The organism is Streptomyces sp. XH2 (assembly GCF_049725035.1).
GTDB classification, from domain to species: Bacteria; Actinomycetota; Actinomycetes; order Streptomycetales; family Streptomycetaceae; genus Streptomyces; species Streptomyces roseoverticillatus.
Genome location: NZ_JBMMMZ010000009.1, coordinates 119,381 through 233,064 on the forward strand (window position 1 = coordinate 119,381; position 113,684 = coordinate 233,064).

The window sequence follows — 113,684 nt, forward strand, 5'->3', positions numbered from 1 at the left end:
AGTGCCTCTCACCTGGGTATCTGGTCGGGGAATAAGGTCCTTTTATGGGCAATACGGGGCAAACCTGGACGGTTGAGGCGGCCGGGAGCGGTCGGCGGCGGCCCCGGCCCCTGTCGCCTTTGCGGGAGCACCTGAGGGACACGTTCTGGTTCGCGCCCACGGTGGGGCTCCTCGGGGCGGCGGTGCTGGCCGCCGGGGTGCTGGAGCTGGACCGGTTCGTCGTCGGGGCCCTCAAGCAGGACGGGGACTACGGGGCGGTCGAGTCGCTGATCGGGATCGCCGACGACACCAAGACGATCATCACGACCGTCGGCTCGGCGATGCTGACCTTCATCGGTGTGGTGTTCTCGATCTCCCTGGTCGCGCTCCAGATGGCCAGCGGGCAGTTCTCCCCGCGCGTGGTGCGGCTGTACGTGCGCAGCCGGATCACCAAGTGCACCTTCGCCGTCTTCCTGGCGACGTTCCTGTTCGCCCTGCTGGTGCAGGCGTCGTACGAGGGGAACGAGGACCCGCGCACGGTCACCACGGTCCCGGTGTTCTCCAGCATCGTGTGCGTCGTGCTGGTGCTGGTGAGCCTGGGGCTGTTCATCGCGTACGTGAACTCCACGCTGCGGCTGATGCGGGTGAGCCATGTGATCGACCGGATCACGCGCGAGTCGTTCCGGGTGCTGGGCAGGTACGGCGTCCCCGACGACGAGCGGCCGGCGCTGGCGGAGCCGGGCGCGGAGGTCCTGCACTCGGGGCGGGCCGGAGTGCTGCGGGACGTACACATCGCCCGGCTGGTGAGGGTGGCGCGGCGGCACGGGGTCGTGTTGCGGCTGATCCCCCGGATCGGGGACTTCGTGGTGCCGGGGACGCCGGTGTTCGCGGTGCACGGCGGGGCCGCGCCGCCGCCGCGGGCGCTGCGGTACACGGTGTCCGTCGGCGTGGAGCGCACGTTTCACCAGGATCCAGGCTTCGGGCTGCGGCAGCTGTCGGACATCGCCCAGCGGGCCCTGTCGCCCGCCGTGAACGATCCGACGACGGCCGTACAGTGCCTGGACCGGATCACGCAGTTCCTCGCGGCCCTCGCCCGGCGGCCGCTGGGGGCGGTGCACCACTGCGACCGCCGGGGCGCCGTGCGGCTGGTGCAGGACGTGCCCGGGTGGGCGGACCTGGTCGACCTGGGCTTCGCGGAGATCCGCGGCTGCGCGACCGGCAGCCCGCAGGTGACCCGGCGGCTGGCGGCGGCCCTGGACGACCTGTGGCGCCTGGCCCCCGCGGGCCGGCGTCCTCCGCTGGAACGGCACCGGGCGCTGCTCGCGGACGCCGTGACGCGGGCGGTGCCGGACGGGGCGGACCGGGAATTCGCCTTGCTGCCGGACCGGCAGGGGATCGGGTAGCCCGGTCGGCGGTCGTCGTGGGCCCCGGCGGGGTCCGGCGGCGCCCCAGGGACAATGGAGCGGCCAGCAGCCCCTCGACCACCGGGACGGATCAGCTCATGGGACGGGTCACCGCACGACGCCGCGTCATCCGCATCCGGGACGGGGCCGTCAGTGCCCGTCCGGACACGCTGGTGACCGAGGAGCCCATGGAGATCCGGCTGAACGGCAAGCCGCTCGCCGTCACCATGCGCACGCCGGGCGACGACTTCGCGCTCGCCGCCGGGTTCCTCGTCAGTGAGGGCGTACTGGCCGCCGCCGACGAGATCGCCAACATCGTCTACTGCGCGGGGGCGACCGACGACGGATCCAACACGTACAACGTCGTCGACGTCCGGCTCGCGCCCGGTGTGCCCGTCCCCGACATCACGCTGGAGCGCAACGTCTACACGACGTCCTCGTGCGGGCTGTGCGGGAAGGCGAGCCTGGACGCCGTACGGACCACCGCCCGCCACGCCCTCTCCGACGGCCCGGCGGGCCCGATGCGGCTCGAACCCGCCCTGCTGGCCGGGCTCCCCGACCGGCTGCGGGAGGCGCAGCGCGTCTTCGACCGCACGGGCGGGCTGCACGCGGCCGCGCTGTTCACCGCGGACGGCGAGCTGCTGGACGTACGGGAGGACGTGGGGCGGCACAACGCGGTCGACAAGCTCGTCGGGCGGGCCCTCCAGCAGGGGATGCTGCCGCTGGCGGGGGCGGTGCTGCTGGTCTCCGGGCGGGCCTCGTTCGAGCTGGCGCAGAAGGCGGTGATGGCCGGGATCCCGGTGCTCGCGGCGGTGTCGGCGCCGTCGTCGCTGGCGGTGGACCTGGCCGTGGAGACCGGGATGACGCTGGTGGGCTTCCTGCGCGGGGCGTCGATGAACGTGTACGCGGGTGAGGAGCGCATCGTCCTGGGGGCGGAGCAGGCGGCGGCCTCCGGCTGACGCCCGGCCACTGCGGCGGCGGCTTCACGCCACCGGCCCCTCCTCCCGTTCCTCCGCCACACGGGCGAGCAGCGCGACGAACTGTTCCCGCTCGGCGGGGGTGAGCGCCGCGAGCAGCGCCCGGTTGGCCTCGTCGCCCAGCTGCGCGAGCCGGGCCAGGCAACTGCGGCCCTCGGCGGTGAGGGCGATGACGTTCTTGCGGCGGTCGTCGGGATCGGGGGTGCGGGTGACGAGCCGCATCCGCTGGAGGTCGTTGAGGATGCCGACCATGTCCTTGGGGTCGAAGCCGGTCTCGCGGCCCAGGGCGGCCTGGGCGACGGGGCCGATGTCGGCGACGGCGGCCAGCACGGCGTGATGCGGCATGCGCAGGCCCTCGTGGGCGAACGCCTCGCCGAGCAGGCGGCGGCCGCGGCCGGCGGCGCGGTTGAGGAGCCAGCTGGGGAGGGCGCGGATGCGGTCGAGCGCGGGCTCGTGGGGTTCGGTCGTCTTGTAGGGCTCGGTCGTCTCGAAGGGTTCGGTCATGGTGCGACCCTACCGACATATCCGTTGGGATCCCCAATAAAAAACGTTGGACATCCCAATGAAGATCGATCTATCGTTGGGACTCCCAACGAAAACCGTTGGGGTAACCCACAACACCCTGGAGGTGCGCCCCATGCGCCGTGTCCGCTATTACGAGAACGGTGGCCCCGAGGTCCTGCGCCTGGAGGAGACCGACGTCCCCGCCCCCGGACCGGGCGAGCTGCTCGTGCGCACCGAGGCCGTCGGCGTCACCCTCCCCGTCGTACGGAAGGTGCGCGGCGGCGGCCTCCCGCTGCCCGCGAGCCTGGGCGGCGAGGTCGCCGGGGAGGTCGTGGCGACCGGCCCGGACGTCACCGGCTTCGCGGTCGGCGACCGCGTCACCGGCCTGTGCTTCGGCGACGGGTACGCCGACCACTCCGTCCTGCTGGCCGCGATGACCTCCCCCGTGCCCGAGGGCGCGACCGCCACGGACGCCGTCGCCCTCGTCCGCTGCGGCCTGGTGGCCCGCGGGGCGTACGCGGCGGCCCGCCCGGCCCCCGGCGAGTCCGTCCTGGTGACGGGCGCGGCCAGCGGCGCGGGCCACCTCGCCGTGCAGCTCGCCAAGGAGCTCGGCGGCGGCCGGGTCGTGGCGGCCGTCAGCTCCGCGGCCGCCGAGGCCAAGGCCGCCTTCCTGCGCGAACTGGGCGCGGACCACGTCGTCACCTACGACGAGCTCGCCCACGAGCCCGCGGACCGCTGGGGCGGCCCCGTCGACATCGTCCTCGACGCGGTCGGCGGCGAGCTCCTCCCCACCGCCGTCGCCGCACTCGCACCCGGCGGCCGGCTCGTCGCGTACAGCTCGGGCGGCGGGACGATCGAGGCGTACGACCTGCTCGTCGGCGCGAAGTCCGCGATCGGCTTCCAGATGGCGCTGATCGCCCGCCACCGGCCGGAGCTGATGGAGCAGTGGCGGCTGGAGCTGTGGGAGTTGTTCGCCTCCGGGCGGCTGCGGCCGCGCGTCCACGCCGAGCTGCCCCTGGAGGCCGCCGCGAAGGCGCACGAGCTCATCGAGTCGCGCGTCAACCTGGGCAAGGTCGTCCTGCGGCCGGCGTGAGCCTTTGCGCAGCCCCTCCCCCGCTCCGCCCCGCACTCCCCTCCGCACGCGAGCTCGCACATGAACTCGTATGGGCTCTTCGGCCGAGTCTTCCTTGTGTGACAGTCGTACGAGACCTACGTTCGGCCTCATGGCGCCGCCGCACGTCCGCACTGTTCCCGCCACCCCCCGGAACCCCGTCAGGAACGCGCTCGCAGCAGCCGCGTTGGCGGGCCTCGCGAGCTCCCTCCTCGTACCGCCCCCGGCCCGGGCCACCGACACCGGGTTCACGGACACCGGGTTCGAAGAGCGGGTCCTCTTCAAGGCCGGGCCGGAGGCGGCGGACGGGGACGCCTACGCCTGCTTCCGCATCCCCGCCCTGGTCACCACCGTCCGCGGCACCGTCCTCGCCTTCGCCGAGGGCCGGAAGCGCGACTGCAGCGACGCCACCGACATCGACGTCGTCGTCAAGCGCTCGGACGACGCCGGCCGCACGTGGAGCCCGCTGCGCGTCGTGGACGAGGGGCTCGGCGACACCCACGGCAACCCCGCGCCCGTCGTGGACGGCCGCAGCGGCCGGATCACGCTCCTCACCACGCACAACAAGGGCCGCCCCGGCGGCGGCAACTGCGACGTGCCCTGCGACCGCACCCCCCACCTCCAGTACAGCGACGACGACGGCGCCCACTGGTCGGAGCCGGAGGACCTGACGCGGGAGCTGCGCCCGCCCGGCTGGAACTCCTGGTACGCCACCGGGCCCGGCCACGGCATCCGGCTCGCGCACGGCCCGCACCGCGGCCGCCTGGTCGTCGGCCTCAACGCCGAGAGCCACGACGGCACGCGCGTCCACGCCAACCACGCGGCGCTCGCCCTCAGCGACGACGGGGGCGCGCACTGGCGCCTCGGGGCGGTGGACAGCCATCCGACCGCCCCGGACGGCACGTACGCGCAGAAGCCGTCCGAGCTGACGCTCGCCGAGCGGAACGACGGCGCGGTGTACGCGGGCGGGCGCGAGCAGGACGGCACCGAGCTCGGCAACCGCGACTTCGCCGTCAGCCCCGACGGGGGCACGGCGTTCGCCGGGCCGTTCCGGTCCGTCCCGGACCTCTACACGCCCATGGTGCAGGGGTCCGTGGCCGTGCTGCGGCCCGGGCGCTGGCTGTTCGCGTCGCCCGCCGACCCCGACCGGCGGCGCTCGATGACGATCCGCTCCTCCTACGACGAGGGGCGCACGTGGGAGGGCGTGGAGCAGGGCAGGCTCGTCACCCCCGACTGGGCGGGCTATTCCGACATGGCAGTGGTGGACGGGGGCGGGGACCGGGACGGCTACGGGCACGGGGCTACGGCCGGGCTGCTGTACGAAGCGGGCCGGGGCAACGCGCGGGACGAGATCCGGTTCGCCCGCTTCACCGAGGAGTGGCTGGGCCCGCGCCCCGGGCCGCCGCCCACGACGCCGGACCGGGCGCCGGGCGCGCGGGACGCGTACGTCCTGGGAGGCCCGCGCCCGGTCCGGGGCCGCTCCGGCGGGGGCCTCGCCTTCGACGGGGTGGACGACGCGGTGCGGCTGCCCTACCGGGCCTCCCTCCCGCTGGGGGCGCGGGACTTCACAGCGGCGTTGTGGTTCCGTTCGTCGCCCAAGGCGATTCGAGCCGCCGAGCAGCCTCTGCTGTGGATGGGCGGCATGGGCGGCGCGCCCCAGGTAGCGCTGCGGGTGGCGCCCGGCGGGCGGGTGACCGGGCAGGTGACGGCGGTCGCCGGGGCGGGACCGGCCCGTACGGCGGTCGTCCGGTCGGCCGCGTACGGCGACGGGCTGTGGCACCGGGTCGTGCTGCGGCGCGGCGGCGGGAGGATCGTCCTCACCGTGGACGGGGCCGCTTCGTCGGTGCCCGGCGTGCCGGGGACGGTCAGCCGCAACTCGACGTTCGGGGTGCACCTGGGGCAGCGCCCGGACGGCCGGGCGTGGCTGACCGGCGAGCTGGACGACGTACGGGTGTACGGGCGGGCGCTGACGGACGGCGAGGTGGCGCGGCTGGGGCGGTCGGGGCAGCCGGGATTGCCGGGGCAGCCAAGACTGCCGGGACTGCCGGGACTGCCGGGGCTTTCGCTGCGGGCAGGAGGGCCGGACCCGTCCCGCGACCTGCTGCTGTGGCTGCCGCTGGACCGCGTTGACGGCCCTGTTCTCCCGAAGCTGCTGCGAAGTGACAAGTAACTCAGCGTGTCGTGAGGGCCGTGACTTCTGTGCGAGGTTCAGGCACCTCGCTGCCGGTGAGAGCGGCGAAGTTGGCGTGGGCCTGTTCGATGGCTTCGGGGTACGCCACCCGTTTCTCGTGCTCGGCGAGTGCGCGGTAGATGCTGGCGACGGACGGGCTCTGCCCCTTGCGCTTGCCGGTAGGGATGATCAGGGCGGGCTGGATCTGCTCGACGGACTCGCCGTTCGCCCGCCTGCGGAGCACGGTGTGCAGCATGTCCTCGGTGATGACTGGCGGCCGGCCGCCGTGCTTGCCCTTGCGTGCCGCGGTGTCGAGCCCTTCCAGGGTCGACTCCCGGATGTTCTCCCGCTCGGTCTCCGCCATCGCCGCGAAGAACGCGAAGAGCAGCTTCCCCGGACCGGTGGGGTCGTAGATGCCGGGTAGGGGTCCGGCCAGCATTTCCAGCACCAGGCCGTGCGCGGTGAGGTGGTCGGCGAGCGCAGTCAGCTCGGCGGCGTCCCGGCCGAGCCGCTTCATCTCGTAGACGGTGAAGATGACCCGGCAGTGCGGAGCGTGCGCCTTGACCTCTCGCGCCGTCCTCAGCGCCTCCTCGAACTTGGGGCGGACCCGCACCCGGGTGCTGATCTTCTCGCTGAAGATCTTGTCCCTCGGGACGCCGTGCTTGCTGAGCGCGTCGAGCTGGGAGTCGAGTTCCTGCCCAAGCGTCGAGCACCGTGCGTACCCGATGCGGATGTCCGCGCTCGGCAGGTCCGGGTCGATCGGCGCCGGCGGCGGGGTGCCCGGCCGCCAAGGTCGGCCCGGTCCGCGGTCGGCGGGGGTCGGCACCCGCAACGCCTTCCTCAGTCGGGGCACCATCGTGAAGCGGCGGGTGTGGTAGGCGGAGGCGACCGCGCCACCGCGCGAGCGGCACGGCGAGCCGGGCTGCGCGGCACACTTCGGACAGGCGTGCCGTTCGACGTCGTCCGCGTCCGACCCGTCGGCCGGGGAAGGCTGCTGAGGGTCCGTCATGCCCCAGATTTTCGCACAATGCAAGTCTCAGAAGGGGGTCCGTCCCGCTTTTGAGTGAGAACGGGTTCTGAGAACGAATCCGGGTCCGGCGAAGCTTCGGTGGCCTGCTGTTGATCTTGCTCGCGCAAAGGACCGTTTATGAGAGTACGTGGCTTCGGCCGGCGAGCTTCGGCAACTGAGGTGCTTGGTGTTCAGCGAGATGGCGTTACCAGGCCGATCTCGTAGGCAGTGATGACAAGTTGGACCCGGTCGCGGGCTTCGAGTTTGGTGAGTAGCCGCGCTACGTGTGCCTTTGCGGTGGCCACGCTGATGTAGAGGTGGGCGGCGATCTCGCTGTTGGACATGCCGCGTCCGACGAGGGTCAGTACCTCGCGTTCTCTCTCGGTGATGTTCCCGACCGGTCGTGGGTGAGGGGCTGGTTCGGGGCGGGCGGCGAACTCTGCGATCAGGCGGCGCGTGACGCTTGGGGCGATCAGAGCGTCTCCGGCGGCGACCACGCGGATCGCCCCGAGGATGTCGTCCAGTGCCATGTCCTTGACCAGGAATCCGCTCGCACCCGCTCGGAGCGCGCCGTAGATGTACTCGTCGTCGTCGAACGTGGTGAGGATAAGGACGCGCGTCGCTCCAGCGGCTGCCGTGATCAGCCCAGTGGCTTCGATACCGTCCATGCCTGGCATGCGGATGTCCATCACCGCCACGTCGGGCTCCGTGTTCCGGACCAGCTGGACCGCTTCGGCGCCGGTTCCAGCCTCTCCCACGACGTCGATGTCGGGGGCGTCTGCCATCAGGACGCGCAGACCGCTGCGGACCAATGGCTGGTCGTCGGCGAGCACGACGCGGACCGTCATGAGATGTGCACTCCTTCGGAGAGGGGGAGCCGGGCTGCCACGCGAAAGCCGCCCTCGGGTCGTGGCCCGGCGGTGAACTGGCCGCGTAGCAGGGTGACGCGTTCCCGCATTCCGGTGATGCCGTATCCGGTGCCGGAGGTGGGGCCGCCGCGGCCGTCGTCGGCGACCTCGATGGCCAGTTCGCCGGCTTGGTAGCCGATGGTGACGCGGCAGTCGGGGGTGCCCGCGTGGCGTACGACGTTGGTGAGGGCCTCCTGGACGATGCGGAAGGCGGCCAGGTCGATATCGGGGGGCAGGGGCCGTCGTTCTCCGAGCCATCGCACGTCGGCATGGACGCCTGCGTCCTTCGCCGAGGCGGTCAGCCGGTCGAGGTCGGCCAGCCCCGGGGCAGGCTCGCGCGGCGCGGCCTGCGCCCCGGGGCCCGGTTCGGTGCGGCGCAGTGCGCCCAGGGTGCGCCGCAGCCCGGCGAGGGTTTCCCTGCTGGTGTCTTCGATGGTGGCCAGCGCGTTGCGGGCCTCGTCCGGCTGTGTGTCGATGACCCGGCGGCCCATGCCTGCCTGGATGGCGATGACGCCGATGCTGTGCGCGATCATGTCGTGCAGCTCACGGGCGATCCGGAGCCGTTCGGCGGCGACGGCCTGGGCGGCGGTCTGCGAGCGCAGTGCCGCGGCGTGCTCTCGGCGTTCGCGAACCGAATGGCCGGTCATCCAGGCGGCGGCGAGCGCCAGGACGAGGACCACGACCGTGCGGGCGAATCCGCCCGTACCGGTCCCGAGGCGTGCGGCAAAGGCGACCTGTACGCCGAGCGTCGTGACGGCAGCGGCGACCGCGATGCGGCGAGGCCGGGTGGCCACGACGTATCCGATGGCGAGGTCGTTTGCCAGAACCAGCAGATACACGACCTGCCAGAACGGGGTCGTCGTCGCCGTGACGTACGTACCCAGGAGCATCAGTGCCAGGGCCGGCAGTGGGCGGCGGCGCAGCAGTCCGAGAGGCAGGACCGTGACCGCGGCCGCCGAGACGAAGGGCAAGCCGGGGGAGTCGAAGGGCGTGCCGCGTGCCGCGAAGAACAGCACGAAGGGGTAGGCGATCGCCCCGCACCAGGCCAGAGCCGCCCGCGCGGCCGGCCGCAGGTGCCAGGACAGCAGGGGACGCGGCTTGGCGGACATGGGGCGATCGTAATCGCCTGACCAGCGGCGGCACATTGGCCCGTGGGCGTACGCCCACGGGATACCAGCCCTCCCGCGAGTGCAGCCGACGGGCCGATGCCGGACGGACGCCCTCCCCGGCACCGTTGGCCGGGTGATCGAAGTCAACGAACTGACCAAGCGATACGGCAAGACCACCGCCGTCAACGGCCTGACCTTCACCGTGCGCCCCGGGCACGTCACCGGGTTCCTCGGTCCCAACGGTGCCGGCAAGAGCACCACGCTGCGGATGCTCCTCGGCCTGACCGAACCCACCAGCGGCACCGCCACTATCGACGGTCACCTGTTCCGGGACCACCCACGCGGACTGCGTCACGCCGGTGCCCTGCTCGACGCCCATGACGTCCACGGCGGTCGCAGCGCAGCGGCCTACCTGTCCGCCCTGGCCCGCAGCAACGGTATCCCGCGGCGCCGGGTGGACGAGGTCCTTGAGGAGGTAGGACTGGCTCCCGCGGCCCGGCGCCGCATCGGCGGGTTCTCCCTGGGCATGAAGCAACGGCTCGGCATCGCCACGGCCCTTCTCGGCGACCCTCCGGTGCTGCTGTTCGACGAGCCGGTCAACGGCCTGGACCCGGAGGGCGTGCGGTGGGTACGCGGCCTGTTCAGGCGACTGGCCGCCGAGGGGCGCACCGTGTTCGTCTCCAGCCACCTGATGAGCGAGATGCAGAACACCGCCGAGCACCTGATCGTCATCGGCCGGGGCAAACTGATCGCCGACGAGAGCGTGACGGAGTTCGCGGCCCGCGGAACCCGCCAGAGCGTGACCGCGCGGACAACCGACACCGCCGGGCTGGCAGCTGTGCTCGAAGCCGAGGGCGCTTCGGTACAGCCGGACGCCTCGGGCGCAGAGGAGTGGCTCACCGTGACCGGCCTGAGCGCGGCTCGCATCGGGGAACTCGCCTCCCACCACCGCATCGTGCTCCTTGAGCTGGCCACCCGCACCTCCTCACTGGAGGAGGCGTTCATGGAACTCACCGCCGACAGCGTCGAATACCTCGCAGGAGAATCCCGATGACCTCGACCACCACACAGCAGACGGGGGCCTCGACCGCCCCGCGCGCCGCCGAGCCCGGCGCCCGCTTCCGGGACCTCCTCGCCGCCGAGTGGATCAAGCTCTGGTCGCTGCGGTCTATTTCCTGGGCGTTCGGGATCAGCGCGCTGGTCATCATCGCCATCAACATCAGCGCAGCCGTCGCGGACTACAACAACTGGCCGACCTACAACGAAGGGATCCGGGCCCTCTTCGTTCCGATCTGGGCCATGCGGGACGCCTTCACCATCGGCGCCTGCATGGTCCTGATACTCGCCACCGGCAGCATCGGCGCCCTCACGGTCGTCGGCGAGTACAGCACCGGACAGATCCGCACGACTTTCGCGGCGGTACCGGCCCGCCGGTCGGTCGTCGCGGCCAAGATGGCCGTCGTGACGGCAGTCATGCTCGTCTACGGCACCGTCGTCGCGGGAACCTCGTTCGGCGCGACACAGGCCATTCTGTCCGGTCGGGGCATCGGTCTGTCCCTCGGCTACCCCGGCGCGCTCCGCGCCGTCGCGGCGTCCGCCCTGCTCGCTCCGGTGTGCGCGCTCGTCGGGATGGGCCTCGGCGCCCTCATCCGGCACACCGCAGCCACCCTCGTGACGTTCACCGGAATCCTTCTGCTGCTGCCCTTCCTCCTCAACGACCGCCACCGCTGGTCGTCCGCCATCCTTCACGCGCTGCCCCGCAGTGCGTGGGAACGACTGGTGCAGATGGGCGACCCTTTCGAATCGGCCCCCTACCCGGCGACCATCAGCGGGTCGTGGATCGTGTACGCGGCTTGGCCCCTCGCCGCAGCAGTCGTCGCTGTGGTCGCCGTCCGCCGGCACGATCCGTGAGCCCGCAGGGATTGACCGCCAAAGATGTACACCGGGCCATTGCAGCAGGCTCTTGGTCCGTACTCGCCAGGTGCCAGGCGGGAGTGTGACGCCCCCGCCCCACGCTCAGGCTTCCGGCCAGGTCGTGCCACGCGGTGTGCTGGTTGAGGGGCCTGCGAGTCGGACGCCGTACGAGGACCGGGCACCGTGGCCGCCGCGGCGGCGAGGGCGAGGTGGGAGTTCATGTCCAGCTCGAACCGGCCGTAGGGGTTCACGTGCATCCAGAACAGCGGGGACAAGGCCCGCCGGTCGGCGTCGGTGAGCCGCTTCTGCCACTTCTCCTCGCTCAGAATGTCCTGGAGGAGCAGAGTGTTGACGTGCACCAACGCGGACTGGAGCAGGTGCAGCGCCAACATCGAGACCTCCTGGCTCTCCCTGTCGGAGCCGGTCAGATCGCCGTCCTTGCCGTAGAACAGATCGTGGTTGGCGGAGTTCCAGTTCTCCACGACCTGGAGCCCATCGTTGATCTCACGACGCAGGTCGGCGTCCGCGAGGTAGTCGCAGATGAACGCCGTACGCCCGCCCGCCCCAGTTCCTCGATCGCCCGGTAGGTGGGGTGCTTCGGCCCGCCGCGAGTGAAGCGGCGCAGGACCTGTTCGGCCTCGGCGGTGCCCAGGCGCAGGGCGGTGGTGTACTTCACGATCTGGTCGTACTGCTGGCGGATCAGGTCCCAGGCGATCGTCTTGGTCGACAGCACCGGCGCCAGGTTCGGCCACTTCTCGTCCTCCCCGGCCGCCGGCCGGTACAGGCGTGCCGAGCCGACGTTCTTCAGCCGGGGCAGCAGGTTGAAGCCGAGCATGTGGGCGAAGGCGAACCCGACGATGGAGGCGCCGTTCGTGTCGGTGTACTGCCGGTCGATCTCCACGTCCGTGCAGTGCCGCAGCACACCCTCGATCATCGCGGCGACCTCGGACGCCGAGCAGGACTTGAGCTGGCTGTAGACGCACAGCGACTTCTTCTCGACGTGCCAGTAGATCATCACGCCGGGCCCGCGGTACCGCTGGTGCCACTCGGTCATGAAGTTGCTGGACCAGGAGCCGAACTTCTTGGAGTCGCTCGCGCAGGCGGTGCCCTCGCCCCACCACGCCGCATCACGGGCGGCGAAGGTGGCGTTGACCAGCCGCACCAGCGCCGCGCGCAGGTTCGTCCGGTTGACGAACAGGTGCCGCACCCGCCGCAGGACGGCCTCGCTCTCGCCGTGCTTGCCGGTGACCGCGACCCGCTTGATGCCCATGTTCGTCCCCAGGGCGAACAGCACCAGCAGCAGCCGGCGCCGCAGCACCGCCTTCGGTACCGCCTCCCTGGTGGCGACCGAGGTGAACTCGCCGGTGAAGCCGGTGGCGAACTCGGCCTCCTTGAGGATGTCGATCAGGTCGATGGTGCCCCAACGGCGTTCGATCTCCGCCTTCAGCGCGACCAGGTTCTCCGGCTCCTCCTGCTTGCCCAGCGGCGAGACCTTGATCCACGGCTCGCCGTGCCGGCGGACGATGTCCACCCCGCCCGTGGTGCCCACCTCCAGCGCCGCATCGAAGCGGGCCAGGGCCTCGCCCAGCCCGCTTCTGAAGGGCCCCGATGAACTTCTCCGGGTCCTGCGGCTGGCGGATCGCGTCGTAGTGGACATCGCGGTTGTCCTCGAAGTCCGGTGGCAGGTCGTCCTCCGGGTTCTGCCACCGGTTCGCGCCCGGCACCCAGATCTCCCGCCGCCGCAGCGCGTCCCGCAGCGCCACGAGCACGCACAGCTCGTACGGGATGCGCTCGACCCGGCCGCGCTCGTCCACCACCGCCTTGCGCCACTCATCGCGCACCACCCCGCCCAGCGGGATCTTCTCCGCCTCGTCGAAGAACGCGCCCTCCTTGGCGATGGGCTGGTCCAGGTACCGCTTGAGCAGGTCGATGGCGTTCATCACCGGCCGGTAGGCGGTGTTGTTGCACTTCAGCTCCAGGGCGTTCAGCAGCGGTGAGAGCATCCGCCGCCAGTGGTTGGAGTACGACGAGCGCAGCACCGTACGCACCCGGGCCCGGTAGCGTGCCTCGTTCGCCGCCGCCTCCGCCGCCAGGGCCTTCAGCGTGGACTCCCCGGCCACCGGATAGATCACCTTGCGGACCGTGCCGCCCGGCTCGGCGACCGCCGCCTCCGCCAGCCGCAGCAGGATGCCCTCCTTGCCGCGGACCCGCTTCATCTCCTTGTTGAACTCGCCCTCGACCTTCTTCTCCGCCCGTGTGTTGATTTTCTGCACGAGCTGGATGAACAGCTCCACCAGCGAGTCGGTGATCTCCGTCTCCCGCACGTGGCACAGCGTGGACAGCAGCGTGTAGCGCACTGGGCCGGCCGCCGCCCGCAGGTCCGAGGGGTACTCCTTCGACGCCCGTGCCCGCCAGGCTGCCACCAGCTTCTCCGACATGTCCCCGAACAGCTCCGGCGGCAGCTCCAGCGCGCGGACCCGCTGGAGCTTGTTCACCTCTGCCAGCAGGCTGTCCAGCCCCAGCGCGCCCGGATCGGCCTTCAGCTCGGTGAAGAACGTGCCTCCGCCGCCCGTGCTGTCCTCGCTCACGTCGGCGTCGTCGGCGATCAGGTCATCCAGCCGGGACCGGGTCACCGCGGACAGCCGGCCCACCGTGATCGCGCAGAACCGCTCCTCGAAGGTGCTGACCGCCGACCCCACCAGGCAGGCGATACGCCCCGGCGTCGGCGGCTCCAGCCGGTCCTTTCGGCAGCGGGCCACCACCGCCTCCGCCAGCCGGTCCCTCGACAGTTCCACCCCGCACAGCTCCACCGTCAGCCACTCGGCGAGTTGGGCCTGGTCCTCCTCCGTGCACTCGCGGAAGCCGAACGCGCCCCGGATCTCCACCCGGTGCCGCTTGATCGCCCGCCCCGCCCAGTCGTACGCGGCCCACTCCTCCGCCGGTACCTTCACTTGCTGGGCGACGTACGCCACCGCTGGCGCGGGTATCTCCTCGGCGTTCTCCGGGAACCGGGCCTCCACCTCGAAGAACTTCAGCAACGGTGCGAACCCCAACCGGTTCGCCCCCGACTTGTTCCGCAGCCGCTCCTGGTCCTCCTCCAGCAGCGTCCCGACCTCGATCAGGTCCTCCGGCTCCCGCTCCTGCCGCACCCCGGGCTCCTTCCGGTCGTCATGACCGGACCAACGTCGCCGAGCAAGACCCCTGATGAGCCCAGAAGATCGAAAACACTGACAAGCACACCCCAGATCCACTACAGAGAGCTACTTGTCACTTCGCGGCGGCTTCGGGAGAACAGGGCCTTGACCGCGTCGGCCGCATTGACCACGTCGGCCATGCTGACCACATCGGCCACGCCCGTCGCATCGACCGCTCTCAGGCCGCCCGGGAAAGCGACGGCGCGGCGGGCCCCGGCTCCGGCAGCGGCTCGCGCCCGTAGCGCTTCGCGAGGACCGCGCCGACCATCAGCTGCATCTGGTGGAAGAGCATCAGCGGCAGCACGGCCAGGCTCGCCTGGGCCCCGAAGAGGACGCCCGCCATGGGCAGGCCGGCCGCCAGGCTCTTCTTCGAGCCGCAGAAGACGATGGCGAGCCGGTCCTCGCGGCCGAAGCCGAGCCACCGCGAGCCGCACGTGGTGACCGTCAGCATGAGGCCCAGCAGGACGGCCTCCACGCCCAGGAGGGCCAGCAGCCGCAGCGGGGTGACCTCGTGCCAGATGCCGCGGACCATGCCCGCGCTGAAGGCCGAGTAGACGACCAGGAGGATCGAGCCGCGGTCCACGTAACCGAGGACCTTCTTGTGCCGGGTGAGGAAGCCGCCCACCCGGCGGCGCAGCAACTGCCCCGCGAGGAACGGCACGAGGAGCTGCAGCACGATCGACAGCAGGGAGCGGGCCGAGAAGCCGCCGCCGCTGTTGCCCAGGAGGAGAGCGGCAAGGAGGGGAGTGAGGGCGATTCCCACAATGCTGGAGAACGAGCCCGCGCACACCGCCGCCGCCACGTTGCCGCGCGCCATGGAGGTGAAGGCGATCGAGGACTGGATGGTCGACGGCACGAGGCACAGGAACAGCAGTCCGGAGTGCAGTTGCGGCGTCAGGACGACGGGGACGAGGCCGCGGGCGGCCAGGCCGAGGAGCGGGAACAGCACGAAGGTGCAGCCGAGGACCGTGACGTGCAGCCGCCAGTGGCGCAGGCCGTCCAGGGCCTCGCGGGTGGAGAGACGGGCGCCGTAGAGGAAGAACAGGAGCGCCACGGCACCGGTGGAGGCGCCGCCGGCGACGGTCGCCGCCTGGCCTCTGGCGGGCAGGAGGGCGGCGAGGGCGACGGTGCCCAGGAGGGCCGCTATGTACGGGTCGACGGGGAGGCGGAAGCGGAAGCGCGACGGCATGGCCCCAGCCTGGTGTCCGCGCCGCCTATGTGGAACCCCGTTTGCCGCTCTGACTGTCATCACGAATGGCGATGAGCGCGCGATGCGCGGCCTACGCTGGTGCCGTGTTCGATCCCGTGCAGCTCCGTACGTTCCTGGCCGTCGCGCAGACGCTGAGCTTCACCCGGGCCGCCGGCCGCCTGGGCGTGCGGCAGTCGACGGTGAGCCAGCAGGTCCGCCGGCTGGAGGCCGCGGCCGGCCGGCAGCTGTTCGTCCGCGACACGCACAGCGTGCGGCTGACCGAGGACGGCGAGGCCATGCTGGGCTTCGCCCGCACGATCCTGGAGGCCAACGAGCGGGCCGCCCACTGGTTCGCGGGCACCCGGCTGCGCGGGCGGCTGCGGTTCGGGGCGTCGGAGGACTTCGTCCTCACCCGGCTGCCCGAGGTCCTGGAGGGCTTCCGGCGCGAGCACCCCGAGATCGACTTGGAGCTGACCGTCGACCTGTCGGAGACCCTGCAGAAGCGGCTGGCCGCAGGCCGGCTGGACCTCGTCCTCGTCAAGCGCCACCCCGACGGCGAGCCGCACGGGCGGCTCGTGTGGCGGGACCGGCTCGTGTGGATCGGCAGCGAACGGCTCCGCCTGGACCCGCACCGGCCGCTGCCGCTGGTCGCGTTCCCGCCGCCCGCGGTGACCCGGGCGCGCGCCCTGGACGTGCTGGAGCGCAGCGGCCGGTCGTGGCGGGTGGTCTGCACGAGCGGCAGCCTCAGCGGCCTGGTCGCGGCGGCCCGCGCGGGCCTCGGCGTCATGGCCCACACCCTCGGCATGATCCCGCCGGGCCTGGTCCGCCTGGCCCCCGGTCCCGGCCTGCCAGACCTCGGCGAGGTCGACGTGGTGCTGCTGCACGGGGCCCCTCCGGGGAGTACGGCGCGGGGGGCGGCGGAGGCCTTGGCGCAGGCGGTCCTGGCGGCGGGCGACAGGCTGCAGGGGTAGCGCGGGTCGCGTCCGGCTACGGGGTCGCTGGTTTTTGTTCGCGGGCCTGAGCGTTCACTGCGGGATGCCCGGCACCACTGTCAGCGCCCAGGCCCGCGAGCAGGCGCAGCGCGTCCTCGGCGGGGCTGCCGGGGACCGCGGACAGCACCAGCAGTTCCATGCCCGACTCGTCCGGTAGCGCGAAGTTCTCATGGTGCAGTTCCAGCAGTCCGACCAGCGGGTGCCGGTACGCCTTGCGCCCATGGGTGCGGGCGCGCACGTCCGCGCGGGCCCAGAGGCGGCGGAAGCGCTCGCTGCCCATCGCCAGTTCGCCGATGAGCGAGGCCAGGCGCGGGTCCTCGGGGTACTTTCCGGCGGCCAGGCGCAGGTGCCCGACCACCTCGAGGCCCTGCTCGGATGGCTGGGTCGCGCGGCCCTGCTCCAGACGTACGTAGTAGTCGACGCTGACTCCGGACAGGTGCGCGACCTCTTCGCGGCGCAGGCCCTGTACCCGGCGGCGGCTGTCGGTGGGGATGCCGGCAGCCGCCGGGTCGACCCGGGAACGCCGGGTCCGCAGGAAGCCCGCAAGATCGTCCATGGCCCCAGTGTGGCCTCGGTGCTGCCCGTGAAGGTGGCCCTGCCAATACCAGGAAGTCCCGTCCGCAGGAAGTGCCGTCCGACGGAAGAGGCGCCCCTGAACGCCGGGCGCCGCGGCGCCCAGGATCGAAGGCACCCGATCCGAAGGAGTTCCCGTGAAGACGCTGATCGTCCACGCCCACCCGGAGCCGAAGTCTCTCAACAGCTCGCTGAAGGACCTCGCGGTGTCCACGTTGGAGGCCGCCGGGCACGAAGTGCGGGTGAGCGATCTGTACGCGATGAACTGGAAGGCGGCCGTGGACGCCGCGGACTACGGATCCGACGCCTCGAGCCGGCTGAGGGTCGCCCTGGACTCGGGCCGGGCCTTCGAGGCCGGGACGCTCACCCCGGACGTCCTCGCCGAGCAGGACAAGCTGCTGTGGGCCGACACGATCATCTTCCAGTCCCCGCTGTGGTGGTACTCGATGCCCGCGATCCTCAGAAGCTGTCCCGCATCCTCGGGCGAGGTACCCCAGATGTGACGTGAGGTCCGCGCCAGTTGATCGGCATGGACCTCACCCCGCTCCATGTGTGCGCCGGGCGGTGCTGGGAGCGGATCGGCAGCTGGGTGTTCATCGTTCTCGGGGTTGGGCTGGTCGCCGCCGGGTGACGCCCGTTAGGACCGTGTCGCCCTGGCGCACGCGTCGTCGGAGGATTCGCCCCGGCCGACCGGCGCGCTGCGGTCGTACGGGTCGATCTCCGTGCCGGCCTTGTCCGCACGGCGGTCCGTGCCGAAGGGTGGGGTGAAGTAGCCCGTAGGGGCGCCGCAGCCGCCGTTGGTCATGTCGTACTTGTACGAGACGATCGAGAAGGTGCCCGGTTCAGTGATCACCTTGTCGGGGTTGTCCCAGCTCAGGACCAGCTCGCGCCGGACGATCGTGCGCACGATCTCGTCGCCGCCGCCCGCGTCCGCGCGGATTACCGGATAGACGAAGGTGACGTCGGCGGTCACCTGGAGCGCGCCGCGCTCGCCCTCCCGGTAGGTGAGCTGACCCCGGGTCTTCACGACATCGCCGACCAGGCGGGTGCGGGAGGGCTGGAAGCGGCTGAAGAGGAGGAGGGGGTCGTTCTTCTCGCTCGGAGTCAGGAAGGCGGTTTTCAGAAAGTCCTGGACGTCTTTCTGGTGCGGATTGATCAGCGCGATCGCCTTCTCGGGGCGCTCGCCTTGCAACACCCCGCGGTCCAGGCCGGACGCGACGAGGAAATCCCGGCTACTGACGAGGGCCCGCTCCACCTCGGCCGCGCTCATCCAGCCCACCGCCCCGGCCTTCGGCATGGCGATCCCCGCCGCTCCGCCCGCCCAGCTTGCCGCCGGCGAACCGCGAAACGGCTCGTCCACGGTGGGGCGCTGGGCTGCCTCCCCCGGGGTACCCGGGCCGGGCGCCGCCGATGACGGGGAGTCATCGCCGGCGAACAGGTCCACCACCCGACCCGGCGCGAGCGCCACCACCAGCAGCACCAGCGAGGCCAGCAGCCCGACCACATACCAGCCCGTACGCCTCCTGGGCCGCGCGGGCGTGTAGCTGCGCCAGCCCTCCAGACCGTGACCGGGCTCCGCGCGCAACCGCTCTGTCACGGCGCGGGCCCGCGCCGACGGCTCCTTGGGCGCGTCGGCGGCACCCGCCACCGACTCGCGCAGAAACCGCTCCCACTCCTCGTCGGACCTGGACGAACCGTCCGGCCCCGTACCCGCACCCATCTCCAGCCCCTGACAATCAGTAGTCCACGGCCCACTCCCCTGAGACGCGCCCGCATCATGACACAGAGCGCTGACAATGAGGCCAACTGGACGGATGGCGTGGCCGCGCCACAAACTGGCCGCCTGAAACGCACAGTCACAGTGACAGTCAGAAGCGGGACAGCTTCTCAACTTGTCGTTTAACCTTCTGCGGCAGTTCGTCGAGGTTTGGTGCCCTTGTTGTGGTGGGCAGGCCTGGCGTACGCCTCGCCTGTGGCAAGGACTCTGCCCACGTCATGACGGGTAGCCGGGCGACGGTTCTTCGAACCCGGTGGCCGGCCTGGCCCGGGCCGGGAGGGTTTCGGTGCACCGGCTGGTGAGCCGATCTTCGCGTGTAGGTTTCTGAACCCCCTGCGGACGCGGGCGGGTGTGAGTTTGCTCGGCTCGGTCGGCTTCTCCCAGGGCCGTCGCAGGTCGGTGGCCAGCGGGCGGGCGAGCCGGAGCTGGGCATAGGCGGCGATCACCAGCCAGGTCCACCGGTCGGCCGCCTCGGAGCTGCGAAGCCGGGGCCTGGTCCAGCCGAGCGTCTGCTTGAACAGGCGGAACATGTGCTCGATGTCGAAGCGGCGGAGGAGGGACTGCCAGCAGCGGTCGACGTCCGCCTCGGTGGCGCCGGCGCCTGACCACCACAGCCATACCGGCTTGTTCACCCCGCCGCTGGGCAGCTTCTCCACAGCCAGGCGGACGACGGTGCCTTCGATGACGGGCAGTGGGCCGTCGTGGTCGAGCCAGGCCGCCCGGCGGGTGAGCCGTGGGTGCAGTCGGTCCCACGCTTACGCGGTCGCCTTCCCATAGAGCCGGGTGTCCGTGGTCGTCACGGCCTGTTCGATGCCCCAGGTGCTGGGGTCGCCGAAGACGAACTCACCGCCGTGCTTGGGCGGCCGGCCGCCCTTGGGGTCGTAGACCCGCGGTGGTGTCGGCCGTCGCATCACACGGTCGGACCGGAGCCTGCCGAGGATCTGCACGGGCAGTCCATCCAGCAGATGGGCGATGCGGGGTGCGTCGTATCCGGCGTCCAGCACGACCAGGACCTCCGGGTCACCCGGTTTCCACTGGCCGGTGGCGACGAGCCGCTCGACCACCTCGCGGATCTGCTCCATGGTCACTGTGGCGACGTCGGCGCCGGGCTCCAGGCGGACCGCGTCCAGCACCGCCGTCCAGGACGTGCGGCCGGTCTCCAACGCGGCCACGACCGAGTACGGCCAGCCGGGCACCATCTGGTGCTTGCCTTCACCCCGGCCGAAGGTGTGACAAAAGGACCGATCCGCACAGGTGTTGGCGTCGGGCCGCAACCACGGCGAGACGTCGACGGCCGGCAGCAGCCGACCGTCCGCCGCCCTCGGCAGCGGCAACCCGGCCAGGGCACGACGCAGCCGGGCGACGTTGATCCGACCCTGGTTGAGCCCGCCGTGGAGGGCTCCGTGCCCGCGGCGGTGTTCGGGCGCGAGCGCGAGATCTACCAGTGACCGCACCGGCCCGTCCGTACACAGCACCGCATCGGCCAGATCGAACATCGCATCAGCCCGCGCGGTCATGGATGCCTACAACTCCGTCCGGAAGCGTGACACCTCCGCCAACGCATCTCGCGGGACGCCCCCATGCATAAAGCTCACGACCACGCCCTCGCGTCGCTGTTCCTGTACCTCTGCGACGGAGCACAGGATCAAGCGAAGCCCCGCCTCGCATCCGGTGAACTGTAGAAACACGGACAAGTTCGAACCGCGTTCGATCTTGGGTGCCCCCGAACAGCTACGCCTGAGGCCTGCGGCCGTCGCCTGTCTCCACGTCACTGAGCATGCCGTCTTGCACCCCCACGTGACTTGTCTCTGCGACTCGCAACGTAGCTCGGATCTCACCGGGCACCCCGAGGTCGTGACGCATGGCGTCTCCCATGGCGTGGATCAGTGGCCAGAGCGCCTGCTGCGCTTCCGCGGCCGATTGGAGCGTCTCGCCCGGTCGCGGGTTGCCCTGCTCCTGACGCTTCACCTGCCCATAGACACGGGTCAATGCCCCATTTACCTCCGAGGCCGCTGCGAGCACTGCACCGGGGGCGATCATGATGGCCTCGGACCAGCCATTTCGCTGAGCGTCCTTGGCCTCCTCCAGCGCCCGCACGTCTTCGTCTGCAACCGCACGATCCCGCATGACGTAGAGGTGCCGACTGAGGGCTGTAGCGAACTGCCGAGCATCTCGGTGCAGGTCGGTGTAGCTCCTACGGCGCAGCTCGCGATCCTCGCGCGCCTCCTGGATTGCGCGGCTCAGTTCCAGCTCGCGCTGCTTGGTCCGGTCGGCACCGCGCTGAGTAAGCAACGCTCCCCCGAGGGTTCCTGCAACCCCAACTATCGCGATCAGTGCCGCTCCCACGTCCATGAGCAGCACTCTAGAAGGAGGACGGTGCTCGGGAGGAGGCGGCGTTAAATAGCAAGCTCAAAGGCTGGATGGACCGGGTGTTCACCTACCGCTTCGCGTACGGCGTCGGCGAGCACAGTGACACCAAGTACGGAGAGCGCTTCGGCGAGGGCACCCTCGCGGGCAGGAAGGCCCTGCTGTCGGTGACCGTCGGCGGCCCGGAGTCGCATTACGCCGCGCGCGGGATCAACGGCCCCATCGACGACCTGCTGTTCCCGATCCACCACGGCATCCTCTACTACCCGGGCATCGAGGTGCTGCCGCCGTTCGTGCTGTACGGCACCGACCGGATGACCGACGAGAACTACGCGGACGCCGCCAAGGCCTGGGAGCAGCGCCTGCTGACCCTGGAGTCGACCGAGCCGATCGCGTTCCGGCGGCAGAACTTCGGCGACTACGAGATCCCCTCGCTGCACCTGAAGGAGGGACTGGAGCCCGCGGGCCGCACGGGTTTCGGACTGCACGTGCGCGGCTGACCGGAGCAGCCGAAGGCGGGCGCGCCGACCGGAGTTCAGTACCGCCGGCTTCGGCGTGCCGGCTTCCGTGCGGTCCACCCCCAACACGCCACTCCCCCAAGGCGATTGAGGTCCCTGTACGCCGGGTAGGGGCATCGCGCTGTGCGGAGCATGACAAGGAGCTGCCCGTTGCGCGAGATCACCGTTCCGCCACTCGTGACGGCGCCGCCCGTCGGAGGCCTCGCGGACTCCGTCTTCGACCGCGCCGCCGAGGAGCCCGAGGAGGCGGCGTTCGGGCGCAAGGGGCCGGACGGGGGCTGGCAGGACGTGACGGCGGCGGCGTTCCGGGACGAGGTCCTGGCCCTGGCCAAGGGGCTGCTCGCCGAGGGCGTGCGGTTCGGGGACCGGGTCGCGGTCATGTCCCGCACGCGCTACGAGTGGACGCTCTTCGACTTCGCGCTGTGGTCGATCGGCGCACAGCCCGTGCCGCTGTACCCGACGGCCTCCCCCGACCAGGTCCGCTGGATCCTGCGCGACGCGGGCGTGACGGCCTGCGTCGTGGAGCACGAGGACCACGCGATGACGGTCGGCTCGGTCATCGACCGGCTGCCGGAGCTGACGCGGCTGTGGCAGCTGGACGCCGGGGCGGTCGAGGAGCTGGCCGCCGCCGGGGCCCGGGTCGGCGACGACGTCGTCCAGCGGCACCGGATGGCCCTCACGCCCTCCACGCCGGCCACCGTCGTCTACACCTCCGGCACGACCGGCCGCCCCAAGGGCTGCGTGCTCACCCACGCCAATTTCATGGCCGAGGCCGACAACGTCGTCCGGCGCTACGCGCACGTCTTCCGCTCCCGCCCGGGCGACGAGGCGGCGACGCTGCTGTTCCTGCCGCTGGCCCATGTGTTCGGCCGGATGGTGCAGGTCGCGGCGGTGCGCGGGCGGGTCAAGCTCGGTCACCAGCCGCAGCTGACGAGCGCCGCCCTGCTGCCGGACCTGAGGGCCTTCCGGCCGACGTTCGTCCTCGCGGTCCCGTACGTCCTGGAGAAGATCTTCGCGCTGGCGCGGCGCGCGGCCGAGGCCGAGGGCCGGGCCGCGCCGTTCGAGCGGGCCGTGGACGTGGCGGTGCGCTACGCGGAGGCCGTGGAGCAGCGGGCGTTCGGCAGGGGCGCGGGGCCCGGGCCCGCGCTGCGGCTGCGGCACCAGGTCTTCGACCGGCTGGTCTACGCCAAGGTGCGGGAGGCGCTGGGCGGCCGGGTGCGGCACGCGATGTCGGGCGGCTCGGCCATGGACCGGCGGCTGGGGCTGTTCTTCGCGGGCGCGGGCGTGACCGTCCTGGAGGGCTACGGCCTGACGGAGACCACGGGCGCCGCGACCGCCAACCCGCCCGAGCGGCCCCGCTTCGGCTCGGTCGGGCAGCCCGTCCCGGGCACCACGGTGCGCATCGCCGGCGACGGCGAGGTCTGGCTGCGCGGCGGCCAGGTCTTCGCCGGCTATCTGGGCGACGCGCGGGCGACGGGCGCGGTGCTGCAGGAGGGCTGGTTCGCGACCGGTGACCTGGGGCGGCTGGACGAGGACGGCTACCTGTCCATCACCGGGCGGAAGAAGGAGATCCTGGTGACGTCGGGCGGCAAGAGCCTGTCGCCGGTGCTGCTGGAGGAGCGCGTACGGGCGCACCCGCTCGTGGCCCACTGCGTCGTCGTCGGCAACGACCGCCCGTACGTGGCCGCGCTCATCACGCTGGACGAGGAGGCGGTCGCGCACTGGCTGCACATGCGCGGCAGACCGGCGCCGGGAACGGGGCCCTGGGCCGGGGGCGGATCGGGGCTGCTGCAGGACGCGGAGCTCGTGCGCGACACCGACCTGGAGGCCGAGATCCGGCGGGCCGTGGTGGCGGCGAACGCCCTCGTCTCGCAGGCCGAGTCCATCCGCACGTTCCGGATCCTGAAAGCCCGGTTCACGGTGGAGGACGGGCTGCTGACGCCGTCGCTGAAGCTCCGGCGGAGGGCGATCGAGGTGGCGTACGCGCAGGAGGTGGACGCGCTGTACCGCGGACAGCGCCATGGGGCATGAGAGACGGACAGCCCCATGGAGCATGAGAGGCAACCGGGGCATTACGGGAATGCAGTGACGGCTGTGATCGTTGACGCTGGGAGTACGCACGTACGCACCCACCGGCGTGCGCACCTACGTACGCACCCACCTACGAACCGCGTCTCCGAACCGTAAGGATCGAGCACTCGTGAGCAAGGCACCTTCCGCCCCCTCCATCACGCTCAACAACGGCGTCGAGATGCCGCAGCTCGGCTTCGGCGTCTTCCAGGTCCCCGACGCCGAGGCGACGGCCGCCGTCGAGACGGCGCTGGCCGCCGGGTACCGCAGCATCGACACGGCGGCCGTGTACGAGAACGAGACCGGCACGGGCAAGGCCCTGACGGGCTCGGGCATCCCGCGCGACGAGCTCTTCGTGACCACGAAGCTGTGGAACAGCGCCTCGCAGGCCTGGACGCGCGACGCCGTCCTCCGCGAGTTCGACGCCTCCCTGGAGCGGCTCGGCCTCGACTACGTGGACCTGTACCTCATCCACTGGCCGCGCGCCGTCCGCGACGACTACCTCTCCATCTACCGCGCGTTCGAGGGGATCGCGGAGAGCGGCCGCGCGCGGGCGATCGGCGTCTCCAACTTCCAGCCCGCCCACCTGGAGCGGCTGCTGGCCGAGACGTCCGTCGTCCCGGCCGTCAACCAGATCGAGCTGCACCCGTTCCTGGCCCAGTCCGAGCTGCGCGCCTTCCACGCGCGCCACGGCATCACCACCGAGGCGTGGGCGCCGCTCGGCCAGGGCAAGGAGCTGCTGGGCGCCCCCGTGCTCGCGGGCATCGCGGAGAAGCACGGCCGCACTCCCGCGCAGGTCGTGCTGCGCTGGCACCTGCAGCTGGGCCACGTGGCCATCCCCAAGTCCGTGACGCCGTCGCGCATCCGCGAGAACTTCGACGTCTTCGGATTCACCCTCGACGACGAGGATATGGCGGCGATCGCCGCGCTCGACAGCGGCACGCGGCTGGGCCCGGACCCGGACGAGTTCGACTTCAACTGAGTCCGCTGCTTCGACCGAGCCCGCTGCTTCAACCAGGTCCGCCGCGCGGGGACCGGGGCTCCGAAGCGCCGTGCCGCCTCTATAGAGTCGCACGCATGTTCTTCTCGCCCTGGACCCCGCCGACCCCCATCGAACAGCAGCTGCAGGCGGCGACGGCGCGCGGGGACTGGGACGGACAGATCGGCGCCGTCGCGGCGGCCGAGCTGTACGTCGCCGTGGCCAGGGTGGAGGCCGACGGCCTGGTGCCGCCCGCGCCGCTCGCCCCGTACCGCGACCCGGTCTCGGGCAAGCGCTGCCTCCCGGTCCTGACGCGCGGCGCGCTGCCGCCCTGGCAGCCCGACTGGGTCTTCCAGCGCACCACGCTGGACGCACTGGCACTGGAGTGGCCGCACGACAAGTGGCATCTCGCGGTCAACCCGGGGCAGCCGGCCGCGGCCGTCCTCCCGGCCACCACGCTGGACCGCGCCGCCTGGCTGGAGGTCTACGCCGAGACGCCGCCGCCCGCGCCCGGCCGGCTGCTGTCCCTGTACACGGGCCCCCTGCACGGCCCGCTCGCCCACGGCCTGGCCTGCGGCGCCCCGCTGTCCGTGCGCGACGGCGTGCCCTGGAACGAGCTCGGCACCGTCTACCGGGACTACGACGAGGACCGCGCCGTCCTGCGCGACACGTGGGGCGTGGCCGACCCCGCCGGCTGGTGGCACCTGACGGAGCGGCTGCTGGCGGGGGCCGGCGCCGGGCGCGACGCGGAGTTCGCGCTGCGCGCCCGCGAGGGGCTCGCCGAGCACGCCGGTTCCGCCGATTCTCCTGATTCCGCTGACTCTGCTGATTCCGCTGACTCTGCTGATTCCGCCGGCGTCTCCCCGACGACCGAGGAGTGGCGTCAGGCCGTCACCCAGGTCCTCGTGCACCGGGCCGCGCCCGAGGCCGAGGTCCGGGCGATGGACGCCGCCGTCACCCGTATCACCGAGGCGGAGGAGCGGCTGCGGGGCGAGGGCGAGGCGGTGCTGCGGCCCGGGCAGCGCGTCGCCTCGGCCGCGGCCTACGACCTGGCGGGCGCCGTGGCCGTCGCCCGGCTCGGCCTCGCCGCGCGGCTGTGCGGCCCGGCCGACGCGGAACGGGTCATCCTGACCGCCGGAGAGGCCACCCGCAGGACGTACGGGTCGTGGCCCGCGTTCGCCGCCGGGTTCCTGCTGGGGCGGGAGCTGCGGCCGGGCGGGGCGGGCGACCCGCGCACTGCGGTGCACGGCGCCCCGGGGCAGCCGGGGTTGCCCGGGTACCCCGGCGGTCCCGGCCACTCGGGCGGCCCGGGTAGCCCGGGCGGCGCAAACCACCCGGGCGGCCCGGGCCACCCGTACGGCTCGGACCACGCAGTTCCCAGCCATTACGGCGTCGGCAACGCCGACGGACCCGGCGGCCCCGGCAGCCTCGCCGGCCCCGGCGACGAAGCGCTCCTCGCCCACCGCGTCCTCACCGCCGACCCCGCGAGCCCCTGGCTCAACATCCCCTGGTCGTGACGGCCCCGCCGCCCGCGCCCCGCCCGGGCCCGGGCGCACAATCGCGGAATGGGCGTACCCGACGGCGTGTCCGTCGTCCTCTTCACCTCCGACCTGCGGCTGCACGACAACCCGGTGCTCGCCGCGGCCCTGCGGAGCGCGCCGCGCGTCGTGCCGCTGTTCGTCGTGGACCCGGGCATCGCCGCCGCGGGCTTCGCCGTGCCCAACCGCGCCGCGTTCCTGGCGGACTGCCTCGCCGCGCTCGACGACGGGCTGCGGGCCCGTGGCGGGGCCCTCGTCGTCCGCCGGGGCGACGTGGTGGCGGAGACCTGCCGGGTGGCCGCCGGGACGGGCGCGGGCGAGGTGCACGTCGCCGCGGGCGTGAGCGGGTACGCGCTGCGCCGCGAGGAGCGGCTGCGGAGCGCGCTGGCGGCGGACGGCCGGCGGCTGCGGGTGCACGACGCGGTCGTCACGGCCGTGCCGCCCGGCGCCGTCCTGCCCGCCGGCAAGGACCACTACGCGGTGTTCACCCCGTACTTCCGCCGCTGGTCCGCCGAGTCCCTGCGGCCGGTGCTGCCGCCGCCGCGCGCGGTCCTGCTGCCCGAGGTGCGCACGGAGCCGCTGCCTTCGGCGTCGTCCCTGGCCCGGGGCGCGGCCTCGCCCGCGCTGCCGCGGGGCGGCGAGGCCGAGGGCCGCCGCCGGCTGGCGGCCTGGCGGCGCGGCGGGCTCGCGCGCTACGCCGAGCGCCACGACGACCTGGCGGGGGACGCGACGTCGCGGCTCTCCCCGTACCTCCACTTCGGCTGTCTGTCGCCGGTGGAGCTGGCCGCCGTCGCCCGGGAGCGGGCCGGCGGGGGCTGTGCGGGCGCCGAGGCGTACGCACGGCAGCTGGCGTGGCGGGATTTCCACCACCAGATGCTGGCCGCCCGGCCGGACGCGGCCCGGCGCGACTACCGCACCCGGGGCGACCGGTGGCGCGAGGCGCCCGGCGAGTTCGACGCGTGGCGGGCGGGCCGCACGGGCTATCCGGTGGTCGACGCGGCGATGCGGCAGCTCGCGCACGAGGGCTGGATGCACAACCGGGCCCGGCTGATCGCCGCGAGCTTCCTGGCGAAGACCCTGTACCTCGGCTGGCGGGCCGGGGCCCGGCACTTCCTGGACCTGCTCGTGGACGGCGACGTGGCCGACAACCAGCTCAACTGGCAGTGGGTGGCGGGCACCGGCAGCGACACCCGCCCCCACCGGGTCCTCAACCCCCTGGCGCAGGCCGACCGCTACGACCCGGACGGCGTGTACGTGCGCCGCTGGGTCCCCGAACTGGCCGGCGTGCCCGGCCGGGCCGTCCACCGGCCGTGGCTGCTGCCGGACCGGGAGCGGGCGCGCTGCGGCTACCCCGGGCCGGTGGTCTCCCTGGAGGAGGGCCTGGCCCGGTTCCGGCGGGCGCGCGGGCTCGCCTGAAGGCCTGAGCGGGGGGGGCTAGCGGGCGCCGTGTCCCGCCGCGACGGCCTCGATGCGGCGAGCCAGCCCGACGTCCAGGCCGGTGACCTTGCCGCCCACGCTGTGGGTGTTCACGCTGACCGACACGGTGTTGTAGCCCAGGGTCACGTCCGAGTGGTGATCCAGCTCCTCCTGGATCTGCGCGATGTGGATCACCATGGCGGCCGCCTGGAAGTGCCCGTCGAAGCGGTACGTGCGGCTGATGCGGACGCCGTCCGTGGTCCAGCCGGGCAGCTCCTGGAGGCGCTCCTCGACGTCCTTCTGGGAGAGCGGTTCGACGGCCATGACTGTCCCCTCATGAGTCTTCGTGCCCGTGATGGTTGCCCGGGGTAGGTGCCCGCGCCGGGTGCCGGTGACTCAAGCGTCCCACGGGGCGGGGGTGCTTTCGCGCCAATGTGCGGTACGGGGCTCCGCGCGCCGGACAAGTGCTACCGGGACGTAGGTGCCGCTCCTATGCTCCTGCGCCGAACGTGTACACGTCACCGACGCCAGGGGGCCGGGCATGGACGGTACGGGCAGCACGCGCAGGGAATTCATCGGCGGGGCGGCGGCCGTCGCCGCGACGGCGGGCACGGCGGCGCTCGGCGGACCGGCCGCGGCAGCGGCCCCCCGCGCCAGACCCTCCGCGGCGGGCGGTGCCGGCAGATCCGGTGCGCAGACCGTCGCCGTCCTCGGCGGCGGCGTCGCGGGGCTCACCGCCGCCCACGAACTCGCCGAGCGCGGCTTCCGGGTGACGGTGTACGAGAAGAAGGCGCCCGGCGGCAAGGCCCGCAGCATGGACGTCCCCGGCAGCGCACGGGGCGGCCGCAAGCCGCTGCCCGGCGAACACGGGTTCCGCTTCATCCCCGGCTTCTACCGCAACCTCCCGGACACGCTGCGGCGCATACCCTTCCCCGGCAACCCCAACGGCTGCCATGACAATCTCGTCGCGTCGACCGAGGTGATGCTGGCCCGGATCGGCCACGAGGACATCCGGCTGCCGTTCAGCACGGTCGGCAAACCGCCGCCGCTGCTCACCCCGGACGCCCTGCGCCGCGCGCTGACCGGCTTCCTCGACGCGTTCGGCAACATCCCGGTCCACGAGACCGCCTACTTCGTGAGCCGGCTGCTCGTCTGGCTCACCAGCTGCGACGCGCGGCGCACCGGGGCCTGGGAGCGCACGCCCTGGTGGGAGTTCATCCGCGCCGCGAAGATGTCGCCGAACTACCAGCGGCTGCTGGCCATCGGCATCACCCGCAACATCGTGGCCACCAAGGCCGAGGTGGCCAGCACCAAGACGGTGTCGACCTGCATCGAGGCGTTCCTCTTCAACGCTCTGGGGCGGGGCGCGGACGGCGCACCGGACCGGGTGCTCGACGCGCCCACCAACGAGGCGTGGATCGACCCGTGGGTCGCGCACCTGCGCTCCCTGGGCGTCACCTTCGAGATCGGCTCGGCCGTACGGGACCTGCGCATCGCCGGCGGCCGGATCACCGAGGCGGTGCTGCAGGACCCGTCCGGCGCCAAACGGTCCGTGACCGCCGACCACTTCGTCTCGGCGATGCCCGTCGAGCACGCCCGTACGACCTGGAACGCGCAGGTGCGGGCCGCCGACCCGCAGCTGGCGCGCTGCGACAAGCTGCAGACGGACTGGATGACGGGCATCCAGTTCTATCTGACGGAGCCGACGCCCATCCTCCACGGGCACGTCAACCACATCGACTCCCCCTGGTCGATCACCTGCGTGGGGCAGGCCCAGTACTGGTCGAAGCGCGACTTCCGGGCCGACTACGGGGACGGCGCGGCGGCGGACTGCCTGTCCGTGGACGTCTCCGAGTGGGACAAGCCCGGCATCCTCTACGGCAAGACCGCCAAGCAGTGCACGCGCGAGGAGGTCGCGCGCGAGGTGTGGGCGCAGATGAAGGCCGGGCTCAACGACACCGGGCGCACGGTGCTGAGCGACGCGAAGATCCACTCGTGGTTCCTGGACCCGGCCGTGGAGATCGGCGGGCCCCGCCCCGTCAACGACGAACAGCTCCTCATCCACCCCACCGGCACCTGGTACAACCGCCCTTCGGCGCGGACGGCGATCCCCAACCTCTTCCTGTGCGGCGACTACGTGGCCACCGACATCGACCTCGCCACCATGGAGGGCGCCAACGCGGCGGCGCGGGCGGCGGTCAACGCCCTGCTGGACGAGACGGGTTCGCGGGCCGGACGGTGCACGGTCACCCCGCTCTACCGCGCCCCGGAGCTGGAGCTGCCGAAGGCCGACGACGCGGTCCGCTACCGGCTGGGGCTGCCCAACGCCTTCGACCTGGGGTGAGGTGGGCGCCCCGGGGGCGGCGCGCTACGGTCGGATCATGACGACTGTCGTGGACGCCCCCGGGGTGGGCCCGCTGCTGAGGCAGTGGCGGGAGAGGCGCCGGATCAGCCAGCTGGAGCTCGCGCTGCGCGCCGACTCCTCCGCCCGGCACATCAGCTTCATCGAAACGGGCCGCTCCCGGCCCAGCCAGGAAATGGTCCTGCGCCTCGCGGACCACCTCGACGTGCCCGTCCGGGAGCGCAACGCCCTGCTGCTCGCCGCGGGTTACGCCCCCGCGTATCCGGAGCGGCCGCTGGACGACCCCGCGCTGGGCGGGCTGCGCGAGGGCCTGGAGCGGCTGCTGACGTCCTACGAGCCGTTCCCCGCGCTCGTCGTCGACGGCACGTACGAGGTGCGGGCCGCCAACCGGGGCGTCGCGATGCTCATGGAGGGCGTCGCCCCCTCCCTGCTCGTCCCGCCGCTGAACGCCATGCGGCTCACCATGCACCCCGCGGGCCTGGCGCCCCGCATCCGCAACTACCGCGAGTGGCGGGGCCACCTGCTGCACCAGATGGAACGCCAGCTGGCCCTGATGCGGTCCGCTCCGCTCCGCGCCCTCTACGACGAGGTCAGCGCGTACCCGCTCCCGGACACCGGCGGCGGGGAACAGGCCCGGCGGGAGGGCGGCGACGTCCCCTTCGCCCTCCCCATGGTCATCGACCACGCGGGCCACACCCTCTCCTTCGTCTCGACCATCGCGACGTTCAACACCCCGATGGACGTGACGGTCTCGGAACTGGCGGTCGAAACGCTCCTGCCGGCCGATCCCGAGACCGCGCGGCTGCTGGGCACCCTCATGCGGTAGGCATACGGTCCAGGAACCCCGTCACGGTCCGGATCCGGCCGTCCCCGTCCAGCGTGATCACATCGGAACCGGCCACGGGCGCGGACCCGTCGGCGAGGGACACCAGCTCCCACTGGAACCGCGCCACGTCGTGGTGCCCCTCCACGGCGCCGGTCCGCCGGAACTCGAACCCGGGGAACCGCTCCTGCGCCCCGGCGATGACGGCAGCGACCCCCTCGTGCCCGCGCACGTCGGCCAGAGGGTCGGTGTAGGACCCGCCCTCGGCCCAGGCGGCGGCTACGGCCTCGGCCACGGCCTCCGCACCGACGGCGTTCCAGGCGGCGAAGTAGCGTGCGACGGCGGTCTCGTACGACGACATGGCGAACTCCCTGGGCAGGCATCAAAAGGACGGTTCACGCCCCCGGGCCGGAGTGCGCCGGCCCGGGGTGGCGCTTGCCTTCACGATGCCGGGTGAGGCAGGGGAAGCGCGATTACCCGCGAGGTAATGCGGTCGGACGCCGAGCAAGAACCCTGCGCGGACGAGTGTTCACCGCTTTGCGTACTCCACGACACATGCCGCCGCGAGGGCCGTCCCGAGGACCCCCGCTCCCGCCAGGGCCAGAATCTGCAGAGCCCCGGCTCCGTCCATCAATCCCCTGACACTGCCTGCGAATCCGCCGACCGCGACGCATATGCCCAGGACCAGCAGGCGGTGGTCGAGGAAGCCTCTGGCCCAGCCCCAGGAGGAACGGCTGCGCTGCTTGGGTCCGGGCGCGCTGTTCGCGTGCATGATCGGGGCCCTTCCTAACTCGGTTACATGACGGGCTGTTTCCCGCTGGGCGACCGGCTTCCGCCTCCGTACTCCACCCGGTTGAGCTCCTTGGGAGCCAACACCTTGGTGTCGCCCGGCAGCTTGCCCCCGCCAGGTGGCGTGCAGTAGAAATCCACTCCGGTGGCCACAAGCGAAGCGGGCAACCCGAACACCTTGCCACCGAACTTCCCGATTTTGTTCACGGTCGTGGGCTTACGGTGGCTACCGCCACCGCCGAACTTCTCAAATCGGTTACTCACCTGCCCAGCGACGTACGAAGGAGTGCCGCCTTCCAAGTAGTACCAGAACTTGTCACTGTCTCCATGCAATCCGTAGAACGCGGCGTTTGACCACGAGCGATAACTCAGGAATTCGGCCGCAGGCTGCACGGGGCTGCAGCCCCAACTGGCAGGCCGCACATATTCGGAATCCTCTTCCTCCTTCGGCGTCTGCTCACGCCGGGCGTCGTCCAGGGATTTGTAGGTCTCGTGGCCGAAATCGTGCCGGTCACCTCCGTGACTCTTCTGGAGCGCTCGGGTGACGCCGGCGTCCACCTCCTGGACCTCGGCTATCATCGAGTTGATGTAACTTTCCTGGAACGCCTTCCATTCTTCATCTTCTTTACTGGGCGGATCCACGGTGCACTGAGCCCACTCACACTTGACCAGGCCGTCAGATCTTTCCCGGACGAGGATCGCCTTGTCCTGGGCCACGTTGACAGCCGCCTTGATGTTTGACTTCAGTTCGGTGAAGTCGGTGTGCGCTTGATCGAGAACGACCCAGAGGCTTTGCGCCTCGATGTGCGCGTCCTGGAATTCCTTGGCCGTCTTACGGACGAATTCCTTGGTCACGTCGGCATTCACACCGGCCCAGCGGGCCGCATCGGCCTTCTGCAGAAGGCCGCCGTACGCGTCCTTCGCGAGCCTTTCCAACTCGGTCACCATGGCCTTCCAGTCGGTGACCGCCTTGCCGAGACTGTCGAGGGAGACCTCCATGATGTTGCTGTAGGTCAGCTTGGCCATGCCCACCCCTTACGTGAAGTACTTCTCGATCTCGGAGACTGCCGCGGCGCGCTTGGCCTCGATCAGGTCAGCTGCGATCTCGGCGTCGTCCCGGGCATGCGCCGCCTTGGAGTAGTCAAGGTGGTTGGAGATATGAGCGCACGCCTGCAGAACCGTCTTGAGCTGGGAGCCCCACACCTCGACTGCCGTGTTGATCGCACCTGCCGTGGCGAAGTTCTCCCTCTTCAACTCCGTCACCGCGTTGGCGGTGTTGCCTTCCCCGCTCTTGGCCCCACGCGTGACGTCCCCGGCCTTGCGCAGGCCCTCATGGAGGAGGTACGCCTCGTGCCCGACGGCTCCCAAGTCATCCGCGTGCACGACCAGACCAGCCGCCCCGCCACTTCCCGAGCCGGCCGAAGCGCCTGCGAGGCGTGTACTGGCATCGGTTTTATGCTGAGCCCATTCCTTCTCGAATGACACGTTCCCGCTCTCCCGCCCGAGCCCCCGTGGTCAACAGCGGTCGATGACCGCGAACTCCCGATGCTAGCCAGGGATTTGCCCGGCCAACGGCGCCGGTTGCCGTCCTATACGCATCCTTAAGGCCTGCCGTGAACCCCGGAGGCGTGACGACATACAAGGTCAGCTCTATGCGCGGCCGGGCGTAATCCTGTGGGCCGGTGTCAGAGACTGGTGGTCGGCGCGGGGCGCAGCGTATGGGGGCGGCCGGTCCGCGCGCGGCTTTCCTGGGCTGCTCACTCGGCTCGCAGAGCGACGGAGGCGCCGGCAGTGGTGGCCACGAAGGCTTCGGGAATGGCGTCAGCGCCGGCCCGGCGGACTTGGGGGTGCTTTTAAAGGTTGCGGAAACGGTCCGAAGCCGCCGCTCCGGCCTCCGGGCTTTCGTTCTCCTGGGCGCGCGTGCGCGTGTACGCGCGGAGCAGCGGGTGCATGCGGTAGTGGCCGGGGGCCGGTGACTCCAGGAGGCTCCGGTCCGCCAGCGATTCGAGCAGTTCTGCCGCGGCGTCCTCGTCCGCACCGAGGAGAGCGGCCGCGGCGGCCAAGGAGATCTCCGGGGCGGTCGCCAGTCCCAGCAGGCGGAAGGCGCGGGCTTGCGCAGGGGGCAGCTGCCGGCAGGACCACGCGAAGACCTCTTCCAGGTTCAGGTACCCGGACCCCAGCTCGCTCAGGCCGCGTCGTTCGTCCGTCAGCCTTCGGGCCAGCACCGAGACGGGCCATGTGCGCCGGGCCGCCAGGAAGTTCGCGGCCATACGGATTGCGAGAGGAAGGAAACCGCACGCGGCCACCACCTTCATCACCGCCCCTCGATCCGTCTCCGCGCGCTCCCGGCCCACGATCCCGGAAAACAGCTGGAAGGCCTCCTGCGGGCTCAGCACCCCGAGGTCGACCGGGTACGCGTTCGGAAGGCCGGGCATGCGGACACGGCTGGTCACGATGGTGCCGCAGCCCGGTGCCGCGGGCAGGAGCGGGCGCACTTGGGCGGCGTCATGGGCGTTGTCCAGCACGATCAGCATCCGGTGCCCGTCGAGGACGGACCGGAAGAGGGCAGCCCGTTCCCCGACGCCGTCGGGGACGGTGCTGTCGGGCACACCCAGTGCGCGCAGGAAGGACCCCAGGACCGCACCGGGTTCCGTGGGGTGCGGAGCTGTACCGCCGAGGTCGGCGTACAACTGACCGCCCGGGAACTCGTGCCGGGCACCGTAGGCCGCGCGCACAGCCAGGGCGGACTTGCCGACACCACCCATGCCGGTGACGACCACGGTCCTCGTCCAGGCGTCCGCGTCGGCGGACAGCTGGGCGCCGATCCGCTGGAGCGTATCGTCATGCCCGACGAAGTCACTGATGTCCGGCGGTAGCTGGGACGGCCGTACGAGCAGGGGAACTGCGGATTCCACCGACTGAGCCGGCTCCACGTCGGCCTGGAGAATGCGCTGCTGCAACTCGGACAGCTCCGGACGAGGGTTGACGCCCAGCTCGTCCGCGAGCAGCCGGCGTGTGTCGGCGTACACGGCGAGCGCTTCGGACTGCCGGCCGCTGCGGTAGAGCGCGAGCATGAGCAGTTCCCGCAGGCGCTCCCGCAGGGGGTGGGCCGCGGTGAGGGCCGTCAGCTCCGTGACGGCCTCCGCGTGGCGGCCCAGCTCCAGCATCAGCTCGCACCGGGCCTCCACCAGTTGGAGGCGCCACTCGGCCAGGCGGGTGCGCTGCTCCTCCATGTAGGGCCCGGGCAGTGTTGCGAGGGGCTCGCCCTGCCACAGGCCCAGAGCCCGGTCGAGCAGAGTCAGAGCGCTGACGCGGTCTCCTGCTTCGCGGGCGCGCCCCGCCTCGTCGGCCCACTTCTGTGCGGCTTCGAGGTCGAACCAGCTGTCGTCGAGGCGCAGGGCATAGCCACCGGATTCGCTGACAAGCACGTCGCCGCCCAGGACCTTGCGCAGGCGGGAGGCGTAGGTGCGCAGCGCCGCCAGTGCGGCGTGCGGCGGGTCGTCACCCCAGAGCGCGTCGATCAGCTCGGGCGCGGTGGCGGTGCGCCCGGCCCGCAGGAGCAGGGCGGCCAGCACCCCCCGCTGCTGTGGTGATCCGGTGTTCACGGGCTCGCCGCCGTGCTGGACCCGGACGGGGCCGAGCACCGCGAACCGGAGCCGGGGGACCTCTCCGCGGCCGGACCGTGTGACGGGCCGGTGCTGCCGGGGGGCGGGACGGATACTCTCGCCCGCAACCTCCAAGCGGTCGCCGTGCGGCCACGGGACGTCCTCGTGCCGCTCGCGCGGCAGCCGCCCTGCCAGGATCCGGGCCTCGGCCGTGCGACCGGTCCGTTCCAGAGCCTTGATCAGCAGCCGCAGGAGCCCTTCGTCCTCGGGCCTCTCCCTCTCGACGACGTTCCGGAGCTCGGGAACGACGCGGGAGGACTCCCCCAGCAGGATCTGCGCCTCGATCTTCAGGTGCAGTGCCTCGTAGCGCTGTTCCTCCAGCAGCCGGGCCGTGTCCACCATGCGCGGGCTGCCGAGCGGCACTCCGGCGAACGGTGCCCCCCTGAACAGCTCCAGGGCCTGTGTCGCCAGGTCCACGGCCCGTCCGTGAGCCATGGCCAGGAACGCGCCGCCCGCCTCGTCCACCAGGGAATGGAACTGATCGCGGTCCGTCGCCCCGGCGTTGAGCACGTATCCCGCCGGTTTCCGTTCCAGGACCCGCTTACCCGCGCCGGGGCCGGACACCTGGTCGATCCGCTTGCGCAGCAGGTGCACGTGGTTCTGGAGTTGTGCGGGGGCGTTGGCGGACGCCCCCTCGCCCCAGATGTCCTCGATGAGCGTCTCGGGCGTCACTACCTGTCCGGGCTGCCGCAGGAGCGAGGCGAGCAGGGCACGTCGGCGGGAGGCCGCCGGGGTGACGTCCACGCCGCCGACGAGCAGTTCCAGCGGGCCGAGCACCCGGGCTTCGGCCAGCGGGCTCCCTGACTCTTTCGTCTGCGCTCGTCTCTCGCCGTCGCGCCGGACAAGCTCTCGGGCAGCGGAGCGCGACGGCTGAGGCGTCAACAGCGGCGACGGTGCTCGGAACCGGGATGGAGCCGGTGGCGGGGCCGACGGCAGTGCCCAAGCCGTGGCCCGGAGGGCGGCGGCCCTCCGCTGCTCGACGTCCGCCCGGAGTTCCTCCTTCCCCCTCCGGACAGCCCGGAAGTAGTCCGAGTCGAGGTCCGCGAGCGGCTCGCCGCGCCACAGGGCGAGTGCCTCGTCGAAGCGTTCGACCGCCCCTCCGCTGTCGCCGCGGGATGCCGCCGCCTCGCCCTCCCGAACGAGGGTTTCGAAGCGCATGACGTCGACGCCGCCCGCGTCGGCTCGCAGCGTGTAGCTGACCCGGTCCGACGGCTGCCCGGGATGGGTGATCAGGAGCGGCTCGGGTGCGAACTCGTCGAATGTCCTGCGCAGATGGTGGACGTGGCCCTGGATCGCGTTGGCGGCCGAGGCGGGAACGGCATCCGACCAGAGCATCTCCTTCAGCGCGGCCACCGTGACGGCACGCCCACGGGCGAGGAGGAGGCAGGCGAGGACCGCGCGGCGCTGGGGCGGGCCCAGAGGGACGGGGCGGCCGTCGTACTCGGCCGTGACAGGCCCCAGGAGACCGAACCGAAGAACCGGCATCCCCACCCCCGCCCCGACACCACCGTGCTTCCAGGCCGCTTTTCACGGTAGCAGTCCGTTCAGCCATCGTTAAGTGGGCGTAGAGTGAAGTTGGAGTGTGACGCTTGCCCGGCGTTTCTCGGCTGTTTATCGGCACCTGCCACTATCTCCGGTAGGCCTCGTGCGATGTGCCAGTCCGCGTTGGCTTTCGGGCAGGGACGTCCCGGGGGTGGTAGCCCGGGTGTCCCTGTCATTTCCTGCGCCTGTCGCACACTCAGGGGCATTGCCGCGTCCCGTTCGGCGCATATGCCACCGGCCTGCGTCCGCCTCTTAAAAGGCTCATTTCCCGATCAACTCTGGCCCAGGGGCTGCCATTTGGGCTACCGTCTAAACACTCGTCGCGCTGTGGCGCGCGGATCCCGGCTCTCCCTACCAAGAGCCGGCACGGGACCGCGCCTCCACTCCGCGCCGGAATGTCGGACTGGCACTGTCGCAAGGAGAGCGCTGAGATGCATCCGAATTCATCCGCATGGCTGCTGGCCGGGGTTGTCGTCGCCCTGGCCTTCTTCGTCCTGGTCGGCTACCTCGCCCGGGTCCTGCGGACCACTCGCCGCCTGCCCGTGGTGATCGCGGCCATCGGAGGGCTGATCACCGCCCTCCCGGGCGTGCTGTACGCCCTTTACTACGTGGTCAACTCGACCACCCTCTGAGCCCCGTTCACCTGCGCCGGCGGGTCCTCCACGCACGGAGGGCCCGTCGGCGCGGTGCACCCGCCCGGCCCTGCCGTCGGCACCTCAGGCCTGTTTGCGGTCCACGTATTCGAAGACCGAGCCGTCGGGGTGGCGGGCGACGACGTTGCGGCCGATCGGGGTGGGGACCGGGCCCGCGATGATCTGGGCGCCCACCGCCGCCAGGTCGTCGAGCGCGTCGTCGACGTCCGACACCGCGATCGTGGCGGTGATCTTCCGCAGGATGGACAGCTCCCTCTCCGGGCCGCTCATCAGGAAGAAGCACCCGACCGCGGCCACCGCGACGCCGCCGCGGTGGAAGCGCAGCGCCTCGGCGCCGGTCAGACGTTCGTAGACATCGATTGCGTGGTCCAGATCATCGACGCACACCCGTAGCGAGGTCCCCAGAATGTTCATGGGGACAAGGCTAGTTGGAGCCGCGGGGCGATGCGGGGTGGTTCATGCGCGGCACAGGAGTTCACCGTTGAGGACGGCGAACCACGCGTCCTCGTGCCGGCCCCACGCGCGCCAGGCGGCGGCGATCCGGTCGAGTGCGGCACGGTCCGCGTGGCCGCCGTCCAGTGCCAGCCGTGCGTACGCGGAGGCGACGGTGCGGTCCGCCCACAGGCCGCTCCACCAGGAGCGTTCCTCCTCGCTCGCGTAGCACCACGCGCTCGCCGTGGCGGTCATGCGGGTGAAGCCCGCCTGCCGGGCCCAGGACCGCAGGCGGCGGCCCGCGTCGGGCTCGCCGCCGCCCGCGCGGGCGACCCGCTGGTAGAGCTCCTGCCACTCGTCGAGGCCGGGGGCGGCCGGGTACCAGGTCATGGCGGCGTAGTCCGCGTCGCGGACGGCGACGATCCCGCCGGGCCGGCAGACCCGGCGCATCTCGCGCAGCGCGCCGACCGGGTCGCCCACGTGCTGGAGCACTTGGTGGGCGTGGACGACGTCGAAGGACGCGTCGGGGAAGTCCAGGGCCTGGATGTCGCCCACCGTGAAGGTGATGTTGGTCAGCCCGCGGTCGGCGGATACCGCACGGGCCTCGCCCAGCACCTCCTCCGCGGCGTCCACTCCGGTCACCCGGCCCTGCGGGACCAGCGCGGCCAGGTCGGCCGTGATGGTGCCGGGTCCGCAGCCCACGTCGAGGATCTCCAGGTGCGGCTCCAGGTGCGGCAGCAGATAGGCCGCGGAGTTGAGGGCCGTGCGCCACGTGTGCGAGCGCAGGACCGATTCGTGGTGGCCATGGGTGTACACGGCGGTGCCGGCGGCGGCGTCGCCGGATTCGGAAGGGGGCGTCATGACACAGCACCGTAGGCGCTCGTCTCGGATTCCGAGAGACCCGTCTTATCAGTCGGACAGGTTCCGGTACACCACCAGCGCCTCGTTCTCCTTCTTCAGCGTCAGCACCCCGGGCGCCGGGGCCACTTCCCCGTCGTACGCCAGGTGCGTGCCCTCGGCGATGCCGCTGAGCCGGAGGGTCCGCAGGCGGGCCGTCCGCAGCACCGGGGAGTGCTTCAGGTCGCCCGCCAGGGCCGCCGCGAGCAGCCGGGTGCGGGCCAGCGGGCCGCCCGAGACGGTGCGGACGTCGAGGACGCCGTCCGCCAGGTCGTGCCGGCGCACCGGGGCGAGTCCCAGGCCGCGGTACGTGCAGTTGCCGGCGAAGAGCATCCACAGGCGGCGCCGCTTGCCGTCCACGCGCAGGCGGACCGGGCGCGCCGTGCGCAGGACGTGCACCGCCGCCAGCACCCCGGCGGGCCAGGCGCCGATGCGCGGGGCCCACCGCTCGCGCACGCGGACCAGGTCCGGGTAGGCGCCGATGCTGAAGGTGTTGAGGAACCAGCCCAGTTCGGCGCCGGAGCCGTTGCGCACCCGCACCATGTCGACGGCCACCGCCTCACCGGCCTCCACGGCCCGGCACGCGTCCCCCAGGGACTCGATGCCCAGGTCGTAGGCGAAGTGGTTGTACGTGCCGCCCGGCAGGACGGCCAGCGGCAGCCCGTGGCGGCGGGCCACGGCGGCCGCGGCGTTGACGGTGCCGTCGCCGCCGGACACGCCCAGGGCGCCGCCCCGTTCCCGGGCCCGTACGGCGGCCGCCTCCAGGGTCTTCCCGAGGCCCTCTCCCCCGTCCGGGCCCTCCTGCCCGTACGCGACGACCTCCGCGCGGGGCAGCGCCGCGCGCACCCCCTGCGCCGCGTCGGGGCGCGTGACCGACCGCTGCCCGGAGCCGGTGTTCACGACCACCACCAGGCCCTCGCCGCCCGGCAGCGCCGGGGCGTCGGCCCGCGGCCGGGCCGGCGGCGCGAGCTGCGAGCGGGTGGGGGCGATGCCGCGGACGGCGAAGGCGGCGCCCGCACCCAGCACGGCCCCGGCGAGCACGTCACCCGGATAGTGGACACCGGTGTAGACGCGCGAGAAGCACACCGACGCGGCCAGCGGCGCGAGGGCCAGCCCCCACACGGGGTTCTCCAGCGCGACGCCCGTCACGAAGGCGACCGCCGACGCCGAGTGGCCGGACGGGAACGACGTCGTGACGGGCTGCCGGGACAGCCGCCGGATCGCCGGCACGGCGTCCAGGACCGGGCGCACGCGGCGCACCGACCGCTTGCCGACCGTGTTCACGGCCGCCGAGGCGACCGCCAGGGACGCGGCCCCGCGCAGAGCCGCCCGCCGCGCGGGGCGCCCTCCGGCCAGGGCCGCGCCCGCCGCCACGCCGAACCACAGCAGCCCGTGGTTCGCGCTGCGCGACAGGCGGGGCAGGACGCGGTCCCCGCCCGGCCAGTGGTGCGCCGCGACCGCGAGGAAGGCCGCCCGGTCCCAGGAGCTCACGATCTTCCGCATGGCGCACGTGTACCCGGTCGGCGGCGTCCGACGCCGAGGGCCGCCCGGAAGGACCGAGGGCCGCCCGGAAAGACGGGAAGTCCCCGCCCCGGCGGGGCGGGGAGTAGCCGCCCGGCCGCCCCGCGCCGACAATGGCCGCATGACCGATGCGACGCTGCTCACCCGGCACAAGGAAGCACTCGGACTGTTCACCGAGCGCGTGCACGCCATCCGCCCCGGCCAGTGGGACGAGCCGACGCCCTGCACCGAGTGGTCCGTGCGCGACCTCGTCAACCACCTGGCCGTCGAGCAGCTGTGGGTGCCGCCGCTGCTGGACGGCAAGTCCATCGACGACGTCGGCGACTCCTTCGACGGCGACCAGCTGGGCGACGACCCCGTGGCCGTGTGGGACGCGGCGGAGGCCGCCGCCCGCAAGGCGTTCGGGGCGGACGGGGCCCTCGGCCGCACGGTGGAGCTGTCCTCAGGGCCGTCGTCCGCCCGCGCGTACTGCTCGCAGATGGTGGCGGACGCCGTCGTGCACGCGTGGGACCTGGCCCGCGCGATCGGCGCGGACGAGCACCTGCCCAAGCCGCTGGTGGAGCTGACCCGGCGCGAGGTGGAGCCCTACGTCGACAGCCTCGCGGGCACGGGCCTGTTCGCCGAGCCGGTCGAGCCGCCCGCCGGCGCCGACGCCCAGACCCGGCTGCTCGCCCAGCTGGGCCGCCGCGTCTGACGGCGGGGCGAGGGCCCCGCGGCGAACCGCACGCCGGCACCCGCCCGGTCGGGTAATCCGTACGGCCGTGGGCATGATGCCCGCATGGCCTCCCCACTCACTCTGATGACGCCCCGCCTGACGCTGCGCCGCTGGCGCGCGGACGACCTCGACCCGATGGCCGCCGTCAACGCCGACCCGGAGGTGATGCGCTGGATCGGGGACGGCTCGGTGCAGGACCGGGAGCGGACCTCGGCGGCGATCGCGTCCTGGGAGCGGGAGTGGGACGAGCGCGGGGTGGGCCTGTTCGCCGCCGAGGTCCGCCAGTCGCGCCGGCTGGCCGGTTTCGCGGGCCTGTCCGTGCCCTCCTATCTGCCCGAGATCCTCCCGGCCGTGGAGCTCCGCTGGCGGCTCGGCCGGCCCTTCTGGGGGCGCGGCCTCGCCACCGAGGCCGCCCGCGCCGTCCTGGACTTCGCGTTCCGCGACCGCGGGCTGGCCCGGGTCGTCAGCGTGCACAACGCCGGCAACGACGCCTCGGCGGCGGTCCTGCGCAAGCTGGGGATGCGGCGCGAGCGGGAGACGACCCACCCGGAGTACGGGGTCCCGGTCTGCGTCCACGTCCTCGACGCCCGCCCGTAAGACACGCAGCCGTAAGACGCTCGCCCGCGAGACGTGCGCCCATAAGACGTACGCCCGCGAGCCGGACCCCCCGTGAGCCGGTACCGCCCGTGAGCCGGTGCGGGGCCTACCCGGGCAGCACGCGCGAGCCCCCCACCGGCAGGTCCCACAGGTCCTCGCGCGGCCGGCCCGTCGCCTCCCAGGCCGCGCGGACGCGGTGCAGCGGCTCCAGCGGGGGCTCGGCCGACAGGATGAAGGTCGACCAGTGCATGGGGGCCATGACCCGGGCGCCCAGGTCCTGGCACGCGGCGACGGCCTCCTCCGGGTCGGTGTGGACCGTGCCCAGCATCCAGCGCGGGTCGTACGCGCCGATGGGCAGCAGGGCGAGGTCGATGCCGCCGAAGCGCCGGCCGATGCGCTCGAACCAGTGCCCGTAGCCGGTGTCGCCCGCGAAGTAGACGCGCTGCCCGCCCGGCGCGGTGAGCACCCAGCCGCCCCACAGCGACCGGCAGGTGTCGGTGAGGGTGCGCTTGCTCCAGTGGTGGGCGGGGACGAAGTCGCAGCGGACGGGTCCGGCCGGGCCGGGCAGCTCGACCGCCTCCCACCAGTCGAGCTCGGTGACGCGCGTGAAGCGGCGCCGGCGCGCCCAGCGGGCCAGGCCGGCCGGCAGGAGCAGCGGGGTGTCGCGGGGCAGCCGCTTGAGGGTGGGCGCGTCGAGGTGGTCGTAGTGGTTGTGGCTGATGAGGACCGCGTCGACCGGCGGCAGGTCCTCCCAGCGCACGCCGACCGGGGTGAGCCGGGCCGGTGTGCCGAGGATTCTGCGCGACCAGACGGGGTCGGTGAGGACCGTGAGACCGCCGATGCGCAGGATCCAGCTGGCGTGCCCCGCCCAGGTGACCGCGGTCGTGCGGGCGTCGACGTCCGGCAGCGGGCCGGGCGCGACCGGCAGGGCGGCGGCGTCGCGCAGCGCCTCGGCCCGCGGGCGCAGCCGGCCTTCGCGGGCCAGCCGGGCGAGGGCGCGCACGCCGGGCAGGGGCGCGGTGAGGCGGTCGGCGAACGACCGGGGCCAGAGGCGGTTCTCGCCGAGCGGGCGCGGCGCGGCGAGGGGGCGCGGCGCGGCGAGGGGACGCGGCCCGGCGACGGGACGCTCGGTCTGTTCGGTCATCGAGGGGGCTCCAATCGCTGCATCGCGCGGTACGGGGCGGTACCGGCGGACGGCGGCGGCGGACGACTCAGGACAGGGACGGCGCATGGCGGGGACGACGACGCGTGACAGATCGACGGTAGGTCAGCCGCCCGCGAGCCGGCCGAAGGCCGATCCGAAACCGGTCAGTGCGTCGCCGACGCCCGGGGCGGCCAGCGGGTCCGGGGAGTCCAGGGCGCGTTGCCGCTCCTCGTCGGTGGCGCCGAGGAGCGGCGGCGTGGAGATCCGGACCCGCAGGGCGTCGGGGGCGTCGCCGAAGCGGTGGCCGCCCGGCACGGGGCGGCCGAGGGCGGCGCTGAGGTGTGCCTCCAGTTCCACGGAGTCGGTGATGGCGCGGGCGGCGAGCTCGGCGCGGAGCTCGCCGAGGTCGGCGTAGAGGTAGGGGCCGGCCTGCGGGGGCCTGCTCAGCACGCCGGCCGCGGTGAGCCGCTCGTGGGCGGCGCGGGCGAGCGCCCCGTAGAGCCGCACCGCGGCGGCGGCGCGGGCACGGACGGGCTCCGGCTCGTCCAGGGCGTACGCGGCGGCCGCGGCGACCGGCGGGGCCGGCTCGGCCCGTACGGCGGCGAGCGCGGTGGTGACGCGGGCGCGCAGGACGGGGCCGCGGCCCCCCGCGGGGAAGCGGGCCACGGCGGCGGGCCAGGCGGTGGGGAAGAGGCCGCCGGCCAGGTCGGTGAGGACGACGACGTGGTCGGGCCACATCTCGGCCGGGCCGAGGAAGACCGTGCCGCCGGGGTCGTGGCGCATGTCGCGCCAGGTCTCGTCGCTGACGATCGTCAGCTCTTCTTCGACGGCCGCCTCGCACACCTCGTGCAGCAGCTCCGGCGGGGTGACCGAGCCCGTGGGGTCGTCGGCGGGCGACAGGACGAGGACGCGCGGCCTGCCGCCCTCGGCGCGGATCCGGCGCACGGTCTCCAGCAGGGCGAAGGGGTCGGGCACGCCTCCGCACTCGGCGGGCACCGGCACGTGGTAGGTGGGGCGCCCGGCGATCCGGGCGAGCGGCGGGTACCAGGCGGCGCAGGGGCGGGTGAGGAGGACGTCGCCGCCGGCGCCCGCGAGGACCGCGAGCAGCAGGGGCTGCGCGCCGGGGGCGGCGAGGACGTGCTCGGGGGCGGTGGGCAGGCCGCGCCGGGCCCAGTAGCCGCAGGCGGCGGCGCGCAGGGCGGGGCCGCCGCCGACCGGTTCGGGCGCGCTGTCCCGGGCGGCCCGGGCGAGGCGCTCGGCGAGCTCCGGCAGGACGGGCAGCCCGCGCTCGGGCACGGTTCCGGCCGGGAGCGCGGGAAAGCTGGGCTGCATCCGTCCGTACCTCCGAGCGCCGCGCCGTCCGCACCGGGCGGCAGCACCTGTGCGGCCCCGGGGCCGCCCGCTGCCGCCCCCGTCCACCTTGGCAGATCACGGGGTGCGGAGCGGGGCGACACGGGCGGTCGGGTGAGGGTGACCGGTGACGGGACGACGCCGGGCGGAACCCCGGACGGCGCCCGGATGACCATTGGCGGACGAATCACTGCCGGGGGGCCTGATCGCAGCCGGTTTTGCGGCCGCCGGGCGGGGGAGGCGGGACAAAAACAAAGGATTTTGCGGACTGCTCAGCTCCGGTCACCATGTCGTGTCGCACATCCTGGCGAACCTGCCCGCTGGACCGAGAGGCACACCCCCTCATGCACGACACCGACGGCACGCACACCCGCCGTTTCGGCCTCCCGACCGCCACTGCCCTGGTCATGGGCAACATCATCGGCGGCGGCATCTTCCTGCTGCCCGCGTCCGTCGCCCCCTTCGGCACGGTCAGCCTGCTGGCGTTCGGCGTCCTCACCGTCGGCGCCATCGCCCTGGCGCTGGTCTTCGGGCGCCTGGCGAAGCGCCATCCGCGGACCGGCGGCCCGTACGTCTACGCCCGCGAGGCCTTCGGCGACTTCGCCGGCTTCCTGTCCGCCTGGTCCTTCTGGACCATGACGTGGGTGAGCAACGCGGCCCTCGCGGTGGCCGGCGTCGGCTACCTGCACGTCATCACCGGCAAGGGCTCCATGGCGGGGGACCTGGCCATGGCGCTGGCCATGCTGTGGCTGCCGGCGCTCGCGAACCTGGCCGGTACGCGCTGGGTGGGCGCCGTCCAGATGATCTCCACGGTGATGAAGTTCGTGCCGCTGCTGTTCGTCGCGGTGGTCGGCCTGTTCTTCTTCGACCCGGACAACCTCGGCTCGTTCACGACGGCCGACGGCAACTGGACCGGCGGGCTGACGGCGTCGGCCGCGATCCTGCTCTACTCGTACGTGGGCGTGGAGTCCGCCGCGATGAGCGCGGGCGAGGTGCGCGACCCGGAGCGCAACGTGGGGCGCGCGAGCGTCCTGGGCACCGTGGGTGCGGCGCTGGTCTACCTGCTCGGCACGGTCTCGGTCTTCGGCACCGTCCAGCACGACAAGCTGGTCGCGTCGACGGCCCCGTTCTCCGACGCGGTCGACGTGATGTTCGGCGGTCACTGGGGCGGCATGCTGATCGCCGCCTGCGCCGTGATCTCCATCGTGGGCGCCCTCAACGGCTGGACGCTGATGAGCGCCCAGGCCCCGTACGCCGCCGCGAAGGACGGGCTGTTCCCGGCCGCGTTCGGGAAGAAGAAGCGCGGGGTGCCGACGTTCGGCGTGCTCGCCGCCGCGGTCCTCGCCACGGGCCTGACCGTCGTCAACTACACCTCGGGCGTGGGCGGGGTCTTCGAGATCCTCGTCCTCATCACGACGTTCTCCGCGACGGTCCCCTACCTGCTGGCCGCCGCCGCGCAGGTGTACTTCCTGCTGACGGGGCAGCGCGACAAGGTCCGCACGGGCCGCTTCGCCCGGGACATGGTGCTCGCGCTGGGCGCCTTCGCCTTCTCCTTCTGGCTGGTGGCGGGCGCCGGATACGCGGCCGTCTACCAGGGCGTGCTGTTCCTCTTCGCGGGCATCCTCGTGTACGTGTGGCTGACGGCCCGCCGCCCCGCGGCGGAGCAGGCCGAGCCGGTTCGGGAAGCGCCGGAAAAGGCGGAAAAGGCGGCCGTCACGCCGTGACGCCGCCGTCGAGGACGAGGTCGGCGCCGACGGTGTAGCCGGCCTCGTCCGAGGCGAGGTGCAGCACGGCGGCCGCGATCTCGTCGGGGGTGCCCGCCCGGCCGGCGGGCACCTCGCGGCGCATCCGCTCGGCCTTGTCCAGCGAGGACTCGCCGGGGCGGGAGGACATCGGGGTCTCGACGGGCCCGGGGCTGACGGCGTTGATCCGCACGCCCTCCCCGATGTGGTCCAGGGCGGCGTTGCGGGTCAGGGCGGAGACGGCCGCCTTCGTGGCCGTGTACGCGCCGAACCCGGGCTTCCTGCGGTGCGCGCCGACGTTGGACGCGATGTTCACGATGGCGCCGCCGCCGTGGGCGCGCATGTGCCCGATCTCGTGCTTCATGGACAGCCAGACGCCCTTGAGGTTGGTCTCGACGATCCGGTCCCAGTCCTCCTCGGGCACGTCCGCGACCTTGGCCGGGGGCACGGCCAGGCCCACGTTGTTGACGGCGACGTCGAGGCCGCCGAAACGGGCCACGGTCTGCTCCACGAGGGCCCGTACGTCCTCGGAGCGGGTCACGTCCGCGGTGAGGGCGACGGCCTCGCCGCCCTCCGCCTCCACGTAGGCGACCGTCTCCTTCAGAGGCTCCTCCCTGCGGCCCGCGACGACGACGCGCGCGCCCTCCCGGGCGAAGGCGAGGGCGACGGCCTGGCCGATTCCCGTGCCGCCGCCGGTGACGAGGACGGTCTTGCCGGTGAAGCGTGCGGTCATGTCGGCACTCCTGTGCAGTAGCGGTGGGTGAGGGGGTGGCGGTTCAGTCCAGCAGGGCGAGGGCCTGCTGCGCGGCGTCCCGCAGCCGGGCCGGCCCGGGCGCGGCCTTGCCGACGACCCGCATGCCCTGCATGAGGACGAGCAGCATCCGCGCGAGCGCCACGGGGTCCCGGCCGGCGGGCAGTTCGCCCTGGTCCGCCGCCCGGGTCAGCGCCGAGGCGAGCGCCCGCTCCAGGGCGAGCCAGCTGTCCTCGACGCTGCGGGCCGCGGCGGGGTCGTGCGGCGCCAGCTCGACGGCGGTGTTGGTGACGAAGCAGCCGCGCCGCAGGTCGTCCCCGGCAGCCTCCTCCGCGAAGCGAGCCACCAGCTCCCGCACGGCCGGCAGGGCCGGGCCGGGGCGCGACAGCTCCTCGGCGATGCCCGGGCCGCGCTGCTCGCCGTAGCGCTCCAGCGCCTTGAGGTAGAGCTCGTGCTTGCTGCCGAACGTCGCGTAGAGGCTCGCCCGGGCGATGCCCAGCCGGCCGACGAGGTCGGCCATCGACGTCGCCTCGTAGCCGCGCTGCCAGAACAGCTCAAGGGCGGACTGGAGCGCGGCGTCCGGATCGAATTCCTTGGTCCTGGCCACGGGTTGACGGTAGACCTTTCGAGAACGATCGGTCAAGAATGACTCGTCGTCACCACCGCCCCGGGCGCCGCCTCACGGCGCCCGGGGCTGAACCGGGGCGGAACCGGGGCCGAACCAGGGCCGAACCAGGGAAAGGACGGGTACGACCCGCTACGAAGTCGGCCGCATCCGGAAGTCGTACTGCCTGGGCAGCCGCTTCGCCCGCGCCCGCGCGCGGATCTCCGCCGTGACCGGGCCCTCCCCCGCCAGCAGCCGTTCCTCGGTCGCGTACCAGGTCTCGCCGAGGGACTCGTCGCCCTCGCGCAGGTCCTCCACCTCGAAGCCCCGGTCGAAGATCTCCCGCGCGGCCGCGGCGTCACCCCGGGCGAGCAGGACCCGCGCCCGGAGCAGCTTGAAGCGGCCGCGCTCCCGGACGCCGGGGCGCAGGCCGTCCAGTACGGCCGCGGCGTCGTCGGCACGGCCCACGGCCAGCAGGGCCTCCACCGCCTCCTCGCCGAGCCCGGTCATGGCGGCGGTCCACGAGGCGCCCTCGCGCCGCTCGTCGCGGGCGCCCTCGAAGGCCTCCAGATAGCGGTCGGCGGCGCGCTCGGCGTGGCCGTCCTCGGCGTCGGCGAAGGCGAGGCAGCGCTTGACGAACCACAGGTCGTCCGCCCCCTCCCAGGCGCGGACCGCCTGCGAGCGGTCGCCCGCGTGCCAGCGGGCGACCCCGAGGTGGTAGGCGCCGTAGAGGTCGTCCTCGCCGGTCGTCTCCAGCAGCTCGCGCCACTGCGGCGACACCAGCGAGGGCGGGGGCGGCAGCACCCGCTGCGGCCACGGGTGCGAGCCCGTCCGCAGGAACGCGAGCCAGGGCTCCTGCTCCTCCCCCAGCGTCTCCGGGGCGAAGGGCGTGCCCGGCAGGTCGTAGTGCCCGCGCTCGGCTTCGAGCGCGCCCCAGCCGGAGCCCGTGTGCAGGCTCTCCTTCGGCTCGGCGTCGGCGTACGGGCGCCACGCCTCGTACGCCGCGTCCACCTCGGCCCGGGGCAGGGCCGCTTCGAGCCGGGCCGCCGCCTCGCCGCGGGCGGCCGCCCAGTCGGCGCCGTGCACGGCGGCGGGGTCCGCGGACAGCGGGCCGTACGCCTCCAGCCAGGCGAACTCGCCGCCGGGCTCCAGCGGCACGTGCTCCAGCTGGGTGCGGGCGAGCCCGGCCTGGATCTCGGCGTAGCCGCCGGTGCCGGGCTGCGTGAGCCACTCCTGCCAGCGTCGGCCGCCGCGGCCCGAGCCCCAGACGAAGAGCTTGCGGCCGCGCAGCAGGTCGGTCGAGGTCTGCACGAGACCGCGGCCGTCCGCGCCGAGGGAGGCGATCCAGCGGCGCTCCCCGCCGGGCACGTCGTAGAAGAAGTCGGCGGCGTGCGTGCTGTTCAGCGGGTACGTGCGGTCCGTGCCCTCCCACTCGGGCACCGGGACCCGGCGCAGGCTGCGCTCGTAGCCGAACCGCCAGGCCGACTCGGCGGGGGCGAGGACGCGCGAGCCCTCCTCCTCGGGGACGGCGGTGTTCGACCACCAGTAGACGGGCGCGGGCCGGTGGTGGGGGTTGCGGATGCGCACGCCCGCGTAGAGGAAGTCCGAGCCGTCGGGCAGCCACAGGTCGACCTGGAACGGCAGGTCGCGCAGCCGCTCCCACTCCCACAGGCGCAGCATCTCCCCGCCGCCGGGCGCGGGCACGCGGGCGGCGTGCAGCGGGGCCACGGAGAGCGGGGTGTGGCCGGTGGCGCCGATGTTCCACTCGATGCCGCCGGAGAACCAGGCGCCGTTGAGCGCGAAGTGGGCGGGCTGCAGGACGGGGTTGGCGTAGAGCAGCTGCCGGCCCGTCGGCTTGTGTTCGAGGGAGTGGACGCGGCCGCCGAGGCCGGGCAGGACCGTGGCGCGCAGCCGGTCGTTCTCGACGACGACCGCGTCGACGTCGGTGAGGACGCGCTTGCGGGTGTAGTGGTCGCGGCGGCGCACGGGCAGCACGGAGCGCAGCGGCTCGTAGCCCGTCTGGCGGACCATGTCGGCGGGCAGGCCCTTGCGCTGTGCCGCGTCGAGCCGGTGGACGTCGCGGGCCGTGCGGAGGGACGGCAGCGGGTTCTCCGCGCCGAGCGGGGCGGCGGGCAGGGACAGTACGGCTCGTCGGATGGTCGTGGGCACGGCAGCCTTTCTCAAGCCAAGAAGAACGGTCCTGGGTCCTGGGTCAGTCCGGAGGCTCCGGCAGCATGTCGGCGGTGATCGCCCAGCGCTCGTGGTCGCGCCACGCCCCGTCGATGAAGAGGAACGCCGGGGAGAAGCCCTCCAGCCGGAAGCCGTTGCGCTCGACCAGCGCCAGTGACGCGGCGTTGCCCGGCTGGATGTTCGCCTCCAGCCGGTGCAGGCCCAGCGGGCCGAAGGCGTGGCGCAGGACGAGGCCGAGGCCCTCGCTCATGAGGCCGCGGCCCGCCGCCGGCACGAAGGCGCCGTAGCCGAGCGCGCCGCACTGGAAGCGGCCGCGCACGATGTTGTTGATGTTGACGAAGCCCGCCGCGCGGCCGGTCCCGCGCACGCACACGAGGAGGCCCACGCGCTGCTCGCCGTCGAGCGTGGCGGCGTACGCGGCGAAGTCCTCCTCGGTGGCGGGCATGGACAGCCACGGGTGGTGCAGGTCCGCGCTGGCCCTCACGAGGCGGGTGAACTCCGGGCCGTCCCCGGGCGTCACGGGGCGGATCGCGACGCGCGGCCCCTCGGCCAGCCATTCCGGCACCGCTTCATCCACCGGTTCATCGTACGGTCCGGCGCCGGTGGCGCCACGGGCCGTCAACGCCACTCCGGCGCGTCGGATCCCCAGAGCCCGGGGGTTTTCGCCCAGTCGCGGGGGGCACCTTCGACGTGCACCGGCGGCCGTGCGTACCGGACGCGGCCGAGCGGCCCGCCGGCCTCGGCGAGCCACGCGTCCGGTGCGTACGCTCCGCCGGGTTCGCTCTCGTCGCGCGGCAGGTCGTGGGTGAGCCAGTGCGCCGTCCGCGCGAGGGAGAGCCGGGCGAGGCGCGTGCCGCCGGTGGTGCGCTGCTCGGTGACGGCGCGCAGGACGGCGGCCGCGAGGAGGTAGCCGGTGCCGTGGTCGAGCGCCTGCGCGGGCAGGGCGCCGGGGGCGCCGTCGGGGCCGGCCTCGGTCGCTGCGATGCCGCAGGCGGCCTGGACGAGGCTGTCGAAGCCGCGTCGCCCGCCCCAGGGCCCGTCCGTGCCCCAGGCGCTCAGCTGACCGACGACCAGCCCCGGTCGCCGCTCGGCCAGCGCCTCCGGGGAGAGGCCGTGGCGGTCGAGCGCGCCGGGCCGGTAGCCGGTCACGACGACGTCGGCGCGGGCGAGCAGGTCCTCGAAGGCCGCCCGGCCGGCGCGGTGCGCGAGGTCGAGCACGGCCGAACGCTTGCCGAACCCGGTGTCGTTGTGCGCGTCCTGGCTCTCCGGGAGGCCGGGCGGGTCGAGCCGCAGCACGTCCGCGCCGAGCAGGCCCAGGGTGCGGGTGGCGACGGGGCCGGCGATGACGCGGGTCAGGTCGAGCACGCGCAGGCCCTCGGCGGGTGCCCCGGCATCCGCCGGCAGGGTGCGCACGGGGCCGTCGGCGATGCGCTCCAGGGTGAGCAGTGGGCGGCGGGCCACGGCCGCGCCCTGCGGGTGGGCGGCCCACTCCGCGGCGGAGCGCACGGCGACGGCCAGCCCTCCGGCCGCGTTGACGGTCTCCTGGACCTCTTCGGCGTCGCGCAGGGCGAGTTCGTCGGCCAGGCGGCCGGCGAGGGCCTCCCCGTCGTCCGTACGGGGCAGGCCGAGCGCCTCGGTCAGCCGGGCGCGGTGGTGCGGGTAGTTGGCGTGCGTACGGATCCAGCCGTCGCGGGTGCGCCAGAAGCGGGACAGCGGCGCGAAGGCGGCCGCGGCGCGGCCGTCGACGCGCAGGTGCCGTTCGCTGACGAAGGCGGTGGCGACGGCGCCGTCGTGCACCTGCACGGCCGGGAGCCGCCCGCCGCCGCGCCGGGCGGCGGCCAGTTCGGCGGCAGCGAGGGACGCCACCGCGACCGTGGCGCGGGCCAGTTCGCAGACCGGCAGCCGGGAGGGCAGCGTGCCGCCGGGACCGCCGTACGAGACGGCGGCCGTGAGCGCGGGGTCCCCGCCGAGCGCGGCCCAGGCGTGATCGGTTCCGCCGGCGGATCTCTTGATCATCCGATCAGTCTGCCACCGGGGCCTTGCCGGCAGCTAGGGGGAAACGTCGCTGCCGGCACCGTGCGGCGGCCTGCCCGGCGGGGGGGAAGGACGACGGCGAGCGTACGGATTGCGGTGCTCGCGCATGCCGCCGGGCCGTCGCCGCGGGGGCTTGTCACCGTTGCGGCGGGCAATCTCTTGCCGCCGCGACGGCGAGCACCCACGCTGCGGGGAACCGGCGGTACCGACCCGCACCACGGCCCCGGCGGAAGCCCGCCGGACAAGACTGCAACGACACCTCCCCCGCCCCCGGCAAGCCGTCTTTCTTCCGCGACGGCGAGCAACCACACTGCAGGGAACCGGCGGTACCGACCCGCACCACGACCCCGGCGGAAGCCCGCCGGACAAGACTTCAGCGGCTCCTCCCCCGTCCCGGCAGGCCGTCTTTCTTCCGCCGCAACGGTGGGAAACCGCCACGTGGTGGACCGGCGGTGCCCGACGCGGCCGCAGCCTCGGGGACGGCCGCGGCGGCCCCGCCGGGCAGGCTCCACGGCTGAGACCGGCGCTTCTCGGCCGGGCTCAGCCGTAACCCCCCGGCACCGGCGTCAGCTTGACCGTCTTGTCCTCGCTCCCGCTGGCCAGCCACGCGCCGTCCGGGCCGAAGGCGACGCAGAAGACCGTGTCGTGGTGCTGCACCCGCAGCGCACGGCCGCCGTCCGCCATGGACCACAGGCCGGCCGTGCGGTCGGCGGAGGCCGTGGCGAACCACCGGCCGTCGGGGCTGAAGGCCACGTCCTTCACGGCGGCGCCGTGCCGGACCAGCAGGCGCTGGTGCCCGCTGCCCGCGTCCCACACCCGGACGCAGCCGTCGTCTCCCGCCGTCGCCAGCTGACCGCCGTCGGGGCTGAAGTCGACGGCCTTGACCGGGTGGTCGTGGCGCAGCCGCAGCAGGGCGTCCCCGCCGAGCGACCACACGTGCACCGACCGGTCGGCCGAGGCGGAGGCGAGCCGGGCGCCCTCCGGGCTGAAGGCGACGTCGGTGACGACCTGGTCGTGCGTGATGCGCAGCATGGGCTCGCCGCCGGTGGAGTCCCACAGCCGGACGGTGCGGTCCGCGGAGGCCGAGGCCACGCGGAAGCCGTCGGGGCTGAAGGCCACTCCGAAGACCACGTGGTCATGGCGCAGGCGCAGCAGTTCCTCGCCGTCGGAGGCCGCCCAGATGCGGACGGTGTTGTCGGCGCCTCCGGTGACGAGGCGGCGGCCGCCGGGGCTGAAGGCGGCGGCGAAGACGGACGAGAGCCAGCCGCCCACGGTCTGCTCCCAGATCCGGTTGCCGGTCAGGGCGTCCCAGACCCTGATCCGGTTGCGGGATCCGGTGGCGAGCCGTCTGCCGTCGGGGTGGGCGGCGAGAGCCTGCACCCACTGGCGGGCGTTGAGGACGCGCGAGGTGACGCCGGGGCCGGGCGGACCGGCCGATCCGGGCGTGCCGGCCCCACCGGGCGTGCCGGCCCCACCGGGTGTGCCGTGCGCCCCCGGGCCGCCGGTCGTACCCGCCCCGCCCGGCGCCGGGTCCCAGGACGGCCTCGGCGGAATGCCGGACGGCACGGGCGACGGTGCGGGCGGAGGCTCGGGCGGCGGTCCGGGGGCCGGCGAAGGCTGCGGCACGGCCGGCCCCGCCTCCGCCGTCAGCTCCGGCATGTCGAAGAGGCGGGCGTCCCCGCCGCGCAGGTAGAGGACCGGCGTCGCCCACTCCAGGCTGTCGTCCTTGTCGACGACGAGGGCGATCCGCCCGACCCGCACGGCCTCGTCGACGCTGCGGCCCCCGGCCAGCGCCTGGTAGAAGGACGCGGCGAAGCGGGTGGCCGCCTTGTCGGTGACGGCGAACTGCATGGCGACGATCGCCGGCACGGTCCGCACCAGGACGGCCGCGGTGCTGGAGAAGAGGTCCTCGGCGTTGCCCATGCCGCTCTGGCAGCTGTTGAGGATCACCAGCTGGGGCCTGGGCCGGGCCACGCTGAGGAGCGAGGCGAGGGCGGAGGCGTGCAGGTGGTGCTCGCGTCCGTCCGCGTCGGCCAGCGTGATCATGCCCTCGTGGCGCCGGGGGTCGTAGGCGCCGTGCCCGATGAAGTGCAGGACGTGGCAGCCGCGCAGGAGCCTGCGGGAGAGGTCGTCCGCGGTCTGGCCCTCGACCCAGTCGAGGTCGACGAGCCCGCGCTCGGTCAGCGGGCGCAGGGCGACCGCGAGGGCGGCGCGCTCGCTCTCGGCGCCCAGGGGCGCGAGGGAGCGGGGCAGCGAGGTCATGCCGAGGACCTTGAGGGGCGGTTCGGAGCGCAGCGGGGCGAGCGGCTCGGGCAGGTCGACGTAGCGGACGAGGGGCTGGCGCAGGCACAGGTAGCCGCCGAGGTCCTCGTCGTGGAGCAGTTCCCAGGGCAGGGCGGCGAGTTCGGGCGCGCGGATGCGCAGGACCACGCGCAGCGCCTGGTCGCGTTCGGCGGCGCGCTGGCGGCTGGCGAGGTACAGGCCGCGCAGGCGTCCGTCGAAGACGGTGCGGAAGAGCCGCTCCCCCACGTCGCGTACGGGCCGCTCCAGGCCGAGGGCGGCCGCGCGCGGCGTCACCGAGGAGGCGAGGACGGCCCGTTGGAGGTCGGCGAGGCGGTCGCCGATGACGTCGGGTTCCAGGGCGACCGAGGCGGCCCCCTCGCCGGCGGGCGAGGAGACCGTCACCGCGTACTGCCCGCCGGTCCCGCCGCTGATCTCGAGGACGAAGTCGGCGGGGGGCATCACGGCTCCCGGGAGGTCCTGCGGGATGTCACCATTTCCGTTTCCCGCTTCTTCACGTGGCCGTGCCGTGCAGCGGGCCCGCGTTCTTCCACCAGGCGAGCAGTTGCCCGTACGAGGCGAGCGGGGCGTGGGCCTGCGCGATGATCTTCACGTCCTCGCTCGACCACGTGAGGTAGACGTCGCCGTCTCCGGGGTCCTGGTTGCAGGCGAGTTCGCCGACTTCCTTTCCGCCGTTGTTGTACTTCTGCCGGCCGTTGAGCGGGGTGGACGGGCCGCATGAGCTCTGCGTGAAGGTGACGTCGTTGACGAGCCGCTGGAATCCGCCCTGGGTGCTGATGTCGTCCACGAACTGTGCGTAGATCACGGGGAATCCGGCGGCCGGGGTGCACGCGACCACGGCGACGACCGACGCCGGGAACCTGGACGCGTCGCCGTCGGAGCAGCTCGGGCGGATGGCCGGCGGCACGTGGGCGAGCAGGGCCGCCGTCGGCCCCGAGGAGCGGGGCGTGCCCGGCACGGGCGCCGGGGACTCCGGCTGCGGCGGGGCGGCCGACGGCTGCGCGGGCGGCTGCGACGAGGGTGGCGCCGGTAATGACGACGACGTCACGGTTTTCTGGGGCGCGGTCCCCGGCGGAGGATCGGCCACCGTCTTTCCGGAATCCTTATTTGCCAGCAGGACAATGCTGGTCACCACGAGACCGGCTCCGAGCAATGCCGCCGTGGACCGGATCAGCGGGCTGATCCGGGGAAAGGATATTTCCCGGACCGAGAATCCGCTGCCCAGCAGCGAGATGAGGACCATGAGGCCCCCGAAGACGAAAAGGATGATCGAAGCAGAGGTCGGCATGTTTCCCCCCGATGCGTCGCGACCCTCCGCGGACCAGTCAGGTTATAGGAAATTCAACGGCATGCCGCCGGGCTGTGCGCCGCATATTCAGCCGCTCGCCTCCGCGCGCTCCCGGAATGCGCCCCCGCGCCGTTACGGCGTGTGCGGCACGCCCGGCACGCGCGCGTTCGCGACCGCGACGGCCGCCGCGTACCCCGGTACGGCCGCGACGTCGGTCAGCGTCCACCCCTCGGGGGAGGCCGGGGCCGGGCCCGTGCCCACGTACGTCACGGAGGGGTTCTCCGACAGACCCGTGCCCGTGCCCTTGAGATACGCCTCCTTGCGCGTCCAGCAGCGCCCGAAGGCCTCCGGGCGCCGCGTCGCGGGCAGCGCGGCCAGCTCCGCGGTCTCGGCGGGGTGCAGGACACGCCCCACCTCCTCGACCACGTCGGCGGGCTGGAGCTGCTCGACGTCCGCGCCGATCGGCGTGTCCGCGAAGGCGAAGAGCGCGAGGTCGCCCGCGTGCGAGAGGTTGAAGTGCAGGGGCGCGCCGGCGGCGGCCGGGCGGCCGTGCGGCCCGCCGCAGCCGGGGCACGGCTCGCGCACGAGCTCGACCGCGGCCGGGTCGGTGGCCAGGTACGCACCGAGGAGGAGCCGCAGCCCGACGTGGGAGGCGACGTAGCGGTCGCGGTGGAGGTCACGCACGAACGCGGCGGCGCGGTCCCGCTCCACGGGGTCGAGGATGCGCGCGTGGTCCCGCAGCGCGGTGTCGAGCGGACGGCGGGACGGCGTGCCGCCGGCTGTAAGGCCGTGGCCCTGCGACGCGCCGCGCACGGGGCCGCCGCCGGAAAGACCGTCACCCGGCAACCGACCGGACCCCGGGCCGCCGGGGCGCAGTTCACCGGCCTGCGGCCCCCCGTCCGGTCGGCCACCGGAACCGGACCGCGGACCATCGCCCCGAGCCTCCTCGTCCGGCGCGGCAACCGGCCGCTCGCCGCCGCCTGGCAAGCCACGGGGCCCCGGCCTGCCGGCGCGCAGTTCACCGGCCCCCGGGCCCTCGTTCGTGGAGCCGTCCGGTCGCTGGCCGCCGGCTGGCGCACCGCCGCCCCCCGGGCCGTCGTTTTCGAGGCCGCCCGGTCGCAGGCCGGCGAGGTTCAGCAGCCATACGTGCGGCGGCCCGCCCGGTGTCCACGTTCCCGGCAGCGGGTCCTCGCCGAGGACCCGGGGCCGTATGCCCGGTCCGCCGCTCACGCCCATCCGCTCAGCCCTCTCCCAGGTGGCGGGTCACCGTCTCGGCGACCTCCCCGATCGGCCCCGGCCGCGTCATGTGCGCGTGCGTGCAGCCGACATCGTGGTTGATCACCCTACCCGTGACGTACGGCCGCCACGCCTCCCTCGTCAGCGAGCCGGCCGGCTCCGTGTCCGCCGCGGTGAAGAAGAGGACGTCGCCGTCGAAGACGCGGTGCGGGTGGCGTCCGGCCAGGGCCGTCGTGGAGAGCGCGACGTCGACCACGGACCGCAGCGCCTCGCCGGTCAGTGCGGCGAAGGGGCCGCCGTCCGCGCGGAGGGCGGCGAGCACCCCGTCCCGGGTGAGGGCTCCGCCGCCCTCGCGGGCGCAGCCGGCCATGTCCAGCAGGGCGCCGAGGACGGCCTGTTCCCCGGACGCGGCGCCCGCGGGGTAGGCGTCGAGCAGCGCGAGGAGCCCGACCTTCTCGCCGGCCTCCTGCAGCCGTACGGCGACGGCGTGCGCGAGGACGCCGCCCGCCGACCAGCCGAGCAGCCGGTAGGGGCCGTACGGCTGGATCCCCCGGATGCGGTCCGCGTGGTCCTCGGCCATCTCCTCCAGCGTCGCGGGCAGCGCCTCGCCGGGCGCGAACCCGCGCGCCCGGAGCGCGTGGAGGGGCTGATCGGGGCCGAGGCCGGTGAGCAGCCCGGTGTAGCACCAGCCGAGGCCGGCGGCCGGGGGCAGCGCGAACAGGGGCGTACGGCTGCCGGTGGCACGCAGCGGCAGGACGGGGTCCAGGGCGGGGTCCCGGGAGGTGCCGTCCACGCCGCCCAGCCGGCGGGCGAGGGCGGCCGGCGTCGGGGCGCGGAAGAGGGTGCCCAGGGCGAGGGGCCCGTCTTCACCGGCGATGCCCACGCCGGCGATGTCCTCGCCGAGGACGTCGCCGATCCGGGCGACGAGCCGCGCCGCGAGCAGGGACGTGCCGCCGAGGGCGAAGAAGCTGTCGTCGACGCCGACGTGCGGCAGCCCGAGGACCTCGGCGAACAGCCGCGTCAGGGTCTCCTCGCGGGGCCCCGCGGGGGCGCGGCCGCCGGTGTCCGCCGCGGGGGCGGGGGCGGGCAGCGCCGCGCGGTCGAGCTTGCCGTTGGGGCCCGTGGGGAAGGCGTCCAGGAGCACGACGGCGTCCGGCACCGTGCTCGCGGGGAGGTGCGCGGCCAGTGCCTCGCGCAGGAGGCCGGGGCCGGCCTCGGCGGCGGCATCCGCCGAGGCCGGAGTCACGTAGGCGACCAGGCGCCGGTCGCCGGGCCGGTCCTCGCGGACGACGGCGCAGGCGGCCTGCACGCGGGGGTCGGCCAGCAGGACGGCTTCGATGCCGTCGGGCTCGATGCGGCGCCCGTGCAGCTTGACCTGGCGGTCGGTGCGGCCGAGGTACTCGGCCTCGCCGTCCGCCCGCCAGCGGGCGAGGTCGCCCGTGCGGTACATGCGCGCGCCGGGCCCGGCGAAGGGGTCGTCCAAGAACCGTTCGGCCGTGAGGTCCGGCCGGCCCAGGTAGCCGTCGGCGAGCTGGGCGCCGGCGAGGTAGAGCTCGCCGGGGACGCCGGGCGGGCAGGGGTGCAGGGCCTCGTCGAGGATGTAGAGGCGGGTGTTCCAGACGGGCCGTCCGATGGGGACGGGCCCGGTGTCGCCCGGGCGGCAGGTGTGGTGGGTGACGTCGACGGCCGCTTCGGTCGGCCCGTAGAGGTTGTGCAGCAGGGTGCCGGGGAGCAACCGGTGGAAGGCGTCGGCCGTGGCGCGCGGCAGGACTTCGCCGCTGCTGAAGACGTGCCGCAGCCCGGTGCAGCCGGCCGCGCCGGGTCCGGCGAGGAAGAGCTGCAGCACCGGGGGCACGAAGTGGGCGACGGTGACGTCGTGTTCGCGGATGGTGCGGGCGAGCTCGGCGGGGTCGCGGTGGGCGTCGGGCCCGGCCACGACGAGGGTGGCGCCCTCGCGCAGCGGCCAGAACAGCTCCCAGACGGAGACGTCGAAGCCGGTGGGGGTCTTGTGCAAGACGCGGTCGCCGGGGGCGAGCGGGTACTGCGCCTGCATCCAGCGCAGCCGGTTGTCGATGGCCGAGTGCGGCACGACGACGCCCTTGGGGGCTCCGGTGGAGCCGGAGGTGTGCAGGACGTACGCGGGGTGCTGGGGCGTCAGGGCCCGGCCGGGGTCGGTGGGGAGGTGGGCGGCGAGCACGTCGCCGAGCGCGGGGTCGTCGAGCGACACGGCGGGCGGCGCGCCCGCGGGGAGCGCGGCGGCGCCGGCGCGGTCGGTCACGACGCACACGGGTGCGGCGGTCTCCAGCACGTCGCGCAGGCGCGCGGCCGGGTCGGCGGTGTCGAGCGGCAGGTACGCGCCGCCCGCCTTGAGGACGGCGAGGAGGGCCACGACGAGCTCGGTGGAGCGCGGCAGGGCGACGGCGGTGACCGTGCCGGGGCGGACGCCGAGGGCGGCGAGGTGGCGGGCGAGCCGGTTGGCGCGGGCGTTGAGGCCGGCGTAGGTGAGGGTCTCGGCGCCGTGGACCAGGGCGGTGGCGTGCGGGGTGCGGGCGGCGCGGGCCTCGACGGGGCCGATGAGGGTGGTGGGCGGGACCGCGGTGGCGGTGTCGTTGAACTCGGCGAGGACCTGTTCGCGCTCGGCGGCGGTGGCCAGGGCGAGGCCGCCGGTGGGCAGGTGCGGGTCGCGCTCGGCGAGGCGGGTCAGCAGGTCGAGGAAGCGCGCCTGGTGGGCGGCGAGTTCGTCCTGGCCGTAGCGGGCCGGGTTGGCGTCGTAGTCGATGCGCAGGCCGCTGCCGTCGGCGCGGTCGTAGATGCCGATGGTGAGGTCGTCGACGGGTCCGGGGGCGAGGTTGTGCGCGCCTGCGCGGGCGCCGGCGAACGTGAGCCCGTAGTCGAAGGGCATGACGTTGACGAGCGGGCCGGTGAGCGGCCGGCCCTCGCCGAGGAGGCCGAGGTCGCGGCGGATGTCCTCGTAGCGGTAGCGCTGGTGGCGGCGGGCGGCCCGGATGCCGAGGACGGTCTGGTGGACGAGTTCGGCGAAGGTCGTGCCGGGGGTGACGGTCAGGCGCAGCGGCAGCACGTTCATGACCATGCCGGGCACGCGCAGGGCGACGGAGCCCATGCGGCCCATCATGGGCAGGCCGAGGACGACCTCCTCGCTGCGGGTGGCGCGGGCGACGTAGAGGGCCTGCGCGGCGAAGAGGACGTCGGTCCACGTGGCCCGGACGGACGCGGCCAGGCGGCGCAGCCGTGCGGTGGCCCCGGGGTCGAGGTGGGCGGTGGCGCGCAGGTGGCCGCGGGAGGGCAGGGCGGGGGCCGCGGAGGAGGCGAGGGTGGGTGCCTCGGGGCGGTCGGCGAAGGCGGTGAGCCAGTGGGCGCGGTCGCGGGTGCGGGTCGCGGAGTCGCGGTAGGCGGCGTCCTCGGCGACGAGGTCGGCGAGCCGGCCGAAGGGGCTGGGGGCGGGGTCCTCGCCGGTGGCCAGGGCGGTGTAGAGCTCGGCGACGCGGCGGGCGACGAGGGAGTAGCCGTAGCCGTCGAGGACGGCGTGGTGGACGCGCTGGTACCACAGCCAGCGGGCGTCGCCGGTGCGCAGGAGGGCGTGGGAGAAGAGCGGGCCGCGGGCGAGGTCGAAGGGCTCGGCGAGGTCGGCGCGCATCCACGCGAGGGCGGCGGCGTCCGGGTCGCGCTCGGCGCGCAGGTCCGCGGTGTGCAGGGGGAAGCCGTGGCCGGGGGCCTCGACGGCGATGGGGAGCTGGCGGGGGCCGTCCGGGGCGTCGGTGATGCGGACGCGCAGGGCGTCGGCCTCGCCGACGGTGCGGTGCAGGGCCTCGGCGAAGCGGGCGGGGTCGATGTCCCCGTGGATCTCCAGGTATTCGGCGGTGCCGAGGGCGGGGCTGCCGGGGTCGAGGGCCTGGGCGAACCACATGCCCGACTGGGCGGCCGTCAGGGGCAGCCCCTCCGGCGCGGGGGACCGTCCCGCGCCGGAGGGGCCGGGCAGGGGACGCGCCCCCGCCCGGTCGAGGGTGCGGGCGTTCACGTTCCCGCCCCCAGCAGCGGTGCCCACTGCTCTATGGCCGGCTGCTCGGCGAGGGCCACGAAGGTGACGTCGGTGCCGTGGTCGCGGCGCCAGCGCTCGACGAGGGTCATGATGCGGACCGAGTCGAGGCCGTAGTCGACGAGGTTCTCGTCGTCGGGGATGTCGGCGGGGTCCTCGCCGAGCACGTCGGCGACGTCGGCCCGGATCTGTTCGAGGGTGAGTGCCATGGGTGTTACGCCCCTTCGAAGAGCCGGTCGGTGGTGGTCACCACGGCGCACTTGGCGGCGGCCCAGCGCAGTGCCATGGCGTGGTCCTCGGCCGAGAAGTCGGCGACGGCGTCGGCGACGAGGAAGGGCTGGATGTCGCGCATCCAGGCGTCGCAGGCGCTCATCATGACGCCGATGTGCGCGTACACGCCGACGATGACCAGCTGGTCGCGGCCCTGCGCGGCCATCCGCTCGGCGAGGTCGGTCCGCACGAAGGCGCTGTACTTCCACTTGGTCAGGACCGTGTCGCCGGCCGTCGGCGCGACGGCGTCGGCGATGGCCTTCGCGCGCTCGTCGTCCGGCAGCCCCGGACCCCAGAAATCCTGCTGGAGGCCGCGCTCGGCGGGGCTCTGGCCGCCGGGCTGGGCCGAGTAGACGACGGGGACGCCGAGCCGCTCGCAGTCCTTCTTCACCGCGGCGACGTTGGCGAGCAGTTCGGTGACGGGCGAGGCCCCGGCCTCGAACGCGTCGAGGAAGTAGTTCTGCAGGTCGTGCACGAGCAGCACGGCGCGGGCCGGGTCGGCGGTCCAGGCGACCTTGTTCGCGGGCAGGTCGGCCGCCCCCGGCATGGGGTAGGGGGCGATGGCGGGCAGTGCCATGGTGGTCGGTGAGCCTTTCTCGGTTCTCAGCGTTCTCAGCGCTGTGCTGCTGCGGCGGCGACCTGTGCGGCGATGGCCGCGCGGAGGTCCTTCTTCGACACCTTGCCGATGCCCGTCTGCGGGAACTCCGTCACGAACTCCACCCGGTCGGGCACCTTGAAGGCGGCCAGGCCGCGCTCGCGGACGAACTTCTTGATCGCGATCGACTTCACCGGCTCGGCGCCCTCGCGCAGCACGACGTAGGCGCAGGTGCGCTCGCCGAGGTACGCGTCGGGCATGGAGACGACGGCGGCGTCGTGCACGGCCGGGTGGGCGAGGATGTGGTTCTCGATCTCCTCGGCGGCGACCTTCTCGCCGCCGCGGTTGATCTGGTCCTTGGCCCGGCCCTCGACCACGAGGTGGCCGGTCTCCGTGCGCCGGACGACGTCGCCGGTGCGGTAGAAGCCGTCGGCGGTGAAGGCCGTGGCGTTGTGCTCGGGGGCCCGCCAGTAGCCGCGGATGGTGTACGGGCCGCGGGTCAGCAGGTGGCCGGTCTCCCCCGGGGGCAGGTCGTTGTCCTCGTCGTCCACGACGCGGACCTCGTCGGCGGGCGAGATCGGCCGGCCCTGGGTGGTGACGATGGTCTCCTCGGGGTCGTCCAGCCGGGTGTAGTTCACCAGGCCCTCCGCCATGCCGAAGACCTGCTGGAGGGTGCAGCCGAGGGCCGGGCGCACCCGGCGGGCCGCCTCCTCGCTGAACTTCGCGCCGCCCACCAGCAGGACCTGAAGGCTGCTCAGGTCGTACGGGGTCTCCGCCGCGGCCTCGGTCCACACGAGGGCGAGCGGCGGGACCAGGCCGGTGATCGTGACGCCTTCGGCCGCGATGAGCGGGAAGGCGACGTCGGGGCTGGGGCGCGGGGCGAGGACGACGCGGGCGCCGGCGTAGAGCGCGCCGAGGGTTCCCGGGGAACTCAGGGGGAAGTTGTGGGCGGCGGGCAGGGCGCAGAGGTAGACGCTGTCCTCGTCGACGCCGCAGATCTCGTTGGAGCCCCACAGCGAGTAGATGTAGTCGTCGTGGGTGCGCGGGATGAGCTTGGGCACGCCGGTGGAGCCGCCGGAGAGCTGGAGGAAGGCCAGCTCGTGCGGGGCGGGGGCGTCGGGCACGGCCACCGGCTCGGTGGGGACGCCGGCCAGGGCGGTGTGCTCGCCGGGCTCGCCGGCGACGAAGACGTGCTTGAGGCCGGGGACCTCGGCGCGGACCTTCGTGGCCAGCTCGCGGTAGTCGTAGCCCTCGCTGACGTCGGCGATGACGTAGGCGGCGGCCTCGGTGAAGGCGCAGAAGTGGCGGATCTCGGTCTCGCGGTGGGCGGGCAGCGCGAAGACGGGGAGGGCGCCGATGCGGAAGAGCGCGAAGACGACCTCGAAGAACTCGGCGACGTTCGGGAGCTGGACGACGACGCGGTCGCCCTTGCCGATGCCGTGGGCGAGGAAGCCCGCGGCCAGCCGGTCGGCGCGCAGGTCCAGCTCGCCGTACGTCCAGCGGCGGCCCTCGCCGGAGGGGTCCACGATCGCGATCCGGTCCGGGTGGGCCCGCGCGCGGTCGCGCAGCATCTGCCCGAACGTTTCTCCTCGCCAGTAGCCCGCCGCGCGGTAGCGCTCGGCGAACTCCGCGGGATATCCCGGAGCGTCGGTCGTCTCGGTCACTGGTCAACCCCCACAGCCTGCAGGAACGTCTGGAACTTGGCGCCGGTCTCGGCCGTCTCGGCCTCCGGCGAGGACTGTGCGACGACACCCGCGCCGGCGTACAGCCGCAGGGTGCGCTCCTCGGCCTCCGCGCAGCGGATGGTGACGACCCATTCGCCGTCGCCGCTCGCGTCGCCCCAGCCGACCATGCCGGTGAAGAAGCCGCGGTCGAAGGGCTCCAGCTCGCCGATGACGTCGCGCGCGGTGGTGGTCGGGGTGCCGCACACGGCGGGCGTGGGGTGCAGCGCGGAGGCCAGCTCTAGCGCGGACACCGCCGGGTCGGCCGGCTCGCCGGTCACGGTGGTCGACAGGTGCCACATGGCGGCCGTGCGCACCAGCGTGGGCCGTTCGGGCACGTGCAGGCTGCGGCAGTACGGGGCGAGGGCCTCGCGGACGGCGTCCACGACGACCGCGTGCTCGTGCAGGTCCTTCTCCGACTGCAGGAGGGCGGCGGCGCGGCGGACGTCCTCGGCGAGGTCGGCGCTGCGCGGCGTGGAGCCGGCCAGCGGGTTGGCGACGAGCGTGCCGCCGCGCCGGGAGACCAGCAGTTCGGGGCTCGCGCCGAGCAGGGTGCGGCCGGGGCCGGTGGGCAGGGCGAAGGTGTAGCCGGAGGGGTCGCGGCGGGCGAGGCGCTGCAGCAGCGCGGGCAGGTCGAGGTCGCGGTCGGAGGCGAGTTCCAGGGTGCGGGCGAGGACGACCTTGGCGAAGTCGCCGCGCCGCATGCGGCGGACGGCCTCGGCGACGGAGGCGCCGTAGCCGGCGGGCTCCGGCACGGGCCGGACGTCCCAGCGGGCGGCGCCGGGGGCGGCGGCCGGCAGGGCGACCAGCGGGTCCTCGGCGAGCGGCGGCGCCCAGCGGACGGCCTCGGGCACGGCCAGCGCGGCGGGCGCGGCCTGGTCGAAGGGGATCGCGCCGACGACGACCGGGGCCGCGTCGCCGGCCCGCACGCGGGCGGCGAGGGTCTCCGCGACGCGCTGCGCCACGGGGGCGGTGCCGTGCGGCACTTCGGCCCGCACGCCGTGGGCGAGCAGGGTGCGGGTGGGCGAGGCGAAGAACCGGGCCCGGCCGGGCTCGTAGGCGTCGAGCAGCGAGGTGGCGGCGCCGACGGTGTCGGCGGGCCGCCCGCCGGTGCGGGGGCCGTCCGGGCGGGCGTCCGGCCCGCTCGGCCGGTCGGCGACGTGGTGAGCCGTGGTCACCTGCTGCTCCTTTTTCGTTCCGGTGGATCGCACCGGGTGGGTCTCGCGTGAAGTGTTGGGTGGCGGCCGGCCTTGTGGGGGGCTGCGCGTGGTGTCCTCAGTCGCCGGACGGGCTCAAATTCTTTGGGCCCGTCCGGCGGTTGAGGACCCGGGTCCGGGGCGGGGCCCCGGGAGACGGCGGCACCGTCAGGCGCGCAGCGTCGCGCCCCCGTCGACGTACAGGTCGTGCATCGTGATGTGCCGCGCGCGGTCGGAGACGAGGAACGCGACCGCGTCGGCGATGTCCGAGGGTTCGGCGATCCGGCCGAGGGGGATGCCGACGCGGTACGAGCCGGGGTCACCGTCGATGACGCGCTGGGGCGCCTGCTCGTCGGCCCACAGCCCGCGCTGCATGGCGGTGTCGGTGGAGCCGGGCGAGACGACGTTGCAGCGGATGCCGCTGCGGGCCAGCTCCAGGCCGAGGCACTTGGTGAACATGGTGGCGGCGGCCTTGGAGGCGGCGTACGCGGCCATGCTGGTGCGCGGCACGCCCGCGGCGTTGGAGCCGACGGTGACGATGCAGCCGGAGCGGCGCTCGGTCATCCGGCGGGCGGCGGCGCGCGAGGCGTTGAAGACGCCGGTGGAGTTCACGGCGAAGGTGCGGTGCCAGACGTCGTCGGTGATGTCGACGACGGGCGAGGTGCGCAGCACGCCGGCGACGTTGACGAGGATGTCCAGCGGGCCGACGGTGTTCTCGACCTCGTCGACGACGGCCTCGACGGCGGTGCTGTCGGCGACGTCGGCGGTGTGGGCGGTGACCTGGTCGCGGCCGAGTTCGGCCTCCAGGTCCTTGATGCCGTCCGGGGTCCAGTCGAGGGCCGCGACGCGCGCTCCCCGGGCGACGAGGGCGCGGGTCACGGCCTCGCCTATGCCCTGGCCGGCACCGGTGACCAGCGCGACGCGGCCGGAGAGTTCTGACTGCTGCACGGTGGGTCCCCCGATTCCGGTTCAAAACTAAGGTAAGCCTTACCTTACATGACCCTGCCCGGCCGGGATCACCGCCCGCCGCAGGGGCGCCCCCACCGCCGTACGCGCGGGGGGCGCACAATAAGGCTTAGGTTAGGCTAACCTCACGCTCTTGCCTATAGGGGGGCGGCCCCCGGCTGACCGGCGACCACCCCCTGGCGAGGCGGGAACTGGCTGTACGTCAGGTCGCCACGAGCTCCAGGGCCGGCACGCCCGGCGCGGTCACCCCGAAGGTCTGCGCATACAGCGAGAGCTCCGCCTCCAGCGCCCGCACGATCGTCCCGACCCGGCGGAAGCCGTGCCCCTCGCCCTCGAAGGCGATGTACGTGTGCGGCACTCCCCGGCCGGCCATCGCCGCCAGCAGCCGCTCGCTCTGCGCGACCGGGCAGACGGGGTCGGCCAGCCCCTGCAGCAGCAGGAACGACGTGGAGATCCGGTCCGCCCGGTGCAGCGGCGAGCGCTCGCGGTAGCGCCCGGGCACCTCGTCCCGCGGGCCGATCAGCCAGTCCAGGTAGCGCGACTCGAAGTCGTGCGTGCCGTCCTCCGCCGCCCAGCTCTCCAGGTCCAGCACGGGGTAGAGGACCGTGCCGCAGGCGTAGAGGGACGTGGCGGCGAGGGAGGCCACGGCCGTCCAGCCGCCCGCGCTGCCGCCGCGGACCGCGATCCGGGCCGGGTCGGCGAGGCCCTCGGCGGCCAGCCCCGCGGCCACCGCCGCGCAGTCCTCGACGTCCACCACGCCCCACTGCCCGCGCAGCCGCTCGCGGTAGGCGCGCCCGTGACCCGTCGAGCCGCCGTAGTTCACCTCGGCGACGCCGATGCCGCGCGAGGTGAAGAAGACCGTCACCAGGTCCAGCACGAGCGGCGAGCGGGCGGTCGGGCCGCCGTGCGCCCACACCACGTAGGGCGGCAGCTCGCCCTCGGGGGCGGTGTGGCCGGGGTTGCGCGGCGGGTAGAGGTTGGCGTGCACCTCGCGCCCGTCCGGCCCGGCGAAGGTGCGCACCAGCGGCTCGGGGTAGTGGGCGGGGTCCACGCGGTCGGCGTGCCGGGCGCCGACGGGCCGCGCCCGGCCCGTGCAGACGTCGAGTTCGACGACCTCGTACGTGCTGTGCGGGCTCGCCGCGACGCCCACCGCGCGGGTGCCGGTCACCGCCAGGGTCGGCGCCCACTCGGTCCACGGCCCGGCGACGTCGGCGATCTCGCCGGTCCCCGGGTCGAGGACGCCGAGGACGGCGGCGCCCCGGCCGTGGACGGTCGCGATCAGCCCGCCGGGCAGGGGCGCGAACCAGCGCTGCCCCACGCGCCACAGCGCGCCGGCGAACTCCTCCTCGCGGCGGCACAGCGCCGCGCTCTCCCCCGTCTCCGGGTCGACGCGGTACAGGTTCCACCATCCCGAACGGTCGCTCGCCGCGACCAGCGAGCCGTCGGCGGCCCACTCCACCTGGGGGACGGACTCCTCCGGCCCGCCCAGGACGGTCCGGGCGCCGGGCAGCCGCCCGTCCGCGGAGACCTCGGCGACCTTCAGCTCGGTGCCCTCCCACGGCATCCGGGGGTGGTCCCAGGCGATCCAGGCCGCCCGCCGCCCGTCCGGCGAGAGCCGGGGCCCGGTGACGAAGCGGTTCCGGCCGTCCGTCAGCTCCCGGACCGCGCCGCGGTCCCGCGCCGCCGAGCCGTCCAGCGGCACGGCCACGAGCAGCCGGCGCACGTCGCACGGGCCGGGTCCGGTGAACTCCTCCAGGACGCACCACACCTCGCCCCGGTCCGGCAGCAGCACCGGATCGGCCCAGCGCAGCCCGCCGCCCACGGACGAGACCGGCGTCAGCGGCCGCGGGGCGCTCCGGTCGCTCCCCGCCGGGGCATCGGGCTCGAACGCGTAGAGCCGCTGATCGGCGAAGTGGGTGAAGACCACCAGCGGGCCGCCCGCCTCCCGCGCCGCGGCCGCCCACGGCAGGCCGCCGTACTCCATGACGCGGTTGCGCACGTTCCACGGAGCCGGCAGCACCGTCTCCTCCACGCCGCCGGCCCGCCGCCGCACCAGGGTGAAACGGCCTTCCTCCGCCGGGCGCGGGCTCACCCACCACAGCTCGTCACCGGCCGTGCCCACGAAGTCCGGGCCGCCGCCGTGCGACGCGGCGAGCTCCGCGCCGACCGGGGACTGCCAGGCTCCGTAGGGCACCGTGGACACCATGATCTGCTACGCCTCCTCGTAACGGTCCATCAGACCGCGCTCATCAAGCTGTGCTCATCAAGCTGTGCTCGTTGCTCATCAGGCTCGGCTCATCAGGCCGGGCTCATCAAGAAGTGATCGAGCACCCGGACGCCGAAGTGCAGCGCCTCGACGGGGACCCGTTCGTCGACGCCGTGGAACAGCGCCTGGTAGTCGATCTCCTCGGGCAGCTTCAGGGGGGCGAAGCCGTAGCAGTCGATGCCCAGGCGCGAGAACTGGTTGGCGTCCGTGCCGCCGGACATGCAGAACGGCACCACGTGCCCCTCGGGGTCGAAGCGCTCGACCGCCTCCCGCATCCGGGCGAACAGCTCGGTGCCGAGCGGGGCCTGCAGCGCCCGGCCCCGCTGGTAGTAGTCCCACTCCACGTGCGGCCCCGTGAGCTCGTCCATGGTCGCGCGGAACTCCTCCTCACCACCCGGCACGACGCGCCCGTCCACGTGCCCCACGGCGGTCCCGGGGATCACGTTGACCTTGTAGCCGGCGTCCAGCATCGTCGGGTTGGAGCTGTTGCGGACCGTCGGGGCGACGAGCCGGGCCGCCGATCCCAGCTCGGCCAGCAGCGCGTCCACGTCGAAGCCCGGGGCGCCGGGGTCGGCCTCGATGCCGTACAGGGCGGCGATCTCGGTGAGGGCGGCGCGCACGGTCGGCGACATCCGCACCGGCCAGCGGTGCCGGCCGATCCGGGCGAGGGCCTCGGCCAGCCGGGTGACCGCGTTCGCCTGATTGGGCTTGGAGCCGTGGCCCGCCCGGCCGCGCGCGGTGAGCCGGAGCCAGGCCGTGCCCCGCTCCCCCGCCGCCACCGGGTACAGCCGCAGCCCGCCGTCCGCGTGGAAGGAGTACGCGCCCGACTCGCCGATGGCGTACCGGCAGCCCTCGAACAGCTCGGCGTGCTCCTCGGCGAGGAAGGCGGCGCCCGTCCAGGCGCGGTCCTCCTCGTCGGCGGTGAAGGCGAGCACGACGTCCCGCGGGGGCCGGGCGCCCGTGCGCGCCCAGGCCCGCACGACCGACAGGACCATCGCGTCGGTGTTCTTCATGTCGACCGCGCCGCGCCCCCACACCACGCCGTCGCGGACCTCGCCCGAGAACGGGTGGACGCTCCACTCCGCGGGGTCGGCGGGGACGACGTCGAGGTGCCCGTGGACCAGCAGCGCGGGCGCGCCCGGATCGGTGCCGGGTACGCGGGCGACGACGTTCGCCCGGCCGCGCTCCTTCTCCAGCACCACCGGCTCGATGCCCGCCTCGCTCAGCGCCGCGGCCACGTACTCGGCGGCGGGCCGCTCCCGGCAGTCGCCGCCGCCCCGGTTGGTCGTGTCGAGCCGGATCAGGTCCGAGGTGAAGCGCACCGCCTCGTCGAGCGCGCGCTCGTCCACCCCGGCCCCGGCCTCTTCGGCCTCTTCCGTCAGGATCTCAGCCATACTGCTCCTCCACCGCGGCCGACACGACGGTCGTGACCGCCTTGAAGCAGCGGATGCCGTCGTACATGGTCGCCGTGGTGTACGAGACCCGCCGCTCACCGCTCGGCTCCACGCCGGGGACCACCGTCGCCGCGCCGGCCAGGTGGTCCGCGTCGAACTCGATGTCGACGGTGAACGGGCCGGCGCCGGTGGCGGGCTCGTACCGCACGGCGAGGGCCGCCGCCTCCTTGGCCGCGGCGTGGATGTCCGCGGCCGTGCGCGCGGGCGGGCGGCAGACGGCCGCGTACCGCGAGACGCAGTCCTTGACGGCCACCGAACGGGCGCGCGGCGCATATCCCTTGGCGTCCGCGCAGGTCAGGTCGTCGCCCGTCACCAGCACCACCGGGACACCGTATTCGGCGACGACCAGGGAGTTGAGCAACCCCTCGCTCGCCCGCGCGCCGTCCACCCACACGCCGGTGATGGTGTTGGCGAGGTAGGTGTGGGCCAGCACACCCCGGGTGCCGGCGCCCGTGTGATAGCCCACGAAGGCGACGCCGTCGACATCGCCGTGCTGGACGCCTTCGACCATGCTCAGGCTCTTGTGCTTGCCGGTGAGCATTTGGGCTCGTTCGTCCAGCTTCTCCAGCAGCAGATTGCGCATGCCCCAGTGCGCCTCGTTGACGAGGACCTCGTCGACGCCCCCGTCGAAGAACCCGGCGATCGCCGCGTTCACGTCGGAGGTGAACAGGTGGCGGCATCTCTCCCACTGCGAGGCGCCGGGCAGCACGTCGGCCGGGCAGGTGACGCCGGTGACGCCCTCCATGTCCGCGGAGATCAGGATCTTCACCATGCATCAGTCCTACCGCAGGTGAGGGGCGGCCGCACGGGTGCTCGCAGCAGTCGCCGCGGCGGACCGCGGCCGGGAAGCGGCCGTTCGGCGTACGGGACCGGCCGTCGATCACGCGTTCGGCGCACGCCGGCGGGCGCGGAAGCGCTCCCCCCGGGACCCTTCGGAACCACCCGGAAGACGCCCGGAAGGGATAGAGGTAAACCGCTACCGGCGACTGGGGGAATTACACATTCCAAGAATTCCCGCATTCTACCACGGCCGCCGGATGGTTGAGTCAACTATGTCAAATAAAAAGGCAGTTGACGCCGACATTGACGTCGGCAATTATCGGTTCCCGGCGTCGGCCGGAGCGCTCCACCAAGAGATTTCCCCTCAACCGGCCCTTACACCAAGGACACCGCATGCCCACCGTCGCGTTATCCCGAGGGCCTGTCGAATACACCGTCCTCGAAGGCAGTCCCGAAGCGGCCCCCCTCGTCCTCCTCCACGAAGGCCTCGGCTGCATCGCCATGTGGCGTCGCTTCCCGGCCCGTCTGGCGGCGGCCACCGGCCGGCGCACCCTGGTCTTCTCCCGGCACGGCCACGGGAGTTCGGGCCCGGCACCGCAGGAGCGCACCCCGCGCTCCCTGCACGAGGAGGCGCACGACGTCCTCCCCGAACTGCTCGGCGGGCTCGGCATCCACCGCCCGGTGCTCGTCGGCCACAGCGAAGGGGCCTCGATCGCCCTGCTGCACGCCGCCGCCCACCCCGTCGAGGCCGTCGTCGCCATCGCCCCGCACCTCTTCGCCGAGGAGCGGACGCTCCGCGGCGTCGCGGCCGCCCGCACCGCCCACGACTCCGGGCCGCTCGCCAAGGAGCTGGCCTTCTACCACCAGGACCCGCACACCGTCTTCCGCCGCTGGAGCGGCCTGTGGCTCTCCGAGGCCTTCCGCGGCTGGGACATCGAGGGCGACCTGGCCGGCGCCACCGCCCCCGTGCTCCTCATCCAGGGCGACAGCGACCCGTACGGGACCATGGCCCACCTCGACGCGGCCGAGCGCGGCCTCGGCGGGCCCGTACAGCGCCTGGAGCTCGCCGGCTGCGGCCACACCCCGCACCTCGAACGGACCGACGACGTCGTCGACGCCGTCGGCACGTTCCTCACGAGCCGCACCGGCGGCTCCGCAGACCCCGCAGACCCCGCAGAAGACCTTGCAGAGCCCGCGCGCCAGGAGGCCCGGCCATGAGCGACACCGACGACGTCCGCCTCGACGGCCTGCTCGCCGCGGCCGCCCGCCGGCACCCCGGCCGGCCCGCCCTCACCGCCCAGGGCCGCACCTGGACCTATGCCGAGCTCGAAAGCGCCGTGAGCGAGCTGGCGCAGCAGCTGGCCGAGGCCGGCCTGGAGCCCGGTGACCGCGTGGGCGTCCTCGCGCCCAAGGGCCCCGAGGCCGTCCTCGGCATCTACGCCGCGCTGCGCGCCGGCGCGGTCACCGCCCCGCTCGACGTCGCGGACCCGCCCGTCCGCACGGCCCACATGGTGCGCGGCGCCGGGCTGTCCCTGCTGCTCGCCTCCGACCGCTCGCTCGCCGGCTGCCGGCGGGCCGCCGAGGAGGCGGGCGCGGGCCCGGAGCCCGCCGAGGGCTTCCTGGGCCACGGCCTGAACTGGGTCCGCACGCTCCCGGCCGCGCAGAAGCCCGCCCCGCTGCCCGCGCCCACCGACCGCGGCGGCTACGTCCTCTTCACCTCCGGCTCCACCGGCCGTCCCAAGGGAGTGCTCCTCTCCCACGCCAACGTCGCCCACTTCGCCCTGTGGGCCGCCGCCGAGCTCGCCCTGACCGAGGCGGACCGGGTGGGCTCGCAGGCCGCCCTCACCTTCGACCTCACGACGTTCGACCTGTTCAGCACGGCCGCGGCGGGCGCCTGCGCCGTCCTCATGCCCGACGTCCTGCGCTCCTTCCCCCGCGACGTCGTCGGCTGGCTCCACGAGCAGCGCATCACCGCCTTCTACGCCGTGCCGTCCCTCTACCAGGGCATGCTCGAACGCGGCGGCATCGACGAGCACTTCCCGCCCTCGCTGCGGGTGGCGGCCTTCGCCGGCGAGCCCTTCGCCCCACGCCCCCTGGAGCGCTACCTGCGGCTCCTCGGCGACGTGCCCCTCTACAACCTGTACGGGCCCACGGAGACCAACGTCTGCACGTACAGCCGGGTGCCGGCCGACTGGACCGCGGACCAGGAGACGACCATCGGCAGGGCCGTCGAGGGCGACGTCGTCGACGTCCTCGGCGAGGACGGCCTGCCCACCGACGGCACGGGCGAGATCCACGTCGCCGGCGCCACGGTCTTCCAGGGCTACCTGCAGGACGGGGCCCTGACCGACCCGACCCGCACGGTGCGCTTCCGCGACGGCGTCGCCCGCCGCGCCTACGCCACCGGCGACACCGGCCGCATCACCGCCGACGGCCGCGTCTTCCTGCGCGGCCGCGGCGACTCCCAGGTCAAGCGGCGCGGCCACCGCATCGACCTGCTCGACGTCGAGAGCGCCGTGCTGTCGCTGCCGCACGTCACGGCCGCCGCGGTCGTCGCCAAGGACGACCCGCACCACGGCGAGTTCTGGGCGTACGTCCAAAGCGGCGGCGACGGGGCGGGCGCCGAGGAGACCCTCGCCGGGCTGCGCGGGCTGCTGCCGCTGCGCATGCTGCCCGACCGCGTCGTGCCCACGGCCGCCCTGCCCGTCAACGCCCGCGGCAAGGTCGACCGCCGCGCGCTGGCCGCCCGCACCGACTGACCCGACCACCCGCCACGCATCACCCACCACGACGGAGGAAACCGCAGTGAACACCGTAGAAGAACTCTGCACCCTCATCAGCAGCAAGATCACCTGGGGGCGCGGCGAGGAACCGCAGCAGCTGAGCCCCGACACCCCGCTGCTCGAACAGGGCCTGCTGGACTCGCTGTCCATCATGCAGATCGTCGCCGCGCTCGACTCCCAGGCCGGCATCGTGCTGCCGGACACCGAGATCGTCGCGGCCAACTTCCGCAGCCCGCAGGCCCTGTGGGGCGTGGTGGAGACCATCCGGGCGGGGGCTGCGCTGTGAGCGCTGTGGATGGTCTGCTGCGCTCGGGGCCCGACGGGGCGGAGGCCGTCGTGGACGAGTACCGCGACCGGGCCCTGCCCCTGGTGGAGCAGCTCGCCGGCAAGGGCTTCCGCGACCAGTGGGAGGCCCTGGCCGGGCTCGGGGTGCTGCGTCTCGGCCCTCCCGTGCCGGAGGCCGGCACCGTCCCCGGGCCCGTCACCCGCTCGCTCGCCATGATCGAGGGCATCGGCCTGGCCGGCGTCGACCCCGGCGTCGTCTACGCCATGGCCTCCCAGGTGTTCGGCATGGAGTACCCGCTGCGCGCGGCGCTCCCCGCCGAAGCCTGGCGGTCCGTGGCCCGCATCCAGGACGGCGGGGAGCTGCTGTGCCACGCGCTCACCGAGCGCAAGGGCGGCAGCGACCCGCTGTCGATGGACACCCGTGCCCGGCGCGACGGCGACGGCTACGTGCTGGAGGGCGCCAAGACGTTCATCACGGCCGCACCGGTGGCCGATCTCGCGCTCGTCTTCGCCCGCACCGGGGAGGGCCGTTCGCCGTTCTCCCTGTCCGCCTTCCTGTTCCCCGTCTCCACTCCGGGCGTGACCCGCGCCGACGCCTTCGCCAAGACGGCGCTGCCCGGCGTCCCGATGGGCGAGCTGGTCTTCGACGGCGTGCGGCTGCCGGCCGGCAGCCTCGTCGGCGGGGAGGGTTCGGGGCTCGCGCTCCTGACCTCCACCACCACGTGGGAGCGGGCCCTGCTGCTCGGCTACGCCCTCGGCCCCATGCGCCGCACCCTGCGGCGCCTGACGGACTGGGCGTCCGAGCGCGGCCACTTCGGCCGCCGCATGGGCGCCAGCCACCAGGTGGCCTCCCGCATCAGCGACATGGCGCTCGTGCTGCACCGCTCCCGCACGCTGCTGTACGGCATGGCGGCGCGGCTGGACGCGGGCACGCCCACGCGCCGGCTGTCCGCGGAGGCCGCCCTGACCAAGATCTCGGTCTCCGAGGACTACGTCCGGCTGACGGAACACGCCACGGCGCTGTCCGGCGTACGGGCCTTCATCGCCGATTCCGAACTCCCCGCCGACCTGCACAGCCCGATGGCGGCCCTCACGTATGCAGGCCCCAACGACCTGCTGCGCATCGGCGTCGCCCGTGAATTCGGGCTCCCCGTCGAAAACTGATTCCCGCGCCCGAAGAACGGTTCCCGCGCCGGGAACCCGATTTCCGAAAGGCCCCTCATGGCCCTGTCCTTGCCCACCGGGCTGCTGCCCGCCGAATTCGACGACATCCTGGCCCTCGCCGAGGAGACGGGGGCGGCCCTCGCCCCCCACGCGGCCGACGTGGACGCGGGCCGTTCGGCCGGCCACGAGACGTACCGCATCCTCCGCGAGGCGGGCCTGCTGGGCCTGCTGGTGCCGCGCGAGGCGGGCGGGGCCGGGCTCGGCTTCGCCGGCTACTCGCGGGTGCTGGCCGCACTCGGCGCCCACAACGGCGCCGCCGCCCTCGGCTTCAACATGCACAACGTCGCCATCGGCTCGCTGTGCGAGTCCGCGGGCACGCCCCTGCCGCCCGCGGCGGAGGCCTTCCGGACCTGGCTGTTCGACGAGGTGGTGGGCGGGCGGAAGCTGTTCGCCTCCGCGACCTCCGAGGCCGGCAGCGGCGCCAAGCTCCGCGGCGTGCGCACGTCCTACCGCCGCACCGCGGACGGCGATTACGTCATCACCGGCGAGAAGTCGTTCGTCTCGCTGGCGGGCGTCGCCGACTACTACGTGGTCGCTGCCCGCGCCGAGGGCACCGAAGGCAGCGGCGAGGTCTCGCACTTCGTCGTCGGCGCGGACGACCCCGGCGTGAGCTTCGGGGAGGTGCACAGCCTCTCCGCGATGTACGGCACGAGCACCGCGGGCATGGTCCTCGACGCGGTGACGGTGCCGCGCTCGCGGCTCTTCCTCGGCGTCGAGGGCATGTCCCTGTACAAGCTGGTGCGCGAACCGCACTGGATGATCGCCGGCTACACGGGCGCGTACCTGGGCATCTCGGAGGCGATCCTGCGCTTCACCACCGACCACGTGGCCGCGTCCCCCGAGCGGGCCGGCTCGCCGGTGCTGCAGCGCGAGCTCGGCCGGATGTCCGCGCGGCTGGCCGCGGCACGGGCCCTCGTCGCCGAGGCCGGGGCACGGGTCGACGCGGGGCGCGGCAGCGCGGAGGCCAACGCCGCGGTGCACGCCGCGAAGTACGTCGTCGGCGAGACCGGCCCCGCGCTCGCGCAGGACGCCGTCCGCATCTGCGGATCGGCCGCCGTGAGCCGGTCCCTGCCGCTGGAACGGCTGCTGCGCGAGGCGTCGTTCGCCTCGGTGATGCCCGCCAAGCCGGAGGAGTGCCTGGAGTACCTCGGCAAGGCCGCGCTCGGTGTCAACCTGTACGACGCGACCGCCTTCGACTGGTGAGGGCCCACACGCAGCGGCGCGCCGGAGCGCGCCGCCCCGAAGCGGCGGGGGCCCCGGCCCCCGCCGCGCCGGGCATCCCGCGCGCCGCCGTCCCCGCCGTGACGTACGTGCTGTTCGTCGTCATGGCCGGCGGCACCGTCCCGACACCCGTCTACGCCCTCTACGCACAGCGGCTGGACCTGTCCCCGCCCGTCGTCGCCCTCGTCTTCGCCGCCTACGCGGTGGGCATCCTGGCCGCCCTGCTGCTCTTCGGCGGCCTGTCGGACCAGATCGGGCGGCGGGCCACGCTCGTCCCGGCGCTGGCCGTGGCCGCGGTGAGCAGCGTCGTCTTCATCGTCTTCCCGTCCCTTCCCGGGCTGTTCGCCGGGCGGCTGCTCTCCGGGATCTCGGTGGGGCTGACGACCGGCGCGGCCACCGCCTACCTCAGAGAACTCCATCCCTCGCCGCCGCGCGCCGCCCTGATCACCTCGGTCACCAACATGGCCGGGCTCGGCAGCGGGGCGCTCCTGTCGGGCGTGCTCGTCGAGTACGCGCCCGCGCCGGCCGTCCTGCCGTACACCGTCCTGATCGTGCTGCTCCTGCCCGGCCTCGCCCTGTGGGCGCTGCCCGAACGGGCCGCCCCGCGCGGGGGCGGCGTCCGCCCGCAGCGGATCGGCGTGCCGCCGGCCGTGCGGCGCCCCTTCGCCGCGGCGGCCGCCGCGGTCTTCGCGTCGTTCTCCCTGCTGGGCCTGCTGGCCGCGCTGGCCGGCAACTTCCTCGTGCAGGGGCTGCACAACCACAGCCACCTCGCCGTCGGCCTGGTGGCGTTCAGCGCCTTCGGCTCCGCGGGGGCCGCCCAGCTCCTCGCGGTGCGGCTCGCGCCGCGCACCGGCCTGACGGTGGGCATGACCGCCGTCCCGCTCGGGCTCGCCCTCATCCTCACGGGCCTGTCCGCCGCCTCTCTGCCCGTCTTCCTGTGCGGCTCCCTGCTGGGCGGCGCGGGCGCGGGCACGTCCTTCAAGTCCGGCCTCGCGCTGGTGACGGCCCAGGCGTCGCCCGACCGCGTCTCGGAACTGGTCTCCGGCTTCTTCGTCGCCGCGTACCTGGGCCTGACCGTGCCGGTCGTCGGCGTGGCCGTGCTGCTGGCGAACGGCACGCTCATGACGGCGGCCGGCGTCTTCGCCGCGGTGATCACGGTGCTGTGCCTGGGCAGCATCGGCGTCACCACGGCCCTCGGCAACCGCACCACGAACCGATGAGGACCCCCGCCATGACCACCGCGCTCTCTCCCGTCGACCCCGACAGCTACCGCGCCCTGATGGCCTCCCACCCCGGCGGGGTGGCCGTCGTCACCACCGACGACGGCCTCACCCCGTACGGCTTCGCCTGCACCGCGTGGTGCGGCGTGTCCCTCGACCCGCCGCTACTCCTCGTGTGCGCCTCCAACACGGGCAGCACCCTGCCGGTGCTCGCCGAGCGCGGCTGGTTCGCCGTCAACCTCCTGCACGGGGCGGGGCGCCGCGCGGCGGACGCCTTCGCCCACCGCGACGCGGGCCGCTTCTCGGCCGTGCCGTGGGAACGGTCCCCGGCCACGGGGCTGCCGCTCCTGCCGGAGGACGCGCACGCGGCGGCGGAGTGCCGCGTCCACCGCCTGGAGCGGGCGGGCGACCACACGGTGGTCATCGGCGAAATATTCCGCGCGGAGCCCCTGCCGGGGGCGGACCGGGCGCCGTTGCTGTACGGCATGCGCACGTACGCGACGTGGCCGGAGGCCTAGCCGGCCCCGGGGCGCGGGGCCCTCGCCGCCGTGCGGATCCCGTACGGCGGCGGGGGCCCGGGCGCTGACCGGCGGCCCGGAACCCTCTCCCGCCGCGACGGCGATGCGCCCCCGCGGCAAGGGTCCGGCGGAATCAAGGACGGCCGTCACCGATTCCGCCGGACCCTCACCATCGCGGCTGAGCGCCGCGGCGGCGGAAGGTTTTCCCGGCTCCGCCGGGCAGGGCGCGGGGAGTGCCGCCCGGGCACTCCCCCACCGCCGCCGCGGCGATCCGCCCCCCACCGCGAGGGTCCGGCGGAATACGGGATCGCCCGCACCGGGACGTGCCCCTCGCGCATACGCGGGCCGCGCCCCGCCGGACGGCTAGTCCGCGTGGCCCAGCTGGAGGTCCCGCTCCGTGCGGCCTCCCCCCGCCACCTGGAGCACCGTGGCCACCGGCGGGTACCCCGCGGCGATGACCGTGTACTCGCCCGCCGACAGGTCGACGAAGCGGAACGCCCCGTCGGGCCCGGTGGTCGCCGTGTCGACGACGTTGCCCGCGGCGTCGAGGAGCGTGACGCGGGCGTCCTCGACGAGCCGCCCGCCGCCCGCGCGGACGACGCCCCGCAGCACCGCACCGCCGGCGAGCTCGATGTCCTGGCGGGTCTCGCGGCAGGACTGGACGGTCACGGGGAGGGCGGCGGGCCGGAAGACGGGTGCGCTGCCGGCGAGGGTGTACTCGCCGGCGATGAGCTCGCCGATGTCGTAGCCGCCGTCGCGCCCGGTGCGGGTGGAGGCGACGACTTCGCCGTGCACGTTGGTCAGGGTGACGAGCGCGTCCCGCACGGGCGAGCCGTCGGCGGTGAGCACGGTCCCGGCGAGCCGCCCGGCGCCGCCGAGGACCACGTCGAGCTCGACGGGGCGTTCGCCGACGGTGACGGTGACGGCCTGGGGCTGGTGTCCGCCGGCGGCCGCGATGAGGACGTAGGAGCCGGTGCCGGGGGTGCTGAGGGCGTACCGCCCGTCCTCGCCGGTCGCGCCGCGCCCGACCTGCCGGCCCCCGCTGTCGATGAGGGTGAGCGCGGCGCGGGGCACGGTCGTGCCGTCGTGGTGCTGGACGACCCCGGTGACGGGGATGCCCGGGACGAAGGGGGGCTCCTCCTCCGGCGGGGCGGTCCGCGCCGAGGGGATGACGGGGGCTTCTGCGAGGTTTTGGGACACCGGCGTTTTCTCCTTCAGCAGGAAGGCGAGTAAAAGGCCCAGGACGAGGACGGGTACGAGGTACAGGAAGGCCGGCGGCAGCGCGTGCGCGTACGCCCGTGCGTAGCCGCCGTGGAGTTCGGGGGGCAGGGCGCGCAGCAGCCGCGGGGTGAGGGGGCTTGCGGCCCCGCCGTCGGCGAGGCGGCGGGCGAAGAGGCTGCCGAGGGCGCCCGCGCCGGCCGCGCCGCCGAGTTGCCGGAAGTAGGTGGCGGCGGCGCCGGCGGCGGCCCGGTCCGCGGCGGGGACGGAGCGCTGCGCGGCCCGGACGGCGGCCGGCAGGGCGAGCCCGGCGCCGGTGCCGAGGAGCGCCGTCCAGAGGGTGTAGGCGGGCCAGGTCGTGGCGGTGCCGAGGCGGGTGAGCAGGTACGCCCCGGCGGCGGCCGCGGCGCAGCCGGCCGCGGCGAAGAGCCGGCAGCGGCCGGTGCGGCGGGCGAGCTGTCCGCTGATGAGGGAGCCGAGGACGGCGCCGGCCGTCAGGGGCAGCACGAGCAGCCCCGAACGGACGGCGCCCGCGCCGTCGGCCATCTGCAGGAAGGTGGGCAGATAGCCGACGGCGCCGAAGAGGGCGGCTCCGGTGGCGGCGCCGAGGAGGGCGCAGGCGATGAGGACGGGGCGGCGGAACAGCCGGGGCGGGAGGAGGGGTTCGGCCGCGAGGTTCTCGGCGACGACGAGGAGCAGCGCGGTGCCGAGCGCGGCCGCGGCGAGCCCGAGGGTGACGCGGGAGTGCCAGGGGTGGGCGGCTCCGGCCCGGGTGGCCAGCAGGACGAGGCAGGCCGAGAAGGCCGCGAGCAGGAGCGCGCCGAAGACGTCGAAGCGGGCCCGGGGCGCGGCCCCGGGGAGCCGCAGTCCGAAGGCGGCGGCGACGAGGGCGAGGGCGCCGAGGGGGACGTTGAGGTCGAAGCACCAGCGCCAGGAGGCGTGGTCGGTGAGGAGGCCGCCGAGCGGGGGCCCGGCGACGGTGGCGAGGCCGAACACGGCGGCGGCCGCGGCGAGATGGCGGGCGCGCTCGCGGGCGGGCACCAGGTCGGCGATGATCGCGTGGACGCCGGCCAGCACGCCGCCGCCGCCGATGCCCTGGAGGACGCGGAAGGCGACGAGCTGGTCCATGGTGTGCGCGCGGGCGGCGAGGGCCGAGGCGGCGGCGAGGAGGACGAGGGCGAAGGCGAACACGCCCTTGCGGCCGGTGGACTCGCCGAGCCTGCCGCACACGGGCAGGGCGGCGGCGGAGCCGAGCAGGTAGGCCGTGATCACCCAGGGCATGCGGCCGAGGCCGTGCAGTTCGCCGGCGATGGTGGGCAGGGCCGTGACGACGACGGTCTGGTCGAGCGCGGCGAGGAGCAGCGCGATCAGCAGGCCGGCGCGGACGACGCGCAACCTCCCCCGGCCGGCGGGGGGTTCGGGGGGCGCCTCGAAGGCGGGGACGGCGTCGGGTGCGGGCAGGGCGGGCGCCGGCCCGTCGCTCTGTACCAAGGTGGTCCCGCCCACGTACCGCTCCCCTCGTAGCGCCTGCTATCGCCGCCCTTTTCTCGCATTTCGCGACAACGGCGGGCAACCGAGGGGATTGACCCGAGAGGCCATCCGTGGGGCTTTTGCGCCGGTCGGAGGCATACGACGGCCCGGCGCGGCACCGGGGAAACCACCCGAAACGGTGAAGCCCGGACCGCGACCGGTCCGGGCTTCCGCCGATGGCTGGCGCGGCTGCGCGCGGGCACGCCGGGCTACTTCTCGACCTCCGCGGCCAGCTTGGCGAGCACCGCGTCGTAGATCCGGCCGAGGCCCTTGGGGGCGAAGGTGCGCTCGAAGAAGCCGCCGATGCCGCCGGCGCCGTTCCACACGGTGCTGACGACGGCCTTGGCCTTGCCCTCTCCGGCCGGGGTGACGGTCCAGGTGGTCACCATGGAGGAGTTGCGGTCCTTCTCGACCAGCTGGCCGGTGGTCGGCTCGGTGACCTCCAGCAGGCAGTCGCGGACGCGCTTGCTGGTGGCCTGGAGCTTCCAGTGCACCAGGGTGCCCTCGCCGTCCCCGCCCTCGCGCACCTCGTACTCGCTGAAGTGCTCGGGCAGCAGCTTGGCCCGGGTGCCGGTGTAGTCCGCCAGCGCGTCGAACACCTCCTCGGGGTCCGCCGCGATGATCCGCTCCGTGGTGGCCTCGACCTGGCCCATGGCTTGTCCTCCGGACGTCGTACCGAACTGCTACGTGCTTCGCCGCACAGCCAACCACCAACGCCACACCCGCCCAAATCCGGACCCCCTCACTCGACGCGAACATGTGTTCTAATCTCGAAAGGGAGGGATCGAACACGAGAACGATTCGGTAGTGATGTGAAGGAGGAGCGCCATGCGCTGGTCCGGCCTGGGCGACGGAGGCGCCGACGGCGCCGCCACGGCCGCGCTCTTCGGCACCGACGTGGTGTCGCGCACCCTGGACACCCCGGAGTTCCGGGGCGTCACCTTCCACGAGGTCCGGGCGAAGTCGGTCGTCAACCGGGTCCCCGGCGCCTCCCGGATGCCCTTCGAGTGGACCGTGAACCCCTACCGCGGCTGCACGCACGCGTGCGTGTACTGCTTCGCCCGCAAGACGCACAGCTACCTCGACCTGGACACCGGCCTCGGCTTCGACTCCCAGATCGTCGTCAAGGTCAACGCCCCCGAAGTGCTCCGCCGCGAGCTGGCCGCCCCGCGCTGGCGCGGCGAGCACATCGCCATGGGCACCAACGTCGACTGCTACCAGCGCGCCGAGGGCCGCTACCGGCTGATGCCCGGCATCATCGCCGCGCTGCGCGATCGCGCGAACCCCTTCTCGATCCTCACCAAGGGCACGCTGATCCTGCGCGACCTGGAGCTGCTGCGCCAGGCCGCGGCCGTCACCGACGTCGGGGTGTCGGTCTCCGCCGGCTTCCTCGACCGCGAGCTGTGGCGCACGGTCGAACCCGGCACCCCCTCGCCCGAGCGGCGCCTGGCCGCCGTCCGGACGCTCACCGGCCACGGCATCGCCTGCGGCGTGCTGATGGCCCCGGTCATCCCCTTCCTCGGCGACTCCCCCGAGCAGCTGCGCGCCACGGTCCGCGCCGTCGCCGCCTCCGGCGCGACGTCGGTCACCCCGCTCGCGCTCCACCTGCGCCCCGGCGCCCGCGAGTGGTTCACGGCCTGGCTGGCCCGCCACCATCCGCACCTGGTGCGACGCTACGAGACGATGTACGCGGGCGGTGCCTACGCCCCGAAGTGGTACCAGCGGCGCATCACCCGCCAAGTCCACGAATACGCCGCGGAGTTCGGCATAGGCCCCACGGGCCCCGGCGAACACCGCCGCGTCACCGCACCCCCGCCTCCCGAACCGTCCCGGGCGACCCAGCTCACCCTGCTGTGAGCGGCGGCCCGCCCGTCACATGAGCCGCTCCAGCGCCTCGTGCGCCGCCGCCCGCAGCCGCTCGTGCTCGCGGGCCGCCACCAGGGCGTCCTCCGCGCGGCGGTCGCCGAGGGCGCCGAGGCCCTCCACGCAGGCGCGGGCGATCGGCCAGCAGTGGTCGCGGGCCGCCAGCAGCCGTTCGAGCGTGGCGAGCAGGGCGGGGACGGACTCGGGGGCGCGGAGCTCGGTCAGCAGGCGGACGGGGTGGAGGGCGTAGGCGGTGCGCAGCGGGTTGGTGGCGAGGGCCGCGGCCGCGCGGGCGGTGCGGGGGTCGCCGAGGCGGGCGAGGACGAAGGCGGCGGTGGCGCAGCGCACCGGTTCCCGGTAGTTGAGGAGCAGTATGAGCGTCTCGAAGGCGCGCCGGTCGCCCTCCGCCCCCAGGACGAAGGCGGCGATCTCACGGGCCCACAGCGGCTGTTCGGGGGCGACCAGGATGCCGGCGAGCTCGTCCCGGCGGGCGCGCCGGGCGGGCGGGCCGCCGTCGCGGGAGCGGACGAGCGCGAGCAGCCGCTCGAAGCCGGCGAACTCGGCGGACGTGACCAGCTCGGCCCGCACCCGCTTGACCAGCGCACGGAATTCCTCTTCTGCCCTCTCGGCTCCTGTCACTGCCCGCTTCTCCTCCCCGAGTGGCCTGTGCCACATGGTAGGTCGCCCGCCCAGACCCTGGCGCTCTTGGTTACCCGTGAGTTAATCTCCCGGCAAGAGCGGCACCCCCGCTCGGGCGGCCTGGTGACGCAGCCGCCCGCTCGCTTCGACGTCGGTTCGTCGGTTCGGCCCGTCGAGTACGGCACGGCCCCGGGACAGGGCCTTGCCGGTCGTACAACTCCCTTTCCGCGGTCGCCCCTTACCCGTACCCGGAAACGCATCCGACCGACGCATCCCCGCGCGCACGGGGACCTTCTTCTGGAGTCTCGCGATGGACCGTACGTCCACCCCTCCGCCGGCCGAGCCGCCCAGCCTCCCGTCCCCCGCCCCCTTGCGGGCCGTCGCCGTCGTGGGCCTCGGCACCATGGGCGCCGGCATCGCCGAAGTCCTGGTCCGGGCCGGCCGCGACGTCGTGGGCATCGACGTCTCGGAGGCCGCGGCCGCGCACGCCGTCCGCGCGCTGGAGACCGCCACCGCCCGCGCGGTGCGCCGCGAGCGCATCACCGAGGACGAGCGGCGGGCCGCGCTGGCCCGCTTCCGCACGGCCACGGACCTGCGGGCGGCGGCCGGCGCCGACCTGGTGATCGAGGTCGTGCCCGAGGACTACGCCCTCAAGCACGAGGTGTTCACCGCGCTGGACGCGATCGTGCGCCCCGGCACGATCCTGGCGACGGGCACCAACGCGCTGTCCGTGACCCGGCTGGCCGCGGACTCGGCCCGCCCCGAGCGCGTCCTCGGGCTGCACTTCTTCAACCCCGCGCCGGCGATGAAGCTGGTGGAGGTCGTCTCGTCGGTGCTGACCGCGCCGGCCGCCGTCTCGGCCGTCACCGCCCTCGCCCGCGAGCTGGGCAAGGAGCCCGTGGCGGTGGGCGACCGGCCCGGCTTCGTCGCCGACGGCCTGCTGTTCGGCTATCTGAACCAGGCGGCGGCGATGTACGAGTCGCGCTACGCCACCCGCGAGGACATCGACGCGGCGATGCGGCTGGGCTGCGGGCTGCCGATGGGCCCGCTCGCCCTGCTGGACCTGATCGGCATCGACACCGCGCGCACGGTCCTGGAGGCCATGTACGCGGCCTCCCACGACCGGCTGCACGCGCCCGCCCCCGTCCTCGGCCAGCTCGCGGAGGCGGGCCTGACCGGCCGCAAGGCGGGCCGCGGCTTCTACACCTACGACGGGCCGGACTCGGCCGTGGTCGTGCCGGACGCGGAGACCCCGGGCAGGGGCGGGGACGGGGCCGCGGCCAGGCCGCGCGAGGTGCGCGCGGTCGGCGTGGCCGGGTCGGGCACGATGGCGAGCGGCATCGCCGAGGTCTTCGCCAAGGCCGGCCACCGCGTGGTGCTCGCGGCGCGCACGCAGGAGAAGGCCGAGGCCGCCAAGGCGCGGGTGGCGGGGTCCCTCGCGCGCTCGGTGGACAAGGGCCGTCTGACGGCCGCCGAGCGGGACGCCGCCCTGGCGGCGATCGAGCCGGCGGGCTCGCTGGACGCGTTCGCCGGCGTCGACCTCGCCGTCGAGGCGGTCGCGGAGGACCTGGCGGTCAAGCAGCAGCTGTTCGGCACGCTCGACAAGGTCTGCAGGCCGGGCGCGGTGCTGGCCACGACCACGTCCTCGCTGCCCGTGGTCGCCCTGGCCCGCGCGACCTCGCGCCCGCAGGACGTCATCGGGATGCACTTCTTCAACCCGGCGCCGGCGATGAAGCTGGTGGAGGTCGTCCGTACGGTCCTCACCGCGGACGACGTGCACGCCACCGTCCGCGCGGTCTGCGCGAAGGTGCGCAAGCACGCCGTGGACTGCGGCGACCGGGCCGGGTTCATCGTGAACGCACTGCTGTTCCCGTACCTGAACAACGCGGTGAAGATGGTGCAGGAGCACTACGCGAGCCCGGACGACATCGACGCGGCGATGAAGCTCGGCGGCGGCTATCCGATGGGCCCCTTCGAACTGCTCGACGTCGTGGGGCTCGATGTGTCCCTGGCCATCGAGAAGGTCCTGCACCGCGAGTTCCGCGACCCGGGCCTCGCTCCCGCGCCCCTGCTGGAGCACCTCGTGGCGGCGGGCTGCCTGGGCCGCAAGACGGGCCGCGGCTTCCGCGAGTATGCGAAGGCCTGACAGGACGGCACGCGAGCGCGACGCGGGCTGGGGCGGACTGCTCGAACCGGGGGACGGTCCGTCCCGGCGCGCCCGTACGGACGCGTGTTACGTTCCCCACATGCCCCAGCCCGCCAAGGCCGTCCGCGCTTCGCGCACGGCCGCCGAAACACCCCGTGAGACCCGAGATCCGCACCCCGGCCCCGAGAGCGCCGGCAGCCGCCGGGCCGCCGCCCAGCGCCTTAACATGCGCCGCAAACTCGCCACCGCCGCGATGGAGTTGTTCGCGACCAAGGGCTACGAGGCGACGACCGTCGACGAGATCGCGGCCGCGGCCGGCGTCGCCCGCCGCACCTTCTTCCGCCACTTCCGCTCCAAGGAAGAGGCCATCTTCCCCGACCACGACGACACGCTCGTGCGGGCCGCCGGGGTGCTGGACGCGGCCCCGCCGCACGAGAACCCCCTCGACACCGTCTGCCGGGGCATCAAGGAGGTCATGCGGATGTACGCGGCCTCCCCGGCCGTGTCCGTCGAGCGCTACCGCCTGACCCGCGAGGTGCCGGCCCTGCGCGAGCGCGAGATCGCCTCCGTGGCCCGGTACGAGCGGCTGTTCACCCGCTACCTCCTCGGCCACTTCGACGAGGGCGCGCACCACGTGGGCGACGACGACCCGCTGCTCGCCGAGGTCGCCGCGTCGGCCGTCGTCACCGCGCACAACCACGTCCTGCGGCGCTGGCTGCGCGGCGGCGGGCAGGGCGACGTGGAGTCCCAGCTCGACCACGCGTTCGCGATCGTGCGGGAGACCTTCGGCACGGGCATCGGGGCCGGGCGCGACCGGCAGGAGAAGGCCCCGGGCGCGACCGCGCGGGCCGAGGGCGAGGTGCTGGTCACGGTGGCCCGGACGGACGCGCCGCTGGACGAGGTCATGCGAGCGATCGAGAAGGCGCTCAAGAAGAAGTAGGACATCACCGGATATTCACCGACGAAGGCCGCCCCCTAGGGGCGGCCTTCGTTGCTCATGCGTGCCCTCCGGATGACATCTGAGAGAAATTGTTGGCACCGAGTGTCTTGTCGTGTGGCACGGCGTGCCATACGTTGTCGGTGTCCGGGCGGCCGGCGCGCAGACACAACCGTCGCGCGCCGGCTGTCCCCACAAGCATCTTGTGCGCCCGGACGCCTGCGTCACAGGCACTCCCACCGCGCCCACCGGCGCCGGGTCGAAGCTGCACCGAGCACCGCCCCGCACCACCGCCGAACCGACGGCACCGCCTCAGCACTTCCCCTCAGCACTTCCCCGCACCACCCCCGACGTTCCTTCAAGCCGTTCCCCCAACGTGCTTCGCCGGAGGCAATACCGTGAACCAGATACTCGACGCCATCCTCGCGCCGGACAGTACGCCCGAGGACTTCGCGGCCCTGACCGTCCCCGACTCCTACCGCGCGGTGACCGTGCACAAGGACGAGGCCGGCATGTTCGAGGGCCTCTCCACCCGGGAGAAGGACCCGCGCAAGTCGCTGCACGTCGAGGAGGTGCCGGTGCCCGAACTCGGGCCCGGCGAGGCGCTCGTGGCCGTCATGGCCAGCTCGGTGAACTACAACTCCGTCTGGACCTCGATCTTCGAACCGCTGCCCACCTTCGGCTTCCTGGAGCGCTACGGCAAGCTCTCCCCGCTCGCCAAGCGGCACGACCTGCCGTACCACGTCATCGGCTCCGACCTCGCGGGCGTGGTCCTGCGCACCGGCCCCGGCGTCAACGCCTGGAAGCCCGGCGACGAGGTCGTCGCCCACTGCCTGTCCGTGGAGCTGGAGTCCGCCGACGGCCACGACGACACGATGCTCGACCCCGAGCAGCGCATCTGGGGCTTCGAGACCAATTTCGGCGGTCTCGCCGAGATCGCACTGGTGAAGTCCAACCAGCTCATGCCCAAGCCGCGCCACCTCAGCTGGGAGGAGGCGGCCGCCCCGGGCCTGGTCAACTCCACCGCCTACCGCCAGCTCGTCTCCCGCAACGGCGCCGGCATGAAGCAGGGCGACAACGTCCTGATCTGGGGCGCGAGCGGCGGACTCGGCTCGTACGCGACCCAGTTCGCGCTCGCCGGCGGCGCCAACCCGATCTGCGTGGTCTCCAGCGACAAGAAGGCCGAGATCTGCCGCCGGATGGGCGCCGAGGCGATCATCGACCGCTCGGCCGAGGGCTACAAGTTCTGGAAGGACGAGCACGAGCAGGACCCGCGCGAGTGGAAGCGCCTGGGCAAGCGCATCCGCGAGCTGACCGGCGGCGAGGACGTCGACATCGTCTTCGAGCACCCGGGCCGCGAGACCTTCGGCGCGTCGGTGTACGTCACGCGCAAGGGCGGCACGGTCGTCACCTGCGCCTCGTCGTCGGGCTACAAGCACGAGTACGACAACCGCTACCTGTGGATGTCGCTGAAGCGCATCGTGGGCTCGCACTTCGCCAACTACCGCGAGGCGTGGGAGGCCAACCGCCTCATCGCCAAGGGCAGGATCCACCCCACGCTGTCGAAGACGTACCGCCTGGAGGACACCGGGCAGGCCGCGTACGACGTGCACCGCAACCTCCACCAGGGCAAGGTCGGCGTGCTCGCGCTGGCCCCCGAGGAGGGCATGGGGGTCCGCGACGAGGAGATGCGGGCGAAGCACATCGACGCCATCAACCGCTTCCGGAACGAGTGAGAGCGCAGGAATGACTGAGCGTCAAAAGGACCGGCCCTGGCTCATGCGGACCTACGCCGGGCACTCCACCGCCGAGGCGTCCAACGCGCTCTACCGGCGCAACCTCGCCAAGGGCCAGACCGGTCTCTCGGTCGCCTTCGACCTGCCGACGCAGACCGGCTACGACTCCGACCACGTCCTCGCCCGCGGCGAGGTCGGCCGGGTCGGCGTGCCGGTCGCGCACCTGGGCGACATGCGGCGGCTGTTCCAGGACATCCCGCTGGAGCAGATGAACACCTCCATGACCATCAACGCCACCGCCATGTGGCTGCTGGCCATGTACCAGGTGGTCGCGGAGGAGCAGGGCGCGGACGTCACCAGGCTGCAGGGGACGACGCAGAACGACATCGTCAAGGAGTACCTCTCGCGCGGGACGCACGTCTTCCCGCCGGGGCCGTCGCTGCGGCTGACCACCGACATGATCACGTACACGGTGGCGCACATCCCCAAGTGGAACCCGATCAATATCTGCAGCTACCACCTGCAGGAGGCGGGGGCCACGCCGGTCCAGGAGATCGCGTACGCGATGTCCACCGCCATCGCGGTGCTGGACGCGGTGCGCGACTCCGGCCAGGTGCCGGAGGAGAAGTTCGGCGACGTCGTCGCCCGGATCTCCTTCTTCGTCAACGCCGGCGTCCGGTTCATCGAGGAGATGTGCAAGATGCGGGCCTTCGGCCGGATCTGGGACCGCATCACCCGCGAGCGCTACGGCATCGAGAACCCCAAGCAGCGCCGCTTCCGCTACGGCGTCCAGGTCAACTCCCTCGGCCTGACCGAGGCGCAGCCGGAGAACAACGTCCAGCGCATCGTCCTGGAGATGCTGGCCGTGACGCTCTCCAAGGACGCCCGCGCCCGCGCCGTGCAGCTGCCGGCCTGGAACGAGGCGCTGGGCCTGCCCCGGCCCTGGGACCAGCAGTGGAGCCTGCGGATCCAGCAGGTCCTCGCCCACGAGAGCGACCTGCTGGAGTACGACGACATCTTCGCGGGGTCGCACGTCATCGAGGCCAAGGTGGACGCGCTCGTCGGGGAGTGCCTGGCGGAGATCGAGCGGATCCAGGAGATGGGCGGCGCGATGGCGGCCGTCGAGTCCGGCTACCTGAAGTCGCAGCTGGTCTCCTCGCACGCCGAGCGCCGGGCCCGGATCGAGGCCGGCGAGGAGAAGATCGTCGGCGTCAACTGCTACGAGTCGACCGAGCCCAACCCCCTCACCGCCGACCTCGACACCGCGATCATGACCGTGGACCCGGCCAACGAGGCCCGTGTCGTCGCCTCCCTGCACGCCTGGCGCGACGACCGCGACGAGGCCCGCGCCCAGGAGTCGCTGTCCGCGCTGAAGAAGGCGGCGGCGGGCTCGGACAACCTGATGGCGGCCACGCTGGAGTGCGTCCGCGCCGGTGTCACGACCGGCGAGTGGTCGTGGGCCCTGCGCGACGTCTTCGGGGAGTTCCGCGCCCCCACGGGCGTGAGCAGCGCCCCCGTCGCGGTCGCCGCGGAGGCCGGCAGCCCGCTGGCCGCCGTCCGCGCCAAGGCGGCCCGTACGGCCGGGGAGCTGGGCAGCGGCAAACTGCGCCTGCTCGTCGGCAAGCCCGGCCTGGACGGCCACTCCAACGGCGCCGAGCAGATCGCCGTCCGCGCGCGCGACGCCGGCTTCGAAGTGGTCTACCAGGGCATCCGGCTCACCCCGGAACAGATCGTCTCGGCGGCCGTCGCCGAGGACGTGCACTGCGTCGGCCTGTCGATCCTCTCCGGATCGCACGCCGAGCTCGTCCCCGACGTCCTGGCGCGGATGCGCGCCGAGGGGGCCGGCGAGGTCCCCGTCATCGTCGGGGGCATCATCCCGTCCGCGGACGCCACCGCTCTGCGGGCGGCCGGCGTCGCCGCGGTGTTCACTCCCAAAGATTTCGGCATCACGGAGATCATCGGACGTATCGTCGACGAGATCCGGAAAGCGAACCACCTCGACCCGCTGGAGGTCCCCGCATGACCGCCCACCCGTCTCCCGCCACCACCCCGGGTGGAAGCCACTTCGCGGCTGCCCCTTCCCATGCGAAGCCGCTGCGCCCGCGCCGCTCGTGCCTCGCGGTTCCCGGCAGCAACCCGCGCTTCCTGGAGAAGGCCCAGGGCCTCCCCGCCGACATGGTCTTCCTCGATCTGGAGGACGCCTGCGCCCCACTGGCCAAGGAGGGTGCCCGCCACCTGGTCGTGGATGCGCTCAACAACGGCGACTGGACCGGCAAGACCACGGCCGTCCGCGTCAACGACTGGACGACGCACTGGACGTACCGCGACGTCGTCACCGTCGTGGAGGGCGCCGGCCCCAACCTCGACTGCATCATGCTGCCGAAGGTCCAGGACGCCCAGCAGGTCGTCGCCCTCGACCTGCTGCTCACCCAGATCGAGAAGACCATGGGCTTCGAGGTCGGCCGCATCGGCATCGAGGCGCAGATCGAGAACGCCAAGGGCCTGGTGAACGTGGACGAGATCGCCGCCGCGTCGCCGCGCGTCGAGACGCTCATCTTCGGCCCCGCCGACTTCATGGCCTCGATCAACATGCGGTCCCTGGTCGTCGGCGAGCAGCCGCCCGGCTACCCGGCGGACGCCTACCACTACATCCTGATGCGCATCCTGATGGCGGCCCGCGCCCATGACCTGCAGGCCATCGACGGCCCGTACCTGCAGATCAAGAACGTGGAGGGCTACAAGGAGATCGCGCGGCGCTCTGCGGCGCTGGGCTTCGACGGCAAGTGGGTGCTGCACCCCGGCCAGGTGGACGCGGCCAACGAGGTCTTCTCCCCCTCGCAGGAGGAGTACGACCACGCCGAGCTGATCCTCGACGCGTACGACTGGTGCACGTCGGAGGCCGGCGGCAAGAAGGGCTCGGCGATGCTCGGCGACGAGATGATCGACGAGGCCAGCCGGAAGATGGCCCTGGTCATCGCGGGCAAGGGCCGGGCGGCGGGGCTGTCCCGCACGTCGAAGTTCGAGATCCCGGAGGCCTGAGCCACGGCCCGGGAGTTCGGCCGCCACCAATCCCCCGCTCCAGGCCCCGAAGGGGCCTGGTCACAGCACCCCCGGAGGGGCAGCACCATGCAGTTCGGCCGCACCTACGAAGAATTCACGGTCGGCGACGTGTACCGGCACTGGCCCGGCAAGACCGTCACCGAGTACGACGACCACTTGTTCTGTCTGCTGACCATGAACCACCACCCGCTGCACATGGACAGCAACTATGCGGAGAAGACGACCGATTTCGGCAAGAACGTCGTGGTCGGGAACTACGTCTACTCGCTCCTGCTGGGCATGTCCGTCCCCGACGTCTCGGGCAAGGCCATCGCCAACCTGGAGGTCGAGTCGCTGAAGCACGTCGCGCCGACCTTCCACGGCGACACGATCTACGGCGAGACGCGCGTGCTGGACAAGACGCCGTCGAAGTCGAAGAGCGACCGCGGGATCGTGCGCGTCGAGACCATCGGCTACAAGCAGGACGGCACCGTGGTCTGCACCTTCCGGCGGAAGGTGATGGTGCCCACCGCCACGTACATCGAGGAGCGCGGCGGGGAGCAGCCCGGCCGCCCCGAGCCGATCATCCGGGAGAAGTGAGATGGGCCGCCTGGCACAGACCGACGGGCTGACGGACGTCCAGCAGGAGATCCTCTCGACGGTCCGTGACTTCGTCGACAAGGAGATCATCCCGGTCGCCACGGATCTGGAGCACCGGGACGAGTACCCCGCGCAGATAGTCGAGGGCCTCAAGGACCTCGGGGTGTTCGGCCTGATGATCCCGGAGGAGTACGGCGGGCTGGGTGAGTCCCTTCTCACATACGCGCTGTGCGTGGAGGAGATCGCCCGGGGCTGGATGAGCGTGTCGGGGATCATCAACACGCACTTCATCGTGGCGTACATGCTCAAGCAGCACGGCACTCAGGAACAGAAGGACTATTTCCTGCCAAAGATGGCGGCGGGGGAGATCCGGGGCGCGTTCTCGATGTCGGAGCCGGGTCTCGGCTCGGATGTGTCCGCAATCACATCGAAGGGCGTGCGGGACGGCGAGGAGTACGTCCTGAACGGCCAGAAGATGTGGCTGACGAACGGCGGCACGTCGACGCTGGTGGCGGTCCTCTGCCGGACGGACGAGGGACATCCCGAAGGCACCGCGCCGCACAAGTCGATGACGACCTTCCTGATCGAGAAGGAACCGGGGTTCGGCGAGGTCAAGCCGGGGCTGACCATCCCCGGAAAGATCGACAAAATGGGTTACAAGGGCGTCGACACCACCGAGCTGATCATGGACGGGCTGCGGGTGCCGGCCGACCGCGTGCTCGGCGGGGTCACGGGCCGGGGCTTCTATCAGATGATGGACGGCGTCGAGGTCGGCCGGGTCAATGTCGCGGCGCGTGGCTGCGGAGTCGCACAGCGTGCGTTCGAGCTCGGGGTGGCCTACGCACAACAGCGGCAAACTTTCGGAAAACCCATTGCCCAGCACCAGGCCATCCAGTTCAAACTTGCCGAAATGGGGACAAAGGTCGAAGCCGCGCATGCGATGATGGTGAATGCGGCCCGGAAGAAGGACTCGGGCCGGCGCAACGATCTCGAGGCCGGAATGGCCAAGTACCTGGCCTCCGAGTACTGCAAGGAGGTGGTCGAGGACGCGTTCCGCATCCACGGCGGATACGGGTTCTCGAAGGAATACGAGATCGAGCGCCTCTACCGAGAGGCCCCCATGCTGCTCATCGGTGAGGGAACGGCAGAGATCCAGAAAATGATCATTGGTCGCCGGCTACTCGAGGAGTACCGGATCCAGGGATAATTGTTCCGGTTAGGGGTGGTTTGGCCGAGAAGAAGATCACACCCTGTCATCGGACTTCGGCCACGGACTGGCCCTGGCGCTTAGCCAGTTGCCGGTCGCAACCGATAGCATCCCCCGAAAGCCGCCGTCCCCCAATCGTTTCGCGGCACCCTCCGCTACGAAGGTCACCCATGCCCCACAGCTCTTCCTCTGCACACCGCGACAGCCTCGCCGGCGTTCGCCTCGCGCGCGGAGCATCGCCGTGGCTCCTCCCGACCGTCGCCACGGCGGCGGTAAGCCTGACCCGCGCCCGGCGCTCCGGGCGCTGGGCCGCGCTGGCCGTGCCCACCACCGCGCTCGCGGCGGGCATGCTGTGGTTCTTCCGCGACCCCGAGCGCGACATCGCTCCGGGCCGGGTCATCTCCCCGGCCGACGGCGTGGTGCAGAGCATCATGCCGTGGAAGGACGGGCGCACCCGGGTCGCGATCTTCATGAGCCCGCTGAACGTCCACGTCAACCGGGCGCCGCTGGCCGGCACCGTGACGTCCGTCGAGCACATCCCCGGCGGGTTCGTTCCGGCGTTCAACAAGGAGAGCGAGAACAACGAGCGCGTCGTCTGGCACTTCGACACCGAGCTCGGCGACATCGAGATGGTGCAGATCGCCGGCGCCGTCGCCCGGCGCATCGTGCCCTACCTCACCGCGGACACCAAGGTGGAGCAGGGTGAGCGGATCGGCCTGATCCGCTTCGGTTCGCGCGTCGACATCTACCTCCCCGAGGGCGTCGAGGTCGCGGTCGAGGTCGGGCAGAAGACCACGGCGGGGGTGACACGCCTTGACCGTGATTGATCAAGAGGCATCGTGGGTGCCCGAGGCGGACGAGGCCGAGGACGCGGAGACCATGCCGCTGTCCACCCGGCTCTCAATAGCGGACACGCTCACACTCGGTAACGCGATCTGCGGGTTCATGGCGGTGTACTTCACCACCACCGGCGTCCTCATCCCCCACCTCACGGGGAACGAGGACGGCGGCATGGCCCGCCACAGCGCGGCCACCGCGGTCATACTGATGCTCCTCGCATCGGTCTTCGACCTCTTCGACGGGCTCGTGGCGCGCAAGCTGCGCAGCTCGGCGATGGGCGCGGAGCTGGACAACCTCTCCGACCTGATCAGCTTCGGGCTCGCCCCGGCGTACTTCGTGGTCGTGTGGGGCATGGTCGCCGACGACGCCCACCAGCGGGTGTCGGCCGTGGCCGCGGTCGTGGTGCTCCTGGCGGTCGTCCTCAGACTGGCGCGCTTCTCGTGCGTCCAGCTGCGGGACGGCATCTTCCAGGGCATGCCGAGCCCCTTCGGTGCGCTCACGGTCGTCTCGATCGTGCTGCTGGAGCTGCCCTTCGTCCCGACGCTGCTGGCGATCGTGGGCGTGGCGTGGCTGATGGTGAGCCGGGTCGAGTACCCCAAGCCGCGGGGGCGCCTCGCGGTGGCGATGCTCAGCTGGATCGTGCTCAGCATGGGCCTGCTGGCGGCCTGGGCGTTCGACGCCCCGGGCGGCGAGCTCCTCCTCCAGACGGGCTGCGCGCTCCAGGTCGTCCTGGGCGCGGTGATCCCCCTGTTCGCCACGGCGCGCCGGGTGAACACGTTCCGCGACAACCGCCGAGAGGCGAGGGCGACGCAGCTGCCGTAGCGGCGGCGTCGCGGGTGACCACGGACGGGGTGGTCCCGGAACCTTCGGGTTCGGGGACCACCCCGTCCGGCGTTTCCGGGGCGGTGGGCGGTGCGGGGTGTGCGGGGTGCGGGCGGTGTGCCCTCGCGGCGGGGGCTCGGCGATGCCCCGGCTCTCGGCAGGCGGCTCTCGCCCGAGGTGCGGTGGGCACCGCCGGACACCTCCGGTTGCGGTGGGACGGAAGAGGCCGGGCCTCTCGATCAGCGCACGCCCATGCCTCTGCCGCAGGCAGGAAGCCCCCGCCGCAACGGCGAGAAGCACTCGCGGCGCGGACCGGCGGTGCCTGCCGCGCCTCGGCCGGGAGCCGAGCCCTCCGGCTCCGAACGGGAGGGCCTGCCCTCTCGCCCCGCCGCAACGGCGAACAAGCCGCCGCCGGAGGCGCCGGCGGTGCCCGGCGGGCCGAGGCCCTCGCCCAGGGGCGAGTCCGGCCGAGAGGCCGAGAGGAAGCGGCCGCGCCGAACCCGCCGTGGCGAATATCCCCCACCGGAGGTGCCCGGTGCCGGGCTACCGCAGGCGGTCCTCCGCGATGCGTTCTGCGATGCGCTCCGCGACGCGTTCCAGCAAGGGCCCGGCAAGGGCCACGCAGCGGGACAGGTCCGGCTCCAGGGACGTCAGGGCGTACGCGCGCTCGATGCCCGCCGCGGACAGCTCCTCCGCGGACAGGGCCAGCCGGCCGCAGACGGCCACGACCGGGACACCGCGTTCGCGGGCCGCCGCGGCCACTCCGGCCGGCGCCTTGCCCCGCAGGGTCTGCGCGTCGAGGGAGCCCTCGCCGGTGATCACGAGGTCCGCGCCGGCGAGGGCGCCGGCGAAGCCGAGGACGTCGAGCATGACCTCGATGCCGGGCCGGAAGACCGCGCCGAGCCCGGCCAGCGCCCCGTATCCGAGCCCGCCCGCCGCGCCCGCCCCGGCCGCGCCCGCGAGCGCGCCGCCGTCGAGCACGGCGGCGTAGTGCGCGAGCGCGGAGTCGAGCAGGGCCACGTCGTCCGCGCCCGCGCCCTTCTGCGGGCCGTAGACGGCGGCGGCCCCCGCCGGTCCGGTCAGCGGGTTGTCGACGTCGCTCGCGAGGACGAGGTCCACGCTCCGCAGCCGGGGGTCGAGCCCCGACAGGTCGGCCGTGGCGAGGCCGGCGAGGGCCGCGCCCCCGGGCCGGACCGGCGCGCCGGACGCGTCCAGGAGCCGCGCGCCGAGCGCGCCCAGCATCCCGGCCCCGCCGTCCGTCGTGGCGCTGCCGCCGATGCCGAGGACGAGCGTGCGCGCGCCCGCGTCGAGCGCGGCCCGTACGAGCTCACCGGTCCCGTACGTGGTGGCCGTGAGCGGCGCGGGCACTCCGCCCGGCAGCCGCCGCAGCCCGGACGCCTCGGCCATCTCCACGACCGCCGTGCCGCCGCGCAGCGCGTACGCGGCGGTGACCGGCGCCCCGGTCGGACCGGTCACCCGCAGCTCGCGGCGCTCGAAGCCGGCGGCGACCGCGGCGTCGACCGTGCCGTCCCCGCCGTCCGCGACGGGCAGCGCGGCGATGTCGAGCGGCTTGCCGGCGGCGTCCGCGGACCGCCGCAGCCCGGCGGCGACGTGCCGGGCGACGTCGACGGCCGTCAGGGAGCCCTTGAACTTGTCCGGGGCGATCAGCACCCGTACGGCATCCGTCATTGCGCGCCACCCCTCGCCTACAGCCCGGCCGTGCCGCCTGGACCCTACCGGGGCGGATCCGCCGTTGCCCATGCCCGCGCGCGGCGTGCCAGTCCGCCCAATTGCGTACTCTTCCGGCCATAGTGGGGCGTCATGAGCACCCATGCGCACGATCCGTCCGACCCGCATGCCCCCGCCGCCCCGGGCGGCGGGGAGGAGCCCCCGGACGCGGCCCTGGTCGCGATCGGCGGCGCGGCGGTGCTCGCGGTCGTCGCGTGGGCGGCGCTGGGCAAGCACTCCTTCGACCGGCTGACGAAGTCGGCGCTGAACTGGGTGCTGTCCAACTTCGCCTGGCTGTTCGTGATCGCCGCGGACGTCTTCCTGGCCCTGTGCGTGGTCATCGCCGTGAGCCGCTTCGGCCGGATCCGGCTCGGCCGGGACGACGACCAGCCGGAGTTCAGCAACCTCGCGTGGATCGCGATGATGTTCAGCGCGGGCATGGGCATCGGCCTGATGTTCTACGGCGTCGGCGAGCCGCTCCTGCACTTCGTCTCCCCGCCGCCCGGCAGCGGCGTCACCGCGAACACGCCCGCCGCGGCCCGTACGGCGCTGGAGTACTCGTTCTTCCACTGGACCCTGCACCCGTGGGCCATCTACGGCATGGCGGGTCTCGCCCTCGCCTATGCGGGCTTCCGCAAGGGCCGCGGCAACCGGCTGAGCTCGGCGTTCGTCCCGCTGCTCGGCGAGGAGCGGGCGGCCGGCTGGCCGGGCCGGGTCATCGACCTGCTCGCTGTCTTCGCCACCGTGTTCGGCACGGCGACGAGCCTCGGCCTGGGCGCCCTGCAGGTGTCGAAGGGCCTCAACATCACGACCGGGGTGAAGGACACCACGGGCCTGGAGCTGGTCATCATCGGCAGCCTGTCGGCCGCGTTCGTGCTGTCGGCGTTCTCCGGGCTGCACAAGGGCGTGAAGTGGCTCAGCACGCTCAACATCGTGCTCGCCGCCTGCCTCATGCTCTTCGTCTTCCTCCTCGGCCCCACGGTCTTCGTCCTCAACACCATCCCCGCGGCCGCCGGCGGCTACCTGCACGACCTGCTGACCCTCGCGACGCGCACGGGCGCGTTCACCGACTCCCAGTGGCTCGGCGCCTGGACGATCTTCTACTGGGCGTGGTGGCTGTCCTGGGCCCCCTTCGTGGGCACGTTCATCGCCCGCATCTCGCGCGGCCGGACGATCCGCGAGTTCCTCATCGGCGTCCTGCTGGTGCCCAGCGGTGCGACGGTCGTGTGGTTCTGCGTGATGGGCGGCAGCGCCCTGCGGCTGGACATGACGGGCGCGGCCGACATGGCCGGGACCGTCAAGGACGGCGCGGAGGCGTCCCTGTTCGCCCTCCTGGACACGCTGCCGCTGGAGACGCTCACCTCGTGGATCGCGATGGCGCTGGTCATGACGTACTTCATCACCAGCGCGGACTCCGCGTCCCTCGTGATGGGCTCGCTCTCCAGCCGCGGCGCGCTGCACCCGCGGACGTGGCTGGTGGTGACGTGGGGCGTCCTGATGGCCGCGGTCGCCGCGGTCCTGCTGGTGGCCGGCGGGCTGCAGTCGCTGCAGTCGGCGACGATCCTGGTCGCCCTGCCGTTCGTGCTGGTCATGCTGGCCCTGTGCTGGTCGCTGATGTCGGAGCTGCGCGAGGACCCCGGGGCGGGACCGGCCCGGCACCACGCGATGCACGGCCTGCGGGACGCGCTGCGGACGATGGTCGGCGACGCGATCGAGGAGCAGGCCCCGGGCCCGGTGCGCCACCCGCGGCTGCGCCGGGTCGCGGACAGCGTCCGCGACCGCGACGACGACGCGCGGGGCGGCGGCGGGGTGTAGCTGGACGGGGCTGGACGAGGGCTAGACGGTCTTCACCGTGCCGCCGTCGATGACGTGGTCCGCGCCGGTGATGTTGGCCGCCACGTCGGAGAGCAGGAAGGTGATGAGCGCCGCGACCTCGCCGGGCTCGGTGATCCGCGGGCCATGCCGAACCGCCCCGGGAGCTGCTCCAGGAACTCGGCGTGGCCGACGCCGGCCGCGGCGGCCGCCTTGCCGCCGAACCCCTCCGGGTCCTCCCAGATCGCGGTGCGGACCACGCCCGGCGAGACGGTGTTGACGCGTACGCCCTTCGGCCCGAACTCCTCGGACAGGGACTTGCCGAAGGCGGTGAGCGCCGCCTTGGCCACGCTGTACGCGACGGGGCCGGCGTAGATCTTTTTGACCTGTAGGTCAATTACTGGGGAAGGGCTGCTGCACGGGTGGCCCGCCATGGGGACGGGGCGGGCCACCGACGCTTGTCAGGTGGAGGGAACGGGCTGGCAGACAGCGAAGACGCGCAGGTCGATGGCGGTGGGGCTCGTGTTGTTCACGCCCACCAGGTAGGCGTTCTCGATGACGCTCGGGTACGCGTCGAGCTTCTCCAGGGCGCCGATCCGGCTGCCGGGCTGGACGTAGCCGCCGCCGACGATCCGGGTGCCGGCGGGGCAGACGGGGCTGCGGAGTTGCTGGTCGCGGGAGAGGGGCGGCACGGAGTGGTCCTGGACGACGGTCAGCGGGAGGCCCGTGGTGCCGGGGATGCCTTGCGGGCCCGTGGGTCCCTGGGGGCCCGCGGGGCCTGCCGGACCGGCGGGGCCGGGGGCGCCGGGTTCGCCCTTGGGGCCGACCGGGCCCACGGGACCAGAGGGGCCGCTCGGGCCGGTGGGTCCCGTGGGGCCGGTCGGCCCGGCGGGGCCTGCGGTTCCGGCGGGACCGACGGGTCCGGCCGGGCCGGTGGCTCCGGGGTCTCCCTTGGCCCCCTGCGGACCGATCGGCCCTGTCGGGCCGGTTGCCCCGGTGGCTCCGGCAGGACCCGCGGGTCCCGCGGGCCCGGTGGGGCCGCTCGGGCCGGCGGGCCCTGCGGGGCCGATCGCACCGGGGTCGCCCCGGTCGCCTTTGGGGCCGAGGGGGCCGCCGGGGCCGGCCGGTCCTACGGGTCCGGTGGGGCCGGAAGGTCCTGCGGATCCGGTAGGGCCGGTGGGGCCCGCGGGTCCGGCGGGGCCCACCGGTCCTGACGGCCCCGCGGGCCCTACGGGCCCGGTGGGGCCTGCCTCGCCCCGGTCGCCCTTGGGCCCGGCGGGGCCTGCCGCCCCGACCGGTCCGACGGGTCCCACCGGACCGGCAGGCCCACCGGGCCCGACCGCCCCCACGGGCCCCGCGGGCCCAGCAGGCCCGGTGACCCCCGGATCCCCTTGCTCTCCCCTGGGCCCCACAGGCCCGGCAGGCCCCATGGGCCCACTGGGCCCGACGGGCCCGACGGGACCTCCGGGCGGCCCGGCGGGACCGGCGGGACCTGTGAGTCCAGGGGGGCCAGCAGGGCCAACGGGCCCCGGGAGCCCGGCGGGACCAGCGGGACCAGCGGGTCCGACGAGACCGGCGGGTCCGGCGGGTCCGGCGGGTCCGGCGGGTCCGGCGGGTCCGGCGGGTCCGGCGGGTCCGGCGGGTCCGGCGGGTCCGGCGGGTCCGGCGGGTCCGGCGGGTCCGGCAGGGCCTACGGCACCGGGGTCGCCCTTGTCGCCCTTCACTCCGGGAGGCCCAGGAGGACCGGCAGCCCCCGGATCACCCTTGTCGCCTTTGGCTCCGGCAGCCCCGGGAGGACCGACGGGCCCGACCGGACCGGCGGGACCCGTAGCTCCCGGATCACCCTTCTCACCCTTGGCGCCGACAGGCCCGGGAGGGCCGGCAGGCCCGACGAGTCCGGGCGGCCCGACAGGTCCCACGGCGCCCGGATCGCCTTTGTCCCCCTTGGCACCGGCAGGGCCCGGCGGCCCGATGGGCCCCGCAGGCCCCTTATCACCCTGAGGCCCGGCGGGCCCGGCAGCACCCACGGCACCCGGGGCACCAGCAGGACCCACAGCCCCCGGATCACCCTTCTCACCCTTGGCGCCGACGGGGCCAGGCGGGCCGACAAGACCCCCCTCACCAGCGGGCCCGGGAGGGCCGGCAGGGCCTACGGCGCCCGGATCCCCCTTGTCCCCCTTGGCGCCGGCAACGCCAGGAGGGCCGGCAGGGCCGATTCCCCCGGGCGGGCCCGCCGGACCGGCAGGGCCCAGGGCGCCCGGAGCACCCTTCGCACCCTCGGCTCCGGCGGGGCCCGTCGCGCCGGGATCTCCTTTGTCCCCCTTCTCCCCCTTCGCCCCCGGCCCGCCCGGAGGGCCCGGCGGGCCCGCCGGACCGGCGGCTCCCGGGGCGCCCTTGGCCCCCGGGTCGCCCTTGGCGCCGGGAGCGCCCGGAGGGCCCACGATGCCGGGCGGCCCAGGGGGCCCGACTGGCCCCGCGGGCCCCTTGCCTCCCTGCGGCCCCGCAGGCCCGACCGCCCCCGGACGCCCCGGAGGCCCCGGAGGCCCCGCCGGGCCGGGCCGCCCCGCCGGGCCCGGGCGGCCCGGGCGGCCCGGGTCGCCCTTCGGGCCCTGTGGTCCCGGCGGCCCCGGCGGCCCGAGGCCGCCGTGGGAGCCGCCCGAGCCCCCGTGACCGCCACCCCGGCACGGCGGCACCTGCCCGAACGCCCGTACGTAGCGGGCGCTCATCCAGCCCCGCCCGCCGACGAGCCGGTACCAGAGGCGGTCCCCGTCCACCCGTTCCCCGGCCGCCTTGCAGCCGATGCTCACCCGCTCCCCCGGGCCGTAACTCCCCACGACCGGCGCGGAGGTCGAAGGCGCCTTCCGCACCTTCTGGCCGAACCGCGAGATCACCTTGCCCGGCACCCCCGCGGCCCTGCCCCCTCCACCCGCAGGAACCGGCACCGGCACCGAAGCAGACGTGACCGCGGACGCCCCGCCCCCGCCCGCCGACGCGCAGAAGGCGATCAGCGCACCCAGCGCGACCGCACCACGCCGGGCCACGAAGGCCCCGGCCCGTCTCCGAATTAGCGACATATCGCTCCCTTCACTCCAAGGGACCCGGAGCGGCCAGAGCAACACACAGACGAGCCCGCACCCGAGAGGCGAGCCCGCTTCTTGACCCGGTTGCCGCCGTTTCCTTCACCCCCACGAGCGAGCGCCGCGCCTATAAAACGACTCCATCGGAACGAATATCCGGGAAGTCGATAAATCGTCTTGAACTTCCCCCCTCCCCCCTCACGCCCTCCAGGCGCCGAAAATGTCGATAGATCTCCACCAAAAACCCATTCGCCGCACCCCCACCCGCTCCGTACGCTCACGCCATGACCAGCGGTAACGACAGCAGCAACAACAGCGGCGGCGGCAAGAAGCGCCCCCTCGTGGCGATCCTCAGCGGCGCCGGCATCTCGACGGACTCCGGAATCCCCGACTACCGCGGCCCGGACGGCGTGTGGCGCCGCGACCCGGAGGCCGAGAAGCTCGTCACGTACGCGTACTACATGTCCGACCCGGAGATCCGCCGCCGTTCCTGGCTCATGCGGCGCGACGGACCCGCCCTGCGCGCCCGCCCGAACGCCGCGCACGAGGCCGTGGCGCGACTGGAGAAGGCGGGCGTGCCCGTACGCGTCATCACACAGAACGTCGACGGGCTGCACCAGATGGCGGGGATGCCGGAGCGGAAGGTCCTCGAACTGCACGGCACGGCGCGGGCGGTGCAGTGCACCCGCTGCAAGGCGCGCTCCAGCATGGAGGCGGCGCTGGAGCGCGTGGCGGCGGGCGACCCGGACCCGGCGTGCGAGACCTGCGGCGGCATCCTGAAGTCGGCCACGGTGATGTTCGGCGAGGGGCTGGACCCGCAGGTGCTCGGCGAGGCCGTGGCCGTGACCAAGGCGTGCGAGGTGTTCATCGCGGTCGGCACGAGCCTCCAGGTGCACCCCGCCGCGTCCCTGGCTGGGCTGGCGGCCGACCACGGCGCGCGGCTGATCATCGTCAACGCGGAGCCGACGCCGTACGACGACCGGGCCGACGAGCTGGTGCGCGAGCCGATCGGGACGGCGCTTCCGGCACTGCTGGAGCGGATCACCGCGGGGTAGCCCGACGCGCGTCAAGGAAAAGTTGACAAGAGGCATGGCGTCAAGGAAAGGTTGACGCCATGATCGATTCGTCGCGGTCAACGACCGCCGCACAGTCCCCCCTTGCCGGCACCGCACTCGGACTGCTGCTCTGCGCCATCGCCCTGATCACGCTCGCCCTGGGGCTCGCCGAGGACCTCGGCACCCCGGCGTTCCTCGCCCTCATCGGCGCCGAACTCGCCCTCACCGCGTGCATGGGCACCCTCTTCGGCACCGTACGGGCGCAGCGCACCGCCGACACCGAGCAGCAGCAGCGCGACGAGGCGGCCCTCGACGCCCTGGAGCCGCTGCGCGAAGGCGGGCAGCGATGAGCGACGCTCCGCAGGTCCGGCTCACCCTGGAGGAATACGCCCGCATCCGCGAGGGCATCGCGAGCGCCGTCCTCGGCGCCCCCAAGGGCCTCGCCGAGTCGCTGGAGCACGACCCGGAGGGCTATCTGCGCCTGGTGGCCGCCACCCGGACCGGCGCCGAGGAGACGAGCCGGCTGCTGCGCGAGGCCGTGCAGGGCGCGCGGGCCGCGGGGCACAGCTGGGACACCATCGGCCGCCTGCTGGGGGTGAGCCGGCAGGCCGCGCAGCAGCGCTTCGCCACCAAGGACGCCAAGGCCCCCGAAGCGTCCCCCGAGCGCCGGATCCTGACCCCGCTCACCGCGTTCAACGAGATGTCCGCCCTCGCCGAGGCGGGCCTGGACCGCTGGGAGCTGGTCGACTTCGGCCCGCTGTACCACGCGGTGGAGGCGTCCGACCGGCAGTGGGAGTACCGCCGCGTCACGCTGGCGGTCGCCGGGCGCAAGCGGCGCATGGAGGCGGACGGCTGGACCGAGGTCGGCAACGGCTATTTCCCGTGGAGCTACTTCAAGCGCCCCCTGACGGACGGCTGACCGGAATCCCCCCCCCCGCCCGTCAACGACGGTTGACACGGCGCCTTTGTCATCCTAGGTTGACACCATGGCCGGAACGGATGCGAAGGACGCGGTCGGCACCACCGAGGCCGCCATGGACAGCGATCCCCACGTGGGGCTGCAGGCCGTCGCCGCGCTGCGGCGGCTCGTCGAGCGCCTGGAGGCGCTCCAGGTCGACAGCGCGCGCCGGCAGGGCTGGTCCTGGGAGGAGATCGGGGCCGCGCTCGGGGTCAGCAGGCAGGCAGTGCACAAGAAACACGCCAGGAGGTAGGCATGTTCGAGCGGTTCACCCGAGATGCACGTGTCGCCGTCGTACAGGCGCAGGAGGAGGCCCGCATGCTGGGCCACGCGTGGATCGGCAGCGAGCACCTGCTGCTCGGTGTGCTCGGTCAGGCCGGCGCCCCCGTGGTCGCCGTGCTGGCCCGGTTCGGGATCACGCCGGAGGCGTGCCGGGGCGCGCTGGCGCCCGCCGGTCCTCTCGGCACGGGCGACGCGGAGGCGCTGCGCGCGTTCGGCATCGACCTGGAGGCCGTACGGGCCCGGGCGGAGGACACCTTCGGGCCCGGGGCGCTGGACCGGCCCGGCCCTCCCGGGGAGCGGCGGCGGATCCTGCCCTTCGGTGGGCGCCGTCGCCGGGACGAACCCGGCCGGACGGGCCACATCCCCTTCACGCCCCGCGCGAAGAAGGCCCTGGAGCGCTCGCTGCGCGAGGCCCTCGCCCGCAAGGAGCGCCACATCGGCGCGGAACACGTCGTCCTGGGCGTCCTCGACCCGGACGACAAGGTGACGGCGGGCGTGCTGCGGAAGCTGGGGACCGACACCGCCACCGTGCGGAACGGGATCCTGCAGGAGCTTCCCCGAGCGGCGTAGCCCTTCCGGCGGAATGCGCACCCCCTGGCCCGCCCCGGCCGGACTACCCCTTCCGCAGCCTCCGCCACACCGCCTTCGCCGCGTGGTGCCCGCACATGCCGTGGACGCCCGGCCCCGGCGGGGTGGCCGAGGAGCACAGGAAGACGGCCGGGTGGGCCGTCGCGTACGGCACGCGGGCGAGCTTGGGCCGGATGATCAGGCGCAGGCCGGCCACGGAGCCGATGGCGAAGTCCCCGCCCACGTAGTTGGCGTTGCGGGCGGCCAGCTGCGGGGGGCCGGCCGTGGCGCGGGCCAGGACCAGGTCGCGGAAGCCGGGCGCGAACCGCTCGATCTGCCGCTCGATCACCTCGGTGGCGTCGCCCTCCCAGCCGCTCGGCACGTGCCCGTACACCCAGAACGTGTGCTTGCCCTCGGGTGCGCGGGTGGGGTCGGCGAGGCTGGGCTGGGCGGTGATGAGGAAGGGCACCGAGGGGTCGCGGCCGTGCAGCGCGGCGTCGAGGGCCGCGTCGATCTCGCCGTACGTGGGGCCGATGTGGACCGTCCCGGCGCGGCGCGCGGCCTCCGACGTCCACGGCACGGGACCCGACAGCGCGTAATCGATCTTGAAGACGCTGGGTCCGTAGCGGTAGCCGCGGTAGGCGTCGCCGAGGCCGGCGATCCGGGCGAGGGCGGTGGGCGAGGTGTCGAACACGTAGGCGCGGGCGGGCGGCAGGTCGTCCAGCCGCTTGACCTCGAAGCCGGTGTGCACGCTGCCGCCGCACGCGCGCAGGTACGAGGCGAGGGCGTCGGCGATGGCCTGGGAGCCGCCGCGCGGCACCGGCCAGCCGCCCGCGTGCGCGGCGAGCGCGAAGACCAGGGCCATGCCGCCCGTGCCGATGCCGGTGAGGGGACCGATGCCGTGCGCGGCCAGCCCGGCGAACAGGGCCTGCGCCTTCTCGTCGTGGAAGCGGCGGGTGAGCAGGGCCGCGGGCTGGACGCCGGCCAGGCCGAACCGTGCGTAGAGGACGGGATCGCGCGGCAGCCCGTCCCACTGGGTGCGCAGGAAGTCGGCCGCGATCGCCCCCCACTTGCCGTGGAAGGGCTCGACGAGCCGGCGGTAGGCGCCGGCGTCGCGCGGGCCGAGCGAGTGCGCCGTCTCCCCCACGCTGTGGGAGAGGACGGCGGCCGTGCCGTCGGGGAAGGGATGCGCCATGGGCAGCCCGGGGTGCACCCATTCCAGGCCGTGGCGGTCGAGCGGCATCGCGGCGAAGGCCGGGGAGCCGGCGCCGAGCGGGTGCACGGCGGAGCACGGGTCGTGCCGGAAGCCGGGGAGCGTGAGCTCCTCGGTCCGCGCGCCGCCGCCGACGGCGCCGGCGGCCTCGAAGACCTCCACCGACAGGCCGCGGCGGGCCAGCTCCACAGCGGCGGTGAGCCCATTGGGCCCGGCGCCTACGACGACAGCGTCGAGCATGGTCGGCACCGGACGCCACTCCCCTCGTCCTCGAAACACACCGGACCCGGTCACCGGATCCGTTCTCGGGATCAGCCGGCGGACGCCAGCAGCCCCAGGATATGACGGAGCGTCGCCTCGTCCCGCGCGGCGGCGAACGGGAGCGCGTTGCCGCCGGCTATGCGGAAGGGCTCGCCGGCGACGGTCCCGCTCGCGCCGCCCGCCTCGGCGACGAGCAGCAGGCCCGCGGCGTGGTCCCAGGCGTTCTCCCAGCTGAAGGCGAGGCCGTCGATGCTGCCCCGGGCCACGTTCAGGTATTCGAGGCCGGCCGAGCCGCAGGGGCGCGGTGCGACGCCCTCGGTGGCGAGCGCCGCGAGGACGCGCTTCTGCTCGTCGTCGGTGAAGTCGTAGTGGGAGATCGCCACTTCGAGGACCTTGCCGGGGGCGGGCGAGCCGGTCTTCAGCGGCTCGCCGTTGAGCGCGGCCCCGGCGCCGCGGCGGGCGACGGCCATCAGGTCGAGCGCGGGCGCGTACGTCCAGGAGGCGAGGAGCTCGCCGCGGTGGGCGAGGCAGACGAGGGTCGCGAAGCCGGGCTCGCCGCGCACGAACTGGCGGGTGCCGTCGACGGGGTCGACGATCCACACGGGCGCGTCGCCGCCGAGCGCGGCGAGCACGCCCGCATCCGCGTGCACGGCCTCCTCGCCGACGACGACCGAGCCGGGCAGCAGGGCGGTGAGCGAGGCCGTGAGGTGCTCCTCCGCGCGCCGGTCGGCGACCGTGACGAGGTCGTGCGGGCCGTTCTTCTCGACGATCTCGTCCGCGGCGAGCTGCCGGAAGCGGGGCATGATCTCGGCGGCGGCCGCCTTGCGCACCGCCTCCTCGACGTCGGTCAGGTCACCTGCGAGAAAGTCTTCGAGCATGTGTCCATCGAACCACGCCCCACCGACAACCGGTGACGGCCCGGCGTGCCCCGGGCGTCCCCCCGGTGAACGCGGGCCGCAAGGCAGGCCGCCACGGCCTCACGGGCCCCACCGCCCCCGGCGTCCGGTCAGCGGCCCACCGCGTACCCCTGCATGCCGCGCGGGTTGGCGGCCGCCGACAGCACGCCCGTCCGCGGGTCCCGGGCCACCGCACACAGCCGCCCCTCCGACCACGCCTCCCCCACCGTCACCCGGTGGCCCCGCCGCCGCAGCTCCCCGATCGCGCGCTCGCCGAGGCGCCGTTCGACGACGACCGAGCCGGGCGCCATGGCGCGCGGGTGGAAGGAGCCGGGGAAGGACTCGTGGTGCCAGTTGGGGGCGTCGATCGCGCCCTGCAGGTCGAGGCCGCCGCGCACGGGCGGGCGCAGGGCGACGGCGAGGAAGAAGTGCAGCTGCCACTGGTCCTGCTGGTCGCCGCCGGGCGTGCCGAAGGCGAGGACGGGCTCGCCGTCGCGCAGGGCCAGCGACGGGGTCAGGGTGGTGCGCGGCCGGCGTCCGGGGGTCAGGGAGTTGGGGAGCCCGGGTTCGAGCCAGGCCATCTGCAGCCGGGTGCCGAGGGGGAAGCCGAGCCCGGGGACGACGGGGTTGGACTGCAGCCAGCCGCCGCTGGGCGTCGCCGAGATCATGTTGCCCCAGCGGTCGACGACGTCGAGGTGGCAGGTGTCGCCGCGGGTCGCGCCGCTGACGGTGACGGTCGGCTCGCCCGCGCCCGCCGCCGGCGCCGGAGCGGTGCGCGCCGCGGCGGCGACGGCGTGCCGGGCCAGCCGCGGGCCGCGGCCCCCGGGGCTGCCGGGGCGCAGCTCGTACGAGGCGAGGTCGCCGATCAGGGCGCGGCGGGCGGAGTTGTAGCCCTCGGAGAGCAGGTCCTTCAGGGGGACGTCGGCGGCGTCGCCGTACCAGGCCTCGCGGTCGGCCATGGCGAGCTTGCTGCCCTCGATGAGGGTGTGGACGTACTCGGGGGTGCCGTACTCCGGCGGGCCGTCGAGCAGGGCGAGCTGCTGGAGCAGGACCGGCCCCTGCGACCAGGGGCCGGGCTTGCAGACGGTCCAGCCGTTCCAGTCGTGGCGGGCCGGCTCCTCGTACCCGGCGCGGAAGCCGGCGAGGTCGTCGCCGGTGAGGGGCGCGGTGTGGCGTTCGCCGGAGGTGTCGAGGGTGGGGCGGGCCGCGGCGGCGACGAGGGCCTCGGCGACGAAGCCCTCGCGCCACACGCGGCGGGCCGCGTCGATGCGCTGTTCCCGGCTGCCGCCGGCGGCCTCGGCCTCGGCGATCAGACGGCGCCAGGTGGCGGCGAGCGCGGGGTTGCGCAGGAGCGTGCCGGGGGCCGGCGGGCGGCCGCCGGGCAGGTAGACCTCGGCCGAGGACGTCCACTCGGTCTCGAAGATCCGCCGGACGGTGGCGACGGTCCGGCCGATGGCCTCGACGGGGGCGTGGCCGTGCTCGGCGTAGCCGATGGCGTACGACAGGACGTCGGCGAGCGGCTTGGTGCCGTGGTCGCGCAGGAGCAGCATCCAGGCGTCGAACGCGCCGGGGACGGCGGCCGCCAGGGGGCCGGTGCCGGGGACGAGGTCGAGGCCGAGCGAGGTGTAGTGCTCGATGGTCGCGCCGCGCGGCGCCGGCCCCTGCCCGGCGAGGACCCGCACCGGACCGCCGGCCGGCGCGAACACCGCCGGCACCTCTCCGGCCGGACCGTTCATGTGCGGCTCGACGACGTGCAGGACGAAGCCCGCGGCGACCGCCGCGTCGAAGGCGTTGCCGCCGCTCTCCAGGACGGCCATCGCGGACTGCGACGCGAGCCAGTGGGTGGACGACACCATGCCGAAGGTGCCCTGCAGGGTGGGCCGGGTGGTGAACATGGCGTCCATGACGTCAGACCGGACCGCAGGTGCGCAAGGGCTCGTGGGTGCGTCCCGGGGGCGGCACGGCGACCCAAGGGACGGCGTTACGGTTGATCCGTCGCCGGACGGCAGGGCCGGCCTGGGAAGAGAAGCTGGAGGAGGCGCCGTGCACGGTGAATACAAGGTGCCGGGCGGCAAACTCGTCGTCGTCGACCTGGACGTCGAGTCCGCCGCGCAGGGAGAGGTGCTGCGCGGCGTACGCGTGGCCGGGGACTTCTTCCTCGAACCCGACGAGGCGCTCCTCGACATCAACCGCGCCCTGGAGGGCGCACCCGCCGACCTGACCGCCCCGCAGCTCGCGGCGCGCATCGACGCCGCGCTGCCCGAGGGCACGGTGATGTTCGGCTTCACCTCCGAGGCCGTGGGCATCGCGGTCCGCCGCGCCCTGGCGAACGCCACGGACTGGCACCACTACGACTGGCAGCTGATCCACGACGGTCCTCAGTCCCCCGCGCTGCACATGGCGCTGGACGAGGTCCTGACGGCCGAGGTGGCGGCCGGCCGGAGACCGCCGACGCTGCGCGTGTGGGAGTGGGCCTCCCCGGCCGTGGTCATCGGCAGCTTCCAGTCCCTGCGCAACGAGGTGGACCCGGAGGGCGCCGAGCGCCACGGCATGACGGTGGTCCGCCGCATCAGCGGCGGCGGCGCCATGTTCATCGAGCCGGGCAACACCATCACCTACTCCCTGTGCGTCCCGGACGGCCTGGTCCAGGGCCTCTCCTTCGCCGACAGCTACGCCTATCTGGACGACTGGGTCCTGGGCGCGCTGGAGGGCATGGGCGTCAAGGCCTGGTACCAGCCGCTCAACGACATCGCCACGGAGGCGGGCAAGATCGCCGGGGCCGCACAGAAGCGCGTGGTCTCCGGCGGGGGCGCGGTCCTGCACCACGTGACGATGGCGTACGACATCGACGCGGACAAGATGCTGGACGTGCTGCGCATCGGCAGGGAAAAGCTGTCGGACAAGGGCACGAAGAGCGCCAAGAAGCGCGTGGACCCCCTTCGCCGTCAGACGGGCCTGCCGCGCGCCGACGTCATCGACAAGATGATCGACACCTTCCGGGGCCGGTACGGCCTGACGGAAGGCACGATCACCCCCGGGGAGATGGCGCGGGCGGAGGAACTGGCGGCGGTGAAGTTCTCCTCCGAGGAGTGGACGGCCCGGGTGCCGTAGGGCCGGCGGCCCGGCTCGGATCGGTCAGCTCAGCGCGGGGATCAGGTGCTCGCCGTACGCGTCGATCGTCGCCTCCTTCGCGTCGTGCATGGCGTAGAGCGCGAACTGGTCCACGCCGAGGGACCGGAGGTGTTCCAGGCGTTCGCGGTGGGCCTCGGCGGGGCCCAGGAGGCAGAAGCGGTCGACGATTTCGTCGGGGACGAAGTCGGTGGAGGGGTTTCCGGCGCGGCCGTGGTGGCTGTAGTCGTAGCCGTGGCGCTGCTTGATGTAGGCGGTGAGGGCCTCGGGGACGAGGCCGGAGTGCTCGCCGTAGCGCTCGACCAGGTCGGCGACGTGGTTGCCGACCATGCCACCGAACCAGCGGCACTGCTCGCGGGCGTGGGCGAGGTCGTCGCCGACGTAGGCGGGGGCGGCGACGCAGATGCTGACCGCGGCCGGGTCGCGGCCGGCTTCGGCGGCCGCCTCCCGCACGTGTTTGATCATCCATTCGGTGAGGAACGGGTCGGCGAGCTGGAGGATGAAGCCGTCGGCCTCCTGACCGGCGAGGGCCAGGGCCTTGGGGCCGTAGGCGGCCATCCAGACGGGAAGCTTGCCGTCGCGGATCCAGGGGATGCGCAGGGGCGTGCCGCCGACGTCGGCCTCGCGGCCCTCGGCGAGGTCGCGGATGACGCGGATGGACTCCTTCAGCGACGCTAGGGTGTTGGGCTTGCGACCGGCCACGCGCATCGCGGAGTCGCCGCGGCCGATGCCGCACACCGTGCGGTTGCCGTACATGTCGTTGAGGGTGGCGAAGGTGGAGGCCGTGACCTCGGGGGTGCGGGTGGAGGGGTTGGTGACCATCGGCCCCACGACGAGCCGCTCGGTGTGCTCCAGGATGCGGCTGTAGATGACGAACGGCTCCTGCCACAGCACGGCGGAGTCGAACGTCCAGCCGTAGCGAAAGCCGGCGCGCTCGGCGCGGCGCATCAGGTCGACGACGGCGGTGGCGGGCGGGTCGGTCTGCAGGACGAGGCCGAAGTCCACGGCGGTGCTCCTTACGTCTTGCGACAACGTCTTACGTCAGGTACTGGCAGGTGGTGCGGGGGACGTAGCGGCCGTGGCCGGCGCGTCCGGTGAACTCGCGCTGCTCGATGACGATTTCGCCGCGGGAGAGGACGGTCTCGACCCGGCCGGTGACGCGCTTGCCCTCGTAGGCGGAGTAGTCGACGTTCATGTGGTGGGTGGCGGCGGAGAGGGTCTGCTCGGCGTGCGGGTCGTAGATGACGAGGTCGGCGTCACCGCCGGGGACGATGGTGCCCTTGTGCGGGGCGAGGCCGAACATCCGGGCGGGGGCGGCGCAGGCGAGCTCGATCCAGCGGCGGCGGGTGAGGTGACCGTCGACCACGGCCTGATGGAGGAGGTCCATCCGGTTCTCGATGCCGGGCAGGCCGTTGGGGATCTTGGAGAAGTCGCCGCGGCCGAGCTCCTTCTGGCCGGAGAAGCAGAAGGGGCAGTGGTCGGTGGAGACGACCTGGAGGTCGTCGGTGCGCAGGCCGCGCCAGAGGGCCGCCTGGTGCTCGCGGGGGCGCAGCGGGGTGGAGCAGACGTACTTGGCGCCCTCGAAGTCCGGCTCGGCGAGGTTGTCGGTGGACAGGAAGAGGTACTGCGGGCAGGTCTCGCCGAAGACGGGCAGGCCCTTGTCGCGGGCCTGGGCGAGCTCGGTGACGGCTTCCTCGGCGGAGACGTGCACGACGTACAGCGGGCTGCCGGCGACGCGGGCGAGCTGGATCGCCCGGTGGGTGGCCTCGGCCTCCAGCAGGACCTTGCGGACCTCGCCGTGGTGACGGGGGTCGGTGCGGCCGGCGGCGAGGGCCTGTTCGACGAGGACGTCGATGGCGATGCCGTTCTCGGCGTGCATCATGATCAGGCCGCCGTTGCCGGCGGCGCGCTGCATGGCGCGCAGGATCTGCCCGTCGTCGCTGTAGAAGACGCCGGGGTAGGCCATGAAGAGCTTGAAGGAGGTCACGCCCTCCCCCACCAGCAGGTCCATCTCCTTCAGCGACGCCTCGTTCACATCCGAGAGGATCATGTGGAAGGCGTAGTCGATCGCGCACTTGCCGTCCGCCTTGGCGTGCCAGCGGTCGAGCCCCTCGCGCAGGGCCTGGCCGCGGCTCTGGACGGCGAAGTCGACGATGGTGGTGGTGCCGCCCCAGGCGGCGGCGCGGGTGCCGGTCTCGAAGTCGTCGGAGGAGGCGGTGCCGCCGAAGGGGAGGTCGAGGTGCGTGTGGGCGTCGACGCCGCCGGGGATGACGTACTTCCCGGTGGCGTCCAGGGTGCGGTCGGCCTGCCAGCTCCGGGCGAAGGCGCTGCCGGGCGCGGCGAGCGCCGCGACCTTGCCGTCCTCGACGAGGACGTCGGCGTGGGTCTCCTCGGCGGCGGTGATGACGAGGCCGCCGCGGATGGCCGTGGTGGTCATGGCCGTTCCTTTCCGGCGATGGTGAACTGCACCTGGCGCAGCACGGTTTCGAGGGCGGCGGCGCCCTCCTCGGCTTCGGCGACGGTGAGGGAGAGCGGCGGGGCGATGCGCAGGACGTTGGCCTCGCGGCCGCCCTTGCCGATCAGCAGGCCTTCCTCCCTGGCCAGTTCGAGGGCGAGGGAGGCGGCTTCGGGTGAGGGCGATCCGTCGTGCTCGACGAGCTCGATGCCGGTCATCAGGCCGCGGCCGCGCACCTCGCGGACGACGGGGAAGCCGGCGGTGATGGCGCGGAGCCGCTCGATGAGCAGGCCGCCGACCCGGCGGGCGTTGCCCTGGAGGTCGTGTTCGAGGAGGTGGGTGAGGTTGGCCAGGCCGGCGGCCATGGTGACGGGGCTGCCGCCGAAGGTGGAGATGGAGTTGGCGTCGAGGCAGTTCATGACGTCGGCGCGGGCGACGACACCGCCGATCGCCATGCCGTTGCCGATGCCCTTGGCGAAGGTGAGGAGGTCCGGCGGGCCGTGCTCGGCGTGCGCCTGCCAGCCCCAGAAGTGGTCGCCGGTGCGGCCCCAGCCGGTCTGCACCTCGTCGGTGATCCAGAGGATGCCGTGCTCGGCGAGGACTTCGCGGAAGGCGGCGTAGAGGCCGTCGGGCGGGGCGGTGAACCCGCCGACGCCCTGGACGGGTTCGGCGATCAGTGCCGCCACCCGGCCGTGGGTCTGGCCGAGCATGTCCCTCAGGTCGGCGACGCAGGCGGAGATGAAGCCGGGGTCGGAGAGGTGGGCGTAGGGGCCGGAGCCGCGGATCCCGCCGTGGACGTAGAGCGTCTGGAGCGGGGAGAGGCTGGTGGGCGACCAGGAGGAGTTGCCGGTGATGCCCACGGCGGAGAAGGAGCGGCCGTGGTAGCCGTTGCGCATCGCCAGGATCTGGTTGGAGCGGCGGTACGAGGTGGCGAGCAGGAGGGCGGTGTCGTTGGCCTCGGTGCCGGAGGTGGTGAAGAAGACGCGGGCGTCGGGGATGCCGGAGAGGGCGGCGATGCGCTCGGCGAGCTCGACCATGTGCCGGTCGAGGTAGAGGGTGGAGGTGTGCAGGATGCGGCCGGCCTGGTCGGCGACGGCCTTGGTGACCTCGGGCAGGGCGTGCGCGGTCATCGTGGTGAGGATGCCGCCGAAGAAGTCGAGGTAGCGCCGTCCTTGGGCGTCCCACACGTGGCGGCCCTCGCCGTGGGTGAGCTCCAGCGGCTCGCGGTAGTAGAGGGCGAGCCACTCGGGCATCACGGCGCGGTGCCGGGCGTGCAGGCGGGCGGCCGGGGAGCCGCCGGGGCCGCTCGCGGGGGTCATGGGCGGACCAGCCCCTCGTACGCGTCGGGCCGGCGGTCGCGGTAGAAGGCCCACTGCTGCCGCACCTCGTCGATGAGGCCGAGGTCCAGGTCGCGGACGACCAGTTCCTCCTTGGTGTCGCTGGCCACGTCGCCGACGAACTGGCCGCGGGGGTCGACGAAGTAGGACGTGCCGTAGAAGTCGTTGTCGCCGTACTCCTCCTGGCCGACGCGGTTGATGGCCGCGACGAAGTAGGCGTTGGCGACGGCGGCGGCGGGCTGCTCCAGCTTCCACAGGTGGGCCGAGAGACCGCGGGAGGTGGCGGAGGGGTTGTAGACGAGCTGGGCGCCGTTGAGACCGAGCTGGCGCCAGCCCTCCGGGAAGTGGCGGTCGTAGCAGATGTAGACGCCGACCTTGCCGACGGCCGTGTCGAAGACGGGCCAGCCGAGGTTGCCCGGCGCGAAGTAGTACTTCTCCCAGAAGCCCTTGACCTGGGGGATGTGGTGCTTGCGGTACTTGCCGAGGTAGCTGCCGTCGGCGTCGATGACGGCCGCGGTGTTGTAGTAGAAACCGGGGCCCTCGGTCTCGAAGACGGGCACGACGATCACCATGCCCGTCTCGCGGGCCAGGTCCTGCATGCGGCGGACCGTGGGCCCGTCGGGGACGGGCTCGGCCCAGCGGTAGTGCTCGCTCTCCTGGACCTGGCAGAAGTAGGGGGCGTTGAAGACCTCTTGGAAACCGATCACCTGCGCGCCCCGGGCGGCGGCCGCGCGGGCGTGCTCCTCGTGCTTGGCGAGCATGGATTCGGTGTCGCCGGTCCAGGTGGCCTGGACCAGAGCGGCGCGGACGACATTGGCCATGAGCTGCTCCTTCACGGGGGCGCCGGCCAGGCTGATCGGCCTGGCTGACACGCGTAGATCCACGTGTGGTTGCGACCGTAGGGCGCGGCACGCCGCGCGGCAAGACCGTCGATCGTCCTGTGGATAACCCGGCCCGCCCAGAATAGAACAGCAAAACTTGCAAGTTTGCCTGTTCATATTTACGGTGGAGGCATGCCCGACAACGAAACCGCCCAGCCGTCCGGCAAGGATTCGGAGCACAGGGATCCCGAGCACAGAGATCCTGAGCTCAGAGATCCCGAGCGCAGGGATGAGGAACGCGGCGGCCGGGAACGCAAGGATCACGAACGCACCGCCGCCGACCTGGCCGCGACGGTCTCGCAGCTCATGCGCCGCCTGCGCGTGGCATCGCCCCAGGGCGCGCTCACCCCCTCCCAGCGCACCGTCCTCGGCCGCCTCGCCAACGGCGGGCCCGCCACCACCGCGGAGCTGGCCCGCGCGGAGCTCGTCCGCCCGCAGTCCATGCGCGTCATCGTCGCCAAGCTGGAGGAGCTGGAGCTGGTCACCCGCACCCCGCACCCCACGGACGGGCGCCAGGTGCTGTTCTCCCTCACGGAGTACGGCGAGGAGGCCGTCGCCTCCGTACGCCAC

General features: G+C 73.5%; 91 protein-coding genes and 7 pseudogenes (1 of these 98 cut by a window edge). 44 read left to right on the forward strand and 54 right to left on the reverse strand.

The features are described 5' to 3' along the window. The first annotated feature begins 44 nt into the window (after nt 1-44). Together ACOTKD_RS19565 and fdhD are read left to right on the forward strand one after the other, a co-directional pair. Nucleotides 45-1,382, forward strand: coding sequence for a DUF2254 domain-containing protein (locus ACOTKD_RS19565; RefSeq protein WP_424890260.1), 1,338 nt, complete (start codon nt 45-47; stop codon nt 1,380-1,382). 98 nt (nt 1,383-1,480) lie between these two features. Next, nucleotides 1,481-2,341 (forward strand): formate dehydrogenase accessory sulfurtransferase FdhD, encoded by an 861-nt coding sequence (fdhD, locus tag ACOTKD_RS19570; protein WP_424890261.1) that lies wholly within the window; start codon nt 1,481-1,483, stop codon nt 2,339-2,341. A 24-nt stretch (nt 2,342-2,365) separates the two neighbouring features. On the opposite strand, the gene ACOTKD_RS19575 is transcribed toward fdhD, so the two are convergent. After that, nucleotides 2,366-2,863 (reverse strand): MarR family winged helix-turn-helix transcriptional regulator, encoded by a 498-nt coding sequence (locus ACOTKD_RS19575; protein ID WP_424890262.1) that lies wholly within the window; start codon nt 2,861-2,863, stop codon nt 2,366-2,368. Nucleotides 2,864-2,996: 133 nt separating this feature from the next. On the opposite strand from ACOTKD_RS19575, the gene ACOTKD_RS19580 reads away from it, so the two are divergent. Further along, complete coding sequence (locus ACOTKD_RS19580; RefSeq protein WP_424890263.1) at nt 2,997-3,956, forward strand: quinone oxidoreductase family protein; 960 nt, start codon at nt 2,997-2,999, stop codon at nt 3,954-3,956. A gap of 130 nt (nt 3,957-4,086) precedes the next feature. Continuing rightward, the gene (locus tag ACOTKD_RS19585; RefSeq protein ID WP_424890264.1) at nt 4,087-6,144 is read left to right on the forward strand and encodes an exo-alpha-sialidase; all 2,058 of its coding nucleotides are present in this window, start codon (nt 4,087-4,089) and stop codon (nt 6,142-6,144) included. A gap of 1 nt (nt 6,145) precedes the next feature. On the opposite strand, the gene ACOTKD_RS19590 is transcribed toward ACOTKD_RS19585, so the two are convergent. The 3 genes from ACOTKD_RS19590 to ACOTKD_RS19600 all read right to left on the reverse strand — a co-directional run bounded on the left by ACOTKD_RS19590 (nt 6,146) and on the right by ACOTKD_RS19600 (nt 9,170). Then, complete coding sequence (locus tag ACOTKD_RS19590) at nt 6,146-7,153, reverse strand: recombinase family protein (RefSeq protein WP_424890265.1); 1,008 nt, start codon at nt 7,151-7,153, stop codon at nt 6,146-6,148. Between the two features lie 191 nt (nt 7,154-7,344). Further along, nucleotides 7,345-8,001, reverse strand: coding sequence for a response regulator (locus tag ACOTKD_RS19595; protein WP_424890266.1), 657 nt, complete (start codon nt 7,999-8,001; stop codon nt 7,345-7,347). Then, nucleotides 7,998-9,170 (reverse strand): sensor histidine kinase, encoded by a 1,173-nt coding sequence (locus ACOTKD_RS19600; protein WP_424890267.1) that lies wholly within the window; start codon nt 9,168-9,170, stop codon nt 7,998-8,000. The genes ACOTKD_RS19595 and ACOTKD_RS19600 overlap by 4 nt, the downstream gene beginning before the upstream one ends. A 133-nt stretch (nt 9,171-9,303) precedes the next feature. Between ACOTKD_RS19600 and ACOTKD_RS19605 the strand changes: the two genes are divergently transcribed. Next, on the forward strand, nt 9,304-10,224 hold the full coding sequence (locus ACOTKD_RS19605) for an ABC transporter ATP-binding protein (RefSeq protein ID WP_424890268.1): 921 nt from the start codon (nt 9,304-9,306) through the stop codon (nt 10,222-10,224). After that, a complete protein-coding gene (locus ACOTKD_RS19610; protein ID WP_424890269.1) occupies nt 10,221-11,081 on the forward strand; it encodes an ABC transporter permease in 861 nt (286 codons plus the stop codon). The genes ACOTKD_RS19605 and ACOTKD_RS19610 overlap by 4 nt, the downstream gene beginning before the upstream one ends. Here ACOTKD_RS19610 and ACOTKD_RS19615 read toward each other — a convergent pair. The 4 genes and pseudogenes from ACOTKD_RS19615 to ACOTKD_RS19630 all read right to left on the reverse strand — a co-directional run bounded on the left by ACOTKD_RS19615 (nt 10,982) and on the right by ACOTKD_RS19630 (nt 15,467). Further along, a complete protein-coding gene (locus tag ACOTKD_RS19615) occupies nt 10,982-11,626 on the reverse strand; it encodes a Tn3 family transposase (protein WP_424890493.1) in 645 nt (214 codons plus the stop codon). The two genes, ACOTKD_RS19610 and ACOTKD_RS19615, sit on opposite strands and share 100 nt — an antisense overlap. Next, nucleotides 11,509-12,918, reverse strand: coding sequence for a Tn3 family transposase (locus ACOTKD_RS19620; protein WP_424890494.1), 1,410 nt, complete (start codon nt 12,916-12,918; stop codon nt 11,509-11,511). Before ACOTKD_RS19620 ends, ACOTKD_RS19615 begins: the two co-directional genes overlap by 118 nt. A 916-nt stretch (nt 12,919-13,834) precedes the next feature. Continuing rightward, a pseudogene (locus tag ACOTKD_RS19625) lies at nt 13,835-14,335 on the reverse strand (DUF4158 domain-containing protein); the annotation flags it as partial. A 121-nt stretch (nt 14,336-14,456) separates the two neighbouring features. After that, nucleotides 14,457-15,467 carry a bile acid:sodium symporter family protein gene (locus tag ACOTKD_RS19630; RefSeq protein WP_424890270.1) on the reverse strand — a complete coding sequence of 337 codons (1,011 nt, stop codon included), beginning with the start codon at nt 15,465-15,467 and terminating at the stop codon, nt 14,457-14,459. A gap of 104 nt (nt 15,468-15,571) precedes the next feature. Here ACOTKD_RS19630 and ACOTKD_RS19635 point away from each other — a divergent pair, with 104 nt between their 5' ends. Continuing rightward, nucleotides 15,572-16,438 carry a LysR substrate-binding domain-containing protein gene (locus ACOTKD_RS19635; protein ID WP_424890271.1) on the forward strand — a complete coding sequence of 289 codons (867 nt, stop codon included), beginning with the start codon at nt 15,572-15,574 and terminating at the stop codon, nt 16,436-16,438. 16 nt (nt 16,439-16,454) lie between these two features. On the opposite strand, the gene ACOTKD_RS19640 is transcribed toward ACOTKD_RS19635, so the two are convergent. After that, nucleotides 16,455-17,015, reverse strand: a complete 561-nt coding sequence (locus tag ACOTKD_RS19640; protein ID WP_424890272.1) for a helix-turn-helix domain-containing protein — start codon at nt 17,013-17,015, stop codon at nt 16,455-16,457. Between the two features lie 154 nt (nt 17,016-17,169). On the opposite strand from ACOTKD_RS19640, the pseudogene ACOTKD_RS19645 reads away from it, so the two are divergent. Next, nucleotides 17,170-17,496 (forward strand): annotated as a pseudogene (locus ACOTKD_RS19645) (NAD(P)H-dependent oxidoreductase); the annotation flags it as partial. Between the two features lie 173 nt (nt 17,497-17,669). Here the strand turns inward: ACOTKD_RS19645 and ACOTKD_RS19650 are convergent. The 3 genes and pseudogenes from ACOTKD_RS19650 to ACOTKD_RS19660 all read right to left on the reverse strand — a co-directional run bounded on the left by ACOTKD_RS19650 (nt 17,670) and on the right by ACOTKD_RS19660 (nt 21,161). Next, nucleotides 17,670-18,752: a hypothetical protein gene (locus ACOTKD_RS19650; RefSeq protein ID WP_424890273.1), complete on the reverse strand. Its 1,083-nt coding sequence runs from the start codon at nt 18,750-18,752 to the stop codon at nt 17,670-17,672. A 179-nt stretch (nt 18,753-18,931) separates the two neighbouring features. Next, a pseudogene (locus ACOTKD_RS19655) lies at nt 18,932-20,326 on the reverse strand (NF041680 family putative transposase). A gap of 214 nt (nt 20,327-20,540) precedes the next feature. Then, nucleotides 20,541-21,161, reverse strand: a complete 621-nt coding sequence (locus ACOTKD_RS19660; protein ID WP_424890274.1) for a hypothetical protein — start codon at nt 21,159-21,161, stop codon at nt 20,541-20,543. Between the two features lie 56 nt (nt 21,162-21,217). Here ACOTKD_RS19660 and ACOTKD_RS19665 point away from each other — a divergent pair. From ACOTKD_RS19665 to ACOTKD_RS19685, 5 genes and pseudogenes are all read left to right on the forward strand, one after another. Then, nucleotides 21,218-21,676, forward strand: a pseudogene (locus ACOTKD_RS19665) (NAD(P)H-dependent oxidoreductase); the annotation flags it as partial. 168 nt (nt 21,677-21,844) lie between these two features. After that, nucleotides 21,845-23,725 carry an AMP-dependent synthetase/ligase gene (locus ACOTKD_RS19670; protein ID WP_424890275.1) on the forward strand — a complete coding sequence of 627 codons (1,881 nt, stop codon included), beginning with the start codon at nt 21,845-21,847 and terminating at the stop codon, nt 23,723-23,725. A gap of 220 nt (nt 23,726-23,945) precedes the next feature. Next, entirely contained in the window at nt 23,946-24,746 is an 801-nt protein-coding gene (locus ACOTKD_RS19675) for an aldo/keto reductase (protein ID WP_424890495.1), read from the forward strand. 95 nt (nt 24,747-24,841) lie between these two features. After that, nucleotides 24,842-26,260 (forward strand): DUF1266 domain-containing protein, encoded by a 1,419-nt coding sequence (locus ACOTKD_RS19680; RefSeq protein WP_424890276.1) that lies wholly within the window; start codon nt 24,842-24,844, stop codon nt 26,258-26,260. Nucleotides 26,261-26,308: 48 nt separating this feature from the next. Then, on the forward strand, nt 26,309-27,697 hold the full coding sequence (locus tag ACOTKD_RS19685) for a cryptochrome/photolyase family protein (protein ID WP_424890277.1): 1,389 nt from the start codon (nt 26,309-26,311) through the stop codon (nt 27,695-27,697). An 18-nt stretch (nt 27,698-27,715) separates the two neighbouring features. On the opposite strand, the gene ACOTKD_RS19690 is transcribed toward ACOTKD_RS19685, so the two are convergent. Beyond that, nucleotides 27,716-28,021, reverse strand: coding sequence for a 4a-hydroxytetrahydrobiopterin dehydratase (locus tag ACOTKD_RS19690; RefSeq protein WP_235483843.1), 306 nt, complete (start codon nt 28,019-28,021; stop codon nt 27,716-27,718). Between the two features lie 217 nt (nt 28,022-28,238). Between ACOTKD_RS19690 and ACOTKD_RS19695 the strand changes: the two genes are divergently transcribed. Continuing rightward, nucleotides 28,239-30,041, forward strand: a complete 1,803-nt coding sequence (locus tag ACOTKD_RS19695; protein WP_424890278.1) for a hydroxysqualene dehydroxylase — start codon at nt 28,239-28,241, stop codon at nt 30,039-30,041. Between the two features lie 37 nt (nt 30,042-30,078). Then, nucleotides 30,079-30,885, forward strand: coding sequence for a helix-turn-helix domain-containing protein (locus ACOTKD_RS19700; protein ID WP_424890279.1), 807 nt, complete (start codon nt 30,079-30,081; stop codon nt 30,883-30,885). On the opposite strand, the gene ACOTKD_RS19705 is transcribed toward ACOTKD_RS19700, so the two are convergent. The 5 genes from ACOTKD_RS19705 to ACOTKD_RS19725 form a co-directional block, all read right to left on the reverse strand. Further along, entirely contained in the window at nt 30,875-31,243 is a 369-nt protein-coding gene (locus tag ACOTKD_RS19705) for a nuclear transport factor 2 family protein (RefSeq protein ID WP_424890280.1), read from the reverse strand. The genes ACOTKD_RS19700 and ACOTKD_RS19705 overlap by 11 nt on opposite strands. A 168-nt stretch (nt 31,244-31,411) precedes the next feature. Then, the gene (locus ACOTKD_RS19710) at nt 31,412-31,654 is read right to left on the reverse strand and encodes a hypothetical protein (RefSeq protein WP_424890281.1); all 243 of its coding nucleotides are present in this window, start codon (nt 31,652-31,654) and stop codon (nt 31,412-31,414) included. 23 nt (nt 31,655-31,677) lie between these two features. After that, on the reverse strand, nt 31,678-32,697 hold the full coding sequence (locus ACOTKD_RS19715) for a hypothetical protein (RefSeq protein WP_424890282.1): 1,020 nt from the start codon (nt 32,695-32,697) through the stop codon (nt 31,678-31,680). Nucleotides 32,698-32,706: 9 nt separating this feature from the next. Then, nucleotides 32,707-33,156: a hypothetical protein gene (locus tag ACOTKD_RS19720; protein ID WP_424890283.1), complete on the reverse strand. Its 450-nt coding sequence runs from the start codon at nt 33,154-33,156 to the stop codon at nt 32,707-32,709. A 368-nt stretch (nt 33,157-33,524) separates the two neighbouring features. Continuing rightward, nucleotides 33,525-36,821: a BTAD domain-containing putative transcriptional regulator gene (locus tag ACOTKD_RS19725; RefSeq protein WP_424890284.1), complete on the reverse strand. Its 3,297-nt coding sequence runs from the start codon at nt 36,819-36,821 to the stop codon at nt 33,525-33,527. Between the two features lie 488 nt (nt 36,822-37,309). Between ACOTKD_RS19725 and ACOTKD_RS19730 the strand changes: the two genes are divergently transcribed. Next, the gene (locus tag ACOTKD_RS19730; RefSeq protein WP_424890285.1) at nt 37,310-37,510 is read left to right on the forward strand and encodes a hypothetical protein; all 201 of its coding nucleotides are present in this window, start codon (nt 37,310-37,312) and stop codon (nt 37,508-37,510) included. Nucleotides 37,511-37,594: 84 nt separating this feature from the next. On the opposite strand, the gene ACOTKD_RS19735 is transcribed toward ACOTKD_RS19730, so the two are convergent. From ACOTKD_RS19735 to ACOTKD_RS19745, 3 genes are read right to left on the reverse strand one after another with little or no spacing between them, the layout of a single operon-like run. Further along, the gene (locus ACOTKD_RS19735; RefSeq protein WP_424890286.1) at nt 37,595-37,945 is read right to left on the reverse strand and encodes a VOC family protein; all 351 of its coding nucleotides are present in this window, start codon (nt 37,943-37,945) and stop codon (nt 37,595-37,597) included. Between the two features lie 42 nt (nt 37,946-37,987). After that, the gene (locus ACOTKD_RS19740; RefSeq protein WP_424890287.1) at nt 37,988-38,824 is read right to left on the reverse strand and encodes a class I SAM-dependent methyltransferase; all 837 of its coding nucleotides are present in this window, start codon (nt 38,822-38,824) and stop codon (nt 37,988-37,990) included. A gap of 48 nt (nt 38,825-38,872) precedes the next feature. Beyond that, nucleotides 38,873-40,363: a bifunctional phosphatase PAP2/diacylglycerol kinase family protein gene (locus tag ACOTKD_RS19745; protein WP_424890288.1), complete on the reverse strand. Its 1,491-nt coding sequence runs from the start codon at nt 40,361-40,363 to the stop codon at nt 38,873-38,875. 139 nt (nt 40,364-40,502) lie between these two features. On the opposite strand from ACOTKD_RS19745, the gene ACOTKD_RS19750 reads away from it, so the two are divergent. After that, nucleotides 40,503-41,075, forward strand: a complete 573-nt coding sequence (locus tag ACOTKD_RS19750) for a TIGR03086 family metal-binding protein (RefSeq protein ID WP_424890289.1) — start codon at nt 40,503-40,505, stop codon at nt 41,073-41,075. An 84-nt stretch (nt 41,076-41,159) separates the two neighbouring features. Then, nucleotides 41,160-41,693 (forward strand): GNAT family N-acetyltransferase, encoded by a 534-nt coding sequence (locus ACOTKD_RS19755; protein WP_424890290.1) that lies wholly within the window; start codon nt 41,160-41,162, stop codon nt 41,691-41,693. A gap of 106 nt (nt 41,694-41,799) precedes the next feature. On the opposite strand, the gene ACOTKD_RS19760 is transcribed toward ACOTKD_RS19755, so the two are convergent. Both ACOTKD_RS19760 and ACOTKD_RS19765 read right to left on the reverse strand, forming a co-directional pair. Next, nucleotides 41,800-42,837: an MBL fold metallo-hydrolase gene (locus ACOTKD_RS19760; protein WP_424890291.1), complete on the reverse strand. Its 1,038-nt coding sequence runs from the start codon at nt 42,835-42,837 to the stop codon at nt 41,800-41,802. A gap of 123 nt (nt 42,838-42,960) precedes the next feature. Next, nucleotides 42,961-44,169, reverse strand: a complete 1,209-nt coding sequence (locus ACOTKD_RS19765) for an aminotransferase class I/II-fold pyridoxal phosphate-dependent enzyme (RefSeq protein ID WP_424890292.1) — start codon at nt 44,167-44,169, stop codon at nt 42,961-42,963. Between the two features lie 362 nt (nt 44,170-44,531). On the opposite strand from ACOTKD_RS19765, the gene ACOTKD_RS19770 reads away from it, so the two are divergent. Then, the gene (locus ACOTKD_RS19770; RefSeq protein WP_424890293.1) at nt 44,532-45,911 is read left to right on the forward strand and encodes an amino acid permease; all 1,380 of its coding nucleotides are present in this window, start codon (nt 44,532-44,534) and stop codon (nt 45,909-45,911) included. Here the strand turns inward: ACOTKD_RS19770 and ACOTKD_RS19775 are convergent. The 17 genes from ACOTKD_RS19775 to ACOTKD_RS19855 form a co-directional block, all read right to left on the reverse strand. Then, nucleotides 45,901-46,662 carry an SDR family NAD(P)-dependent oxidoreductase gene (locus ACOTKD_RS19775; RefSeq protein WP_424890294.1) on the reverse strand — a complete coding sequence of 254 codons (762 nt, stop codon included), beginning with the start codon at nt 46,660-46,662 and terminating at the stop codon, nt 45,901-45,903. The two genes, ACOTKD_RS19770 and ACOTKD_RS19775, sit on opposite strands and share 11 nt — an antisense overlap. 43 nt (nt 46,663-46,705) lie before the next feature. After that, nucleotides 46,706-47,287 (reverse strand): TetR/AcrR family transcriptional regulator, encoded by a 582-nt coding sequence (locus ACOTKD_RS19780; RefSeq protein WP_424890295.1) that lies wholly within the window; start codon nt 47,285-47,287, stop codon nt 46,706-46,708. Between the two features lie 150 nt (nt 47,288-47,437). Then, a complete protein-coding gene (locus ACOTKD_RS19785) occupies nt 47,438-49,453 on the reverse strand; it encodes a DUF5107 domain-containing protein (RefSeq protein ID WP_424890296.1) in 2,016 nt (671 codons plus the stop codon). Nucleotides 49,454-49,496: 43 nt separating this feature from the next. After that, nucleotides 49,497-50,051 (reverse strand): GNAT family N-acetyltransferase, encoded by a 555-nt coding sequence (locus ACOTKD_RS19790; protein WP_424890297.1) that lies wholly within the window; start codon nt 50,049-50,051, stop codon nt 49,497-49,499. 41 nt (nt 50,052-50,092) lie between these two features. Beyond that, complete coding sequence (locus ACOTKD_RS19795) at nt 50,093-51,490, reverse strand: CoA transferase (RefSeq protein ID WP_424890298.1); 1,398 nt, start codon at nt 51,488-51,490, stop codon at nt 50,093-50,095. A 558-nt stretch (nt 51,491-52,048) separates the two neighbouring features. After that, entirely contained in the window at nt 52,049-54,250 is a 2,202-nt protein-coding gene (locus tag ACOTKD_RS19800; RefSeq protein WP_424890299.1) for a CHAT domain-containing WD40 repeat protein, read from the reverse strand. Nucleotides 54,251-54,302: 52 nt separating this feature from the next. Continuing rightward, a complete protein-coding gene (locus ACOTKD_RS19805; RefSeq protein WP_424890300.1) occupies nt 54,303-55,097 on the reverse strand; it encodes a hypothetical protein in 795 nt (264 codons plus the stop codon). Nucleotides 55,098-55,229: 132 nt separating this feature from the next. Then, nucleotides 55,230-55,910: a 4'-phosphopantetheinyl transferase family protein gene (locus tag ACOTKD_RS19810; RefSeq protein ID WP_424890301.1), complete on the reverse strand. Its 681-nt coding sequence runs from the start codon at nt 55,908-55,910 to the stop codon at nt 55,230-55,232. A gap of 427 nt (nt 55,911-56,337) precedes the next feature. After that, complete coding sequence (locus tag ACOTKD_RS19815; protein WP_424890302.1) at nt 56,338-60,369, reverse strand: amino acid adenylation domain-containing protein; 4,032 nt, start codon at nt 60,367-60,369, stop codon at nt 56,338-56,340. Next, nucleotides 60,366-60,596: a phosphopantetheine-binding protein gene (locus ACOTKD_RS19820; RefSeq protein ID WP_120755643.1), complete on the reverse strand. Its 231-nt coding sequence runs from the start codon at nt 60,594-60,596 to the stop codon at nt 60,366-60,368. Before ACOTKD_RS19820 ends, ACOTKD_RS19815 begins: the two co-directional genes overlap by 4 nt. Nucleotides 60,597-60,601: 5 nt before the next feature. Beyond that, a complete protein-coding gene (locus ACOTKD_RS19825) occupies nt 60,602-61,234 on the reverse strand; it encodes an isochorismatase family protein (RefSeq protein WP_424890303.1) in 633 nt (210 codons plus the stop codon). A 35-nt stretch (nt 61,235-61,269) separates the two neighbouring features. Further along, nucleotides 61,270-62,916 carry a (2,3-dihydroxybenzoyl)adenylate synthase gene (locus ACOTKD_RS19830; protein WP_424890304.1) on the reverse strand — a complete coding sequence of 549 codons (1,647 nt, stop codon included), beginning with the start codon at nt 62,914-62,916 and terminating at the stop codon, nt 61,270-61,272. After that, nucleotides 62,913-64,043 (reverse strand): isochorismate synthase DhbC, encoded by a 1,131-nt coding sequence (gene dhbC, locus ACOTKD_RS19835; protein ID WP_424890496.1) that lies wholly within the window; start codon nt 64,041-64,043, stop codon nt 62,913-62,915. Before dhbC ends, ACOTKD_RS19830 begins: the two co-directional genes overlap by 4 nt. Before the next feature lie 294 nt (nt 64,044-64,337). Next, nucleotides 64,338-65,117 (reverse strand): 2,3-dihydro-2,3-dihydroxybenzoate dehydrogenase, encoded by a 780-nt coding sequence (locus ACOTKD_RS19840; RefSeq protein ID WP_424890305.1) that lies wholly within the window; start codon nt 65,115-65,117, stop codon nt 64,338-64,340. Between the two features lie 220 nt (nt 65,118-65,337). After that, on the reverse strand, nt 65,338-67,341 hold the full coding sequence (locus tag ACOTKD_RS19845; RefSeq protein ID WP_424890306.1) for a prolyl oligopeptidase family serine peptidase: 2,004 nt from the start codon (nt 67,339-67,341) through the stop codon (nt 65,338-65,340). A gap of 92 nt (nt 67,342-67,433) precedes the next feature. After that, nucleotides 67,434-68,795: a M20/M25/M40 family metallo-hydrolase gene (locus ACOTKD_RS19850; protein ID WP_424890307.1), complete on the reverse strand. Its 1,362-nt coding sequence runs from the start codon at nt 68,793-68,795 to the stop codon at nt 67,434-67,436. Continuing rightward, the gene (locus ACOTKD_RS19855) at nt 68,788-69,624 is read right to left on the reverse strand and encodes a M55 family metallopeptidase (RefSeq protein ID WP_424890497.1); all 837 of its coding nucleotides are present in this window, start codon (nt 69,622-69,624) and stop codon (nt 68,788-68,790) included. The genes ACOTKD_RS19850 and ACOTKD_RS19855 overlap by 8 nt, the downstream gene beginning before the upstream one ends. 404 nt (nt 69,625-70,028) lie before the next feature. On the opposite strand from ACOTKD_RS19855, the gene ACOTKD_RS19860 reads away from it, so the two are divergent. Genes ACOTKD_RS19860 through ACOTKD_RS19890 form a run of 7 tightly spaced genes read left to right on the forward strand, consistent with a single transcriptional unit; the run spans nt 70,029 to nt 76,886 of the window. Then, nucleotides 70,029-70,853, forward strand: coding sequence for an alpha/beta fold hydrolase (locus ACOTKD_RS19860; RefSeq protein ID WP_424890308.1), 825 nt, complete (start codon nt 70,029-70,031; stop codon nt 70,851-70,853). Next, nucleotides 70,850-72,394, forward strand: a complete 1,545-nt coding sequence (locus ACOTKD_RS19865; RefSeq protein ID WP_424890309.1) for an amino acid adenylation domain-containing protein — start codon at nt 70,850-70,852, stop codon at nt 72,392-72,394. Before ACOTKD_RS19860 ends, ACOTKD_RS19865 begins: the two co-directional genes overlap by 4 nt. A 46-nt stretch (nt 72,395-72,440) precedes the next feature. Further along, nucleotides 72,441-72,704, forward strand: coding sequence for an acyl carrier protein (locus tag ACOTKD_RS19870; RefSeq protein ID WP_424890310.1), 264 nt, complete (start codon nt 72,441-72,443; stop codon nt 72,702-72,704). Then, a complete protein-coding gene (locus ACOTKD_RS19875) occupies nt 72,701-73,867 on the forward strand; it encodes an acyl-CoA dehydrogenase family protein (RefSeq protein ID WP_424890311.1) in 1,167 nt (388 codons plus the stop codon). Before ACOTKD_RS19870 ends, ACOTKD_RS19875 begins: the two co-directional genes overlap by 4 nt. A gap of 57 nt (nt 73,868-73,924) precedes the next feature. Next, nucleotides 73,925-75,130 carry an acyl-CoA dehydrogenase family protein gene (locus ACOTKD_RS19880; protein WP_424890312.1) on the forward strand — a complete coding sequence of 402 codons (1,206 nt, stop codon included), beginning with the start codon at nt 73,925-73,927 and terminating at the stop codon, nt 75,128-75,130. After that, nucleotides 75,127-76,368 carry an MFS transporter gene (locus tag ACOTKD_RS19885; protein WP_424890313.1) on the forward strand — a complete coding sequence of 414 codons (1,242 nt, stop codon included), beginning with the start codon at nt 75,127-75,129 and terminating at the stop codon, nt 76,366-76,368. The genes ACOTKD_RS19880 and ACOTKD_RS19885 overlap by 4 nt, the downstream gene beginning before the upstream one ends. A gap of 11 nt (nt 76,369-76,379) precedes the next feature. Further along, nucleotides 76,380-76,886 (forward strand): flavin reductase family protein, encoded by a 507-nt coding sequence (locus ACOTKD_RS19890; RefSeq protein ID WP_424890314.1) that lies wholly within the window; start codon nt 76,380-76,382, stop codon nt 76,884-76,886. Nucleotides 76,887-77,249: 363 nt separating this feature from the next. Here the strand turns inward: ACOTKD_RS19890 and ACOTKD_RS19895 are convergent, their stop codons facing one another. Next, nucleotides 77,250-79,610, reverse strand: coding sequence for an MFS transporter (locus ACOTKD_RS19895; RefSeq protein ID WP_424890315.1), 2,361 nt, complete (start codon nt 79,608-79,610; stop codon nt 77,250-77,252). A gap of 233 nt (nt 79,611-79,843) precedes the next feature. Then, nucleotides 79,844-80,287 (reverse strand): SRPBCC family protein, encoded by a 444-nt coding sequence (locus ACOTKD_RS19900; protein ID WP_235483807.1) that lies wholly within the window; start codon nt 80,285-80,287, stop codon nt 79,844-79,846. A 175-nt stretch (nt 80,288-80,462) separates the two neighbouring features. Here ACOTKD_RS19900 and ACOTKD_RS19905 point away from each other — a divergent pair, with 175 nt between their 5' ends. Beyond that, the gene (locus ACOTKD_RS19905) at nt 80,463-81,491 is read left to right on the forward strand and encodes an Rv2578c family radical SAM protein (protein ID WP_424890316.1); all 1,029 of its coding nucleotides are present in this window, start codon (nt 80,463-80,465) and stop codon (nt 81,489-81,491) included. A 15-nt stretch (nt 81,492-81,506) separates the two neighbouring features. Here the strand turns inward: ACOTKD_RS19905 and ACOTKD_RS19910 are convergent, their stop codons facing one another. Then, nucleotides 81,507-82,136 (reverse strand): HEAT repeat domain-containing protein, encoded by a 630-nt coding sequence (locus ACOTKD_RS19910; RefSeq protein ID WP_424890317.1) that lies wholly within the window; start codon nt 82,134-82,136, stop codon nt 81,507-81,509. 310 nt (nt 82,137-82,446) lie between these two features. On the opposite strand from ACOTKD_RS19910, the gene ACOTKD_RS19915 reads away from it, so the two are divergent. The 9 genes and pseudogenes from ACOTKD_RS19915 (at nt 82,447) to pssA (ending at nt 93,463) form a co-directional block, all read left to right on the forward strand. Further along, nucleotides 82,447-84,282 (forward strand): 3-hydroxyacyl-CoA dehydrogenase family protein, encoded by a 1,836-nt coding sequence (locus ACOTKD_RS19915; RefSeq protein WP_424890318.1) that lies wholly within the window; start codon nt 82,447-82,449, stop codon nt 84,280-84,282. A 100-nt stretch (nt 84,283-84,382) separates the two neighbouring features. Then, the gene (locus ACOTKD_RS19920; protein WP_424890319.1) at nt 84,383-85,222 is read left to right on the forward strand and encodes a TetR family transcriptional regulator; all 840 of its coding nucleotides are present in this window, start codon (nt 84,383-84,385) and stop codon (nt 85,220-85,222) included. A 395-nt stretch (nt 85,223-85,617) separates the two neighbouring features. Beyond that, entirely contained in the window at nt 85,618-86,955 is a 1,338-nt protein-coding gene (gene ccrA, locus ACOTKD_RS19925) for a crotonyl-CoA carboxylase/reductase (RefSeq protein WP_424890320.1), read from the forward strand. 10 nt (nt 86,956-86,965) lie between these two features. After that, nucleotides 86,966-88,978 carry a protein meaA gene (locus ACOTKD_RS19930; RefSeq protein WP_424890321.1) on the forward strand — a complete coding sequence of 671 codons (2,013 nt, stop codon included), beginning with the start codon at nt 86,966-86,968 and terminating at the stop codon, nt 88,976-88,978. After that, nucleotides 88,975-89,994, forward strand: coding sequence for an HpcH/HpaI aldolase/citrate lyase family protein (locus ACOTKD_RS19935; protein ID WP_424890322.1), 1,020 nt, complete (start codon nt 88,975-88,977; stop codon nt 89,992-89,994). Before ACOTKD_RS19930 ends, ACOTKD_RS19935 begins: the two co-directional genes overlap by 4 nt. A gap of 81 nt (nt 89,995-90,075) precedes the next feature. Beyond that, nucleotides 90,076-90,594, forward strand: a pseudogene (locus ACOTKD_RS19940) (MaoC family dehydratase); the annotation flags it as partial. Nucleotide 90,595: 1 nt separating this feature from the next. Next, a complete protein-coding gene (locus tag ACOTKD_RS19945) occupies nt 90,596-91,801 on the forward strand; it encodes an acyl-CoA dehydrogenase family protein (RefSeq protein ID WP_424890323.1) in 1,206 nt (401 codons plus the stop codon). 170 nt (nt 91,802-91,971) lie between these two features. Further along, entirely contained in the window at nt 91,972-92,628 is a 657-nt protein-coding gene (locus tag ACOTKD_RS19950; RefSeq protein WP_424890324.1) for a phosphatidylserine decarboxylase, read from the forward strand. Next, nucleotides 92,615-93,463, forward strand: coding sequence for a CDP-diacylglycerol--serine O-phosphatidyltransferase (gene pssA, locus ACOTKD_RS19955; protein ID WP_030367825.1), 849 nt, complete (start codon nt 92,615-92,617; stop codon nt 93,461-93,463). Before ACOTKD_RS19950 ends, pssA begins: the two co-directional genes overlap by 14 nt. Nucleotides 93,464-94,006: 543 nt before the next feature. Here the strand turns inward: pssA and ACOTKD_RS19960 are convergent. Next, on the reverse strand, nt 94,007-95,152 hold the full coding sequence (locus tag ACOTKD_RS19960; RefSeq protein WP_424890325.1) for a glycerate kinase: 1,146 nt from the start codon (nt 95,150-95,152) through the stop codon (nt 94,007-94,009). A gap of 132 nt (nt 95,153-95,284) precedes the next feature. Here ACOTKD_RS19960 and ACOTKD_RS19965 point away from each other — a divergent pair, with 132 nt between their 5' ends. Further along, entirely contained in the window at nt 95,285-97,006 is a 1,722-nt protein-coding gene (locus ACOTKD_RS19965; RefSeq protein ID WP_424890326.1) for a BCCT family transporter, read from the forward strand. Nucleotides 97,007-97,027: 21 nt separating this feature from the next. On the opposite strand, the pseudogene ACOTKD_RS19970 reads toward ACOTKD_RS19965, so the two are convergent. The 3 genes and pseudogenes from ACOTKD_RS19970 to ACOTKD_RS19980 all read right to left on the reverse strand — a co-directional run. After that, nucleotides 97,028-97,374: pseudogene (locus ACOTKD_RS19970) on the reverse strand (SDR family oxidoreductase); the annotation flags it as partial. 90 nt (nt 97,375-97,464) lie between these two features. Continuing rightward, nucleotides 97,465-97,839: a hypothetical protein gene (locus ACOTKD_RS19975; protein WP_424890507.1), complete on the reverse strand. Its 375-nt coding sequence runs from the start codon at nt 97,837-97,839 to the stop codon at nt 97,465-97,467. Nucleotides 97,840-99,723: 1,884 nt separating this feature from the next. Next, nucleotides 99,724-100,077, reverse strand: a pseudogene (locus ACOTKD_RS19980) (SH3 domain-containing protein); the annotation flags it as partial. A 287-nt stretch (nt 100,078-100,364) separates the two neighbouring features. Here ACOTKD_RS19980 and ACOTKD_RS19985 point away from each other — a divergent pair. From ACOTKD_RS19985 to ACOTKD_RS20005, 5 genes are all read left to right on the forward strand, one after another. Further along, on the forward strand, nt 100,365-101,135 hold the full coding sequence (locus ACOTKD_RS19985) for an SIR2 family NAD-dependent protein deacylase (RefSeq protein WP_424890327.1): 771 nt from the start codon (nt 100,365-100,367) through the stop codon (nt 101,133-101,135). Between the two features lie 59 nt (nt 101,136-101,194). Beyond that, nucleotides 101,195-101,485, forward strand: a complete 291-nt coding sequence (locus ACOTKD_RS19990; RefSeq protein WP_424890328.1) for a hypothetical protein — start codon at nt 101,195-101,197, stop codon at nt 101,483-101,485. Further along, complete coding sequence (locus ACOTKD_RS19995; protein ID WP_424890329.1) at nt 101,482-102,054, forward strand: hypothetical protein; 573 nt, start codon at nt 101,482-101,484, stop codon at nt 102,052-102,054. The genes ACOTKD_RS19990 and ACOTKD_RS19995 overlap by 4 nt, the downstream gene beginning before the upstream one ends. Nucleotides 102,055-102,121: 67 nt before the next feature. Beyond that, nucleotides 102,122-102,346, forward strand: a complete 225-nt coding sequence (locus ACOTKD_RS20000; RefSeq protein ID WP_424890330.1) for a hypothetical protein — start codon at nt 102,122-102,124, stop codon at nt 102,344-102,346. Nucleotides 102,347-102,348: 2 nt separating this feature from the next. Then, the gene (locus tag ACOTKD_RS20005; protein ID WP_424890331.1) at nt 102,349-102,945 is read left to right on the forward strand and encodes a Clp protease N-terminal domain-containing protein; all 597 of its coding nucleotides are present in this window, start codon (nt 102,349-102,351) and stop codon (nt 102,943-102,945) included. 43 nt (nt 102,946-102,988) lie between these two features. On the opposite strand, the gene ACOTKD_RS20010 is transcribed toward ACOTKD_RS20005, so the two are convergent. The 3 genes from ACOTKD_RS20010 to ACOTKD_RS20020 form a co-directional block, all read right to left on the reverse strand. Continuing rightward, a complete protein-coding gene (locus tag ACOTKD_RS20010; protein WP_424890332.1) occupies nt 102,989-104,395 on the reverse strand; it encodes a phytoene desaturase family protein in 1,407 nt (468 codons plus the stop codon). Between the two features lie 71 nt (nt 104,396-104,466). After that, the gene (locus ACOTKD_RS20015) at nt 104,467-105,294 is read right to left on the reverse strand and encodes an inositol monophosphatase family protein (RefSeq protein ID WP_424890333.1); all 828 of its coding nucleotides are present in this window, start codon (nt 105,292-105,294) and stop codon (nt 104,467-104,469) included. A 128-nt stretch (nt 105,295-105,422) separates the two neighbouring features. After that, nucleotides 105,423-107,207, reverse strand: coding sequence for a gamma-glutamyltransferase family protein (locus tag ACOTKD_RS20020; RefSeq protein WP_424890498.1), 1,785 nt, complete (start codon nt 107,205-107,207; stop codon nt 105,423-105,425). A 148-nt stretch (nt 107,208-107,355) separates the two neighbouring features. On the opposite strand from ACOTKD_RS20020, the gene ACOTKD_RS20025 reads away from it, so the two are divergent. Beyond that, on the forward strand, nt 107,356-108,423 hold the full coding sequence (locus ACOTKD_RS20025; protein WP_424890334.1) for a lipoate--protein ligase family protein: 1,068 nt from the start codon (nt 107,356-107,358) through the stop codon (nt 108,421-108,423). A gap of 24 nt (nt 108,424-108,447) precedes the next feature. Here ACOTKD_RS20025 and ACOTKD_RS20030 read toward each other — a convergent pair whose 3' ends face one another. Genes ACOTKD_RS20030 through ACOTKD_RS20045 form a run of 4 tightly spaced genes read right to left on the reverse strand, consistent with a single transcriptional unit; the run spans nt 108,448 to nt 113,054 of the window. Then, entirely contained in the window at nt 108,448-109,446 is a 999-nt protein-coding gene (locus ACOTKD_RS20030; protein ID WP_424890335.1) for a TIGR03842 family LLM class F420-dependent oxidoreductase, read from the reverse strand. Between the two features lie 31 nt (nt 109,447-109,477). Continuing rightward, entirely contained in the window at nt 109,478-110,878 is a 1,401-nt protein-coding gene (gene hydA / locus ACOTKD_RS20035; RefSeq protein WP_424890336.1) for a dihydropyrimidinase, read from the reverse strand. Further along, a complete protein-coding gene (locus ACOTKD_RS20040) occupies nt 110,875-112,215 on the reverse strand; it encodes an aspartate aminotransferase family protein (protein ID WP_424890337.1) in 1,341 nt (446 codons plus the stop codon). The genes hydA and ACOTKD_RS20040 overlap by 4 nt, the downstream gene beginning before the upstream one ends. Further along, nucleotides 112,212-113,054, reverse strand: a complete 843-nt coding sequence (locus ACOTKD_RS20045) for a nitrilase-related carbon-nitrogen hydrolase (RefSeq protein WP_424890499.1) — start codon at nt 113,052-113,054, stop codon at nt 112,212-112,214. Before ACOTKD_RS20045 ends, ACOTKD_RS20040 begins: the two co-directional genes overlap by 4 nt. A gap of 192 nt (nt 113,055-113,246) precedes the next feature. Between ACOTKD_RS20045 and ACOTKD_RS20050 the strand changes: the two genes are divergently transcribed. Next, nucleotides 113,247-113,684 carry the 5' portion of a MarR family winged helix-turn-helix transcriptional regulator gene (locus tag ACOTKD_RS20050; RefSeq protein ID WP_424890338.1) on the forward strand. 108 nt of this gene lie beyond the right edge of the window, so the window shows 438 of its 546 coding nt (coding positions 1-438); its start codon is at nt 113,247-113,249; its stop codon lies off the right edge, out of view.

Bases quoted from the DNA above. Each gene is read 5' to 3' on its own strand.
- ACOTKD_RS19565 (WP_424890260.1), top strand. From the start codon at position 45: ATGGGCAATACGGGGCAAACCTGGACGGTTGAGGCGGCCGGGAGCGGT.
- fdhD (WP_424890261.1), top strand. From the start codon at position 1,481: ATGGGACGGGTCACCGCACGACGCCGCGTCATCCGCATCCGGGACGGG.
- ACOTKD_RS19575 (WP_424890262.1), bottom strand. From the start codon at position 2,863: ATGACCGAACCCTTCGAGACGACCGAGCCCTACAAGACGACCGAACCC.
- ACOTKD_RS19580 (WP_424890263.1), top strand. From the start codon at position 2,997: ATGCGCCGTGTCCGCTATTACGAGAACGGTGGCCCCGAGGTCCTGCGC.
- ACOTKD_RS19585 (WP_424890264.1), top strand. From the start codon at position 4,087: ATGGCGCCGCCGCACGTCCGCACTGTTCCCGCCACCCCCCGGAACCCC.
- ACOTKD_RS19590 (WP_424890265.1), bottom strand. From the start codon at position 7,153: ATGACGGACCCTCAGCAGCCTTCCCCGGCCGACGGGTCGGACGCGGAC.
- ACOTKD_RS19595 (WP_424890266.1), bottom strand. From the start codon at position 8,001: ATGACGGTCCGCGTCGTGCTCGCCGACGACCAGCCATTGGTCCGCAGC.
- ACOTKD_RS19600 (WP_424890267.1), bottom strand. From the start codon at position 9,170: ATGTCCGCCAAGCCGCGTCCCCTGCTGTCCTGGCACCTGCGGCCGGCC.
- ACOTKD_RS19610 (WP_424890269.1), top strand. From the start codon at position 10,221: ATGACCTCGACCACCACACAGCAGACGGGGGCCTCGACCGCCCCGCGC.
- ACOTKD_RS19620 (WP_424890494.1), bottom strand. From the start codon at position 12,918: ATGAGTGGCGCAAGGCGGTGGTGGACGAGCGCGGCCGGGTCGAGCGCA.
- ACOTKD_RS19630 (WP_424890270.1), bottom strand. From the start codon at position 15,467: ATGCCGTCGCGCTTCCGCTTCCGCCTCCCCGTCGACCCGTACATAGCG.
- ACOTKD_RS19640 (WP_424890272.1), bottom strand. From the start codon at position 17,015: ATGGACGATCTTGCGGGCTTCCTGCGGACCCGGCGTTCCCGGGTCGAC.
- ACOTKD_RS19650 (WP_424890273.1), bottom strand. From the start codon at position 18,752: ATGGGTGCGGGTACGGGGCCGGACGGTTCGTCCAGGTCCGACGAGGAG.
- ACOTKD_RS19660 (WP_424890274.1), bottom strand. From the start codon at position 21,161: ATGGACGTGGGAGCGGCACTGATCGCGATAGTTGGGGTTGCAGGAACC.
- ACOTKD_RS19675 (WP_424890495.1), top strand. From the start codon at position 23,946: ATGCCGCAGCTCGGCTTCGGCGTCTTCCAGGTCCCCGACGCCGAGGCG.
- ACOTKD_RS19680 (WP_424890276.1), top strand. From the start codon at position 24,842: ATGTTCTTCTCGCCCTGGACCCCGCCGACCCCCATCGAACAGCAGCTG.
- ACOTKD_RS19685 (WP_424890277.1), top strand. From the start codon at position 26,309: ATGGGCGTACCCGACGGCGTGTCCGTCGTCCTCTTCACCTCCGACCTG.
- ACOTKD_RS19690 (WP_235483843.1), bottom strand. From the start codon at position 28,021: ATGGCCGTCGAACCGCTCTCCCAGAAGGACGTCGAGGAGCGCCTCCAG.
- ACOTKD_RS19695 (WP_424890278.1), top strand. From the start codon at position 28,239: ATGGACGGTACGGGCAGCACGCGCAGGGAATTCATCGGCGGGGCGGCG.
- ACOTKD_RS19700 (WP_424890279.1), top strand. From the start codon at position 30,079: ATGACGACTGTCGTGGACGCCCCCGGGGTGGGCCCGCTGCTGAGGCAG.
- ACOTKD_RS19705 (WP_424890280.1), bottom strand. From the start codon at position 31,243: ATGTCGTCGTACGAGACCGCCGTCGCACGCTACTTCGCCGCCTGGAAC.
- ACOTKD_RS19710 (WP_424890281.1), bottom strand. From the start codon at position 31,654: ATGCACGCGAACAGCGCGCCCGGACCCAAGCAGCGCAGCCGTTCCTCC.
- ACOTKD_RS19715 (WP_424890282.1), bottom strand. From the start codon at position 32,697: ATGGCCAAGCTGACCTACAGCAACATCATGGAGGTCTCCCTCGACAGT.
- ACOTKD_RS19725 (WP_424890284.1), bottom strand. From the start codon at position 36,821: ATGCCGGTTCTTCGGTTCGGTCTCCTGGGGCCTGTCACGGCCGAGTAC.
- ACOTKD_RS19730 (WP_424890285.1), top strand. From the start codon at position 37,310: ATGCATCCGAATTCATCCGCATGGCTGCTGGCCGGGGTTGTCGTCGCC.
- ACOTKD_RS19735 (WP_424890286.1), bottom strand. From the start codon at position 37,945: ATGAACATTCTGGGGACCTCGCTACGGGTGTGCGTCGATGATCTGGAC.
- ACOTKD_RS19740 (WP_424890287.1), bottom strand. From the start codon at position 38,824: ATGACGCCCCCTTCCGAATCCGGCGACGCCGCCGCCGGCACCGCCGTG.
- ACOTKD_RS19745 (WP_424890288.1), bottom strand. From the start codon at position 40,363: ATGCGGAAGATCGTGAGCTCCTGGGACCGGGCGGCCTTCCTCGCGGTC.
- ACOTKD_RS19750 (WP_424890289.1), top strand. From the start codon at position 40,503: ATGACCGATGCGACGCTGCTCACCCGGCACAAGGAAGCACTCGGACTG.
- ACOTKD_RS19755 (WP_424890290.1), top strand. From the start codon at position 41,160: ATGGCCTCCCCACTCACTCTGATGACGCCCCGCCTGACGCTGCGCCGC.
- ACOTKD_RS19760 (WP_424890291.1), bottom strand. From the start codon at position 42,837: ATGACCGAACAGACCGAGCGTCCCGTCGCCGGGCCGCGTCCCCTCGCC.
- ACOTKD_RS19765 (WP_424890292.1), bottom strand. From the start codon at position 44,169: ATGCAGCCCAGCTTTCCCGCGCTCCCGGCCGGAACCGTGCCCGAGCGC.
- ACOTKD_RS19770 (WP_424890293.1), top strand. From the start codon at position 44,532: ATGCACGACACCGACGGCACGCACACCCGCCGTTTCGGCCTCCCGACC.
- ACOTKD_RS19775 (WP_424890294.1), bottom strand. From the start codon at position 46,662: ATGACCGCACGCTTCACCGGCAAGACCGTCCTCGTCACCGGCGGCGGC.
- ACOTKD_RS19795 (WP_424890298.1), bottom strand. From the start codon at position 51,490: ATGATCAAGAGATCCGCCGGCGGAACCGATCACGCCTGGGCCGCGCTC.
- ACOTKD_RS19800 (WP_424890299.1), bottom strand. From the start codon at position 54,250: ATGCCCCCCGCCGACTTCGTCCTCGAGATCAGCGGCGGGACCGGCGGG.
- ACOTKD_RS19805 (WP_424890300.1), bottom strand. From the start codon at position 55,097: ATGCCGACCTCTGCTTCGATCATCCTTTTCGTCTTCGGGGGCCTCATG.
- ACOTKD_RS19820 (WP_120755643.1), bottom strand. From the start codon at position 60,596: ATGGCACTCACCCTCGAACAGATCCGGGCCGACGTCGCCGACGTGCTC.
- ACOTKD_RS19825 (WP_424890303.1), bottom strand. From the start codon at position 61,234: ATGGCACTGCCCGCCATCGCCCCCTACCCCATGCCGGGGGCGGCCGAC.
- ACOTKD_RS19845 (WP_424890306.1), bottom strand. From the start codon at position 67,341: ATGGTGTCCACGGTGCCCTACGGAGCCTGGCAGTCCCCGGTCGGCGCG.
- ACOTKD_RS19850 (WP_424890307.1), bottom strand. From the start codon at position 68,795: ATGGCTGAGATCCTGACGGAAGAGGCCGAAGAGGCCGGGGCCGGGGTG.
- ACOTKD_RS19860 (WP_424890308.1), top strand. From the start codon at position 70,029: ATGCCCACCGTCGCGTTATCCCGAGGGCCTGTCGAATACACCGTCCTC.
- ACOTKD_RS19865 (WP_424890309.1), top strand. From the start codon at position 70,850: ATGAGCGACACCGACGACGTCCGCCTCGACGGCCTGCTCGCCGCGGCC.
- ACOTKD_RS19880 (WP_424890312.1), top strand. From the start codon at position 73,925: ATGGCCCTGTCCTTGCCCACCGGGCTGCTGCCCGCCGAATTCGACGAC.
- ACOTKD_RS19890 (WP_424890314.1), top strand. From the start codon at position 76,380: ATGACCACCGCGCTCTCTCCCGTCGACCCCGACAGCTACCGCGCCCTG.
- ACOTKD_RS19900 (WP_235483807.1), bottom strand. From the start codon at position 80,287: ATGGGCCAGGTCGAGGCCACCACGGAGCGGATCATCGCGGCGGACCCC.
- ACOTKD_RS19905 (WP_424890316.1), top strand. From the start codon at position 80,463: ATGCGCTGGTCCGGCCTGGGCGACGGAGGCGCCGACGGCGCCGCCACG.
- ACOTKD_RS19915 (WP_424890318.1), top strand. From the start codon at position 82,447: ATGGACCGTACGTCCACCCCTCCGCCGGCCGAGCCGCCCAGCCTCCCG.
- ACOTKD_RS19920 (WP_424890319.1), top strand. From the start codon at position 84,383: ATGCCCCAGCCCGCCAAGGCCGTCCGCGCTTCGCGCACGGCCGCCGAA.
- ACOTKD_RS19930 (WP_424890321.1), top strand. From the start codon at position 86,966: ATGACTGAGCGTCAAAAGGACCGGCCCTGGCTCATGCGGACCTACGCC.
- ACOTKD_RS19935 (WP_424890322.1), top strand. From the start codon at position 88,975: ATGACCGCCCACCCGTCTCCCGCCACCACCCCGGGTGGAAGCCACTTC.
- ACOTKD_RS19945 (WP_424890323.1), top strand. From the start codon at position 90,596: ATGGGCCGCCTGGCACAGACCGACGGGCTGACGGACGTCCAGCAGGAG.
- ACOTKD_RS19950 (WP_424890324.1), top strand. From the start codon at position 91,972: ATGCCCCACAGCTCTTCCTCTGCACACCGCGACAGCCTCGCCGGCGTT.
- ACOTKD_RS19960 (WP_424890325.1), bottom strand. From the start codon at position 95,152: ATGACGGATGCCGTACGGGTGCTGATCGCCCCGGACAAGTTCAAGGGC.
- ACOTKD_RS19965 (WP_424890326.1), top strand. From the start codon at position 95,285: ATGAGCACCCATGCGCACGATCCGTCCGACCCGCATGCCCCCGCCGCC.
- ACOTKD_RS19985 (WP_424890327.1), top strand. From the start codon at position 100,365: ATGACCAGCGGTAACGACAGCAGCAACAACAGCGGCGGCGGCAAGAAG.
- ACOTKD_RS19990 (WP_424890328.1), top strand. From the start codon at position 101,195: ATGATCGATTCGTCGCGGTCAACGACCGCCGCACAGTCCCCCCTTGCC.
- ACOTKD_RS19995 (WP_424890329.1), top strand. From the start codon at position 101,482: ATGAGCGACGCTCCGCAGGTCCGGCTCACCCTGGAGGAATACGCCCGC.
- ACOTKD_RS20000 (WP_424890330.1), top strand. From the start codon at position 102,122: ATGGCCGGAACGGATGCGAAGGACGCGGTCGGCACCACCGAGGCCGCC.
- ACOTKD_RS20005 (WP_424890331.1), top strand. From the start codon at position 102,349: ATGTTCGAGCGGTTCACCCGAGATGCACGTGTCGCCGTCGTACAGGCG.
- ACOTKD_RS20010 (WP_424890332.1), bottom strand. From the start codon at position 104,395: ATGCTCGACGCTGTCGTCGTAGGCGCCGGGCCCAATGGGCTCACCGCC.
- ACOTKD_RS20015 (WP_424890333.1), bottom strand. From the start codon at position 105,294: ATGCTCGAAGACTTTCTCGCAGGTGACCTGACCGACGTCGAGGAGGCG.
- ACOTKD_RS20020 (WP_424890498.1), bottom strand. From the start codon at position 107,207: ATGTTCACCACCCGGCCCACCCTGCAGGGCACCTTCGGCATGGTGTCG.
- hydA (WP_424890336.1), bottom strand. From the start codon at position 110,878: ATGACCACCACGGCCATCCGCGGCGGCCTCGTCATCACCGCCGCCGAG.
- ACOTKD_RS20040 (WP_424890337.1), bottom strand. From the start codon at position 112,215: ATGACCCCCGCGAGCGGCCCCGGCGGCTCCCCGGCCGCCCGCCTGCAC.
- ACOTKD_RS20045 (WP_424890499.1), bottom strand. From the start codon at position 113,054: ATGGCCAATGTCGTCCGCGCCGCTCTGGTCCAGGCCACCTGGACCGGC.